General features: G+C 71.3%; 107 protein-coding genes and 3 pseudogenes (2 of these 110 only partly in view). 56 read left to right on the top strand and 54 right to left on the bottom strand.

Features of this window, described 5'->3' with window-relative positions; translation table 11 throughout:
• A protein-coding gene (locus tag PQI07_RS12370) for a hypothetical protein (protein ID WP_274926716.1) crosses the window boundary here: on the top strand, positions 1 to 203 show its final stretch. Its footprint begins 208 nt before the window's first position; the window shows 203 of its 411 coding nt (coding positions 209-411); its start codon lies beyond the left edge, outside the window; its stop codon occupies positions 201 to 203.
• 114 nt (positions 204 to 317) lie between these two features.
• Here PQI07_RS12370 and PQI07_RS12375 read toward each other — a convergent pair whose 3' ends face one another.
• The 5 genes from PQI07_RS12375 to PQI07_RS12395 form a co-directional block, all read right to left on the bottom strand.
• Positions 318 to 635: a cupin domain-containing protein gene (locus PQI07_RS12375; RefSeq protein WP_274926717.1), complete on the bottom strand. Its 318-nt coding sequence runs from the start codon at positions 633 to 635 to the stop codon at positions 318 to 320.
• Positions 636 to 708: 73 nt separating this feature from the next.
• Positions 709 to 1,482, bottom strand: a complete 774-nt coding sequence (locus tag PQI07_RS12380; protein WP_274926718.1) for a DUF937 domain-containing protein — start codon at positions 1,480 to 1,482, stop codon at positions 709 to 711.
• A gap of 108 nt (positions 1,483 to 1,590) precedes the next feature.
• A complete protein-coding gene (locus PQI07_RS12385) occupies positions 1,591 to 3,027 on the bottom strand; it encodes an MATE family efflux transporter (protein WP_274926719.1) in 1,437 nt (478 codons plus the stop codon).
• Between the two features lie 17 nt (positions 3,028 to 3,044).
• The gene (locus PQI07_RS12390; RefSeq protein WP_274926720.1) at positions 3,045 to 5,021 is read right to left on the bottom strand and encodes a monovalent cation:proton antiporter-2 (CPA2) family protein; all 1,977 of its coding nucleotides are present in this window, start codon (positions 5,019 to 5,021) and stop codon (positions 3,045 to 3,047) included.
• A 136-nt stretch (positions 5,022 to 5,157) separates the two neighbouring features.
• Complete coding sequence (locus tag PQI07_RS12395; protein WP_274926721.1) at positions 5,158 to 6,777, bottom strand: glucosamine inositolphosphorylceramide transferase family protein; 1,620 nt, start codon at positions 6,775 to 6,777, stop codon at positions 5,158 to 5,160.
• Between the two features lie 359 nt (positions 6,778 to 7,136).
• On the opposite strand from PQI07_RS12395, the gene PQI07_RS12400 reads away from it, so the two are divergent.
• Positions 7,137 to 7,439 (top strand): hypothetical protein, encoded by a 303-nt coding sequence (locus PQI07_RS12400; protein WP_053609111.1) that lies wholly within the window; start codon positions 7,137 to 7,139, stop codon positions 7,437 to 7,439.
• 54 nt (positions 7,440 to 7,493) lie between these two features.
• On the opposite strand, the gene PQI07_RS12405 is transcribed toward PQI07_RS12400, so the two are convergent.
• Positions 7,494 to 7,931, bottom strand: a complete 438-nt coding sequence (locus PQI07_RS12405) for an RT0821/Lpp0805 family surface protein (protein ID WP_374701347.1) — start codon at positions 7,929 to 7,931, stop codon at positions 7,494 to 7,496.
• Between the two features lie 146 nt (positions 7,932 to 8,077).
• On the opposite strand from PQI07_RS12405, the gene pdxH reads away from it, so the two are divergent.
• Positions 8,078 to 8,701, top strand: a complete 624-nt coding sequence (gene pdxH, locus PQI07_RS12410) for a pyridoxamine 5'-phosphate oxidase (protein ID WP_078947071.1) — start codon at positions 8,078 to 8,080, stop codon at positions 8,699 to 8,701.
• Between the two features lie 70 nt (positions 8,702 to 8,771).
• Here the strand turns inward: pdxH and PQI07_RS12415 are convergent, their stop codons facing one another.
• From PQI07_RS12415 to PQI07_RS12455, 9 genes and pseudogenes are all read right to left on the bottom strand, one after another.
• Entirely contained in the window at positions 8,772 to 9,464 is a 693-nt protein-coding gene (locus PQI07_RS12415; protein WP_043386413.1) for a 50S ribosomal protein L25/general stress protein Ctc, read from the bottom strand.
• A 159-nt stretch (positions 9,465 to 9,623) separates the two neighbouring features.
• Entirely contained in the window at positions 9,624 to 10,040 is a 417-nt protein-coding gene (locus PQI07_RS12420; RefSeq protein ID WP_187294380.1) for a hypothetical protein, read from the bottom strand.
• A 293-nt stretch (positions 10,041 to 10,333) separates the two neighbouring features.
• A pseudogene (locus tag PQI07_RS12425) lies at positions 10,334 to 11,224 on the bottom strand (ABC transporter permease).
• 2 nt (positions 11,225 to 11,226) lie between these two features.
• On the bottom strand, positions 11,227 to 12,162 hold the full coding sequence (locus PQI07_RS12430) for an ABC transporter permease (RefSeq protein WP_043759208.1): 936 nt from the start codon (positions 12,160 to 12,162) through the stop codon (positions 11,227 to 11,229).
• Positions 12,163 to 12,367: 205 nt separating this feature from the next.
• Positions 12,368 to 13,630 (bottom strand): ABC transporter substrate-binding protein, encoded by a 1,263-nt coding sequence (locus PQI07_RS12435; protein ID WP_043386400.1) that lies wholly within the window; start codon positions 13,628 to 13,630, stop codon positions 12,368 to 12,370.
• Between the two features lie 17 nt (positions 13,631 to 13,647).
• Positions 13,648 to 14,643, bottom strand: a complete 996-nt coding sequence (locus tag PQI07_RS12440) for an ABC transporter ATP-binding protein (RefSeq protein WP_075380878.1) — start codon at positions 14,641 to 14,643, stop codon at positions 13,648 to 13,650.
• Positions 14,644 to 14,941: 298 nt separating this feature from the next.
• Positions 14,942 to 16,369 carry a dihydropyrimidinase gene (gene hydA / locus PQI07_RS12445; RefSeq protein ID WP_043759206.1) on the bottom strand — a complete coding sequence of 476 codons (1,428 nt, stop codon included), beginning with the start codon at positions 16,367 to 16,369 and terminating at the stop codon, positions 14,942 to 14,944.
• Between the two features lie 204 nt (positions 16,370 to 16,573).
• Entirely contained in the window at positions 16,574 to 17,578 is a 1,005-nt protein-coding gene (locus PQI07_RS12450) for a GlxA family transcriptional regulator (RefSeq protein ID WP_053609114.1), read from the bottom strand.
• The gene (locus tag PQI07_RS12455) at positions 17,575 to 18,135 is read right to left on the bottom strand and encodes an isochorismatase family protein (RefSeq protein WP_053609115.1); all 561 of its coding nucleotides are present in this window, start codon (positions 18,133 to 18,135) and stop codon (positions 17,575 to 17,577) included. Before PQI07_RS12455 ends, PQI07_RS12450 begins: the two co-directional genes overlap by 4 nt.
• A gap of 120 nt (positions 18,136 to 18,255) precedes the next feature.
• Here PQI07_RS12455 and PQI07_RS12460 point away from each other — a divergent pair, with 120 nt between their 5' ends.
• The 3 genes from PQI07_RS12460 (at position 18,256) to PQI07_RS12470 (ending at position 20,602) form a co-directional block, all read left to right on the top strand.
• The gene (locus PQI07_RS12460; protein WP_053609116.1) at positions 18,256 to 18,969 is read left to right on the top strand and encodes an SIR2 family NAD-dependent protein deacylase; all 714 of its coding nucleotides are present in this window, start codon (positions 18,256 to 18,258) and stop codon (positions 18,967 to 18,969) included.
• 314 nt (positions 18,970 to 19,283) lie between these two features.
• Positions 19,284 to 19,511, top strand: a complete 228-nt coding sequence (locus PQI07_RS12465; RefSeq protein ID WP_043352204.1) for a hypothetical protein — start codon at positions 19,284 to 19,286, stop codon at positions 19,509 to 19,511.
• A gap of 311 nt (positions 19,512 to 19,822) precedes the next feature.
• Complete coding sequence (locus PQI07_RS12470; RefSeq protein WP_043385316.1) at positions 19,823 to 20,602, top strand: DUF1194 domain-containing protein; 780 nt, start codon at positions 19,823 to 19,825, stop codon at positions 20,600 to 20,602.
• Between the two features lie 151 nt (positions 20,603 to 20,753).
• On the opposite strand, the gene PQI07_RS12475 is transcribed toward PQI07_RS12470, so the two are convergent.
• From PQI07_RS12475 to ispG, 6 genes are all read right to left on the bottom strand, one after another.
• Positions 20,754 to 21,137 carry a hypothetical protein gene (locus PQI07_RS12475; RefSeq protein ID WP_274926722.1) on the bottom strand — a complete coding sequence of 128 codons (384 nt, stop codon included), beginning with the start codon at positions 21,135 to 21,137 and terminating at the stop codon, positions 20,754 to 20,756.
• A gap of 74 nt (positions 21,138 to 21,211) precedes the next feature.
• Entirely contained in the window at positions 21,212 to 23,542 is a 2,331-nt protein-coding gene (locus tag PQI07_RS12480) for a xanthine dehydrogenase family protein molybdopterin-binding subunit (RefSeq protein WP_274926723.1), read from the bottom strand.
• Positions 23,539 to 24,018, bottom strand: a complete 480-nt coding sequence (locus PQI07_RS12485) for a (2Fe-2S)-binding protein (RefSeq protein ID WP_043385201.1) — start codon at positions 24,016 to 24,018, stop codon at positions 23,539 to 23,541. Before PQI07_RS12485 ends, PQI07_RS12480 begins: the two co-directional genes overlap by 4 nt.
• 251 nt (positions 24,019 to 24,269) lie before the next feature.
• On the bottom strand, positions 24,270 to 24,713 hold the full coding sequence (locus PQI07_RS37865) for a DUF6968 family protein (protein WP_446720950.1): 444 nt from the start codon (positions 24,711 to 24,713) through the stop codon (positions 24,270 to 24,272).
• A 13-nt stretch (positions 24,714 to 24,726) separates the two neighbouring features.
• Positions 24,727 to 26,745, bottom strand: a complete 2,019-nt coding sequence (locus tag PQI07_RS12490) for a potassium transporter Kup (protein WP_274926724.1) — start codon at positions 26,743 to 26,745, stop codon at positions 24,727 to 24,729.
• A 429-nt stretch (positions 26,746 to 27,174) separates the two neighbouring features.
• On the bottom strand, positions 27,175 to 28,506 hold the full coding sequence (ispG, locus tag PQI07_RS12495) for a flavodoxin-dependent (E)-4-hydroxy-3-methylbut-2-enyl-diphosphate synthase (protein ID WP_043356351.1): 1,332 nt from the start codon (positions 28,504 to 28,506) through the stop codon (positions 27,175 to 27,177).
• Between the two features lie 373 nt (positions 28,507 to 28,879).
• On the opposite strand from ispG, the gene PQI07_RS12500 reads away from it, so the two are divergent.
• The 8 genes from PQI07_RS12500 (at position 28,880) to deoA (ending at position 35,547) form a co-directional block, all read left to right on the top strand.
• The gene (locus PQI07_RS12500; protein ID WP_179697213.1) at positions 28,880 to 30,004 is read left to right on the top strand and encodes a patatin-like phospholipase family protein; all 1,125 of its coding nucleotides are present in this window, start codon (positions 28,880 to 28,882) and stop codon (positions 30,002 to 30,004) included.
• Positions 30,005 to 30,065: 61 nt separating this feature from the next.
• The gene (locus PQI07_RS12505; protein WP_274926725.1) at positions 30,066 to 30,620 is read left to right on the top strand and encodes a glutathione peroxidase; all 555 of its coding nucleotides are present in this window, start codon (positions 30,066 to 30,068) and stop codon (positions 30,618 to 30,620) included.
• A 58-nt stretch (positions 30,621 to 30,678) separates the two neighbouring features.
• Complete coding sequence (locus PQI07_RS12510; RefSeq protein ID WP_075380871.1) at positions 30,679 to 31,314, top strand: sigma-70 family RNA polymerase sigma factor; 636 nt, start codon at positions 30,679 to 30,681, stop codon at positions 31,312 to 31,314.
• A gap of 103 nt (positions 31,315 to 31,417) precedes the next feature.
• Positions 31,418 to 32,176, top strand: coding sequence for an anti-sigma factor (locus tag PQI07_RS12515; RefSeq protein WP_043385215.1), 759 nt, complete (start codon positions 31,418 to 31,420; stop codon positions 32,174 to 32,176).
• A 100-nt stretch (positions 32,177 to 32,276) separates the two neighbouring features.
• Positions 32,277 to 32,705, top strand: coding sequence for a cytidine deaminase (locus PQI07_RS12520; protein WP_051976160.1), 429 nt, complete (start codon positions 32,277 to 32,279; stop codon positions 32,703 to 32,705).
• Positions 32,698 to 33,522, top strand: a complete 825-nt coding sequence (locus tag PQI07_RS12525) for a purine-nucleoside phosphorylase (protein WP_274926726.1) — start codon at positions 32,698 to 32,700, stop codon at positions 33,520 to 33,522. Before PQI07_RS12520 ends, PQI07_RS12525 begins: the two co-directional genes overlap by 8 nt.
• Positions 33,515 to 34,246, top strand: coding sequence for a deoxyribose-phosphate aldolase (gene deoC / locus PQI07_RS12530; RefSeq protein WP_182593196.1), 732 nt, complete (start codon positions 33,515 to 33,517; stop codon positions 34,244 to 34,246). Before PQI07_RS12525 ends, deoC begins: the two co-directional genes overlap by 8 nt.
• Before the next feature lie 2 nt (positions 34,247 to 34,248).
• Positions 34,249 to 35,547, top strand: coding sequence for a thymidine phosphorylase (gene deoA, locus PQI07_RS12535; RefSeq protein WP_075381997.1), 1,299 nt, complete (start codon positions 34,249 to 34,251; stop codon positions 35,545 to 35,547).
• 57 nt (positions 35,548 to 35,604) lie between these two features.
• On the opposite strand, the gene PQI07_RS12540 is transcribed toward deoA, so the two are convergent.
• The 4 genes from PQI07_RS12540 to dnaK form a co-directional block, all read right to left on the bottom strand.
• Entirely contained in the window at positions 35,605 to 35,925 is a 321-nt protein-coding gene (locus PQI07_RS12540; protein ID WP_043357856.1) for a hypothetical protein, read from the bottom strand.
• Positions 35,926 to 36,034: 109 nt separating this feature from the next.
• Positions 36,035 to 36,673 carry a class I SAM-dependent methyltransferase gene (locus PQI07_RS12545; protein WP_043357854.1) on the bottom strand — a complete coding sequence of 213 codons (639 nt, stop codon included), beginning with the start codon at positions 36,671 to 36,673 and terminating at the stop codon, positions 36,035 to 36,037.
• A gap of 139 nt (positions 36,674 to 36,812) precedes the next feature.
• Positions 36,813 to 37,958 (bottom strand): molecular chaperone DnaJ, encoded by a 1,146-nt coding sequence (dnaJ, locus tag PQI07_RS12550; protein ID WP_053609119.1) that lies wholly within the window; start codon positions 37,956 to 37,958, stop codon positions 36,813 to 36,815.
• Between the two features lie 317 nt (positions 37,959 to 38,275).
• On the bottom strand, positions 38,276 to 40,189 hold the full coding sequence (gene dnaK / locus PQI07_RS12555; protein ID WP_043357850.1) for a molecular chaperone DnaK: 1,914 nt from the start codon (positions 40,187 to 40,189) through the stop codon (positions 38,276 to 38,278).
• Between the two features lie 393 nt (positions 40,190 to 40,582).
• On the opposite strand from dnaK, the gene PQI07_RS12560 reads away from it, so the two are divergent.
• Positions 40,583 to 41,566 carry a hypothetical protein gene (locus PQI07_RS12560; protein ID WP_182593194.1) on the top strand — a complete coding sequence of 328 codons (984 nt, stop codon included), beginning with the start codon at positions 40,583 to 40,585 and terminating at the stop codon, positions 41,564 to 41,566.
• A gap of 180 nt (positions 41,567 to 41,746) precedes the next feature.
• On the opposite strand, the gene PQI07_RS12565 is transcribed toward PQI07_RS12560, so the two are convergent.
• Positions 41,747 to 42,421, bottom strand: coding sequence for a YqgE/AlgH family protein (locus PQI07_RS12565; RefSeq protein ID WP_274926727.1), 675 nt, complete (start codon positions 42,419 to 42,421; stop codon positions 41,747 to 41,749).
• Between the two features lie 372 nt (positions 42,422 to 42,793).
• Here PQI07_RS12565 and PQI07_RS12570 point away from each other — a divergent pair, with 372 nt between their 5' ends.
• Positions 42,794 to 43,273, top strand: a complete 480-nt coding sequence (locus PQI07_RS12570) for a peroxiredoxin (protein WP_043357846.1) — start codon at positions 42,794 to 42,796, stop codon at positions 43,271 to 43,273.
• 92 nt (positions 43,274 to 43,365) lie between these two features.
• A complete protein-coding gene (locus PQI07_RS12575; RefSeq protein WP_043385228.1) occupies positions 43,366 to 44,007 on the top strand; it encodes a DedA family protein in 642 nt (213 codons plus the stop codon).
• 6 nt (positions 44,008 to 44,013) lie between these two features.
• Here PQI07_RS12575 and PQI07_RS12580 read toward each other — a convergent pair whose 3' ends face one another.
• Positions 44,014 to 44,772 (bottom strand): restriction endonuclease, encoded by a 759-nt coding sequence (locus PQI07_RS12580; protein WP_274926728.1) that lies wholly within the window; start codon positions 44,770 to 44,772, stop codon positions 44,014 to 44,016.
• A gap of 98 nt (positions 44,773 to 44,870) precedes the next feature.
• Positions 44,871 to 45,284, bottom strand: coding sequence for a Ros/MucR family transcriptional regulator (locus PQI07_RS12585; RefSeq protein WP_043357841.1), 414 nt, complete (start codon positions 45,282 to 45,284; stop codon positions 44,871 to 44,873).
• A gap of 405 nt (positions 45,285 to 45,689) precedes the next feature.
• Between PQI07_RS12585 and PQI07_RS12590 the strand changes: the two genes are divergently transcribed.
• Positions 45,690 to 48,365, top strand: coding sequence for a bifunctional acetate--CoA ligase family protein/GNAT family N-acetyltransferase (locus PQI07_RS12590; protein ID WP_043385234.1), 2,676 nt, complete (start codon positions 45,690 to 45,692; stop codon positions 48,363 to 48,365).
• Positions 48,366 to 48,422: 57 nt separating this feature from the next.
• Here the strand turns inward: PQI07_RS12590 and PQI07_RS12595 are convergent, their stop codons facing one another.
• The gene (locus tag PQI07_RS12595; protein ID WP_043385237.1) at positions 48,423 to 48,956 is read right to left on the bottom strand and encodes a Dps family protein; all 534 of its coding nucleotides are present in this window, start codon (positions 48,954 to 48,956) and stop codon (positions 48,423 to 48,425) included.
• Between the two features lie 136 nt (positions 48,957 to 49,092).
• Positions 49,093 to 50,918 (bottom strand): annotated as a pseudogene (locus PQI07_RS12600) (L,D-transpeptidase family protein).
• A 213-nt stretch (positions 50,919 to 51,131) separates the two neighbouring features.
• On the opposite strand from PQI07_RS12600, the gene PQI07_RS12610 reads away from it, so the two are divergent.
• Positions 51,132 to 52,250 (top strand): acyltransferase family protein, encoded by a 1,119-nt coding sequence (locus PQI07_RS12610; RefSeq protein WP_075380864.1) that lies wholly within the window; start codon positions 51,132 to 51,134, stop codon positions 52,248 to 52,250.
• On the opposite strand, the gene PQI07_RS12615 is transcribed toward PQI07_RS12610, so the two are convergent.
• Entirely contained in the window at positions 52,237 to 53,415 is a 1,179-nt protein-coding gene (locus tag PQI07_RS12615) for an endo-1,4-beta-xylanase (RefSeq protein ID WP_075380863.1), read from the bottom strand. The genes PQI07_RS12610 and PQI07_RS12615 overlap by 14 nt on opposite strands.
• Before the next feature lie 153 nt (positions 53,416 to 53,568).
• Between PQI07_RS12615 and PQI07_RS12620 the strand changes: the two genes are divergently transcribed.
• Positions 53,569 to 54,411, top strand: a complete 843-nt coding sequence (locus PQI07_RS12620) for an SDR family NAD(P)-dependent oxidoreductase (RefSeq protein WP_274926729.1) — start codon at positions 53,569 to 53,571, stop codon at positions 54,409 to 54,411.
• A gap of 150 nt (positions 54,412 to 54,561) precedes the next feature.
• On the opposite strand, the pseudogene PQI07_RS12625 reads toward PQI07_RS12620, so the two are convergent.
• Positions 54,562 to 54,850, bottom strand: a pseudogene (locus tag PQI07_RS12625) (GIY-YIG nuclease family protein).
• A gap of 219 nt (positions 54,851 to 55,069) precedes the next feature.
• Here PQI07_RS12625 and zwf point away from each other — a divergent pair.
• Positions 55,070 to 56,542, top strand: coding sequence for a glucose-6-phosphate dehydrogenase (gene zwf, locus PQI07_RS12630; protein ID WP_043357817.1), 1,473 nt, complete (start codon positions 55,070 to 55,072; stop codon positions 56,540 to 56,542).
• A 121-nt stretch (positions 56,543 to 56,663) separates the two neighbouring features.
• Positions 56,664 to 56,864 carry a hypothetical protein gene (locus PQI07_RS12635; RefSeq protein ID WP_043357814.1) on the top strand — a complete coding sequence of 67 codons (201 nt, stop codon included), beginning with the start codon at positions 56,664 to 56,666 and terminating at the stop codon, positions 56,862 to 56,864.
• 99 nt (positions 56,865 to 56,963) lie between these two features.
• On the opposite strand, the gene PQI07_RS12640 is transcribed toward PQI07_RS12635, so the two are convergent.
• The gene (locus PQI07_RS12640) at positions 56,964 to 58,478 is read right to left on the bottom strand and encodes an OpgD/OpgG family glucan biosynthesis protein (RefSeq protein ID WP_043759168.1); all 1,515 of its coding nucleotides are present in this window, start codon (positions 58,476 to 58,478) and stop codon (positions 56,964 to 56,966) included.
• A 271-nt stretch (positions 58,479 to 58,749) separates the two neighbouring features.
• Here PQI07_RS12640 and mdoH point away from each other — a divergent pair, with 271 nt between their 5' ends.
• Both mdoH and PQI07_RS12650 read left to right on the top strand, forming a co-directional pair.
• Positions 58,750 to 60,678, top strand: a complete 1,929-nt coding sequence (gene mdoH / locus PQI07_RS12645) for a glucans biosynthesis glucosyltransferase MdoH (protein WP_274926730.1) — start codon at positions 58,750 to 58,752, stop codon at positions 60,676 to 60,678.
• Between the two features lie 411 nt (positions 60,679 to 61,089).
• The gene (locus tag PQI07_RS12650) at positions 61,090 to 61,755 is read left to right on the top strand and encodes a L,D-transpeptidase (protein ID WP_043385259.1); all 666 of its coding nucleotides are present in this window, start codon (positions 61,090 to 61,092) and stop codon (positions 61,753 to 61,755) included.
• A gap of 52 nt (positions 61,756 to 61,807) precedes the next feature.
• Here the strand turns inward: PQI07_RS12650 and PQI07_RS12655 are convergent, their stop codons facing one another.
• Positions 61,808 to 62,134: a cupin domain-containing protein gene (locus tag PQI07_RS12655; RefSeq protein WP_274926731.1), complete on the bottom strand. Its 327-nt coding sequence runs from the start codon at positions 62,132 to 62,134 to the stop codon at positions 61,808 to 61,810.
• Between the two features lie 177 nt (positions 62,135 to 62,311).
• Complete coding sequence (locus tag PQI07_RS12660) at positions 62,312 to 62,734, bottom strand: gamma-butyrobetaine hydroxylase family protein (protein ID WP_043357798.1); 423 nt, start codon at positions 62,732 to 62,734, stop codon at positions 62,312 to 62,314.
• Positions 62,735 to 62,815: 81 nt separating this feature from the next.
• On the opposite strand from PQI07_RS12660, the gene moaA reads away from it, so the two are divergent.
• On the top strand, positions 62,816 to 63,868 hold the full coding sequence (gene moaA / locus PQI07_RS12665) for a GTP 3',8-cyclase MoaA (RefSeq protein ID WP_043357795.1): 1,053 nt from the start codon (positions 62,816 to 62,818) through the stop codon (positions 63,866 to 63,868).
• A 108-nt stretch (positions 63,869 to 63,976) separates the two neighbouring features.
• Here the strand turns inward: moaA and radA are convergent, their stop codons facing one another.
• Together radA and alr are read right to left on the bottom strand one after the other, a co-directional pair.
• Positions 63,977 to 65,413 carry a DNA repair protein RadA gene (radA, locus tag PQI07_RS12670; protein ID WP_043385270.1) on the bottom strand — a complete coding sequence of 479 codons (1,437 nt, stop codon included), beginning with the start codon at positions 65,411 to 65,413 and terminating at the stop codon, positions 63,977 to 63,979.
• Between the two features lie 46 nt (positions 65,414 to 65,459).
• Complete coding sequence (gene alr / locus PQI07_RS12675; protein ID WP_274926732.1) at positions 65,460 to 66,569, bottom strand: alanine racemase; 1,110 nt, start codon at positions 66,567 to 66,569, stop codon at positions 65,460 to 65,462.
• A gap of 263 nt (positions 66,570 to 66,832) precedes the next feature.
• Between alr and PQI07_RS12680 the strand changes: the two genes are divergently transcribed.
• The 5 genes from PQI07_RS12680 (at position 66,833) to PQI07_RS12700 (ending at position 71,649) form a co-directional block, all read left to right on the top strand.
• Positions 66,833 to 67,441 carry a CvpA family protein gene (locus PQI07_RS12680; RefSeq protein WP_043357783.1) on the top strand — a complete coding sequence of 203 codons (609 nt, stop codon included), beginning with the start codon at positions 66,833 to 66,835 and terminating at the stop codon, positions 67,439 to 67,441.
• 131 nt (positions 67,442 to 67,572) lie between these two features.
• The gene (gene purF, locus PQI07_RS12685) at positions 67,573 to 69,048 is read left to right on the top strand and encodes an amidophosphoribosyltransferase (RefSeq protein ID WP_043357788.1); all 1,476 of its coding nucleotides are present in this window, start codon (positions 67,573 to 67,575) and stop codon (positions 69,046 to 69,048) included.
• A gap of 65 nt (positions 69,049 to 69,113) precedes the next feature.
• On the top strand, positions 69,114 to 69,863 hold the full coding sequence (locus PQI07_RS12690; RefSeq protein ID WP_043385275.1) for an SDR family NAD(P)-dependent oxidoreductase: 750 nt from the start codon (positions 69,114 to 69,116) through the stop codon (positions 69,861 to 69,863).
• 195 nt (positions 69,864 to 70,058) lie between these two features.
• Positions 70,059 to 70,469 carry a dihydrofolate reductase gene (locus PQI07_RS12695; RefSeq protein WP_043385327.1) on the top strand — a complete coding sequence of 137 codons (411 nt, stop codon included), beginning with the start codon at positions 70,059 to 70,061 and terminating at the stop codon, positions 70,467 to 70,469.
• 61 nt (positions 70,470 to 70,530) lie between these two features.
• Positions 70,531 to 71,649 (top strand): carboxylate-amine ligase, encoded by a 1,119-nt coding sequence (locus PQI07_RS12700; protein ID WP_043759155.1) that lies wholly within the window; start codon positions 70,531 to 70,533, stop codon positions 71,647 to 71,649.
• 85 nt (positions 71,650 to 71,734) lie between these two features.
• Here the strand turns inward: PQI07_RS12700 and der are convergent, their stop codons facing one another.
• The 3 genes from der to PQI07_RS12715 form a co-directional block, all read right to left on the bottom strand.
• Positions 71,735 to 73,090: a ribosome biogenesis GTPase Der gene (gene der, locus PQI07_RS12705; protein ID WP_043357773.1), complete on the bottom strand. Its 1,356-nt coding sequence runs from the start codon at positions 73,088 to 73,090 to the stop codon at positions 71,735 to 71,737.
• A gap of 29 nt (positions 73,091 to 73,119) precedes the next feature.
• A complete protein-coding gene (locus PQI07_RS12710) occupies positions 73,120 to 73,830 on the bottom strand; it encodes a tetratricopeptide repeat protein (protein ID WP_043357771.1) in 711 nt (236 codons plus the stop codon).
• A gap of 93 nt (positions 73,831 to 73,923) precedes the next feature.
• Complete coding sequence (locus tag PQI07_RS12715; protein ID WP_043357769.1) at positions 73,924 to 74,532, bottom strand: NnrU family protein; 609 nt, start codon at positions 74,530 to 74,532, stop codon at positions 73,924 to 73,926.
• 369 nt (positions 74,533 to 74,901) lie between these two features.
• Between PQI07_RS12715 and PQI07_RS12720 the strand changes: the two genes are divergently transcribed.
• The gene (locus PQI07_RS12720) at positions 74,902 to 76,068 is read left to right on the top strand and encodes a hypothetical protein (protein WP_274926733.1); all 1,167 of its coding nucleotides are present in this window, start codon (positions 74,902 to 74,904) and stop codon (positions 76,066 to 76,068) included.
• Between the two features lie 53 nt (positions 76,069 to 76,121).
• The gene (locus tag PQI07_RS12725; protein WP_043357765.1) at positions 76,122 to 76,748 is read left to right on the top strand and encodes an MSMEG_1061 family FMN-dependent PPOX-type flavoprotein; all 627 of its coding nucleotides are present in this window, start codon (positions 76,122 to 76,124) and stop codon (positions 76,746 to 76,748) included.
• Here PQI07_RS12725 and PQI07_RS12730 read toward each other — a convergent pair.
• Positions 76,742 to 76,954, bottom strand: coding sequence for a hypothetical protein (locus PQI07_RS12730; RefSeq protein WP_274926734.1), 213 nt, complete (start codon positions 76,952 to 76,954; stop codon positions 76,742 to 76,744). The genes PQI07_RS12725 and PQI07_RS12730 overlap by 7 nt on opposite strands.
• A 136-nt stretch (positions 76,955 to 77,090) precedes the next feature.
• Here PQI07_RS12730 and PQI07_RS12735 point away from each other — a divergent pair, with 136 nt between their 5' ends.
• The 3 genes from PQI07_RS12735 (at position 77,091) to PQI07_RS12745 (ending at position 78,552) form a co-directional block, all read left to right on the top strand.
• Positions 77,091 to 77,387, top strand: a complete 297-nt coding sequence (locus PQI07_RS12735; protein ID WP_051045121.1) for a hypothetical protein — start codon at positions 77,091 to 77,093, stop codon at positions 77,385 to 77,387.
• A 60-nt stretch (positions 77,388 to 77,447) separates the two neighbouring features.
• The gene (locus tag PQI07_RS12740) at positions 77,448 to 77,708 is read left to right on the top strand and encodes a hypothetical protein (RefSeq protein WP_043357761.1); all 261 of its coding nucleotides are present in this window, start codon (positions 77,448 to 77,450) and stop codon (positions 77,706 to 77,708) included.
• Between the two features lie 82 nt (positions 77,709 to 77,790).
• Positions 77,791 to 78,552 carry a lytic transglycosylase domain-containing protein gene (locus PQI07_RS12745; protein ID WP_274926735.1) on the top strand — a complete coding sequence of 254 codons (762 nt, stop codon included), beginning with the start codon at positions 77,791 to 77,793 and terminating at the stop codon, positions 78,550 to 78,552.
• Positions 78,553 to 78,558: 6 nt separating this feature from the next.
• Here the strand turns inward: PQI07_RS12745 and PQI07_RS12750 are convergent, their stop codons facing one another.
• The 9 genes from PQI07_RS12750 to PQI07_RS12790 form a co-directional block, all read right to left on the bottom strand.
• Positions 78,559 to 79,215 carry an SOS response-associated peptidase gene (locus tag PQI07_RS12750; protein ID WP_043357758.1) on the bottom strand — a complete coding sequence of 219 codons (657 nt, stop codon included), beginning with the start codon at positions 79,213 to 79,215 and terminating at the stop codon, positions 78,559 to 78,561.
• 115 nt (positions 79,216 to 79,330) lie between these two features.
• Positions 79,331 to 80,506, bottom strand: coding sequence for a zinc-dependent alcohol dehydrogenase (locus tag PQI07_RS12755; protein WP_274926736.1), 1,176 nt, complete (start codon positions 80,504 to 80,506; stop codon positions 79,331 to 79,333).
• A gap of 293 nt (positions 80,507 to 80,799) precedes the next feature.
• Positions 80,800 to 82,041 (bottom strand): cytochrome P450, encoded by a 1,242-nt coding sequence (locus PQI07_RS12760; protein ID WP_043385295.1) that lies wholly within the window; start codon positions 82,039 to 82,041, stop codon positions 80,800 to 80,802.
• The gene (locus PQI07_RS12765; protein WP_274926737.1) at positions 82,034 to 83,359 is read right to left on the bottom strand and encodes an NAD(P)/FAD-dependent oxidoreductase; all 1,326 of its coding nucleotides are present in this window, start codon (positions 83,357 to 83,359) and stop codon (positions 82,034 to 82,036) included. The genes PQI07_RS12760 and PQI07_RS12765 overlap by 8 nt, the downstream gene beginning before the upstream one ends.
• A complete protein-coding gene (locus PQI07_RS12770; RefSeq protein ID WP_043385300.1) occupies positions 83,356 to 83,595 on the bottom strand; it encodes a ferredoxin in 240 nt (79 codons plus the stop codon). Before PQI07_RS12770 ends, PQI07_RS12765 begins: the two co-directional genes overlap by 4 nt.
• Positions 83,592 to 84,902: a glycosyltransferase gene (locus PQI07_RS12775; RefSeq protein WP_274926738.1), complete on the bottom strand. Its 1,311-nt coding sequence runs from the start codon at positions 84,900 to 84,902 to the stop codon at positions 83,592 to 83,594. The genes PQI07_RS12770 and PQI07_RS12775 overlap by 4 nt, the downstream gene beginning before the upstream one ends.
• Before the next feature lie 292 nt (positions 84,903 to 85,194).
• A complete protein-coding gene (locus PQI07_RS12780) occupies positions 85,195 to 85,827 on the bottom strand; it encodes a TPM domain-containing protein (protein WP_043352558.1) in 633 nt (210 codons plus the stop codon).
• Complete coding sequence (locus PQI07_RS12785) at positions 85,817 to 86,611, bottom strand: TPM domain-containing protein (protein ID WP_446720951.1); 795 nt, start codon at positions 86,609 to 86,611, stop codon at positions 85,817 to 85,819. The genes PQI07_RS12780 and PQI07_RS12785 overlap by 11 nt, the downstream gene beginning before the upstream one ends.
• 22 nt (positions 86,612 to 86,633) lie before the next feature.
• The gene (locus tag PQI07_RS12790) at positions 86,634 to 87,269 is read right to left on the bottom strand and encodes a LemA family protein (RefSeq protein WP_043352562.1); all 636 of its coding nucleotides are present in this window, start codon (positions 87,267 to 87,269) and stop codon (positions 86,634 to 86,636) included.
• A 227-nt stretch (positions 87,270 to 87,496) separates the two neighbouring features.
• Between PQI07_RS12790 and PQI07_RS12795 the strand changes: the two genes are divergently transcribed.
• From PQI07_RS12795 to PQI07_RS12815, 5 genes are all read left to right on the top strand, one after another.
• Positions 87,497 to 87,871, top strand: a complete 375-nt coding sequence (locus PQI07_RS12795) for a hypothetical protein (protein WP_274926739.1) — start codon at positions 87,497 to 87,499, stop codon at positions 87,869 to 87,871.
• Positions 87,872 to 87,898: 27 nt separating this feature from the next.
• The gene (locus PQI07_RS12800; protein ID WP_043352554.1) at positions 87,899 to 88,819 is read left to right on the top strand and encodes a LysR substrate-binding domain-containing protein; all 921 of its coding nucleotides are present in this window, start codon (positions 87,899 to 87,901) and stop codon (positions 88,817 to 88,819) included.
• Positions 88,820 to 88,919: 100 nt separating this feature from the next.
• The gene (locus PQI07_RS12805) at positions 88,920 to 90,113 is read left to right on the top strand and encodes a CaiB/BaiF CoA transferase family protein (RefSeq protein WP_274926740.1); all 1,194 of its coding nucleotides are present in this window, start codon (positions 88,920 to 88,922) and stop codon (positions 90,111 to 90,113) included.
• Positions 90,110 to 91,036 carry a hydroxymethylglutaryl-CoA lyase gene (locus PQI07_RS12810; RefSeq protein WP_043352552.1) on the top strand — a complete coding sequence of 309 codons (927 nt, stop codon included), beginning with the start codon at positions 90,110 to 90,112 and terminating at the stop codon, positions 91,034 to 91,036. Before PQI07_RS12805 ends, PQI07_RS12810 begins: the two co-directional genes overlap by 4 nt.
• A gap of 282 nt (positions 91,037 to 91,318) precedes the next feature.
• Positions 91,319 to 92,647, top strand: a complete 1,329-nt coding sequence (locus tag PQI07_RS12815; RefSeq protein WP_043352551.1) for an MFS transporter — start codon at positions 91,319 to 91,321, stop codon at positions 92,645 to 92,647.
• Positions 92,648 to 92,679: 32 nt separating this feature from the next.
• On the opposite strand, the gene PQI07_RS12820 is transcribed toward PQI07_RS12815, so the two are convergent.
• Both PQI07_RS12820 and PQI07_RS12825 read right to left on the bottom strand, forming a co-directional pair.
• Positions 92,680 to 93,027 (bottom strand): helix-turn-helix domain-containing protein, encoded by a 348-nt coding sequence (locus tag PQI07_RS12820; RefSeq protein ID WP_274926741.1) that lies wholly within the window; start codon positions 93,025 to 93,027, stop codon positions 92,680 to 92,682.
• A gap of 35 nt (positions 93,028 to 93,062) precedes the next feature.
• Entirely contained in the window at positions 93,063 to 93,338 is a 276-nt protein-coding gene (locus PQI07_RS12825; protein ID WP_274926742.1) for a hypothetical protein, read from the bottom strand.
• Positions 93,339 to 93,821: 483 nt separating this feature from the next.
• Between PQI07_RS12825 and PQI07_RS12830 the strand changes: the two genes are divergently transcribed.
• A complete protein-coding gene (locus PQI07_RS12830) occupies positions 93,822 to 94,196 on the top strand; it encodes a Ros/MucR family transcriptional regulator (protein WP_269466598.1) in 375 nt (124 codons plus the stop codon).
• A gap of 3 nt (positions 94,197 to 94,199) precedes the next feature.
• Positions 94,200 to 94,448, top strand: a complete 249-nt coding sequence (locus tag PQI07_RS12835) for a hypothetical protein (RefSeq protein ID WP_274927712.1) — start codon at positions 94,200 to 94,202, stop codon at positions 94,446 to 94,448.
• Between the two features lie 79 nt (positions 94,449 to 94,527).
• Here the strand turns inward: PQI07_RS12835 and PQI07_RS12840 are convergent, their stop codons facing one another.
• Entirely contained in the window at positions 94,528 to 96,156 is a 1,629-nt protein-coding gene (locus PQI07_RS12840) for an inorganic phosphate transporter (RefSeq protein ID WP_075380853.1), read from the bottom strand.
• A gap of 431 nt (positions 96,157 to 96,587) precedes the next feature.
• On the opposite strand from PQI07_RS12840, the gene PQI07_RS12845 reads away from it, so the two are divergent.
• From PQI07_RS12845 to phnE (PQI07_RS12880), 8 genes are all read left to right on the top strand, one after another.
• Positions 96,588 to 99,785 (top strand): autotransporter family protein, encoded by a 3,198-nt coding sequence (locus tag PQI07_RS12845; RefSeq protein WP_274926743.1) that lies wholly within the window; start codon positions 96,588 to 96,590, stop codon positions 99,783 to 99,785.
• Positions 99,786 to 99,876: 91 nt separating this feature from the next.
• Positions 99,877 to 101,025, top strand: a complete 1,149-nt coding sequence (locus PQI07_RS12850; RefSeq protein WP_053611241.1) for a glycosyltransferase — start codon at positions 99,877 to 99,879, stop codon at positions 101,023 to 101,025.
• Between the two features lie 27 nt (positions 101,026 to 101,052).
• The gene (locus PQI07_RS12855) at positions 101,053 to 101,739 is read left to right on the top strand and encodes a DUF1045 domain-containing protein (protein ID WP_274926744.1); all 687 of its coding nucleotides are present in this window, start codon (positions 101,053 to 101,055) and stop codon (positions 101,737 to 101,739) included.
• On the top strand, positions 101,732 to 102,352 hold the full coding sequence (locus PQI07_RS12860; protein WP_043355958.1) for an LbetaH domain-containing protein: 621 nt from the start codon (positions 101,732 to 101,734) through the stop codon (positions 102,350 to 102,352). Before PQI07_RS12855 ends, PQI07_RS12860 begins: the two co-directional genes overlap by 8 nt.
• A gap of 112 nt (positions 102,353 to 102,464) precedes the next feature.
• Positions 102,465 to 103,313, top strand: coding sequence for a phosphonate ABC transporter ATP-binding protein (gene phnC, locus PQI07_RS12865; RefSeq protein WP_043387936.1), 849 nt, complete (start codon positions 102,465 to 102,467; stop codon positions 103,311 to 103,313).
• Positions 103,314 to 103,410: 97 nt separating this feature from the next.
• Entirely contained in the window at positions 103,411 to 104,340 is a 930-nt protein-coding gene (phnD, locus tag PQI07_RS12870) for a phosphonate ABC transporter substrate-binding protein (protein ID WP_274926745.1), read from the top strand.
• Positions 104,341 to 104,356: 16 nt separating this feature from the next.
• The gene (phnE, locus tag PQI07_RS12875) at positions 104,357 to 105,238 is read left to right on the top strand and encodes a phosphonate ABC transporter, permease protein PhnE (protein WP_043355022.1); all 882 of its coding nucleotides are present in this window, start codon (positions 104,357 to 104,359) and stop codon (positions 105,236 to 105,238) included.
• The gene (phnE, locus tag PQI07_RS12880) at positions 105,235 to 106,101 is read left to right on the top strand and encodes a phosphonate ABC transporter, permease protein PhnE (protein WP_075380846.1); all 867 of its coding nucleotides are present in this window, start codon (positions 105,235 to 105,237) and stop codon (positions 106,099 to 106,101) included. The genes phnE (PQI07_RS12875) and phnE (PQI07_RS12880) overlap by 4 nt, the downstream gene beginning before the upstream one ends.
• A gap of 24 nt (positions 106,102 to 106,125) precedes the next feature.
• On the opposite strand, the gene phnF is transcribed toward phnE (PQI07_RS12880), so the two are convergent.
• The gene (gene phnF / locus PQI07_RS12885) at positions 106,126 to 106,869 is read right to left on the bottom strand and encodes a phosphonate metabolism transcriptional regulator PhnF (protein WP_043387929.1); all 744 of its coding nucleotides are present in this window, start codon (positions 106,867 to 106,869) and stop codon (positions 106,126 to 106,128) included.
• Between the two features lie 79 nt (positions 106,870 to 106,948).
• On the opposite strand from phnF, the gene phnG reads away from it, so the two are divergent.
• The 6 genes in view from phnG to phnL are tightly spaced (at most 11 nt apart) and all read left to right on the top strand, a layout consistent with a single transcriptional unit that may run on beyond the window.
• Positions 106,949 to 107,419 carry a phosphonate C-P lyase system protein PhnG gene (gene phnG / locus PQI07_RS12890; protein ID WP_170861899.1) on the top strand — a complete coding sequence of 157 codons (471 nt, stop codon included), beginning with the start codon at positions 106,949 to 106,951 and terminating at the stop codon, positions 107,417 to 107,419.
• Positions 107,420 to 107,421: 2 nt separating this feature from the next.
• Positions 107,422 to 108,009, top strand: coding sequence for a phosphonate C-P lyase system protein PhnH (gene phnH, locus PQI07_RS12895; protein ID WP_274926746.1), 588 nt, complete (start codon positions 107,422 to 107,424; stop codon positions 108,007 to 108,009).
• 3 nt (positions 108,010 to 108,012) lie between these two features.
• On the top strand, positions 108,013 to 109,119 hold the full coding sequence (locus tag PQI07_RS12900) for a carbon-phosphorus lyase complex subunit (protein ID WP_043387925.1): 1,107 nt from the start codon (positions 108,013 to 108,015) through the stop codon (positions 109,117 to 109,119).
• An 11-nt stretch (positions 109,120 to 109,130) separates the two neighbouring features.
• Positions 109,131 to 110,099, top strand: coding sequence for an alpha-D-ribose 1-methylphosphonate 5-phosphate C-P-lyase PhnJ (locus PQI07_RS12905; RefSeq protein WP_274926747.1), 969 nt, complete (start codon positions 109,131 to 109,133; stop codon positions 110,097 to 110,099).
• A complete protein-coding gene (gene phnK / locus PQI07_RS12910) occupies positions 110,096 to 110,869 on the top strand; it encodes a phosphonate C-P lyase system protein PhnK (protein WP_075380844.1) in 774 nt (257 codons plus the stop codon). The genes PQI07_RS12905 and phnK overlap by 4 nt, the downstream gene beginning before the upstream one ends.
• Positions 110,866 to 110,941, top strand: the beginning of a protein-coding gene (gene phnL, locus PQI07_RS12915; protein ID WP_043351240.1) for a phosphonate C-P lyase system protein PhnL. 632 nt of this gene lie beyond the right edge of the window; only the first 76 of its 708 coding nucleotides appear in the window; its start codon is at positions 110,866 to 110,868; its stop codon lies beyond the right edge, outside the window. The genes phnK and phnL overlap by 4 nt, the downstream gene beginning before the upstream one ends.

Here is a 110,941-nt window from a genome sequence, read left to right on the forward strand (position 1 = left end):
ATCCGGAGACCGACTTCGCCGGCTCCTGGCCATGCGTGTACGCGTTCTGGTTCGGCACCATCGCGGAATCCATCGGCGCCCTGATGGCGATCACGGCCTGCGTGACATCCGTCGGGGGGGCTCGCCTTCTTTCCCGAGGACGGTCGCTTGCTGACCGCCGATCAGGCCGTCCGGTACGCGCGCGAGACGGTGCCCGCGGCTGAGGAACTGGAACGGCAACTCGGCCCCGGACCGGAATGATCCGTCCTCCTCCTCAGCGCCGAGCCTCAGCCGGCCGAGGAGTCCCGGCCGAACCAGCCACGCCCGCCGGACCTATGTCAGACCTGCACCGCGAGGTTCGTCTCGATCAAGACCGTCTCGGTCTCGAATTCGGCCGCGTGCCACGCCCCGGCCGGGAAGTGGAACACGCTGCCGGCCGAGAACGGCTTGCGACCCTGCTCGGTCTCCAGGACCCCGGAGCCCGCGAGCACCTGCACGAACTGCTCGTGGTCGTGGCTGTGGGCCGGCGCCGAGATGCCCGCCGGCACCACCACGCGCACGAGGCTGGCACCCGCACCCGGGATCGCGCGCTTGGCGACGCCGTTACCGGCGACGCTCTCCGTGCGATCGTCCCAGGCGGTCAAATGGTCGCTCATCGGCGGATCTCCTCGGCGAAAGGTTGCCGCTTCGATCCGCGGGGTCAACGTCCGCCCGGGCCCTGTCCCTGCGTCAACCGGTCCCGCCGGACGGGCGACCGCGCCGGCCCTTGCCCGCCGCCGGATCGGCGGGCGCCGGATCGGGACGTGCCGGGGTGCCGTCCGGGGACTGGGGCGTCGCGCCCCCGGAGGCAGGCCAGAAGGTCTCGAACAGCTCCTGCATCGCCCGGATGTTGTTGCCCTGAACCTCGGCCCCGGTGCGCATCATCTGCTGGAACACATCCGAGCCGGCTTCGCCTGTAGTTCCCTGCGACGGCTTCGCGGTCGGCTTGGCGGCCGGCTTCGGCGGCGGCGCCGGCGGCTGGACCGCGGGCATCATCGCCTTGGCCATCTCGGCCCAGGCCGGCCCGAACGGGAACGGAACGGGCGGCGGCGGGCTCGACCGCGCCTGCGCGGGCTCGGCCTGCGGCTGGTTCAGCATGACATGGACGATGCTCGCCACCACGGCCCCCGCCATCATCGGCAGCATCTGGCGCAGCACCTGCGCGCCGACGCCGCTCGTGGCCGAGGCCTGCCGCAGCACGGCCTGCATCAGCTGGGCCGAGCCGAACATCTGGCTGAGGGCCTCGAAGCCCTGCGGCGGCGCAGGCTTGGCGGCTTCCAGCCCGAACATCCGGGCGAAGCCGGTCGGGTCCACGCCGACGCTGCGCTGGAGCCCCAGGGTCAGGGCCGGCATCAGCGCCTCGAAGGCGCGGGCCGTCTGCTCAGTCGTCAGGCCGAATTGCTGGGCCATGGCCTGAAGGCCGGCCTCGCCCTGGGCCTGGAACATCTCGAGCGGGTTGAACATGACGCCTCGATCCTGCCCCGGCCGGGACAGGCCGAGACAGGGTATGGTGACCCGTCACGCGGGGAAATACCAGTTCTTCCCCGCGGAACTTGCGCCTTCTCTGCCGTCTCAGTGCAACGGCTCGGGATGGGCATGGCCCGGCGGCAGCGGCGCCGGCCTCTCCAGTACCGCCGCCGCAGCCTCGGGCTCACGCCCGCGCCGGCCGCTCCCTTCCAGGCGGTCCACCGTGCGGCGGGCCAGCAGGATGCCGAGGGCGCCGAAGACCAGGGATCCCACGCCCATCCCGGCGACCACGCCGCGGGGGCCGTAGAGCGCCGCCCCGAGCATCGCCGGGGGGACAGTGCCGAGGGTCGCGCGCCCCCAGTTCAGCAGCGTCGAGCGCAGGGGGAAGCCGAGATTGTTGAAGGCGGCGTTGCCGAGGAACAGCAGCCCGTTGAAGAACCAGATCGCGCCGCCGACGAGGCAGAAGAAGCCGAAGAGCTCGGCCGCGACCCCGTGCAGGCCGAACAGGCTGGCGAGCCATCCCCGGGTCAGCGCCAGGACGAGCCAGACCACGGCGACATAGGCCAGCGTCACCCGGACCGCCGCGCGCAGCACGCCGCGCATCCGGTCGAAAAGGCCCGCGCCCCAATTCTGCGCCAGGATCGGGCCGATCGCCCCCGACAGGGCGAACAGGCCGCCGAAGGCCACCGGCGTCAGGCGGTCGATCACCGACGCGGCGGCGACCGCATCGGCCCCGTAGCCGGCGAACAGCCGTGCCAGGAACGCGCTCGCCACCGAGGGGGCGAGATTCGTGAGCACGGCCGGTCCCGCGACGCCGGCCAGGGCGGCGGCGTCGGCCGGCAGGTCGGACAGGTGCGGCCGGCGGAGGAGGCCGTGCCGGGCGACGCCGCGGACGCCCACCGCCACGAAGGTCGCGCGCGCGACGCAGACGGTGATCGCCGCGCCCGTGACGCCGAGGCCGGCCCCGAAGATCAGCAGCGGATCGAGCAGTGCGGTGACCACCGCTCCGGCCAGGGTGACCGACATCGCCTGCCTGGCTTCGCCCACCGCGCGCAGCAGGCCGGTGAACAGCATGCCGGCGGCGAGCAGCAGGTTCGAGGGAAGGGTGATGTGGAGGAACAGGATCGCCACCCGCAGCGCCTCGCCCTTCGCGCCGATCAGGGCCAGGAGCGGGTCGGCGAGCAGCGCGATCAGCACCGCGATGAGGGCGGCCACGAGGCTGCCGAGGACCAGCGCGGAGGTCGCGAGGCGCCGCGCCGCCGCGCGGTCGCGCGCGCCGATGGCCTTCCCGACCAGGGCCCCGGCGGCGATCATCAGGCCGATATTCACCGCCGTGGCGAAGAACTGCACGATGCCGGCGAAGCCGACCGCCGCGGTGAGGTTCGGGTCGCCGAGCGTCGACACGTAGAGCAGCGACAAGAGGTCGACGACGAAGATCGCCATCAGCCCCACCGATCCGGTGGCGGCCATCACCACCACGTGCCGGAGGATCGAGCCGGTGACGAAGCGGCCCGCCTCCGCCGGGGGCGGCCCGTCGGACATGTCAGACATCCGGCCGGTCACGCATCCCGGGCGCTGCCTTCCGCTTCCAGCTCCGCCTCCGAATCGGCCTCCCCCTCGGCGGCGTCCGTCTCCTGCGGCGCCAGTGCGGGCTTCTCCAGCAGCCGCTCGGCCGCCTCGCGCCGGTCGCTGCCCACGAGGTCGCGGGTCTCGGTGCTGAGCGCCCGCGCCGGCCGGACCGGAATGGTCAGCGGCTCGGGCTTCAGACCCGCCGCGGCGCCGCGCATCCAGCCGGCGCCGTCCGGCAGGGCCCCGGCCTGCTGCAGGACGAGGCGGGCGATGTCGCGCTTGCGCACGTCGTCGGCCCGGGCCGAGGCGGCCTCCGGCGACAGGCCGAGCCCCTCCAGCGCCGACCGTCCGAAGGCGAGGGCGGATTCGGCGGTCTCGCGGATCTGGTAGTCGACGTCCCGGTTCATCAGCTCCACCGCGTGCAGGCGGTCGTAGGCGCGCACGAAGGTGCGCACGCTGGAGAACTCCTCGTGGACGATGTCGACGATCTTGAGGGCGCCCTCCCGGTCGTCGACGCAGATGCAGACCAGCTCAACCCGGCCGATCCCGGCGGCGCGGAGCACGTCGAGCCGGGTGCCGTCGCCGTAATAGATGCGGAAGCCGAAGCGCGAGGCCGCGCGGAGCTGCTCCACGTCCTTGTCGATCACCGTGACGGGGATGCCCTCGGCCATCAGCACCTGCGTCAGCACCTGCCCGAAGCGGCCGAAGCCGATCACCAGCACCCTGGCGTCGCCGCTCTCGGTCAGCTCGGTGGAGGGCGCCTCCAGCGCGCGGGTGCTGCGCGCGGTGCGCCGCTCGATCAGCTTGTCGAGCCCCTTGGCGGCAATCGGCCCGATCAGCATGGTCAGCGCGGCGAGCGCCACCGCGAAGCGCGTCGCCGTGACGCCGGTGAGGCCGAGATCCTGGGCCTGGGGCAGCAGCACGAAGGCGAACTCGCCCGCGGGCGCCAGCACCGCCGCCCCCCGCAGGGCCCCCAGCGTGTCCGAGCCGAACAGCCGGAACAGGCCGGCCACGATGGCGACCTTGACCAGGATCGCCGCCAGGGTGGCGCCGAACAGGGCGGGCCAGACCTCCCGCACGAGGTTGCCGTCGATCGACATGCCGACGCTCATAAAGAACAGGCCGAGCAGCATGCCGCGGAACGGCTCGATATCGGCCTCCAGCTGGTGGCGGAAGTTCGACTCGGCCAGCAGGATGCCGGCGAGGAACGCGCCCATCGCCATCGACAGGCCGACCTGCTCCATGAGGAGCGCGGTGCCGAGCACCACCAGGAGCGCGGCGGCGGTCATCACCTCGCGGGCGCCGCTCGCGGCGAGCAGCCGGAAGAAGGGGTTCAGGCCGTAGCGGCCGACCAGCACCACCGCCAGGATCGCCGCGAGCGCCTTGCCGGTGGAGAGGGCCGCTTCCCCGAGCCAGGAGACGTCGGTCGCCTCCCCCGCCGAGGCCAGCAGGGGCATCAGCGCCAGGATGCCGACCACCGAGAGGTCCTGGAACAGCAGGACCGCGAAGGCGCGGCCGCCATAGGCGCTGGAGAGATCGCCCCGCTCCTCCAGGAGCTGCAGGGCCACCGCGGTGGCCGAGAGCGCCAGCGCGAGGCCGATCACCGCGGCGGCGCCCAAGCTGAGGCCCGCCACGATTCCGGCGCCGCCGAGCACCAGCGCGCAGAGGACGAGCTGCGCGGTCCCGAGGCCGAAGATGTCGCGCCGCATCGAGACGAGCTGCGACAGGTGCAGTTCCAGGCCGACGATGAAGAGCAGCAGCACCACGCCGATCTCGGCGACGCTCGCCGCCGTCTCGGGCTCGGCGATCAGCGACAGGCCCGAGGGCCCGATCAGCACCCCGGCCACGAGGTAGCCCAGCACGGCGCTCTGGCCGATCAGCCGGAAGATCGGCACGCCGATCACCGCCGCCGTGAGGAAGGTCAGGACCGGCGGCAGGAAGCTCGCATGTTCGACGGGGCTCGCCATGGTGATCGTCCCGGCGGTTCTGCTTGATCGGCGCGGGTGGAGCCCCCCGCTTAGCGTGCGCGGGGCCGGGATGCGAGCCGTCCGCGGGTGCCGTTCGGCACCGACGGGTCCGCGCCGGGCGCGGCGCGGGCCGGGATCAGCCCAGGAGTCGCGTGCGGGCCCGGTGCGAGCCGTCGATGAACTCGAAGCCGCCGGCGGCGCTCAGCATGTGCAGGCGCGTGCCCGGCCAGGCCGCCCCGGGCCGCAGGCGCGTCTCGACCCGCTGCGCGTAGGCCTCCTCGTCGAGGCGCAGGATCCGGGCGAGGCCGAGCGCCGCGCCGTAGCCTTCGCGGCAATCCTGGACGGGCCGGATCAGGCCGCCGTCGCGCGCCACGATCGGGCCCGCGGCCCGGGCCGAGCCGATGTCGATCAACACCGGGTTGTGCCGGTGCGGGGTCCAGGGCCCGCGGAAATGCGGCGCGTGCCAGAGATGCAGGGTGTCGGAATAGCTGCCCCCGCCGGCCCGGACCGTGGCGAACATCCACCAGCGGCCGTTCTGCTGCAGCAGGGTCGCATCCCCGGCCACGACCCCGTCGAGGAGCACCGCCTCGTGGACCCATCCGCGCGGGAAGTCGGTGGCCCGGTAGAGGTCGATCGTGCCGGAGGCGTGGGATTCCGGGATCATCCAGACCTGTCCGTCCGCCTCGAACACGAACGGGTAGGAGAGATGGGTCTCGAGTTCGAGCACCGGCTCCGGACGGCCGCGGGGTCCGGTCTCCCCGAAGCCCACCGCGGCGATCACGCCCTTGCCGCGGCGATAGTCGAACTCCTCCACGAACAGGGTTACGGCGCCGTCCCGGGCGATCGCGAAGGGGTCGGCGTAGAAGCGCCGGCCGTCGTCGGGAAGGACCTGCCAGCCGCCCTCGGGATGCCGGCGCAGATCGATCAGGTCGGGGCCGACGATCCGGCGCCAGCCCACCCGCCAGTGCGGGCCGTGGAAGCAGAGGGCGTAGAGCCTGCGGGCGATCTGCCGGGCGAGCCCCCCGGCGGCCCGCCGCCGGGCGCCCAGGCCGCCGAGGTCGTAGGCGGTCGCGGGCTGCAGGGGCGCCCCGGCGCCGTCGGGAAGCTCCGTCGAGGCGGCGCCGTCGAGGGCGGCGAGGATCAGCGTGATGGTCCGCGCGAGGTAGCCCTCGAAGGCCGCGAGCATCACCGTATGCGATTCCGCGCCCAGGCGCCCCAAGGCCACCGGCTTGCCGTCCGCTCCACGCAGGGCCGCCACCGGGGCACCATGGGCGAACAGGGCCGCGAGCAGGCCGGCTTCGCCCGGCATCCCGTCATAGTCGAGCCGCCACGCCGGTGCCGATCCCGGTTCCGCAGGCGCGCTCGAGAGATCGAGGACGAGATCCTGGGCGCCGCTGCTGCGGAGCTCCTCGCCCGCGGGGCTCGCCTCGTAGGACGCGAGCGCCACCGGCTCGGCCGCCGTGGCCAGGCCCGGCCGGGGCAGGCCGTGGATGGTGGCCTCCAGCCGGAACAGGAGTTCAGCGTTCGGCGGCAGCCCCCCCGCGTGGTCGACCCATGCGACGCGGATCCGGTGGTCGGGCCGCTGCCCGAGCTGGTCGAGAAGGCGGATATGCCAGCCGCGCAGCGCCCGGCGGTCCAGTCGAACGGTGACGGTCCGGCAGCGGGGGAGCGTCCGCGAGGGCGAAGGCTCGGCCCGGGCGGGAGCCCGGCCGCCGGCCGCCGATGGCCGGTCCATGCCTCCGGTCGCCCGCTCCATCAGCCGGTCGGCCTCATGCCCCGCGTGTCGGCTTTCGTATCGACGTTCACGGCAGCCAGACCCGGTATGCGCCCGGCGGTGACCGCCGATACGGTCGTCGCGCAGGCTCGAATTCTGTTACGCCGCGCCACGATCAAGCACGGCCGGATCGATGTCTACCGGTTCAATCTTAACAGCGGAGACGATTTCTGGGCGGTGAACCGAAAAAATCGAAATTCAGGGCGTCGAATAGGCGGGTGTTGGCAGACGGTGATACAATGCCGTGAAGCCGCGGCGGTTCGCGCCAGAGTCCGCCTTTGAGGGAACCGCGCTTTCAGCTGGACCGTTCGCTTGGCAATGACATGGTGCGGAGACAGGACATGACGCGCAAGACGCTGACGGTGCCCCTCGCGGCGATGCTCCTCGCCGCCACTCCGGGGATGGCCTTTGCCTGGGGCGGCGGCGGCGGCGGTGGTGGCGGCGACAGCGGCAGCGGCCTCTCGCCCTACGCGGCGCTGAGCGGCAACGATCGTTCGGCCGGGGTCAACAACGGCAATTACCGCGACCCAGCCCTCGACCCCTACATCCGGACCTACGATCCGGAGGCCGCGGCCCGCTACGCCGCCCCGCCGGCGGCGCAGCCGCGGTTGCGCGTGCGGCCGTATTACGGCCACCCCTACTGAGAAACCTCGCCCGCTGAAAGACTTGGCTGAGGCCGCCGGGCGCGGCGGCCTCGTTCAGGAGCGGCCGGCGCCGCTCGCGCTCCGGACGCGCTTCAGCGTCCATGGGCCGCCCGAGAGCTTGCAGCCGGTGCCGCGGACGAAGCGGCTGCGGGCCGGTCCGATCACCGAGGCCAGGAAGTTGCGGCAGATCAGGTCGTCCGAGACATAGGGCAGGCCGGTCGGGTTGACCGACCCGTGAAGCCCGGTCTCCGGATTGTCCCATTTCACGGGCCGCCCGTTGCCCTGCGGATCCAGGGCGACGCCCAGGGCGGCACGCGCTCGGCGCCAATCCTCCTCGGCGAGGTCGTCCCCGAAGCTCACAGGCCGCTTCTCGATGCTGCCGGTGACGGTGGGCTCCTCGACCACGCGCGGCGCCGCCGGGGGATCGCCCCGGAAGATCAGCAGAGGCTGGCTGCAGCCGCACAGGGCCATCGCCACCGACACGACCGACACGGACGCGCAGATGCGCGCCCGCCGGCTTGGCCCTTTACACGCGCATCGCCGCATTACACCTGACTCACGACGGGCTTTCCGCTCGACCGAACATGCCGATGTCGGTGCCCCCTCAGGCCCTTGACGCGGCAGGCAGGAGTCTTGGCGTGGATCAGTTAAGGACCGATGACCCGAAGAGCGCGGACTTCACACTGAGCGACGACCCCTTCGGGCTGTTCGCTTCCTGGATGAAGGACGCGGAGGCGGCCGAACCCGAGGACCCGAACGCGATGGCGCTCGCCACCGCCGGGTCGGACGGGCTGCCGGACGTGCGGATGGTGCTGCTGAAGGGCTTCGACGCCCGCGGCTTCGTCTTCTACACCAACACGCAATCCACCAAGGGGGAGGAGCTGGCCCAGAACCCGCAAGCCGCCCTGGTGCTGCACTGGAAGAGCCTGCGTCGGCAGGTGCGGGCCCGGGGCCCGATCACGCCGGTGACGGCCGAGGAGGCGGATGCCTATTTCCAGAGCCGCCGCCGCGAGAGCCGGCTCGGCGCCATCGCCAGCCAGCAATCACGCCCGCTCGCCGATCGCGCCACGCTGATGAGCGCCGTGGCGGACCTCTCCGAGCGCTACGGCGAAGGGCCGATCCCCCGGCCGGAGCACTGGACCGGCTTCCGCATTGCGCCGGTCACCCTCGAATTCTGGCAGAACGGCGATTTCCGCCTGCACGACCGGGTCCGCTTCACCCGGGCCGGCGATGGCTGGAGCCGCGCGCGGCTCTATCCCTGACCGCCCGCCCGAACGAAGAGAGCCCCGGCAGGGCCGGGGCTCTCGAGAGTGCGGAGCAGTGCGACGAGGCTCAGGCCTCCTCGCCGTCCTTCTTCTCGTCCTCGGAGGTCTCGGCCTCGGCTTCGGCCTTCTCCTCGGCGGCCTCGGCCGACTGCGCCTCGGCGATGGCGGCCTCCTCGGCCTCCACCTCGGCGCCCAGCACGGTCGGCGGCACGATGTTGGCCACCGGATCGGTCGCCTCACCGGTGTAGGTGCCGGCCGGGATCTTGATGTCGGAGACGTGGATCACGTCGCCGATCGCGCGGCCGGTCAGGTCGACCTCGATCGCGTCCGGGATCTGATCCGGGGCGACGTCGAGGGCGAGCGTGTGGGCCACGATGTTGAGGGTGCCGCCGAGCTTCTTGATGCCGGGGGCCGCGTCCTCGTTGACGAAGTGCACCGGCACCTCGACGGTGACGGTCTGGCCCGAGACGACGCGCAGGAAGTCGACGTGCAGCGGCACGCCGGAGACCGGGTCGAGCTGGAAGTCGCGCGGGATCGCGCGGATCTTCTTGCCGCCAGCGTTGATCTCGAACAGCGTCGTCTTGAAGCCGCCCGCGTAGATCAGGGTGCGGGTGCGGATGAGATCGACCGCGATGGATTGCGGCGGCTGGCCACCGCCGTAGATGACGGCGGGAATCTGGCCCTGGCGACGAACGGCCCGGGCGGCCCCCTTGCCGACCCGGTCGCGTGCCACGGCCTCAAGCGTCTTGACTGCGCTCATGGCGTGATCCTTACGAATTGCTGGAGCCGGAACGCGAAAAGGCCGCCCTGTGCGGACGGCCAAGCCCTTCCCGACGCGCCCCTGCCTCCAAGGGTGTCTCGGGGGCGCGGGCTGCGCATACACGGATGGGGGTGGGTTGGCAACGTTGCGGTGGAGCCCCTACGCGGCCGCGAGGCCGCGGCGGAGGATGATGCCGATCGCCTCATCCCGGGTGGGACGCTCCGGCTCGGACAGGCGCCACGCATCGATCGCGTTCAGCACATCCACAGGGATGGAAGCCGCGTCGACCGGCTGGGGGGCGCCAACCCTCACACCGAAGCGGCTCAATGCGAAAGGCGATTCACCCTCGGCGGTCAGGTATAGGGTGGTCGCGACCTTTTCTCCGCTCGCCAAGCGATCGACGATGTCGTGCGCCTCGTGCAAGTCCAGGCCGAATGCCATCAGGGCCTTCACGAGGTCGACGGGCTGATCGTTCGAGGCCGAAATCTGAAGCACGAGTTCAACGGGGATACCGGAAGGGTGGTGGCCGGCGCCCCCGTTTCGGTCCCGCTCCTGTCGTTCGAGCGCCTCCTTCAATGACGACCGCATCGACTTCAGCCTCTCTCAGGATCTCCGCGCCGATCGCGTTCAGCCCCGCTCGCCCAAGGGCACCCTTGTGCAGCCCCTGGATGTGGGCGCGACGAAAATACAAGGTTCGGCCGATCTGCTCCAGTTCGCCGACAGCCTCCAGCCGTCCGGCAGGCGTCTCGATTTCGATCAGAACCGTATTGCCGCGGCCGTAAGCGAGGATCGCGATCGCAACGGAACCAGCTGGCCACACCCGCGAACCTCGTCGACTCGACGGCCTCCAGGGTGAGCGGGTAAGCGCCCTACCGCAACCCCGCCATGGCCCGCCGCGCCCGGCGCTTCTGCAGCCACAGGGTCAGGCCGAGCGCCGTCCCGATCACCAGGGCCGAGACGGCGGTGGTCATCGTGCCCAGCGCATAGATCTCCGGCGTCGTCACCGTGGTGGTCAGGCCCTGCAATTCCAGCGGCAGGGTGTTGCGGCCGCCGATCGCCTAGCTGGTGCGGGCGAGTTCGTCGAACGACAGGGTGAAGCCGAACAGCGCGACGCCGACGAGCGCGGGCGCAAGGATCGGCACCACTACGTGGCGCAGCGTCTGCGGACCGCTGGCGCCGAGGTCGCGGGCGGCCTCCTCGTAGGCCGGGTCGAACCGGTTGAAGACCGCGAACATGATCAGCAGGCCGAAGGGCAGCGTCCAGGTCAGGTGCGCCCCCAGCGCCGAGGTGTAGAGGCCCATCAGCGTGCCGTGATCCTCCAGGAACCCCCAGCCGGTGGCGGCGGCGAGCGCCTTGATCGCATCGTCGAGGAGCCGGAACTCGAGGCCGATGCCCAGCGAGACCACGATCGAGGGCACGATCAGGCTCGACACCGCCAGGGCGAAGACGAGGCCGGCCCCCCGAAACCCCTTCCGGAAGGCGAGGCCGGCATAGAAGGCGATCGTCACGGTGAGTGCCATCACCACGAGGCCGAGCGCCAGGGAGCGCCGCAGAGCCGCCCAGATGTCGACCACGCCGACGCCCTCCCACAGCTTGGCGAACCAATGGGTCGACACGCCGTTCATCGGGAAGGTCAGGCCGCCGGAGGGCCCCTGGAAGCTCAGGGCCAGGATGGTCAGCGTCGGCCCGTAGAGGAACAGGACGTAGAGGGCGAAGACGCCGGCCAGGAGATAGAAGGCGAGGCCGCGGGGCCGGTCCATCGCTACAGCTCCCGCCGGAGGTCGATCATCCGGGTGAGTCCCAGGATCATCAGCAGCACGGCAGCCAAGAGCACCATGGCGTTGGCCGCGGCCGCCGGGAATTGCAGGTAGGCCATCTGCACCTGGATCACCTTGCCGACGCTGGCGATCTGCTGGCCGCCCATGACGCCGACGGTGACGAAGTCGCCCATCACCAGGGTCGTCACGAAGATCGTCCCGATGGCGATGCCGGGCTTGGCCAGCGGCAGGATCACGGTCCAGAGGATCTGTGCGCCGGACGCGCCGCAATCCCGCGCCGCCTCAATCAGGCGCCGGTCGATCCGCGCGAGACTGTTGAAGATCGGCACGATCATGAACACCGTGTCGAGGTGCACGAAGGCCAGGACAACCGCGAAGTCGGAGTAGAGCAGGCCCTCGATCGGCGCGCGGATCAGCCCGAGGGCACGGAGCGTGTCGTTGACGAGGCCGTTGCGGCCGAGCAGCGGGATCCACGAGATCATGCGGATCACGTTCGAGGTCCAGAACGGGATCGTGCAGAGCAGGAACAGCCCCATCCGCACCGTGCCGGAGCGGATATAGAAGGCCAGGAAGTAGGCGATGGCGAAGCCCAGCGGCAGGGTGATCGCCAGCGTCAGCGCGACGAACTTCACCGTCGAGAGATAGGTGCGCAGCGTGGTGCAGAGGTCGGCGGACAGGCAGCCGTCGAAGACGTCGGCGTAGTTCTGCAGGGTCAGCGCCGGGATGATCTCGTACTCGTTGTACTCCCACAGCGAGACGATCCCGGTGAGCACCAGCGGCACCACCAGGAAGGCGAGGAAGACGAGGGCCAGCGGCGCGGCCTGGAGATAGGCGAGGGTGCGCCGGCGCGGGCGGCCCGCAACGGTGGGGGCTGCGGTCCGCGCGGCGGTCTCGGCGGCGGGCAGGGCGAGATCGGTCATCGGATTCGCCCCACGCGCGCCGCCGCTTCCCTCCCCCTCTGCGGGCTCCGATGTTCACACATCGGCTTCCGCGAGGCGCACCGCGCCCCCTCTCCCGCACGGGAGAGGGGGCCCGCCTTCCATCCGGCAGCCGCGTGGCCGCGCAGGACGGGCGTCTCCGAGGGCCCGCGGAGGGAGAAGGACGGGGAGGGGGCGCCCACCGCCCTCACGCCGCGATGAACTCGTTCCACTTGCGCACCATGTAGGTGTTCTCGTCCATCACGGCGTTCCAGCAGGCGACCGCGCCCATCCGCGCGTCGAAGGAGCCGCCGTCGCGGGTGGCGCCGGCCTTCTCGATCAGGGTGCCGTCGGGACCGAGGATGTCCTTCTCGGCGGGCTTGCCCTCCATCCAGAAGGCCCATTCGTAGGGCTGCATGTTCGCCTGTGCGGTCTCCAGCACCGCCGAGTAGTAGCCCTGCCGGTTCAGGTAGGCCCCGGCCCAGCCGGACAGGAACCAGTTGATGAAATCGTAGGCGGCATCGAGCTTCTTGCCGCTCAGGGTCTTGGGGATGCCGAAGCCCGAGGCCCAGGCCCGGTAGCCTTCCTTCAACGGCTGATAGGTGCAGGGCACCCCCTGCGCGCGCACCTTCGTGACGGCGGGCGACCACATCGACTGGATCACCGTCTCGCCCGAGGCCATCAGGTTCACGGATTCGTTGAAATCCTGCCAGAAGGCGCGGAACTGGCCGGCGCGCTTGGCCTCGATCAGCACCTTGATGGTGCGGTCGATCTCAGGGCGCGTCATGTTGCCCTTGTCGCCGTAGGTGTAGTCGCCGGTCGCCTCCACCACCATCGCGGCGTCCATGATGCCGATGGACGGGATGTTGAGGATCGAGGCCTTGCCCTTGAAGGCCGGGTTCAGGAGCTCCTTCCAGCTCGTCACCGGGATCTTGATCAGGTCCGGCCGGATGCCCAGCGTGTCGGCGTTGTAGACGGTGGGGATCAGCGAGATCCACTCGGTCTGTTCGCCGGCAAATTTTTTCGAATCCTGGCCCTCCAGATAGAAGACCTTCCGGGGGGCCGTGCCCTGGTCGCCGATCTTCCGGCCCCCCACCTCGCCCTTGGTGAAGATCGACGAGATCTTGTCGGCCAGTTTGATCCGTTTGGCGTCCATGCCCTGGAGGTTGCCGGAGGGCAGGATCTTCTTGAGGCTGAAATACTCGGTGTCGACCAGGTCGAAGGAATTCGGCTGGGTGACGACGCGCTTGGTCACCTCGTCGGTCACCACCGGTATGTACTCGATGGTGAGGCCCAGATCCTCCTTCACCTTCCTGGCGATGTCGGCGGACTGGTTCACCGCGGTGCCGAGGTAGCGCAGGGTCACCGGCTCGGCGGCGTGCACCGCCGGGAAGCCGGTGACAGGCGTCGCGGCCAGCGCGGCGGCCCCCTTCAGGAGCGTGCGCCGGCTCGGCTTCGAGAAAGCATCCATCGTCGTCTCCGTACCGGTTACGCGTCGAGGCGGTGGGCGGCGGCCGCGTCCCAGCCGACCGGAATCGTGTCGCCCGGGCGCAGCGGGCGGGCCGCGAAATCCGCGTCGCTGAGGATCGCCGTGAGGGCGGCGGGGCTCTCAGGCGCGCGCTCCAGCCCCTCTGCGTCGAGGCCGACATGGACGCTGGTGCCCTGGTACTCGACAGCCACCACCCGGGCCGGCCGCGCGGCGGGGCCGGCCTCGGCGCCGAGGCGCATCCGGTCCGCCCGCACGGCGATGAGCCCGTCGGGCAGGCGGATCACGTTGTGGCCGCCGATGAACCGGGCCACGAAGGCGGTGGCCGGCCGCTCGAACACGGTGCGCGGGTCGGCGGCCTGCTCGATCCGCCCGGCATTCATCACCACCACGAGGTCGGAGAGCGCCATCGCCTCCTCCTGGCTGTGGGTGACGTGGATGAAGGTGAGGCCCAGCTCGGTCTGGATCCGCTTCAGCTCGACCCGCATCCGGACCCGCAGGAACGGGTCGAGCGCCGAGAGCGGCTCGTCGAGCAGCAGCACCTTCGGGCCGGTGACGAGGGCGCGGGCGAGCGCGACGCGCTGCTGCTGGCCGCCGGAGAGCTGGGCCGGCAGGCGCCCGGCGAGGTGGCCCATCTGCACGAGGTCGAGCATCGCCATGGCCTTGGCCCGGCGCTCCGCCTTGCCGATTCCGCGCATCCGCAGGCTGAAGGCGACGTTGTCCCGCGCATCGAGATGCGGGAACAGGGCGTAGCTCTGGAACATCATGGCGGTGCCGCGCTCGGACGGCGCCGCGTCGCCCACCGCCTTCGGGCCGATCACCACGTCGCCCGCGCTGGCGCGCTCGTGGCCGCCGATCATCCGGAGCGTCGTGGTCTTGCCGCAGCCGGAGGGGCCGAGCAGGCAGCAATAGGCCCCGGACGGCACCTTCAGGTCGATGGCATCGACCGCGGTCGCCGCGCCGTAGCGCTTGGTCAGGCCGATCAGCTCGACATTCATGTGAGGCTCGCCTGCTTCCGGCGATGTGCAAGATACAAGAGTGGCACGATCACTCTTGAAGGCCGCGACACGCCCCCTCTCCCGTGCGGGAGAGGGTAGGGGTGAGGGACGAGAACGTTCAGGACGGGGCACACCCTTGCCGTGCGCGCCCTATCCGGACGCCGCACGCCTCTCACCCTGTCCCTCTCCCGCACGGGAGAGGGGACCCGCGCTCGATCCGGTCGACGCCGCGTCCGCAACATCGATTCCCCCTGTGTCGCCCGCCATCCGACACCGGAGAGCAAGCGGCGGGCCAAGGCTACGCCTCCCGCCGCTCGGCCGGATCGACCGCCCGGTCCAGCACCCGCCCGCGGCCCGGCTCGGACAGGACCCGGCCGTCCTCGGCGATGACCTGCCCGCCCGCGATGGTCATCACCGGCCAGCCGGTGACCTCGAACCCCTCCCAGGGCGTGTAGTCGGAGCCGTGGTGCAGATTCGCCTGGCGGATGGTCTCGCGCCGGTTCGGGTCCCAGAGGGTCAGGTCGGCGTCGAAGCCCGGGGCGATCGAGCCCTTGCGCGGGTAGAGTCCGTAGAGCTTCGCGTGGTTCGTGGCGGTGAGCGCGGCGAACTGGTTGAGGCTGATGCGCCCCTTCGAGACGCCCTCGGAGAAGAACACCGGCAGCCGCGTCTCGATGCCGGGGATGCCGTTCGGGATCCAGCGGAAGGAGGTCTTACCCCGCGGATTCAGCTTGCCCTGCGGGTCGTCGTAGCGGAACGGGCAATGGTCGGACGAGACCACGTCGAAGATCCCGCGCCGGATCCCCGACCACACCGCCTCCTGGCTCTCGACGTCCCGCGTCGGCGGCGAGCAGACGTATTTCGACCCCGCCATGGGATCGTCCTGGCCGAGCCCCTTCATGTCTTCGGCCGTCAGGGTCAGGTATTGCGGGCAGGTCTCGGCCCGGATCTTCAGGCCCCGTCCCTGAGCCCAGGCGATCTGCTCGGTGGCCTCGCGGCCCGAGACGTGGACGATCACGATGGGCAGGTCGATCAGCTCGGCGTGGCTGATGGCCCGGTGGGCCGCCTCCCGCTCGACGATCTCGGGGCGCGACAGGGCGTGGCCATAGGGCCTGGTCTCGCCCGCCCGCTCCAGACGCTCGCTGAGGTAGCGGATCGCGTCGTAGCCCTCCGCGTGGACCATGACCCGGGCGCCCTGCCGCCGCGCGACGTGGAACACGTCGAGGAGCTGGCGGTCGTTCAGCACGAGGTCGTCGTAGGTCATGAAGACCTTGAACGAGGTGTAGCCGTCGGCGACCAAGGCCGGCAGCTCCTGGCCGAGCACCGCCTCGGTCGGGTCCGAGATGATCATGTGGATCGCCACGTCGACGTGGCACTGGCCCTCGGCCCTGGCCCGGTAGGCGTCGACCGCCCCGCGCAGGGAGGCGCCCCGGGGCTGGAGCGCGAAGGGCATCACGCAGGTGTTGCCGCCGGCCGCCGCCGCCCGGGTGGCGCTGGCGAAGTCGTCGGCCATGACGATGCCGGGGCCCGAATCCTGGGCGATGTGGACATGACTGTCGATGCCGCCGGGCAGGACCAGCAGGCCGGAGGCGTCGATCACCCGGGCGGCGTCGGCGATGCCCTCGGCCACAGCCACGATCCGGCCGCCGCGCACGCCGACATCCGCCCGCACCGTGTCGCTCGCCGTGACCACGGTCCCTCCGCGGATCGCCAGGTCGAATTCGGGCATGATGCGCTCTCCTCCGCGCCCGCGGGCGCCTGTCGGGACGGGCGGATGCATCGTCCGCGCCGATTCGGACGATGCGAGGAGGGCACAGCCGTCCGGCGGGGTCCAGAGCGTGGTCAGGGGGATCCCAAAGGGCTCACCCCTTTGGCAGGGGTTCGGGGGCGGTGCCTCTGAGGCCCCAGGGCTCCGCCCTGGACCCGCAAAAGGTCACGGACCTTTCGAAACCAAGATTTGGGTTCGGAGATTCGAGGGCGCGGCGTCGTGGAACTGACGCCAGACCCGCCGCATGTGGCGGGCCGAGCCGAAGCCCGCGCGGTCGGCGACCTGCTCCAGGGCAAGGTCGGTCTGGGCGATCAGGTCCCGGGCCAGCGCGATCCGGGCGCGGTTGACCGCATCGGTCACCGTCATCCCGGCATGGACCCGGAACAGCCGGGCGAGGTTGCGCGGGCTCGCCCCGGCGAGGCGGCCGAGGATCTCGGGGGACCAGGCGCGGGCGGGTTCGGCGGTGATCGCGTCCTGGGCGCGGTGCACCACCGGGTGCAGGTGGCTGCGGCCTTCGAGCCAGGGTGAGAGCTGCGGGTCGTCGGGGCCGCGCCGCATGTAGACCACCAGGGTCCGGGCCGCCGCCAGCGCCGCGGCCGGGCCGGCCCATTCGGCGACGAGATGGAGCATCAGGTCCACGCCCGCGGTCACGCCGGCGCTGCTGAACCGGTCCCGGTCCTGCACGAACAGCCTGTTCTCCAGCACCCGCGCCTGCGGCGCCAGGGCGGCGAGCCGGGCGCAGCTCGCGTGATGGGTGGTGCAGGCATAGCCGTCGAACAGGCCGGCCCGAGCCGCCAGCAGCGTACCGTCGCAGACCGTCACCAGGGTGTGGCCCGGCCGGACCGCGCCGCGCAGCCAGTCGACGATCCGCGCTTCGGCGGCGCCCTCGTCCGGATCGGCCTCGCCGCCGAGCACCCGGGCCGACGCGCCCGGCACGAGCACCACGGTGCCCGGCGCGATCGCCTCCGGCAGCGGCTCGGTGCCGCCGAGATCCAGACCGATCGAGCAGCGGGTGCGCGCCTGCGGCGCCACGTAGCGCACCGAGAACGCGACCCGCTCCTGAGCCGCCCCGGCGATGCGCAGGACCTCGACCGGTCCCGCGAGGTCGAGCAGCAGGGTGCGCGGCGGCAAGACCACGAGGACCGGGATGCGCCGCGCCGTCCCGCTCATGCCGCGACCGGCAAGTCCCGACCGGCGAGCGCCTGCTCCACCGTGGCGATGCGGGCGAAGCGGTCCATCAGCACCAGCTCGGTGCGGGCCTTGATGTCGTCCGCCGTGAACCGGCGTCCGGACGGATGGGTCATCGCGAAGGTCAGCGTCGCCTCGGTGACGTAATTCACCTGCCAGCCGCTGTCGGAGGCGTGGCGGGTGGTGGTCTCGCAGCATTGCTCGGTGCGGATGCCGGACACGATCAGGCGCCGTATGCCCTGCTGCGTCAGCCAGCCGGGCAGGCCGCTATCGACCAGGGCACTGTGCCGACGCTTGTGGAAGATCGCCGTCGGCGCGATCACGATCGGCTCCAGGGTGCGGACATGGCCGGAGGCGGCGGCGAAGGGACCGCTCTCGGCGAGGTGGAAGATCTGCAGGATCGGAATCCGGCGCGCCGCGGCACCGTCGATGAGCGTCTGCAGGCGCTCGGTGAAGGGCGCGACATCGGCGTCGTTCCAGAAGGGCCTGTGCCGGAAGGATTCCTGGACATCGATGACCAGCAGCGCAACATCGGACATTTCGTGTCTCCCGCTCGGTGAAGCGAGCCGCAGGATTCCTCGGCTTGACCCTGGGCGAAAGAAACCGCGCTGCCAGCCAGCGGACATATCCGGCCAATCTCCGGCGAGCAGGAGCACCGCATGACGGACCATCCCAGGACGATCTTCGTGCTGACCGGGGCCGGCGTCTCGGCCGAGAGCGGGCTCGGCACGTTCCGGGACCGCGGCGGGATCTGGGCGCGGTTCGACCCGATGCGGCTCGCCACCCCGGAGGCCTACGCGGCCGACCCCGACACGGTGCTCGACTTTTACGACCATCGCCGCCGCGGCGCGGTCGCGGCCGAGCCGAACGCCGCGCATGTCGCTCTGGCGCAGGCCGAGGCGCGGCTCGCCGCGCGGGGCGGGCGGCTGTTCCTGTGCACGCAGAACGTCGACGACCTGCACGAGCGGGCCGGCTCGCAGGCGGTCACCCACATGCACGGCGAATTGCTCAAGGCGCGCTGCTGCGCCTGCGGTGCGGTCACGCCGTGGCGCGCCGACCTGAGCCGGGCCGATCACTGCCCCGCCTGCGGCGCGTCGGGCCGGATGCGGCCGGACGTGGTCTGGTTCGGCGAGATGCCGATGCACCTCGACGCGATCGAGGCGGCGCTGGCCGGGGCGGACCTGTTCGTGGCCGTGGGCACGTCGGGGGCGGTCTACCCGGCGGCGGGCTACGTCCGGCAGGCCCGGGCGCTCGGCATCCCGACCTGCGAGGTCAATCTGGAGCCGTCCGACAACGCCGACGCCTTCGACGAGGCCCGGTACGGGCCGGCGAGCGCCGCGCTGCCGCGCTATCTGGCCGAACTCGGCCTCTAGGCGGGCCCGGGGGCGGCGGCGCGGGTCCATGAGGGTCCATGAGGGTTCTTGCGGGGACTCGGGACGGGCGACGGCCGGGTCCGACCGCGCGGCATTCGCGAGCCGGTTTGCCAAGATGTTGTGACAACAGGATTTTTCGATCCGTGATCGCCCGGATCCGGCCAGGATCAAAATCTTAAATGACGCGAATCACATCGGCGCGAGCTGTCAAGAACTGGTCGGGCAGTTGCCCACGGGTTACAACAGTCAAGCTCGGGATCGGCGTCGCGGCCTACCCGGGCGTTCGTTGAAGCCACAAGGGGAAGCAACTACCCATGCAGCACTTCACCGTAACCGACCGCGAGCGTGACACCGTCCTGGCGGCGCTGCGCTATTACCAGTTCTACCGGATGCAGGGTCATCCGTTCGATCCCCGCCAGGATCACCTGATCGACACCATCGCCGGCCGGGCCGGCGAGGCGCTGGACCTCGCCGAGATCGACGATCTCTGCGCCGGCCTGAACGGCAACCGGCACGCCCTCGCCGCCGCGGCGGCGGCCTAAGCACCTTCCGGGGCGGCCGAGGCCGTCCTCGACGACCCCGCGGCCGGCCCAGGGATGGGGCCGGAGGACGGGCCACCTCCGAGATGAGCGGGCTACCGCCGCCGGAGCGAATCCTCCTCACCGGGGCCGGGCTTCGCGCCCGCACGACACCCTGCCGACGCGCATCCGGGCCTGCCCGCAGCGCGTCGGTCCGACGGGCGGGGCCGCGCGGCGGCCCCCCCGAAAGGCCGGTTTCGCGTCCCGTCGAAACGTGGCCTAACGGATGCGCGACGGCCGCAGGGCCGCGCCTTCCGGGAGCGCCGAGGCCGATGATGCGGACGGGTTCGGGATGGATCCGCCGCGGCGCGCTGCGGGGCGCCGGCCTCCTGCTCCTCGGGCTGGCGCCCGCCAAGGCCGCACCCGAGAGCGTCGCCACCGCGCTGGTCGTCTCGGTGGACGTGTCGCAATCCGTCGACGAATCCCGCTTCCGGCTCCAGATGGAGGGCATCGCGGAGGCCTTGGAGGATCCGTCGGTGATCGGCGCGATCACCGGCAATCCGGGCGGGATCCTGTTCGCGATGGTGACCTGGGCGGACCGGGCGAACCTCGCGGTCGGCTGGCGGCGGATCGCCAACCGCGTCGATGCTGCGGCGACCGCCGCCCTCGTCCGGGCCACGCCCCGGCAGGCCGGCGAGTTCACCTGCCTCGGCCAGATGTTCCGCACGGTGACCGACGCCGTGCTCCCGACGCTCCCGATCCCGGCCGAGCGCGTGGTGGTCGACGTCTCCGGCGACGGGATCGACAATTGCACCGACGCCGACAGCCTCGCGGAGGCGCATGCGGCGCTGCTCGCCACCGGCGCGACGGTCAACGGCCTGCCGATCCTTGTGCCGGGCGAGAACGACGTCGTCGGGGCCGGGGCCTATCGGGCGCCGGGCTACGGCCTGCTCCCGACCCCGCTGCCGCAGGAACGCACGAGCCTGGAGCAATGGTACCGCGCCCACGTCATCGGCGGCCCGGGGGCGTTCCTGCTGGCGGCCGCCGGTTACGGCGATTTCTCGCGGGCGTTGCGGCGGAAGTTCGTGATCGAGATCAGCGCGCTGGGCCGGTGAGGCGGCAAAGCCAGCCAGGGCTCACGTCGAACCCTTCCCCTCATCCTCAGGTGACCGCGCAGCGGGCCTCAGGATGAGAGAGGTGGATTGGATCGATGCGGGAGCGGCCAGCCTCGCGCATCGAACCCGTCAGCCCGTTTTATGAAGTGCCTCAGGGTGTCTTCTTCAACTGCTGCTCGACGCGGGACAGGGCCGCCTCGCAGCCCTTGGCGTCACCCTTCGAATCGGCCGTGCGCGCCTCTTCGAGGGCGACCTGCGCCTGCTGGGCGGCGTCCGCGCCCTGGCCGGCCTGGGCCGACTTCTCCGGCGGCGCCTGCGGCGACTCGTTCGCCCGCTGTCCCTCCGTCCCGGTGAGCCCCTCGCCGCCGCGCTTGGCGGCGTTGCCCTGGCCGCTGGTGTTGGCCGAGATCGACTGGCTCACCTCGGACTGGACGCGCTTCGACACGCTGTCGATCCGGTCGCCGCAGGGCGAGGCGAGGGCGGGGGCCGCCGTCAGGATCAGGGTCAGGCAGGCCGTCAAGGCGGGACGCATCATCGGGTCGGGTACTTTCCAAAAAGAAGGGGCCGCGGGTTCCCCCACGGCCCCAACGTCTCGCGACGGGTGACGGTTCAGGCGCTCAGCTGATCGCGGATCGGCAGCTGCCGGACCCGGCGGCCGGTGGCCGCGAAGATCGCGTTGGCGATCGCCGGCGCCACCGGCGGCACGCCGGGCTCGCCGACGCCGCCGAGCGGCCCGTCATAGGAACCGGTCGGCACGAGGTGCACGCGGACCACCTTCGGGGCGGCGTCGATCCGGAGGACCTCGTAACCGTCGAAGTTGTTCTGCACCGCGCGGCCCTGCTTGAAGGTGATCTCGGAGGTGAGCGCCAGCCCCATCCCCATGACCACCGCACCCTCCATCTGCGAACGGATGCGCTCCGGGTTCACCTGCGGCCCGCAATCGACCGCGATGTCGATCGCCTTCACCTTCACCTGGCCCTTGTCGTCGACCTCCACCTCGGCCGCCACCGCCGTGTAGGTGACGAAGCTGTAGTGGCCGGCGACGCCGAGGCCGCTGCCCTTGGGCATCTGCCGCCCCCAACCCGCGCCCTTGGCGGCCGCCTCGATCACGCCGCGCAGGCGGCCGGTCTCGATCGGGTAGCGCTTGGGATCCTCGCCGTAGTTCCAGACGTCGCCGATCTCGGTCGGGCTGATCTTGCGATCGGGTCCGATGAGGTCGAGCAGGTACTCCTTCGGCTCGCGGCCGGCGGCGTGCGCCAGCTCCGACACGAAGGACTGGATCGCGAAGGCGTGCGGGATGTTCGACACCGAGCGGAACCAGCCGATCCGGACATGGGCGGCGGCCTCGGGGTTCTCCAGCCGCATGTTCGGGATGTTGAGCGGCGTGTTGACCAGCCCCATCCCGAGCTCGAACGGCAGCTCGTGCTTCGGATCGGGCGCGAAGATCGAGCCGATCGTCGGTGCCACCGAGCGGTGCAGCCAGGCCACCGGCATGCCCTTCTCGTCGAGGCCGGCCTCCAGGTGCTCCACCGAGATCGTGTGATAGAAGCCGTGATGGAGGTCGTCCTCGCGGGTCCAGGCGAGCTTCACCGGCGCGCCGCCGACAGCCTGCGAGCAGAGCGCCGCCTCGACCACGTAATCGGGCTTGGACTTGCGTCCGAACCCGCCGCCGAGCAGCGTCACGTTCACCTTGACCTTGTCGTCGGGCAGCTTGAGCGCCTTCATCAGGCGGTCGTTGGCCGCCTGCGGACCCTGCACGCAGGCCCAGGCCTCGCAGAACCCGTCCTTCACGCGGGCGACCGCCGCCGGGGGCTCCATCGGGGCCTGCGCGAGGTGGGGCACGAAGTACTCGGCCTGGACGCGCGTCTTGGCCTTGGCCAGGGCGCCGTCGACGTCGCCCTGCGTGCGCACGACCTTGCCGGGCTTGCGGGCGGCGGCCTCAAGCTCCTTGCGGAACGCGTCGGTGTCGTAGCCGGCGTTCGGGCCGTCGTCCCAGGTGATCTTGAGGGCGTCCCGCGCCTTCATGGCCGACCACGTGTTCTTGGCCACCACCGCCACGCCGCCGAGCGGCATGAACTCGGACGGGATCTCGCCGCCGTCGATCTTGAAGATCTTCACGACGCCCGCGACCTTCTTGGCCTCGCTGTCGTCGACCGACTTCACCTTGCCGCCGTAGACCGGCGGGCGCGCGACGACCGCGTACAGCATCCCGTCGAGCTTGGTGTCGAGGCCGTAGATCGCCTTGCCGGTGGTGATGTCGAAGTTGTCGATCAGCCCGACCTTGCCGGTGCCGATGTAGCGGAAGTCCTTGGGGTCCTTCAGCTTGACGTCGGTCGGAACCGGAAGCTCGGCGGCGGCCTGAGCCACCGCGCCGTAGCCGAGGGTGCGGCCCGACTTGGCGTGGCTCAGCGTGTGGTTGACGGCCGTCACCTCGGAAGCCGGCACGCCCCACTGCTTGGCGGCGGCCTGGATCAGCATCAGCCGAGCGGCGGCGCCGGCGTGGCGGAAATGCTGGAAGAAGTGGCGGGTCGAGCGCGAGCCGTCCGTGTCCTGGTTTCCGAAGCGGGTCTCGTCGCCCCAGGCCTGGACCACCTTCACCTTCGACCAGTCGGCCTCCAGCTCGTCGGCGACCGTGAAGGCCACCGAGGTGCGGATGCCCTGGCCCATGTCGGAGCGATGGTTGGTCACCGTGACGGTGCCGTCCGGCGCGATCGCGACGAAGACCTTCGGATCGTCGCGCCAGCCGTGCGGCATGCCGTCGGCGCCGAATTTTTGGGCCTTCTGCTCGGCGGTCTGGGTCTCGTCGGCTCGCGCCGGACGCAGCGAGAGGGCCAGAACGAGAGCGCCGGCGCCACCGAGGATCCCGCGGCGGCTGACATTGTCGAGGGCCGGCTTGGTGCCGGCGGCGAGCTGGGCGCTCATCTTCGCGTCGTGGATCACAGGCGCTCTCCCTTGGTGGCGGGCGCCGGCTGGCCGGCAGCCTGATGGATCGCGGCGCGGATGCGCGGGTAGGTGCCGCAGCGGCAGATGTTGCCGCTCATCGTGTCGTCGATGTCCTGATCGGACGGCTTCGGCGTGTCCTTCAGGAGCGCGGCGGCCTGCATGATCTGGCCGCACTGGCAGAAGCCGCACTGGGCGACGTTCTGGTCGCGCCACGCCACCTGCACCGGGTGGTTGCCGTCCGGCGACAGCCCCTCGATGGTGACGACCTCCTGGCCGGCGGCGGCCGAGACCGGGGTGATGCAGGCACGGGTCGCCGTCCCGCCGAGATGGATGGTGCAGGCCCCGCAGAGCGAGACGCCACAGCCGAATTTCGTGCCGGTGAGCCCGAGTTCGTCCCGCAGGTACCACAGCAGCGGCATGTCGGGGTCGCCGTCGAAGCTGCGCGCAGCCCCGTTCACGGTGAGTTTGATCATCGTTGCGTCCTGTCTGGCGGCGCCGGAGCGGCGATCAGTCGGGTCTGAGCCGGGCCGGAGGCCAAGGCCGGATTTGCCAGCTAACGTTCACCGATGCGGCCGGGCCGCCGGGCTAACGCTCAAGCTCAGAATAATAAGTATTCTAAATCAGGCCTCGGGCCGGGCGCAACGCAGGGACGGGGCCGGTCATCCGCGAGTGGTTGCGCTCAGGACATGCCGCGTGCGGCGGCGCACATCGTCAGGGCATGCGATCATAGGCAGCATGCCTCACGCGGGGCACGACGTGATCCACGACCGCGCGCACCCGGTGCGCGTGGCGTGCCGGGTGGCTTCGCTCCGCTCGCACAGGGAGCGCAGGGCCCTCGCTCCTCGAGACCTTGTCCGCGCCGATCGGACGCACTTGGCCGTTCTACGGAATAGGAGGGCCGGCCCATACCCGGGCTTTTCCCCACCCGGGTGCCGGTCTCGTGGGCCGCGCTGACCTTGAGGTCGATGCCGGTCCTCTGCATCGCTAAGTGGACGGCCCGCAGCGCATCGATGCCGGCCCCGAGACTCTCGCACGGCTCTTCGGGCCGACCGATCGTGAAGCGGCAGATCCCGTGCCCGTCCGTGTCTTCCGGCGCTCGAGCCGGACCCGCGCCGGGAATGTCCGCCACCGGCCCACGGATCGTCAGGACGCGCGTGCCGATGACCATGGCGGCGTGGTCCTCACACCGTGACCTGCGTGCCGACCTCCACGACCCGCCCGGTGGGGATCTGGAAGAAGTCCGTGGCGTCGTTCGCGTTCTTGGCGAGGGTGATGAAGATCCGGTCCTGCCAGAGCGGCATGCCCGAATGCGCCGCCGGCCGGATCGAGCGGCGCGACAGGAAGAACGACGTCGCCATGATGTCGAACTTGAAGCCCTGGCGGCGCAGCAGCACCAGCGTCTTCGGGATGTTCGGCGTCTCCATGTAGCCGAACTTCATCACGACCTGGTAGAAATGCGGGCCAACCGGCTCGATCCGCACCTTGTCGGCCTCGTTGGAGCGGGGCGTGTCCACCGTCTCGACGGTGAGGATCACGTTCTTCTCGTGCAGCACCTTGTTGTGCTTGAGGTTGTGCAGGAGCGCGGCCGGGGCGATCTCGGGATCGCTCGTCAGGAACACCGCGGTGCCGCGCACGTGGTGGGGCGGGCTCTTCTCCAGCATGCCGACCAGTTCCACGAGCGGCACGTCGGTCTTGCGGGTCTTGTTGAACAGGATCGTGACGCCCCGCACCCAGGTCCACATCAGGATGATGAGGCCGCCGGCGAGCAGCAGCGGCACGTAGCCTCCTTCCACCACCTTGATCAGGTTTGACAGCAGGAACAGGAACTCCAGGACGATGAAGGGCAGCATCACGGCGGCCGCCGCCACCGGCGACCATTTCCACATGCGCCACATCACCAGGAAGGTCAGCGAGGCGGTGAGCAGCATCGTACCGGTCACCGCGATGCCGTAGGCCGAGGCCAGCGACGAGGAGGTCTTGAACAGCACCGCCAGCAGGACGACGCCCACCATCAGCAGCCCGTTGATCTGCGGCAGGTAGATCTGCCCGGCATGCGACTCGGAGGTATGGCGGATCTCCAGTCGCGGCAGCAGGCCGAGCTGGATCGCCTGCCGGGATAACGAGAAGGCGCCGGTGATCACCGCCTGGCTCGCCACCACGGTGGCGATCGTGGCGAGGATCACCATCGGCAGCAGGCCCCAGGCCGGCACCAGCTGGAAGAACGGGTCGGCGGTGTCGGGCTTCTCCAGCACCAGGGCCGCCTGCCCGAGATAGTTGAGGGCGAGCGCCGGGAAGACGAGGCCGATCCAGGCCAGCTGGATCGGCTTGCGGCCGAAATGGCCGAGATCGGCAAACAGCGCCTCGGCCCCGGTCACCGCCAGGAACACCGCGCCCAAGGCCACCAGCGCCCCGGTGCCATGGCCGAGCAGGTAGTTCACGGCGTGCCAGGGATTGACGGCGCGGAACACCTCCGGGTGCAGGCCGATATGCGGCAGTGCCGCCAGCGCCATGGCGAGGAACCACACGATGGTCACCGGCCCGAAGAAGGCCGCGACCTTGCCGGTCCCGCGGTTCTGCACGAGGAACAGCGCGACGATGATCACCACGGTGATCGGCAGCACGTAATCGTCGAGGGCGGGGGTGACGAGCTTCAGGCCCTCCACCGCCGAGAGCACCGAGATCGCCGGGGTGATCACCGCGTCGCCGTAGAACAGCGAGGCGCCCATCAATCCCAGCATGAACACGATGCGCGAGCCGCCCAGCGCCTTCCGGGCGAGCGCCATCAGCGAGAGGATGCCGCCCTCGCCGTTGTTGTCCATGCGCAGCAGGATCGCGACGTATTTCACGGTCACGATCATGAACAGCGCCCAGAGGATCAGCGAGACGGTGCCGATCACCTCCTCGGGCAGCAGGATGCCGTCGGTGCGGGCGGGGACCAGCGCCTCGCGGAAGGCGTAGAGCGGGCTGGTGCCGATATCCCCGTAGACGACGCCGACGGAGCCGACGAGGAGCGTCCAGAAGCCGGCATGGCCGTGGCGCGTCTCCGCCTTCTCGGGGGCATCGAGGGTGCCGGAGGTCGCCGGCCCGTGCATGGGCGTCTGGCCGGCCGTCTCGTCAGACGCCGCGGCGGCCTCCCGCGCGGCGTCGGGCGCTGCGGGCGCGGGCTGGGCTGCTACGCCGGGTGCGAAGTTGTGGCTCATGGGGATGTCGGAAGCTCGGGCGTGGCCGGCGCTTCGCGGTTCGGCTCAGGGGCCAGTCGGGGCCGGGCAGAACACGCGAACACTCCGCCGAACCGTGCGGGCCGGCCACCGGGCCGACCGCTCGCGGGATCGTGTGGCCTTGCTATCATGCCCTCGTGCGGCCGGAAACCGTGTGCCTCTGCGAAGATCGCGGAGCTGGGTCTCGGTGCGATTCAGGTCCGAATGCGATGCGCCGGAGGCGCGACACGCTCGCGCGCCGGCCCGATGCGCCTCCGGATCAAGCGCCTGAACCGACGCGGGTTCTTGTTTCCGGGCCCGCCCATGGAGCCCCGGAATGCCGGTGCGGCGGGAGGTGTCCTCTCGGGCGAGGACAGACTTCACCGAGCCGCGACGGGAGCGGGCCGGGGGTGTTTACCCCCGCACCGCGCCTCACTCGGCGGCGGTGCGCGTCCCGCCCTGCTGACCGAATCGGCGCTGGATGTAGTCGATCACGATCGTCTCGAAATCCTTGGCCAGCGTCGGGCCGCGCAGGGTCATGGCCTTCTTGCCGTCGATGAAGACCGGCGCGGTCGGGGTCTCGCCGGTGCCGGGCAGCGAGATGCCGATATCGGCATGCTTCGATTCGCCCGGGCCGTTCACGATGCAGCCCATCACGGCGACGTTCAGCCCCTCGACGCCCGGATAGGACTTCTTCCACTCCGGCATGGAGGTGACGATCCAGTTCTGGATGTCCCGGGCGAGTTCCTGGAAGGTGGTCGAGGTCGTGCGACCGCAGCCCGGGCAGGCCGCCACCATCGGCACGAAGGTGCGGAACCCCATCGTCTGCAGGAGTTCCTGGCTGGCCTTGACCTCGACGGTCCGGTCGCCGCCGGGCTCTGGGGTGAGCGAGTAGCGGATCGTGTCGCCGATGCCCTCCTGGAGGAGCACGCCGATGGCGGCGGAGGCGGCCACGAGACCCTTCGAGCCCATGCCGGCCTCGGTGAGGCCGAGATGGATCGCGTAATCCGAACGGCGCGCCACCTCGCGGTAGACGGCGATCAGGTCCTGCACGGCCGAGACCTTGGCCGAGAGGATGATCTTGTTCTGCGGCAGGCCGAGTTCCACGGCGCGGTCGGCTGAGCTGATCGCCGAGCGGACCATCGCCTCGCGCATCACCGCGCGGGCATCGATCGGCCGCGGCGCCTTGGCGTTCTCGTCCATCAGGTGGGTGAGCAGCTCGCCGTCGAGCGAGCCCCAGTTGGCGCCGATCCGCACGGTCTTGTTGTGCTTGATCGCCTGCTCGATGATCGCCGAGAACTGGGTGTCCTTCTTGTCCTTGAAGCCGACGTTCCCGGGATTGATCCGGTACTTGGCGAGCGCCTCGGCGCAGGCCGGGTGGTCGGCGAGCAGCTTGTGGCCGATGTAGTGGAAGTCGCCCACCAGCGGGACGTGGACGCCGATCCGGTCGAGGCGCTCGCGGATCTTCGGCACCGCCGCCGCCGCCTCGTCCCGGTCGACCGTGATGCGCACCAGCTCCGAGCCGACCCGGGCGAGCTGGGCGACCTGCGCCACCGTGGCGTCGATGTCGGCCGTGTCGGTGTTGGTCATCGACTGGACGACGATCGGCGCGCCGCCGCCGACCGTGACCGCGCCTTCGCCCTCGCCGACCGTCACGCCGACGGTGCGGTGGCGCGGCGCGGGGCCGGCGATTTCCGGGCCGCCACCGGCCAGCGGGTTGTCGGCGGCAGGGCTTTCGGAACGGGTGGCTTCCATGACTTCCATCGTGGACCTTCGCGGGCGCGCCTCACGGGACGCCGGAGCCTGAGGGCTGCCGGGTCTGTCCCGGGACACGCTTCGCCGGAACTTCGGGGCTGTCGCGGGTTAGCTGCGGACGACCCGGCGCCGCGTCAAGCCGGCGCCACGCAGGACAGCATCGCGCATGACAGCATCGCGGCTGTCATGTCGTATCCGGGCGCGGATGTCGAGTTTGCTGCACGTCCGCGCGGCGTTTGCCTTCGGCGCCATCGGGATTTCGTCCGCCTCTGTTGCCGATTCGCTCGGGTCGGCGGGGGCGCGGGCCGCGGGCCGCAGGCACGGCCGACGGTTGATGCTGCAATGCAGCATCCCATCTAAGCGGCCGGACCAGGAGGCCGACATGAGCGAGCAATCCGGCGGCGAGCCGCACAATCCGGCCACCGCCGTCCCCGAGTCACCCGTCTCGGACGTGATCGAGGCGCAGTCCGCCCAGGGGTCGGGCCACGTGCTGGCCGGGCCCAAGGCGGAGAAGCCGGTGGCCCTGGCGCTGCAGGGCGGCGGTGCGCACGGCGCCTTCACCTGGGGCGTCCTCGATGCGCTGATCGAAGATGGGCGTCTGGGCTTCGAGGCGGTCACGGGGGCGAGCGCGGGAGCGATGAATGCCGTCGTCCTCGTGGATGGCTGGCTCAAGGGCGGCCCGGACGGAGCCCGCGAGGGTCTGGAGCGGTTCTGGCGCGAGGTCAGCCTCGACGGCGACCTGGGCCCGGCCCAGCGCAACTTCGTCAGCGGCCTGTTCAGCCTGTGGAAGGGCAATCCGGTGGCCGAGTTCTGGGCCAAGATGCTGGCGCCGAGCCCCTACGTGTCGAACCCGCTCAACATCAACCCGCTGCGCAAGGCGCTGGCCGAGCAGGTCGATTTCGACCGCCTGCGCGAGGCCGACACGGCGGGCCTGTTCGTCTCGGCCACCAATGTGTGGACGGGCAAGCTCGCGGTCTTCGAGCGTGAGCGGCTGACCGTCGATCACCTGATGGCTTCGGCCTGCCTGCCCACCGTCTTCCAGGCGGTGGAGATCGATGGCGTGCCTTATTGGGACGGCGGCTATCTCGGCAATCCGCCGCTCTACCCCCTGCATCGCGGCGCCCAGACCCGCGACATCGTGCTCGTGCAGATCAACCCCGTGGAGCGGCGGGAGACCCCGCGCACGGAGGCCGAGATCCGCGACCGGCTGAACGAGATCACCTTCAACGCCAACCTGATGCGGGAATTGCGGGCGATCGACTTCCTCGACGGGCTGATCGAGGAAGGCGTTCTCGGCCAGGGCCAGTATCGCCGGGTCCTGGTGCACCGCATCGACGGGACCGACGCTTTGGAGGACTACAACGCCGCCTCCAAGCTCGACGCCCGCTGGACCGTCTTCAAGCGCCTGCGCGACAAGGGCCGCGCCGCCGCGCAAGCCTGGCTCGCGGAGAATTATGACGCAGTGGGCCGAGACTGTACGGTCGACCTGCAGCAGGCATATCAATGAGGTGATCCCCCGTCCGACCTGGCCCGTTGCGGCCGCGGGACGTCCGAGCCGGAGACCTGCCATGACGCTGCTGCGCCGCGAGGCTCTCATCCTGATCGGTGCCGGCCTTGCCGGCACCGCCCGCGCCGCCGAGGCCATGCGGGCCAAGGACTTCGCCTTCGAGACGCCCGAGGGCGCGCCGATGCCGCTCTCGGCCTATGCGGGAAAGCCGATCCTGGTGGTCAACACCGCCACGGCCTGCGGCTATGCCGGGCAACTCTCCGGGCTCCAGACGCTCTGGACGCGGTTCGGCGACCGGGGGCTCACGGTCCTGGGCGTGCCCTCGCCGGATTTCGGCAATCAGGAGCCGCTGGACGGCCCGGCCATCGCGGAGGCCGCCCGGAAGAATCACGGCGTCACCTTTCCGCTCACCGCCAAGACCCGGGTGAAGATGCCGGGCGCCCACCCGTTCTACCGCTGGGCAGCGGCCGAGCGCCCGGCCGAGACGCCGCGCTGGAATTTTCACAAGTACTTGATCGCCCGGGACGGCACCCTGGCGGCGGCCTTCGCCACGCAGGTCGAGCCGACGGATCCGCGGGTGATCTCGGGCATCGCGGCAGCCCTCGATCAGGCCTGACATCCGAGACCCGGCCGACAGGCGGGATTAAAAGGCCGCTGCCTCGCGTTCACATCCCATGGCATCGGACAAGAACACGCGCCCGGACCTCCTCGACCTGATGGTGCCCCTGCGGCGCTACGCGCGTTCGCTGACCCGCGACGCGCTGCGGGCCGACGATCTCGTGCACGATACCCTGGTGCGGGCGCTGGAAATGCAGGGCACGCTCCGGCCCAACACCAATCTGCGCACCTGGATGATGACGGTGCTGCACAACGCCTTCATCGACGAGCAGCGCCGCCGGCAGGTCGAGGCCCGTCACGCCGACACGCTGGTGCGGATGACCGAGGACATGGCCCCGCCGGCCCAGGAGGGCCAGGTGCGCCTCGCCCAGATTCGGCAGGCGTTCCTCAAGCTGCCGGAGGAGCAGCGCGCCGCGCTCCATCTCGTCACGCTGGAAGGCATGGCCTACGCCGATGCGGCCGCCGTGCTGGGCATTCCGATCGGCACATTGATGTCCCGTCTCGGCCGCGGCCGGGCGGCCCTGCGGGCCTTCGAAGAGGGGACGCGGGCCGACCGGGCCTCCGGCGAAGGGGAGCCGTCCCGGGCACCCGAGACGCGTCGCGGGCCACCCTCAACCCTCCGGCTCGTCGTGTCCGACGAGCCGAAAAGCGGGTCCCACTGGCACCTCCGACGCGCCGTCGGCGAGAGCTGAGGACCGCGCCGACACAGGTCCGGCGCCCGCGGGCGCCGGTGCCGATTGAACGATTGCGACCGGCGGATCGCCTCCGGGCACGCTGGATTCGAGGACTTTCACGATGATCGATCCGATCACAGACGACGATCTCATCGCCTTCGTCGACGGGCAGATCGACCCGATGCGCCGTCTCGACGTCGAGGCCCATCTCGCGGCCAACCCCGAGGCCGCGGCCCGGGTGATGGCCGAGATGCACGATCGCGACGCCCTGCGGGCCTGTTTCGAGCGCGTTCCCGGGCCCGGGCCGGACCGGAACGTCGTTCTGGCGCGTCGCTTCGACCGGAATTTGCGCTGGCGCCGGGTCGCCTCGCGCCTGAAGCGGGCCGCGGCCATCGCGGTGCTCGTGGGGGCGGGCTGGCTCGCCCATGACGAGATCGGCCGCTTCGGCGTTCCCGACACCCAGGCGGCGACGCCGGACCCGGCCCTGATCGCGGATGCGCGCCAGGCCCGGGTCGTTGCGCAGCTGCGCAAGAGCATGGGCGGCCAAGCCGACGATCCGGTCTACGACCGGCCGCGCCTGCGCTCGGCGACGGGTATCGATCTCCCGGCCCTGCCGGATGGCTGGCGCGTCCGCGACATCCAGGTCTTCCCCGCCCGGCACGGCACCGGGATCGAGGTCGCCCTGGAGGCCGGTCGGTTCGGCGAGGCGTCGCTGTTCGCAACCCGTGGCATCCGCGGCGGTCCGACGACACTCACCGGCTCGGATGACGGCGACGTCGTGTCGTGGAATGCCGGCGACACGGCCTACGCCCTGAGCGGCCCGCGGGACGACACGGATCTCCGGCAGGCGGCGCGCCTCCTCGGCGCGGCGATCCGCTGACGGCGTCCCGGCGGCACCCGGCCGGAGGGCGCTGACCCCGCCCCGGCCCCCTCGACAGGCCCCCTCGACAGGGCGCCCCGGCGGGTGCCAAAGATCGGCCATGCAGGCCGCGGATTCAGCACGGGACGATGACGGGCTCGCCGCCCTGTTCGAGGCCGCCCGGACGGTGCGTGACCGGGCGCATGCGCCCTATTCCCGCTTCCCGGTCGGTGCGGCGCTCCGCGACGAGCGCGGCGTCATTCATGCCGGCTGCAACGTGGAGAACGCCGCCTACCCGGTCGGGACCTGCGCGGAGGCCGGAGCGATCGCCGCCATGGTGGCGGCCGGAGGCCGGCGCATCGCGGCGATCCTGGTCTGCGGCGACGGCGTCGGCCTGGTGACGCCCTGCGGTGCCTGCCGCCAGCGGATCCGCGAGTTCGCCGGACCGGACACGCCGATTCATGCCGCCGGACCGGGCGGCGTCGCCCGCAGCTTCACCTTGGCGGAGCTGCTGCCGGAATCCTTCGGCCCGGAGACGCTGGGTGAGTGAGGCGGCTGCCTGCGACGCCCTGCGCGACGCCGGTTTCGCAGGACCCTACGCCTGCGCGGTGGTCACCGGCACCGGCCTCGGCGGCATCGCCGCCGCCCTCACGGATGCCATCGTCCTCGACTACGCGGCGATTCCCGGTTTTCCGGGGCCGGGCGTCAGCGGTCACGGCGGCCGGCTGCACCGCGGTCGCCTCGCGGGGCGGCCGGTCCTGATCTTCGAGGGGCGGGCCCACGCCTACGAGCGCGGCGATCCGGCGGTGATGCGGGTGCCCCTCGCTTGCGCCCGGCACCTCGGCGCCCGGCGTCTGCTGCTCACCAACGCCTCCGGATCGCTGCGGCCTGGGACGGGGCCGGGCAGCCTCGTGCTGCTCGCCGACCACATCAACCTGTCCGGCCTGAACCCGCTGATCGGCGAGGCCAGCGACGCCCGGTTCGTGCCGATGACCGCGGCCTACGATCCGGATCTGCGGACGCGGCTGCGCGCGGCGGCGGCGGCCTGCGGCCTGCCCCTCGGGGAGGGGATCTACGCGTGGTTCTCCGGCCCGAGCTTCGAGACGCCCGCGGAGGTCCGGATGGCCGGCATCCTGGGGGCCGACCTCGTGGGCATGTCCACGGTGCCCGAGGTGATCCTCGCCCGATTCCTCGACCTGCCGGTGGCGGCGGTCTCGGTGGTGACGAACCTCGCGGCCGGGATCGCCGGGGGCGCGCCGCACCACGCGGAGACGAAGGCGGTGGCGGCGCGGGCCGCGGAGGATCTCGGCCGCCTGATCCGGGCCTTCGTGGCCCATCTGCCCGATGGAGAGACCGCCGATGACTGAGTCCGAAGCCGGCGCGGTCGCCCGCCGGGCCCTGCCGCTCCTCGACCTCACCGATCTCGGCGAGACCTGCACCGAACCCAGGATCGACGCCCTCTGCCGGGACGCGAAGCGCGGCGGCGTCGCGGCGATCTGCGTCTGGCCGCGCTTCATCGAGCAGGGCGCGCGGGCGCTCGCGGGCACCGGCATCCGGATCGCCACGGTGATCAACTTCCCAGACGGTGGCGAGGATTGCGCCCGCGCCACCGACGACACCGCCGAGGCCCTGCGCGACGGGGCGGACGAGATCGACCTCGTCCTGCCCTACCGCGCCCTGTTGCGGGGCGAGGCGGCGATCGCCCGCGACATGGTGGAGGCGGTGCGCGACACCTGCGGATCCGCGATCCTCAAGGTGATCCTGGAGACGGGCGAGCTCGCCGATCCCGATCGGATCCGGGAGGCCAGCCGGATCGCCCTGGAGGCGGGCGCCGACTTCCTGAAGACCTCCACGGGCAAGAGCGCGGTCTCGGCGACGCCGGAGGCTGCCGAGGCGATGCTGGATGAGATCCGGGCGAGCGGCCGGCCCGCCGGCCTCAAGGTCTCCGGCGGCCTGCGCAGCATTGCCGACGCAGCCACCTACCTGGCTCTTGCCGACCGCCTCATGGGTCCCGCCTGGGTGAATCCCAAGACCTTCCGGCTCGGGGCGAGCAGCCTGTTCGCGGCCTTGATCCAGGCCCGGGAGTCGTGAACGTGCGGCTGCCTCAGGAGACGATCCGGGCCAAGCGCGACGGCCTTCCCCTCGACCCGGAGGCGATCGACGCCTTCGTCCGTGGCCTCACCGACGGCACGGTGGGGGAGGGGCAGGCGGCGGCTTTCGCCATGGCGGTGTTCTTCCGCGGGCTTTCCCTTCCGGAGCGGGTGGCCCTGACCCGCGCGATGGCCGAGTCGGGCCGCGTCCTCGCCTGGGATCTCCCGGGGCCGGTCCTCGACAAGCACTCGACCGGCGGCGTCGGCGACGCGGTGAGCCTGCCGCTGGCGCCGATGGTCGCGGCCTGCGGCGGCTACGTGCCGATGATCTCGGGGCGCGGCCTCGGCCATACAGGCGGGACGCTGGACAAGCTCGGCAGTATTCCGGGCTATGACGCGACGCCCGGATTGGACGCGTTCCGCAGGGTCGTCCGGGACGTCGGCTGCGCGATCATCGGCCAGACCGCCGACCTCGCCCCGGCCGACCGGCGCCTCTACGCGATCCGCGACGTGACCGGCACGGTCGAGTCCCTCGACCTGATCACCGCCTCGATCCTGTCGAAGAAGCTCGCCGCCGGGCTCGACGGGCTGGTGATGGACGTCAAGCAGGGGGGCGGGGCCTTCATGGCGACGCTGCCGGAGGCGCGGGCCCTGGCCGAGAGCATCGTCACGGTGGCGGAGGGCGCCGGCCTGCGCACCGCCGCGCTGATCACCGACATGGATGCGCCGCTGGCCAGTGCGGCCGGCAACGCCGTCGAGGTCGCCTACGCGATCGCGTATCTGACAGGCGACCGCCGCGAGCCGCGCTTCCACGCGGTCACGCTGGCACTGGGAGCCGAGATGCTGGTCGTCGGCGGTCTGGCGCCGGACCGCGACAGCGCCGCCGAGCGACTGGAGCAGGCGCTCGCGTCGGGCCGGGCGGCCGATTGCTTCGCCCGCATGGTCACGGCTCTCGGCGGGCCCGGTGATCTTCTGGAGAGGCCGGCAACCTATCTGCCCGCGGCGCCGGTGCGGCGGCCGGTCCACCAGGAAGGGACCGTTGCGGCGGTCGCCACACGGGCTTTGGGCCTGGCGGTGATCGGGCTCGGTGGCGGGCGGACGCAGCCGGGGGACTCCATCGATCCGCGTGTGGGCTTCACGGATCTCGCCGGCCCCGGTGCGTCCGGTAGCCTGCTGGGGGTCGTCCACGCCGCCGATGAGGCCTCGGCGGATCGCGCGGAGGCTGCCTTGCGCGCCGCCTACCGGATCGGCGACGCGCCGTCGGAGCGGCCGCCCGTCATCGAACGGGTGAGGGCGGCATGAGGGCCGGCGTGAGGGCCGGCGCGCGCCCCGCCTGAGCGAGACGCACGCCGTCAGTGCTTACCAGCGGCCGTAGCCGTGGCGATGGCCCCAGCCGCCGTGATGGTGGTGACGCGGGCCGAAGCCATGGTTGCGCCAGCCGTAATGGCGTCCCCGTCCCCAGCCGCCATGATGATGATGGCGCGGACCGAAGCCATGGTGGCCCCAGCCGCCGTGACGGGGACCGTAGCCGTAGCCATACTGGACGGTGTGGATGTCCCCGCTGTCAGCCTGAAGCCCGGCGTCGAGGCTCAGCGGAGCGGCCATGGCCGGGGCCGCAAAGGCCAGCCCGCCGAAGGCAAGGGCGGCTGCAAAGCGGGTCCGTGCAGTCTTGGTGAACATCGGCGCTTTCCTGTTCCACGCCGGCCGCGTTGGCGCGTCCGGCCGTGTCTCAGGTATGCGCCTTTCAAGTTGACGCAAACGTGACCTGTTCGCTCAGGCCGTGTTCATGTCAGGGTCGGCGATAGACCCAGACCCGGGCCGGGGGCAGGTTCAGCCACACCCGGTTGGAACGGTCGGCGGTATAGCTGCCGGCTTCGCAACGGGCCGGGATCGGCGGCACGACCGCGTAGGTGAACTGCACGAACGGAGCCCCCGGCCGCATCAGGTCGTGGGCGGTGTTGAGCAGGTCCAGCCGCTGCTCCAACGGCTTGGTGAACAGCGGCAGGCTCGAGATCGTGGCCGCCGCGGGCTGCGTCAGCACGTCCTGAAGGCTCGCCCGCATGTTGTAGGCATCGCCCTGAATGACCCGCACACCGGGGAAGCGGTGGGTCAGGAGGCGGCAGAAATCAGGATTGAATTCCACGAGGATCAGGCGCTCCGGCGCAACGCCGCGCCGGATCAGCGCTTCGGTCACGGGACCGGTGCCGGGGCCGAGTTCGACCACCGGTCCTTCCAGGCGCGGGTCGACATAGGCGGCCATGGTGCGCGCGAGCATCTTGCCCGACGGCGTCACCGCACCCGTGACGAGGGGCCGCTCGAGCCACGAACGCAGGAACCGGGCCTCGTCCTCCAGGGGGTCGCGCCGCGGCCCGAAAATCGCGCTCCTGCCGACAGGAGCCTTCGCGTTGGGACGGCGGAGCGGCGGCAAGTCCTGGATTCCTTGATGCCGAATGAGAATGAAAGGCTGAAGAACGGCGTTGTCTTACAGTCAAGGCGGCGCGTCGCCTAGGGGACCCAAGCCACGCCGGCCGCTTGCATAACGGGTCTTCCCAGGATTCGGATCCGGCTCACGGCCGGACCGCGCCCCCGAAGAAGTCCCGGACCTTCGAGAAGAAGCCGGCGGATTCGGGATGATTCTCCGGCGAGGCCGACTGATCGAACTCCTGGAGCAGCTCGCGCTGGCGCTTGGTCAGGTTCTGCGGGGTCTCGACGAAGACCTGGATGTAGAGATCGCCGACCTCCCGCGAGCGGAGCACCGGCATGCCCTTGCCCTTGATGCGGAACTGCTTGGCGGTCTGCGTGCCCGCAGGGATGCGCACCTGCGTCTGCGAGCCGTCGATCACCGGCACGGTGATCTCGCCCGAGAGGGCGGCCGTCACCATCGAGATCGGCACCCGGCAGAACAGGTCGGCCCCGTCGCGCTGGAAGAATTCGTGCTGCTTGATCGACAGGAAGACATAGAGGTCGCCGGCCGGCCCGCCGCGCAGGCCGCTCTCGCCCTCGCCGGCGAGCCGGATGCGCAGGCCGTCATCGACCCCCGCGGGCACGTTGATGGAGAGAGTGCGCTCGCGGTTGACGCGGCCCGCGCCTTGGCAGGACGTGCAGGGATCGTCGACGATCTCGCCGCGGCCGTGGCAGTTCGGACAGGTACGCTCGATGGCGAAGAAGCCCTGGGCGGCCCGGACGCGGCCGTAGCCCGCGCAGGTCGGGCAGGTCCGGGGCTTCGAGCCTGGCTTGGCGCCCGAGCCGTCACAGGCCTCACAGGTCACCGAGGTCGGGATCCGGATGGTCTCGGCCTTGCCGGTGAAGGCCTCCTCCAGGGTGATCTCGAGGTTGTAGCGCAGATCCGCCCCGCGCTCGCGGCCCGGTGTGCCGCCGCGCCCGCGCGCGCCGCCGCCGCCGCGGCCGTCACCGAAGAAATTGTCGAAGATATCCGACATGAAGTCGCCGAACTCGTTGCCGAATCCGGGACCGCCGCCCCCGCCCTGGCTGAAGGCCGCGTGGCCGAACCGGTCGTAGGCGGCACGCTTCTGGCCGTCGGAGAGGCACTGATAGGCCTCGTTGATCTCCTTGAACTTGATCTCGGCGTCCTTGTCGCCGGGATTGCGGTCGGGATGAAAGGTCATCGCGAGCTTGCGGAAGGCGACCTTCATCTCGCTTTCCGTGGCGGTCTTGGTGACCCCCAGGATCTCGTAATAGTCCCGCTTCGACATCCCAACCCGTCTCCGGACAATCCATCCGCGCCCTGTTTCGGGGCGCGGCGCGGCCGCCTCGCAGGAGGCGTCCAGACGGCGCCGTGATCCCTGGACCCCGCCGCGCCGACGCCCGCCGCGGCGGGGCTTCGGGACGCGGGTTTGCGCAGGATGTGCGGACCGATGCACGTCGCGATTCGCGCTCTAGCACGGGCCGGCAGCCCGCGGCTCCGATCCGGGCGATATCCCGCGTCCTGCGGCGCCTGCGCAACAGCGCGTGTCAAGCAAAGGCGGGGCCGGATCGCTCCGGCCCCGCACGGTCGTCTCCGACCCGCGCCTCAGGCGCGCTTCTTCTGGTCCTTCTCGTCGACCTCCTGGAAGTCGGCGTCGATGACGTCGTCCTTCTTCTCGGAGGCCGCCTCGGCACCGGCGTCGGGGCCGGCCGCCTGATTGGCGGCGTACATGGCCTCGCCGAGCTTCATCGAGGCCTGCATCAGGTCCGTGGTGCGGGCCTTGATCGCCTCGACGTCCTCACCCTCGAGGGCGGTCTTGAGCGCGGTCATCGCGGTCTCGATGGCGCCCTTGTCGGCGGCCGGGACCTTGTCGCCGTACTCGGTCACCGACTTCTCGGTGGCGTGGATCAGGCTCTCGCCCTGGTTCTTCACCTCGACCAACTCGCGGCGCTTCTTGTCGGCCTCGGCATTCGCCTCGGCGTCCTTCACCATCCGGTCGATGTCGGCGTCCGACAGGCCGCCCGAGGCCTGGATGCGGATCTGGTGCTCCTTATTGGTCGCCTTGTCCTTGGCCGTCACGTTGACGATGCCGTTGGCGTCGATGTCGAAGGTCACCTCGATCTGCGGCATGCCGCGGGGCGCCGGCGGGATGCCGACGAGGTCGAACTGGCCGAGCAGCTTGTTGTCGGCCGCCATCTCGCGCTCGCCCTGGAAGACCCGGATCGTGACGGCGTTCTGGTTGTCCTCCGCCGTCGAGAAGGTCTGGGACTTCTTGGTCGGGATCGTGGTGTTGCGGTCGATGAGCCGGGTGAACACGCCGCCCAGCGTCTCGATGCCCAGCGACAGCGGGGTCACGTCAAGGAGCAGCACGTCCTTGACGTCGCCCTGGAGAACGCCGGCCTGCACGGCGGCGCCGATGGCCACGACCTCATCCGGGTTGACGCCCTTGTGGGGCTCCTTGCCGAAGAAGGACTTCACCACCTCTTGGATCTTCGGCATGCGGATCATGCCGCCGACCAGCACCACCTCGTCGATCTCGGAGGCCGAGACGCCGGCATCCTTGAGCGCCTTGCGGCAGGGCTCGATCGTCCGCTGCACCAGATCGTCGACCAGCGACTCGAACTTCGCCCGGCTGAGCTTCAGCGCGAGGTGCTTCGGGCCGGTGTTGTCGGCGGTGATGTAGGGCAGGTTGATCTCGGTCTGGGTGGCCGAGGACAGCTCGATCTTGGCCTTCTCTGCCGCCTCCTTGAGGCGCTGGAGGGCGAGCTTGTCCTTGGTCAGGTCGATGCCCTGCTCCTTCTTGAACTCGGAGGTCAGGTATTCGACGATCCGGTTGTCGAAGTCCTCGCCGCCCAGGAAGGTGTCGCCGTTGGTGGACTTCACCTCGAACACGCCGTCGCCGATCTCGAGGATCGACACGTCGAAGGTGCCGCCGCCGAGGTCGTAGACCGCGATCGTACCGGCCTTCTTCTTGTCGAGGCCGTAGGCGAGCGCCGCCGCGGTCGGCTCGTTGATGATGCGCAGAACCTCAAGGCCCGCGATCTTGCCGGCATCCTTGGTGGCTTGGCGCTGGGCGTCGTTGAAGTAGGCGGGGACGGTGATGACCGCCTGCGTCACCGGCTGGCCGAGATGGGCCTCCGCGGTCTCCTTCATCTTCTGCAGCGTGAAGGCGGAGATCTGCGACGGCGAATACTTCTTGCCGTCCGCCTCGACCCAGGCGTCGCCGTTGTCGCCGCGGGCGATCTTGTAGGGGACGAGGCCCTTGTCCTTCTGGGTCAGCGGATCGTCGTAGGTGCGGCCGATCAGCCGCTTGATGGCGAAGAACGTGCGCTCTGGGTTCGTGACCGCCTGGCGCTTGGCCGGCTGGCCGACGAGCCGCTCGCCGTCATCCGTGAAGGCGACGATTGACGGCGTGGTGCGCGCGCCTTCCGAATTCTCGATGACCTTGGGCTGCGTGCCATCCATCACGGCCACGCAGGAATTGGTGGTGCCCAGGTCGATGCCGATAACTTTACCCATGGCGGGATCCCTCTTTTCGTCGCGTTCAAGCAGACCGCCGAGCCCCGAAGCAGCTCGGCCCATGGCGGTGTACGGAGGTGATGTGAGTATGGGACCCGGGCCGGATCAAGGGCCGTGAACGGCTGAAACCCAGCGCGCAATCCCGCGTCGAGGGCGATATAAGAACCCCGTTCCGGGCTCGCAAGGCGAAGCCTGCGCGGCGGCATTCATCCCGCACAGGCGCGCCATATCCTTGTCATTCCGGCAGGATCTCGCCGCAGGGCCGCCCTCTGCCCGGCGGCGTGACTGCATTTTGTTGCTCCGCTGCCACGTCGGCGCCATCGACGCCGTGTTAACGCTTCGACAAGGGGTTGCGCGTGGCCCCGCCACTTCGTGTCCCCGTCGTAGAGTCCGATGCGCCCGATCCGCAGTCTCCTGCTTCCGATCCTGGCGGTCGCCGTCGCGGCGCCCGGGATGCTCGCCGCCCCTCCGGCGCAGGCCCAGAATTTCTTCGAGCGCCTGTTCGGCATCAAGCCGGAGCGGCCGCCGGTGCCGCCCCGCGGCCTCCCGGAGGCGCCGCCGGCTCCGGCCGCGCCGGGCGAGCCGGGCCCGTCCGCGGCCCCTGAGGCGCCCCGGCCCGCCCCTGCGCCGGCCCGCCCGATCGTTCTGAAGACGCCCTCCGAGGACGGCGTGATCGGCCAGGATCTGCAGCTCAACGGCCTGTCCGGAACCCTGAAGCTGGAACGGTCCGGCACCGCCGTCACGGCACGGATCAAGCTGCCGGGGACCAAGATCTCGCAGCCGGCGGAATCCTGCACGGTTCCCCTCGCCGGCGGCAACCCGGTGACGCTCAGCGCCGAGGGCAAGCCCGAGGGCGTGCCGCGCTTCGAGGCGGCCGGGGCCGAGTGCCCGCTGCGCTTCGACGTGACCGAGGGCGGCGTCCTGGTCTCGAGCCTCGGTGCGGGCCCGATCTGTACCTTCTCGGCGGCGGATTGCGCCACGACGCCGGTGGGCCTCTGGGGGCCGGCCGCCGCCACCCTGATCCCGCGGGCCGGCGAGTTCGACACCGCCCGGGGCGTCGCCGACAAGGCCGTTCGGGACAATTACAAGCTGATGACCCAGCGCGCCCGGCGCGAGGACGTGCGGCCGATCGTCAGCGAGCAGGCGGCCTTCTCGTCGGACCGGGAGCAGCTCTGCCGCACCTATGCGCGGGAGGGCACGCACGGGTTCTGCCACCTGCGGGTGACGGAGAACCGCGCCCTGGCCCTGGCGACCCGGCTCGGCGCCAACACGGCGACGCCCACGGCCGCCGTCGCGCCGCGCAGGCCGCGTCCCAAGCCCGCCGTCGAAGGCATGAACCCGGACGCGGCCGGCGGCGGCGACGTGCTTCCGGAATAGGTGGAGGCTCGGCTTTCCGGGTCCGTCGGCCCGGCGCTCTGACGCCCGCGTCATCGCGAGCGCAGGGCCGCGGCCCAGGGCGGCAGGAGGCCGGACAGCCTGGGACCGGACAGCCTGGGCTGGCGGGATTGCCCCGCTCGCAAGCACCGGGGCGCCGCAAATCTCTGAGGTCGATGTCGATCAGGCCCGGCCGGCGGTCATCGACAGCATCGCCGGGTCGATGCCGTTGGCCCGCAGGGCGAGGTCGTACTTGGCGTCGAGGTCGGCGTTGAAGATCAGGGCCGGGTCGGCCGGGCAGTTGAGCCAGCCATTGGCCATGATCTCGCTCTCCAGCTGCCCCGCCTGCCAGCCGGCATAGCCCAACGCCAGCACGGCGCTCGCCGGCCCCTCGCCGCTGGCGATGGCGCGGAGTATCTCCACGGTCGCGGTCAGGCAGATTCCGTCGTCGATGATCAGCGTCGATTGCTGGATGTGGAAATCGTCGCTGTGGAGCACGAAGCCGCGCCGTCCCTCCACCGGACCGCCCATCAGGACCGGCATGTGGCCGACCCGCTCGCGCAGGCGAATCGCGTCCGCCTCGGGCGCCACGTCGAGCTGGACCAGGAGGTCCGGCATGCTGATGTCGCTCGCCGCCTTGTTGACGATGATGCCCATCGCCCCGTCGGCGGAATGGGCGCAGACATAGATCACCGAACGGGCGAAGCGCTCGTCGGCCATGCCGGGCATGGCCACGAGGAATTGCCCGTCGAGGAAGTTCGGACCCGACAGCTCCGTCTGAAGCGGCGACGCGGCCTTGCCGGCCAGCGAAGATGCTGCCGACGGGGGATCGGGCCTGCGGTGCGGAGGGTGCGCCATGCGTCCATGCTACGCCCCGTCTCCTGGTTGTCCAGCGGGCAATAGGGACGCAGCAAGCCTCCCCCAAGCTTGTGCGCGTCGCAATCCGTGTCCCGCAATGCCGAGGACGGTCCGGGTCGCGGCCGGCGCGGTTGCGGCCGCGGCCCGATGGTCACGGCGGATGTCGCCCCCTCTCCCGCTCTCGACGTTGGGGAGCAGAGGGCGCGGATCGAGCGGTCTCACAAGATCAAGCGCCTCGGCATCAAGCGCCTCGGCCCGTGCGTGTGGTTCGAGCCGGACTAGGCCGCATCCTCGACAGGCATCCCCTGCCACGCTAGGTCAGGCGCGCTGCTCACGCGTGCCATCCCAGCGCGCGACAACGAGGGACCCGCGATGATCCAGGTCGGCGACCACCTGCCCCAGGCCACCTTCCGGGTGATCGGCCCCGAGGGCCCGATCGCGCGCACCACCGACGACGTGTTCAAGGGCCGGCGCGTGGTCCTGATCGGCGTGCCGGGCGCGTTCACCCCCAGCTGCCACCGCAACCACCTGCCGGGCTTCGTCACCCACAAGGACGAGATCCTCGGACGCGGCGTCGATGCCATTGCGGTGACGAGCGTCAACGACGTGTTCGTGCTCGACGCGTGGTCGAAGGCGAGCGGCGCGGAAGGGCTGGAATTCCTGGCCGACGGCAACGCCGATTTCGCCAAGGCCATCGGCCTCGAGATGGACGGCACGGGTTTCGGCCTCGGGATGCGCTCGAAGCGCTACTCGATGCTGGTCGAGGACGGCGTCGTCCGGATCCTCAACGTCGAGGAGACGCCCTCGAAGGCGGAGGCCTCGGGCGCCGAGGCCCTGCTGAAGGTCCTCTGACCGCGCCGCGCTCCGCGGATCGGCCCTTTTAAGGCCACGATCCATCCGCTTGTGTCGCCGGGCTTTGCCCGGAGACCGGCCCCGAGGACCGCATGGCCTTCCTGAACGATCTGCCCATCGCCGAGCTGATCGCGAATTACGGTTACATCGCGATCTTCGTGATCATCACCCTCGAGAGCGCCGGCGTGCCATGCCCCGGCGAGACGGTGCTGATCTCGGCCGCCGTCTATGCGGGCAGCACCGGCAATTTGAATATCGGCCTGGTCATCGCCGCGGCCGCGGCGGCGGCGATCCTGGGCGACAATGTCGGCTATTGGGCGGGGCGGCGCTGGGGCATGCCGCTGCTCCTGCGCTACGGTCACCTCATCGCCCTCGATCACGGGCGGCTCAAGCTCGGCCAGTATCTGTTCCGCCGGCACGGCGGCAAGATCGTGTTCTTCGGCCGCTTCACCGCGATGCTGCGCGCCTACGCGGCCGTGCTCGCCGGGGTCAACCGTCTGGATGCCCGGCGCTTCTTCGCCTTCAACGCCCTCGGCGGCGTCGTCTGGGCCGGCAGCATGGGGATCGGCTCCTACTATTGCGGGCGCCAGATCGAGCACATCGTCGGCCCGGTCGGCCTGACCCTGCTGGCGCTCGTGGTGTTCGGAGGCCTGGCCCTCTGGCTGTTCGTGCGTCGGCACGAGGCGCGGCTGCTCAGCGAGGCGGAGACCGCCATCCCCGGGCCGCTTGCCTGACGACCGTCACGCCTCCGCGAGGTCGTGCGCGTCGAGGGTGTCCAGCGCCTCGTGATGCATCAGGAGCACGCCGGTCGCCGTGGCGAGCCGGCGCGCGGCCGGGGTGAAGCCGGCATTGGAGACCACGGCGGCCCGGTCCCCGTCCCAGTAGCGCAGCGCCGCAGCCGCTTCCTGCACGGCGGCGTTGCCGACGGGCTTGCTCAGCCGCTTGCATTGCACCACGAGGCGCAGGCCGTCCTGCACCGCGACGATGTCGGCGCCCTGGTCGCCGCTCGCCGGCGTCCGGTGCGTCCGCCAGCCCGCCCGGGTCAGGCGCTCGGCGCAGTAGCGCTCGTAGTCCAGCCCGTCCCCCGGCGCCTCGTCCTCCTCCGGGAGGGCGACGGCCGCCGCCTCGGCCTCGATGATCGCCAGCATCCGCGCGTGCTCCACCTCGGCGAGGTCGGCGAAGCGGGGGCCGAGCTGCGGCAGGACGGTCCGCTCGAGAAAGTAGTCCCGCTCGCGCAGCCAGCCGTCCTCGATCCAGTTGCCGTAAGGATCGCAGTAGCTCTCCTGACGCCGCCGCAGCGCCAGCGTGTCGGCATGCGCCCGGGCGATCCGCCGCACCCGGGCACGGAAGCGGCGCTTGCGCCCGAGATGCCGGATCAGGACCAGGACGAGGGCCAGGCCCGTCGCGGCCAGGGCCGGCCGGCCGTACCAGAGCCCGAACGGAAGGCCGATCACGGCCGTCCAGAACAGGCGGGCAACGGGATTGGGCTTGCCGGGCATCGGGTCTCTGAGGCGCTGACGGGCCCCTGACCCTCGCAAGCTTGGCTTGCCCGATGCCTAACCCGGATCCGAAAGCTGTGGACGCGCTCGGCGCGCCCTCAGCCCTTCCGCCGCTGGTGGCCGAGGCCCATGCTCTTGGCGAGACTGGAGCGCGCCGCGGCGTAGTTCGGCGCCACCATCGGATAATCGGGCGGAAGGCCCCATTTCGTCCGGTATTCCTCGGGCGTGAGGTTGTAGTGCGTGCGCAGATGGCGCTTGAGCGACTTGAACTTCTTGCCGTCCTCCAGACACACGATGAAGTCGGGCTGGACCGAGCGCCGGACCGGCACGGCCGGCCTCAACTCCTCCGTCGGCGTGATGGCCGGCTCGCCGAGACCGTGCAGCGTCGCGTGGATGGCCGCGATGAGCCCGGGCAGCTCCGGCGCAGGCACCGGATTGTTGCTCACGAAGGCCGACACGATGTCGACGGACAGCGCGAGATAGTCCGGTTGCCCTTCACCCGTGGCGTCCATCCCATAACCTCCTGTCGATCCCGGCTCGCCGCCAACCCGAGGTGCCGGCCGGAATCTGTCTCTGCTCAACCCGATACAGGGTAGTTAAGCAGCAGTTACTATGGTGGTGGGAATTTAATAGCAAGACCAATCTACACACGCCCACAACTGCCGTCTTGGAGTGGATAAAGCGCGCTGGATATTGGACAAAAGGACGTCGCCAACGATGCCGTCGGGGCGATCGTTCGGTGTCCCCATGTCGCGTGCCGCTCGGGCGTTGCAGGCGCGCCGGATCGCGCCATCTGAGGGAGCGGCGGGCGTTCCATGAGCCGTGCCCGATCGGACGAAGCGGGGGACCAGATGCGTGCCGGCACGAACGGCCTGCGGAAGCTCATCCCGTGACGGCGGCGCCGTGAGCCGCCGGTCATGAGCACATACCGGTTCGACAAACTGCTGGCGCCCCGGTCGGTCGCCCTGGTGGGTGCGGTCGCCCGCGTGGGCTCACTGGGGCGCAGCGTGTTCGACAGCCTGCGCGCCGCGGGCTTTCCCGGCGCGATCCTGCCGGTCCAGCCCGATCAGGCGACGGTCGAGGGGCTGCCCTGCGTGCCCAGGGTCGCGGATCTCCCCGTCGCCCCCGATCTCGTTCTGATCGCGGTGCCGCCGCCGCGCGTGCCCGAGGTCGTCGCGCAGGCCGCCGCGATCGGCGCCGGGGCGGCGGTGATCCTCACCGCCCGGCTCGGGTCCGAGCCGGACGATCCCGGCCCGGTCGCCCACCGGATCGCCCGCGCCCACGGCCTGCGCCTGCTCGGTCCCGACAGCGCCGGCCTCGCGGTGCCGGGTGCCAAGCTCAACGCCAGCCTGTTCGCCCATGCCCCCGCGTCCGGCGACCTCGCCCTCGTCTCGCAATCCGGCACGGTCGCGGCCGCCATCGTCGCCTGGGGTGCCCGCCACGGGACCGGCTTCTCGGCGGTTCTGTCGCTCGGCAGCGTCCTCGATATCGGCGTGGCCGATTGCCTCGACCACTTCGCTGCCGATTATCACACCCGCGCGATCCTGCTCTGCCTCGACAGGGTCGCGGATGCCCGCCGCTTCATGTCGGCCGCCCGGGCCGCCGCGCGGGCCAAGCCCGTCGTGGTGCTTCGGGCCGGCCGGCACCGCCCGGACACGCGCGCCGCCGCCACCCATACCGGCGCCCTGGCCCGTCCGGATGCGGTCTACGCGGCGGCGTTCCGGCGGGCGGGCCTGCTGGCCGTGCCGGACCTCGACGCGATGTTCTCCGCTGTGGAGACCCTGGGGCGCCAGCGGCCCTTCCCGGGCCACCGGTTGGCGATCGTGTCGAACGGCCGCGGCATCGGGCTGCTTGCCGCGGATCGGTTGATCGAGCGGGCCGGGACCCTGGCGGCGCCCGCCGAGGCGGACGGCCGCGCGCCGGGCAACCCTCTCGATCTCGGCATCGATGCCGCCGGGCCGGCCTTCTCCGCTGCGCTGGCACCCCTGCTGACCGATCGGACGAGCGACGCCGTGCTGGCGATCCATGTGCCCACGATTCGTTCGGAGGCGGGCGCGGTGGCGCGTGCCATCGCCGAGACGGTCGAGACCGCCCGGGCCGGCCAATCCCGCAAGAAGCCCGTCTTCGCGGTCTCGCTGGGCGACGCGGAGGCGGGGCGCGAGACCTTCGCGCAGGCCGGGATCCCGCACTTCACCACCGATTCCGAGGCGATCGAGGGCTTCCTGCACCTGGTGCGCTACCGCGAGGCGCAGGACGATCTGATGCGCACGCCGGACTCGCTGCCGCGGGACTTCTCCCCCGACACGGCGCGGGCCCGCTCGATCGTCGCCGGGGCGCTGCAGCAGGGGGCTGCCTGGCTCGACCCGGTGGCGGTCAACGGCCTCTTGGAGGCCTACGGGATTCCGACCGTGCCGATCACGCTGGCGCCCGACAAGGACGCGGCGGCGGCGGCCGCGTGGCCGATCATCGCGGCGGGCGGAACGGTGGCGCTGAAGGTCGTCTCGCCGGACGTGGTGCACAAATCCGACATCGGCGGCGTCCATCTCGACCTGACCAGCGAGGCCGACGTGGCGGACGCGGCCCGCAGCATCCTGGCCCGGGCGCGCCGGGAGCGGCCGGATGCCCGGGTGACCGGTTTTGCCGTGCAGCCGATGGTCCGCCGCGGCCAGCGCCGCGAGCTGATCGCCGGGCTCGCCGAGGACGCGGTGTTCGGCCCGGTCGTGGTCTTCGGCCGGGGCGGCACCGCCGTGGAGGTGATCGATGACCGCGCCCTCGGCCTGCCGCCGCTGGACCTGACCCTCGCGCGCGACCTCATCGCCCGCACCCGGGTCGCGCGGCGCCTCGAAGCCTACCGCGACGTGCCCGCCGCCGATCTCGGGGCGATCGCGCTGACGCTGGTGAAGCTGTCCCAGCTCGCCGCCGACCTGCCGCAGGTGCGCGAACTCGACATCAACCCGCTTCTGGCCGACGAGACCGGCGTGCTCGCCCTCGACGCGCGGGTCCGGATCGGGCGCGCCGAGCGCGGAGCCGACGGACGCGGCCATCCGCGATTCGCGATCCGGCCCTACCCGGCCGAATGGGTCCGGACGCTCAACCTCAAGGACCGGACGGTGCGGGTGCGGCCGGTGCGCCCGGAGGACGAGGGCCTGTTCCTGACCTTCTTCAAGGGACTCGACCCGGAGGATCTGCGGCTGCGGTTCTTCGGCCCGGTACGCGAGTTCAGCCACGCCTTCCTGGCGCGTCTGACGCAGCTCGACTACGCCCGCGCCATCGCCTTCGTGGCCACGGAGATCGAACCGGGCGGCGGCGAGCGCATGCTCGGCGCAGTCCGGCTGCATGCCGACGCCAACCATGAGAGCGGCGAGTACGCGATCGCGGTCGGCCGCGATGCCCGGGGGACCGGCCTCGCCTTCGCGTTGATGCGCCTCATGATCGATTGGGCGCAGTCCGAGGGCATCGGGCGGGTCGAGGGCACGGTGCTCGCCGAGAACCGGCCGATGCTGGCGGTGTGCCGCCGCCTCGGGTTCACGCAGGGGCGGGATCCCGACGACCCGGGACTCGTGAAGGTGCACCTTGATCTCGCCGGCAGTTAGCGGCGGCGCGACGAGGCCGGACCCGACATCGGCCGTGCCGATGCCGGGAGGCGCGGCTCAGTGGCCGCTGTCGGTGGCGTTGCGGGTGGTCTCGTAGAGGAACCACGTGCGCTCCTCGGACTGGTCGATCCATTCCTCCAGCTGCGAGGTCGTCGCCACGTCGCCTGCCTCATCGGTCACGCCGTGGAGCGTGCGCATGTTGGCGGTGAGAGCCTTGTTGTCGTCGCGCAGCTCCTTGAGCATGTCGAGGGGCGAGACATACTCGGCATCGTTGTCGGCCACGCGGGTCAGGCTCTTGGCCTGGCCGAGCGAGCGCAGCACCGTGCCGCCGATCTTGCGGGCGCGCTCATTCACGGCGTCGATGATCTCGAAGATCTGAGCGGCCTGCTCATCCAACAGGAGGTGGTAATCGCGGAAGTGGGGTCCGCTCATGTGCCAGTGAAAGTTCTTGGTCTTGATGTAGAGGGCGAACAGGTCCGAACTCAGGATCGTCAGGCCCTCGGCGATCGTCCGCACGTCGTTCGGATCAAGGTCGGTCGGGGTGTTCAGCCGCGCGCTCTCGATGCGGCTGCTCGGCTTGGCCTTGGCCATGGTGGTCTCCAGTCTGATTCCGTGGCTCGGCGCGTCGCCCCGTCTCGCTGAAAACGGGCCGATGCGCGTTCCCTGAGCCAATGACGGGCCTGCCGGGAGGTTCCGGTGGACCGAGAATCGCATGGCTGGGTTGGGCTTAGCGGATAGGTTCGACAGATTCCAAACTATGGCGCTCGGCGGCCGAGCGGCCCACCGCGGGCTTCACGGGGGTCGGTTTGACTGCGGCGGGCTTGGTCGCAGCGGCCCGCGCCGGGGCCGGCTTCGCGTCGTGGGCGGCGCCGGGCCGGGGCCGGGGCGCGGTCGGCGCGGCACCGGCGGAGGCCGGCTTCGCGGAGGCCGCGTCCGCACCCGGGGGTGCTGCGGGGATCGCGCCGGTAGCGGCCGGTTCCGGAGCCGGCGTGTCGAGGGCGTAGATGTCGTCGCGGAAATGCGCCTTCCCGTCCGGCGTGGCGAAGCCGGTGAGATACACGAAGACGACCGGGACCGGCTTGGCGAGCTTGATGTCGCGGCGCTCGCCATCGGCGATCCCGGTTTCGATCTCGATCGGGCCCCAGTTGGTGCCCGGCCCGTTGGGCCCGTCCGTGCCCTGGAGCAGCCAGCCGACGAGTTCCTTCACCTGGCCCACCCGGACGCAGCCGTGGCTGTGGAACCGCACGCTGGCGGCGAAGAGCGATTTTGCCGGCGTATCGTGCATGTAGACGGCAAAGCGGTTCGGCATGTCGATCCGCACCTGACCCAGCGAATTGTCGAAGCCGGAATCCTGCCGCAACGTGTAATTGACCGCCTTCTCGCCGGCCCAGTCGATCCGGGTCGGATCGACCTCGCCCGAGGGGCCGAGGATCCGGATGTGGTTCTTGGCGAGATAGCCCGGATTCTTGCGCATCTGCGGGATGATCTCGTTCTTCACCACCGAGGCCGGGACGGTCCAGGTCGGATTGAAGTTGATGTCGGTGATCCGCGTCTCGACCGGCGGCGTGGCCTTGTCGGGGAGCCGACCACCGCGACGTAGCGGCGCGCAACGGCGCCGTTCTCCACCGCCTCCACGGCGGCAGACGGGATGTTGACCACGACGTAGCGGTCGCCGAACGGGAATTTCGAGCCCATCAGCCGGGCCGCGGAGGCGGCGAGCTGGCGCTGGCGCACCGCAGCCGGCACGTTGAGCGCATTGATGGTGAGCCGGCCAAGTATGCCGCTGTCGGGGAGGCCGTGGCGCGCCTGGAACGCCGCGATCGCCGCCACCAGGGGCGGGTCGAGGCGGTCGTTCGGCGGGGCATCCGCCGGCAGGTCGCCGGTCAGAGTCAGATGGTGGCGCAGGGCGGGGATCGCCGGATTGCGTTCGCCGGGCTTGAGGCGCGCGAGGTCCTCGGGCAGCCGCTCCCAGCCGCCGGCCTCCGCGAAGGCCGCGTAGCGCTCGGCCGCCCGGAGGGTGTCGAGGAACGTCCGGGGGTCAGCGTCGGGTTCGGGTCGGTGGAGACCTTGGCGTAGACCAGCGGGGCCGGCTCGCGGGATTTCTTGGCCGCCTCCTGAGGCTTGGCCTGCTGGGTTTTGATGTCCGACGACTTGGTGTCCTGAGCCTTGTTGTCCGGGGATTTGGCATCCTGGGCCTTGGCATCCTGCGCCTTCCCCTGCGCCGGGACAGGCTCCGGCGCGGCCTCGGCCGGCTTGGTTTCAGGGCGCTTGGCATCCGCCGCCTTGCCGGCCGTGCCCTTCGCCTCACCCTTCGCCTCACCCTTCGCCTCACCCTTCGCCTCCTGGGTCCGGGGCTCCTGGCCCTTGCGGCCTCCCTGTGGCGGCGGGCGGCACCGCGACCGGCACGGCGAGCGGCGGCACCGGGCTGCCCTGCACCGCGCCGGCGCCCTGCGCCAGGGCCACGGCTGGTGCGCCGAAGAGCGCCAGCAGCGACAGGCCCGCGCCCAGGGCGGCGTGCGGGCGGGCGTGACGGCGGGGCGGGACCGGGACCATACGCAACACTCCCGACGGCGCCCGAGACAGGGCGGTCGGGCAGGATCATGGACGGCCGTGGTTACCAATCTCCTCCGGTGTTGCCGGGGCCTTGAGTCCCGGATTCACCATCCGGACACTGGTCCAGCCGCTCAGCGTGCCGTGCGGATGTCCGTCCGCACGGAAAGGGCGCTTATGCTGGGCCCCTGACGCGACAGGAGATCGACCTCCGCCATGCCGGATTCCGGGTTTCTGGTCCCGAAGACGATGCCCTACCTGCCTCAGCTCGACGGGGTGCGGGCACTCGCCATCCTGATCGTGTTCGCGGCCCATTGCGGCTACAGCCACGTGGTGCCGGGCGGCTTCGGCGTCACCGTCTTCTTCTTCCTCAGCGGCTACCTGATCACCACGCTCCTGCGGATCGAGCGGGCGCAGACGGGCGCGGTGTCGCTCCCGGCCTTCTACCTCCGGCGCAGCCTGCGCATCCTGCCCCCGATGTACCTGACCCTGCTCGCCTCCGGCGCCCTCTACGGGGCGGGATGGCTGGACTGGATGCACGTCGAACCGGCGGCGATCCTCGGACAGGCGACGTTCCTGACCAACTATCCCGGCCTGTTCGGCACCGAAGCGGTGCTGCCGGTGCCGCTGTGGAGCCTCGCCATCGAGGAGCACTTCTACCTCGTCTTCCCGCTGGCCTTCGTGCTCTGGCTCGGGCGCCTCCGGCCGCGCCGTGCGGCTCTGGCCTGCCTGGGGCTCTGCGCGGTGGTGCTGGCGATCCGGTGCGAGAACGTCTGGCGGCTGCCGGATTACAGCCTGAACTACAGCTGGACCCACACGCGGATCGACGCGATCCTGTTCGGCTGCTGCCTCGGGTTGTGGAACAACCCGGTGGTCCCGGCCGACCGGGCGTGGCGCCCCACGGCCTGGCACGTCGCGGCCAGCCTCGCGGTGATCCTCGGAACCCTGGCGGTCCGCGAGCCCGCCTTCCGGGAGAGCCTGCGCTACACGCTCCAGAGCGCCGCCCTGTTCGTGCCCTTCGCGTACCTGCTGCACGGCGGGGGGCCTATGGTCCGGCTGCTCGCCAGCCGGCCGATGCGCCAGCTCGGGCTGTGGTCCTACAGCTTCTACCTCGCACACATGACCGTGGTGGCGCTGGTGCTGCACGTGAGGCCCGGGCTGCACGGCGTCGGGCTGATGCTGGCGGCCTTCCCGGTGACGCTGCTGTGGTGCTGGGGGATGTACGCGGTCGTCGAGCGCCCCTGCGCGCGCCTTCGTCGCCGGCTCCTCGCGGACCGGCCGCCCGAGCCGAGCCTGGCCGAGGACGGGCGCCGGGCCGGCGTCACGCCCGCCTGAGCGTCTCGCGGGCGGCTTTGTGATCCGGCGCGGCCTCGAAGGCCGCCTTCATGGCGTGCCACAGGGGCTTGCGCCGGAACTGCGCGTCGAGGGGGAGGGCCCGCTGCGGCAGGCCGTCGGGCCGCTTGCGGTAGGGATGGTCGTTCAGCCACGTGTCGGGGTCGTAGATGTCCCAGGTCAGGACGTCGAGGCAGGCGGGCTCGTCCAGCACCACGTCGAGGTAGCGCCGGGCGTAATCGGCCACCTTCCGGTCGCGGGTCGCCACGTCGGACGGGAAGGCGCGGTCGTCGATGTCGAGTTCGGTGATCGCGATGCCGAGCCCCATTTGGCCGATCTCCCGGAGGAAGCGCCGCAGCTGGCCCTGGTCGATCGGGATCGTGCTGGTGAGGTGCGACTGAAGCCCGAAGCGCCGGATCGGCACGCCGCGGGACCGCATCGCCTCCAGGCGGCGCAGGACCTTGGTGCGCTTGGCCTCCATCCAGGGCACGCCCTGCTCCACCGCGTCCTCGTTCCAGGTGCCGGCGGCCGCCGGGTCGGTCTCGTGCAGGATCCGGAACGCGAGATCGACGTAGCCGGGGCCGATCGCGGCGAGCCAGGGCGAGTCGCGCAGGCCCCCGCCGCGGTCGGGATCGGCCTCGTTGCCGAAGATCTCGTTGACCACGTCCCAGGCGACGATCTGGCCCCGGTAGTGGCCGGCCACCGTCTCGATCCAGCGCCGCATGAAATCCTCGGCCTGGACGGCGCTCGCCCGGCCGAGCAGCGGGCCGACCCAGGGCGGCAGCGCCGCATGCCAGACGAGCGTGTGGCCGCGCATGCGCTGGCCGTTTCCCCGCGCGAAGCGCAGGATTGCGTCGCCGCGGGCGAAGTCGGTCTTGCCGGGCGCGGGCAGGACCTCCTCCATCTTCATCTCGGTGCCGCAGACGAGGATGCCGCATTCCCGCGCCACCGCCTGCCGGTAGGCGGGCGTCGAATCGAAGCGGTGGAACGGGACCTCGCAGCCGTAGAGCAGGCCCTTGGCGGCCGCCGCGGCCTGGAGGCTGTCGCCCGACCAGGACGGACGGCCGAGGGGACCGAACCCCGCCGGGCCGGCCGCACGCGCCGCATGGGCGAGGCCGAGGGAGGCCGCACCGGCGAGGATCGACCGGCGGCTCGGGGGAGGGGGCATCCGGGTGCTTCGTTCCGAAGGGTGTCCGATCACCCTAGCAGAAGCCGCCGCCGCGGCGATCCGCGGGTTCTGCCGGGTCGCGGGATCCGGCTCGAACTCGCCTTCCGTCCGGCTCGCCCCATCTGAAGGGCGCCACGCCTCCGAGGATCCGTCATGAGCCAGAACCCCGCGATCAGCCCCGGCCGCAGCGCGGTCGTCACCGGCGCTGCGAGCGGCATCGGGCTCGCCGCCGCGCAGGCCTTCGCGCGGGCCGGCATGAACGTCTGGCTCGCCGACCTGCCGGGGCCGGCCCTGGACGCGGCCCGCGCCGCCGTGGCCGAACTCGCCGCCGTCGAGGTCCGGGCCATACCCACCGACGTGTCGGATCGCGGGGCGGTGGAAGCCCTGGCGGCTGCCGTCGCCAAGGCCGGGCCGCCGGCCCTGGTGATGCTGAATGCCGGCATCGAGGCCGGTGGGAAACTGTTCTCCGACCCCGACACCTGGACGCGGATCCTGGGCACCAATCTCGGCGGCGTGGTCAACGGCATCCACGCCTTCGCGCCCGGCATGATCGCGGGCGGCAAGCCTGGGGCGATCATCGTCACCGGCTCGAAGCAGGGCATCACCACGCCGCCGGGCAACGCGCCCTACAACGTCTCGAAGGCGGGGGTGAAGGCGGTCACCGAGGCGCTCGCCCACGAGCTGCGCAACCGCGAAGGATGCCGGACCACCGCCCACCTGCTGATCCCGGGCTTCGTCTATACGGGCCTCACCAAGGCCCGGGGCGTCGCCGAGAAGCCCGCGGGAGCCTGGACGCCCGACGAGACCGTGGCCTTCATGCTGGAGCGGCTCGCCGCCGGCGACTTCTACATCCTCTGCCCCGACAACGAGACCACCCGGGCGCAGGACGCGAAGCGGATCGCCTGGGCGGCGGGCGACATCATCGAGAACCGGCCCGCCCTGTCGCGCTGGCACCCGGATTTTTCCGAAGGCTTCAAGCGGTACATGGAGGGGTGACCCATACGGCCTCGCTCGGCCCTGGGTCACTTCGCTTCGCTCGCAAAGACGGGGGAGCGAGACTCGTCGCCTGGCTGCGCGCGGGTTGCCGCGTTCACCGTCCTTGCGAGCGCAGCGAAGCAATCCAGGGAGCCGCGACGCCGGACCTGTTCACGCGAGATCTGGATACAGGTCGTTCCAATCCGGATTCATCGCCTCGATCAGCGCGAGCTTTTTCTTCCGTGAGCCCGCCTTGATCTGCTTCTCGCGCGTGATGGCCTCATTCATCGTGGGATAGCGCTCATACCAGACGAGGCGCTTGCAATCGTAGCGGCTGGTGAAGCCCTGGAGCAGCGCCTCGCAATGCTCGTAGACCCCGCCGGGCGAGGTTGGATGTCACGCCGGTGTAGAGCGTCCCGTTGCGGCGGCTCGCCATGATGTAGACGGCCGGCTCACGCATCGTGCTGCCTTTCGGCGTCGGCGCGCGGCCCTGGGTTGCTTCGCCGTGCTCGCAAAGACGGAGCGTGACGTCATCGGGTTGCCCAAAGCTGTCGCGGCTGCGCCCCGGCCCGGGCAGCGCTGGTCCGCGCCCCGAGTCTGGCGAAGCCCTTGCACACGGGCTAGGTCAGTGCGACGCAGCCGCCGCACGAGACCAGCGCACGACAACCGGGAGCCGCACTTGGCCACGATCATTCCCGTCGCCTCCTTCGACTGCGTCGTGTTCGGCGCGACCGGCGATCTGACCGCGCGAAAGCTTCTGCCGGCCCTGTTCTACCGCTTCCGGGACGGGCAGATCCCGGAGACGAGCCGGATCATCGGTGCCTCGCGCTCGGAATTGTCCCTCGACGCCTTCCGCGAGCATGCCCGCGACGCCCTGAAGCGTTTCGTCCCCGCCGCCGACCTGTCGGAAGACATGCTCCATCGCTTCCTCGACCACGTCGACTACGTCGCGGTCGACGGCGCCGGCGACAGCGGCTGGACGGACCTCGTGGCCAAGCTCGACGAGCGGCCCGACCAGGTCCGGCCCTACTACCTCGCCACCTCGCCCGACCTCTACGGCTCGATCTGCCGCAACCTCGCCGCCCACGGGCTCGTCGGCGAGAAGTCCCGCGTCGTGCTAGAGAAGCCGATCGGCAAGGACCTGAAATCGGCCCGGGCGATCAACGACGCGGTCGGCGAGGTCTTCCCCGAATCGCAGATCTTCCGGATCGACCACTATCTCGGCAAGGAGACGGTCCAGAACCTGCTCTCGCTCCGCTTCGCCAACACGATCTTCGAGCGGCTTTGGACCTCGGACGTGATCGACCACGTCCAGATCACGGTCGCCGAGACGGTGGGGGTCGAGGGCCGGGCCGGCTACTACGACACGTCGGGCGCGATGCGCGACATGCTGCAGAACCACATCCTGCAGCTCCTGTGCCTCACCGCCATGGAGAGCCCGCTCAACCTCGAGGCGAACTCGGTCCGTGACGAGAAATTGAAGGTGCTCCGCGCCCTCAAGCCGATCACCACGCACGATATCCAGAGCGTGACGGTGCGCGGCCAGTACGTGGCGGGCGCCGTCGACGGCAAGCCCGTCGAGGGCTACCTCTCCGAGCTCGGCCACGAGAGCCGGACCGAGACCTTCGTCGCCATGAAGGTCGAGATCCAGTCCGGCCGCTGGGCCGGCGTGCCGTTCTACCTGCGCACCGGCAAGCGCCTGCCCCGGAAGCTCTCGGAGATCGTGGTGCAGTTCCGCGCCTCGCCGTTCTCGATCTTCCCCGAGGAGGCCTTCGGCCGCGAGCCGAACCGCCTCGTGATCCGCCTGCAGCCGCAGGAGGGCATGAAGCTCGAAGTCATGACCAAGGATCCGGGCCCCGGCGGCCTGCGCCTGCGTCCCACCGATCTCGACATCTCCTTCGAGGAGACCTTCAAGCAGCGCTATCCCGACGCCTACGAGCGCCTGCTGATGGACGTGGTCCGCGGCAACGCCACCCTGTTCATGCGCCGCGACGAGGTCGAGGCCGCCTGGGCCTGGGCGGACGGCGTGCTCAAGGCCTGGGCCGACCGGCCGGAGGCGCCGCGGCCCTACCCGGCTGGGAGCTGGGGGCCGACCGCCGCCATCGCGCTGATCGAGCGCGACGGCCGGACCTGGCACGAGGAACTGCGGTAACGACGGTCTTCGGCTTACGGCCAAGCTGCCTTGATACGGTCAAGCCAGATGTGAAATCTGTCTGCGCCGTCGGATACCGCCCCGCGAGAGGGCGGATACGGCGCGGCACGAGGGATCATCAATGCTGGACAATCATCACGACGCGGCCGCTCAGGCCGAGCGTCGCCTGGAGCGTTCGGTCGCCGCCGCCCTGCGCGTCATCGCCGCCGCCCATGTCGAGCGGCAGGCCCCGCCGGTCTCCGCCGCCCGTCGCCGCCTGAGCGAGGTCTACGGCGCCACCCGCCTGGCCCGCCGCCTGGAGCAGGAGCGCCGGACCGCCTGAGCGTTCGCCGCCCGAACCGTCGCGCCGCGCTCCGGTCGGAGCGGCGAGACCCGACGTCGCGCTGCCCCGGGTCGCTTCGCGTCGCGCGCGATCACGGGGTTACAGGGCGGCGTCCCAGGTCTCGCTGAGGGGCGTCGTCCCGCGGACCAGCCGGGCGCGCAGCACGACGTCGCCCGCCGGCATCGGTTCCGGCGGGCGCCACTCGACATAGATCCGCCAGCCGCCGGTCTGCGGCACGAAGTTGGCCACCGGCTCGTGCATCGTGCCGGCACTGGCCGAGACCTCGGCGGTGACCGCCTCGTCGGCAGATTTCGGCAGGCCCGGACCCTCGAAATCGATCACGCAGAGCCGCCGCTGCGGGCTCGGCGGGGTGATGGGGCGCAGGCGTTCCGCGGACCCGAATCGCGTCGAGGTCACCCGGGCGAGGGCGGCGTCCGGGATCGCCGGCACGGGCTCCGCCCCCACCGTGGTCAGGCCGTAGGCGAGATGCAGCGGCGCGCCGGGCTGCGCCGGCGCCGCGGGCACGAAGGCCGCCACGATGTTGTCCATGTACTCTTCGCCCGACGGGATCTCGAAGAGCTGCACGGCGCCGTTCGCGAAGGCGCCCCCGGCGGGATCCGGGGCCACCCACAGGCCCGGCCGCGCCTCGTGACGCGCCTCGACGTCGAGATAGGCCGCGAAGGTCCGCTCCCGCTGCAGCAGCCCGAAGCCGGCGAGCGGCCGGGCCGCGAAGGCGGAGATCTGTGGCTGCTTGCGCCCGTTGACCAGGGGCCGCCAGATCCGGTCGACCCGCGCCGGGTCGGCCCCGGCCGCGACGCAGAGGCCGTCGGAATCGTGGACCTGCGGCCGGAAGTCGTCGAACGGCTTGGCCCCCCGCGCCCCGGGCCCGTTCTGCCCGTACAGGAACATGCTGGTGAGGGGGGCCAGCCCGAGCTTCGCGATCGACCGGCGTGGATGGAGCGCCGCGGTGACGGCGATCCGCGCCGGGTCTCCGGGGCTGATGGCGAACCGGAAGGCGCCGGCCACGCTCGGGCTGTCGAGCAGCGAGAGCACCGTCAGGGTGCGGGCTTCCGGTTCCGGTTCGCAGATCCAGTGGGCGACGAAGTCGGGAAATTCCTCGCCCTCCGGCGCGCCCGTGCCGATGGCGAGCCCCCGGGCCGAGAGCCCGTATTCCTGATGGGCCGCGCGCAGGCGGAAATAGGAGGCCCCCAGGAAGACGAGAAACTCTTCCTGGAAGCCCTTCGGTCGCCACGCCGGCGTGTCCGGGAAGGCGTAGTGCAGGCGGAAGCCCGCGAAGCCGAGATCCGGCGCGAAGCTCTGGCCGGCGAGCCGCCGGCCAAGATCGAACAGGCGGGTCTCGTAGGGGATCGGGCGCGCCGGCCCGCGCCGCGGCTGGAGGTAGAGCGCCACGCGCTTGCGCTGCAGGAAGCCGCGGTGGAACAGCTGGGCGCTGAAATGGTCGCCGAGGTGCAGGCTCTCGGCCGGACGGAAGGTGATGGCGCGGTAGCCGTCGTAGTCGAGGGCGGCGAGCGCCGGCGGAAGATCCTCGGGCGGGGCGGCATAGGGGGCCGCGGCGAGGCGTGCCGCCTCCGCCGACAGGGTTTCGAAGGTCATTGCGCCCCCCTGCGGCGGAAGCGCCGGCCCGGCCCACGTTCTGGACCCATTCAGATCAGCCGCGCTAGGTAGAACCGTGCCGGCAGCCGCGGCCAGAGCTGTTCGAAGAACGCGGCGTCGGGAGGGGGGATTGATCCGTTCGGCTTCCGGCGGTCTGTGCTGCCGGGTCGGCTCCGTGTCCTCACCCCGCACATCGGTATCCACGGTCATCGGTTCCCGGCCTCCGACGGCCGGGCGGCCGGCAGCCTTCCACGGTCGAGTTCCTCGCGCCATGTCCTCACGCGTCACCTCCTCCGCCGAGCGGTCGCACCGGAACGCGGATCCCGCCATACCCGATCCCTCGGACGCCGCATCCTGTCGCGAGGTCTGGACCGGCGCGCGCCGCGGCACCCTGCGCGCCCGGCGCCTGGCCCTGGCCGTCCCGAGCCTCGGCACCGCCGGCGGTCTCGTGTGGCTCGCCGCGCTCGCCTATCCGGCGAGCGTCAGCCCGCTTGCCTGGGCGGTGTTGGTTCTGTTCGGCCTCGTGATGGGCTGGCAGGCCTTCGTCGCCTGCCAGTACGTCTACGGGTTCGTCGCTTCCCTCCTGGGCGACCGGGCGAAATCCGCGCTGGAGCGCCGCTCCGAAGCGGCGGGGGCCGGGCCGGCCGGGACCGGACGCACCGCCGCCGTGGTGGCGATCCACGCCGAGGACGCGGTCGCGGTGTTCGCCCGCCTGCGGGTGATGGCCCGCTCGCTGGCCCGTACCGACGCGCAGGGCATCGACATCTTCGTCCTCTCCGACACGCGGGACGGGGCGATCGCCGCCGTGGAGGAGCACGAATTCGCGCGCATCCAGGCCTGGGCGGCACAGGATCCGGCCCTGCCGCGGATCCGCTACCGGCGCCGGACGGAGAATCTCGGCCGCAAGGCCGGCAACATCGGCGAGTTCTGCCGCAGCTACGGTGGCGAATACGCCTTCATGATCGTGCTGGATGCCGACAGCCTGATGACCGGCGCGGCCATGACCCGGCTCGTCGGGCTGATGCAGGCGAGCCCCCGCACCGGCCTGATCCAGACCGTCTCCTACGCGGCCGGTCGCGACACGCTCTTCGCCCGCATCCAGCAATTCGCCGTCCGCCTCTACGCGCCGCTGGCCTTGCGCTGCCTGGAGACCTGGCAGGGGCCGGAGGGCAGCTACTGGGGCCACAACGCGATCCTGCGGATCGAGGCCTTCGCGGAGAATGCGCAGCTCCCGAAGCTCCCGGGCCGGGAGCCGCTGGGCGGCGAGATCCTGTGCCACGACATCGTCGAGGGCGCGCTGATGGTCCGCGCCGGTTGGGAGGTGCGGCTCCTGCCCGAGATGGGCGGCACCTGGGAGGAGATGCCCACCAACCTCATCGACCTGCTCGGCCGCGAGCGCCGCTGGTGCCAGGGCAATCTCCAGCACCTGCGCGTGCTGCCCTGGGCGGGCCTGCACGCGGCGAGCCGCTGGCATCTCCTGGTCGGGATCCTCTCCTACGGGATGCTGCCGCTCTGGATCGCCTTCCTCGGCCTCGCCGCGTGGCAGGCCGCCCGGACCGGCGATCTCGGCCTCCTGGCCTACGGGCTGACCGGGCAGGGCGCGGCCGCCCACGCCCTGGCCGCCCTCAGCCTCGCAATCCTGGCCCTGCCGAAGCTCCTCAGCCTCGTCCATGTTCTGGCATCGCCGGAGCGCCGGGCGGTCTTCGGCGGCACCCGGGCGCTGCTCGCGAGCGCCGCCCTGGAGCAGGCGGCGTGGGTGTTCCTGTGGCCGGTCCTGACCCTGTTCACCGCCGGGGCCGTGGTCTCGACCTTCTTCGGCCGGGTGGTGCGCTGGGAGACGCAGGATCGCGACGATCGGCAACTGTCCTGGGCGGAGGCCTTCCGGCTCCAGGCGGACGCCGTGGTGGTCGGCGGGCTGATGGTCTTCGCGCTGCTCCTCGTCGGGAACGCGTGGCTCGCCCTCTGGATGGCGCCGCTGGCCCTGGCGCTCCTCACGAGCCCGGCCCAGAGCGTCTGGACGAGCCGGGCCGATCTCGGCCGCGCCGCCCGGGCGCGCGGCCTGTTCCTGAACGCCGACGACACCGCGCAGGCGCCGGAGCTCGCCGAACTCGCCCAGCTCCGCGGCCTGCCCTCCGCACCGGCTCCGCTCCGGACGGTCCCCCGCGAGCCGGCCATCTGGCTCGCCGCCGACGAGGCCTGATCGGGGCGCCGGTCGCGGGCCGTCGGTCGAGCCGGCCCTCGCCGTCGTCGCGCGCAGCGAAGCGCCCCAGGAGCGTGGGACAGCAGGACCTGCCACGCGCACGAGATTGCTTCTCTCGGCGCGCAACGACGGTGGTGCCGGCGCCATCGACCGGAGGCGGGATGCGAGCAGGCCTTCGCCGGCGGGGCGAAGGCACCGGACGCCGGGACCGTCGGCATTCATCCCGGGACTACGGCCAAGCTGCCACAGTGTTGCCATCGAGTCACGGGCGGGCGGAACCGCCCGGGCGGGGCGGTTTCAGGCTTGGATTCGAGGCGCGAGCGTTTACCCCTTGGCGAGGATCGGCACGGCATCGTGCCCCGGTATTCGCCGCGTTCCCGCCATAGTCCGCGCCTGCCCCGAGAGGCTTTGATGCGTCGTTTTCTCCCCGCCCTGATCGGGCTTTTCGGCGTGGCCGCCTCCGCCGCGCCGGTTCTGGCCTACGAGATCGACCCGCTGACCCGCCAGCCCCTGAACGACGCGCTCACCGTGCGCGTGCGCCCGCAGGCCGTCGAGACGGTTGCGGTGCCGGTGGCGAACGCCTCGCTCAACCCCGCCGACCCGCTGAACGCCGACGCCGCGGTCCCGCAGATGTCGGCGATCCCGCGCGAGACGGTGGCCTATAACGGCCCCTACGGCGCCGGCACGATCGTCGTCTCCACCGCCGAGCGGCGGCTCTACTACGTGCTGGGCGGCGGTCAGGCCCTGCGCTACGGCGTCGGCGTCGGCCGGCCGGGCTTCACCTGGGGTGGCGTGCAGACCATCACGATGAAGCGCGAGTGGCCGGATTGGCGCCCGCCGTCGACCATGCTGAAGCGCCGGCCCGACCTGCCGCGCTACATGAAGGGCGGCCTCGAGAACCCGCTGGGCGCCCGCGCCATGTATCTCGGCGGCTCGATCTACCGGATCCACGGCTCCAATGAGCCGGAGACCATCGGCACCGCCGTCTCGTCGGGCTGCATCCGCATGACCAACGACGACGTGACGGACCTCTACACCCGCGCCAAGGTCGGCACGAAGGTCATCGTCCAGCGCTGAGGCGTTCGGACCTTTGGGAGGGGCCGGCCGTCACAGGTCGGCCTTTTCGCGTTCAGGCGCCCGGCAGGGTCACCAGCGCGTCCGGGCGCTTCACCTCGATCTCCACGAAGGCGATCGGGTGGTTCGAGCCGTTCATCACGTCGTGCCGGATGCCGGCCGGGCGCATGTAGGATTGGCCGGCCGCGAGCGCCGTCTCGCTGACCGCCGTGCCGTCGTGGACGCGCAGGATCCCATCCATCAGCATCACCACGAAGTAGGGCCAGCCGTGCTCGTGCCAGCCGGTCACGGCGCCCGGCGGGAAGTCCCAGCGGGTGATGCGCACGGTGGCGTCGTCCTGCTGGACGGTCGGGACGGCGGGGATGGTGCAGGCGAAGGCCATGGCGGCTCCAAGGGAAGCGGTCGGTGTGCCGTCATGGCGATGCAAGGCTTCGGCCTACCGGGCGGCGCAGTGACCCACGCCGTCCTCGCGAACGCGGCGCGACGCCCCCAGGGTGGCGCGGCTTCAGCCGCCGAGCCGCGCCGGAACCGGTGCGGCGGGAAGCGTCCGCCGCGGCCCTCAATGGCACCCGCACGAACCCGAGCCGCAGCCCCCGCCGGACTTGACCGAAGCCTGCCGCGCCGTGTCGCGGTCGAGGCCGCGCTCGGCGAGTTCGCCGAGATAGGTTGTCCAGCGCGTCTCGTACTCGCGGCCGAGGGTGTGAAGGTAGCCCCAGCCGTAGATGCCGGTGTCGTGCATGTCGTCGAAGCCGAGCTTGACCGCGTAGTTGCCGATCGGCTCCACCGCCAGGATCGCCACGGACCGCTTGCCGCCGATCACCTTGCGCTCCAGCGGCGAGTGGCCCTGCACCTCGGCCGAGGGGCTCGACACGCGCAGGTACTCGGCCGGCAGGGCGAAGCGCGCCCCGTCCTCGAAGGCGACGTTGAGCACCCGCCGATCGGCCGACAGGCGGATCTCGGTCGGCCACAGATCCTCGCTCACGGGTCACACTCCTCACGCAATCTGGGGCTGCGGCGCGGGACCTGCTTGCCCGCGACCGTCCGGGACATCATATGCCGGACGATGCTCGATGACAGCTCCCTGACGCCGCAGACGTCCGCGGTCGGCGTGCCCGCCGGGCCCGCCCCGCTGATCGACCCGTTCCAGCGGGCGATCTCGTATCTGCGCATCTCGGTGACGGATCGCTGCGATCTGCGCTGCGCCTACTGCATGTCCGAGCACATGCAGTTCCTGCCCAAGCGCGATCTGCTGACCCTGGAGGAGCTGGACCGGCTCTGCGGCGTGTTCATCGCCCGGGGCGTCCGCAAGCTCCGGATCACCGGCGGCGAGCCGCTGGTGCGGCGCGACATCATGCACCTGTTCCGCCGCCTCTCGCGCCACCTCGATTCCGGCGCGCTGGAGGAGCTGACGCTGACCACCAACGGCACGCAGCTCACGCGCTACGCGGACGAGCTGGCGAGCCTCGGCGTGCGCCGGATCAACGTCTCGCTGGACACCCTCGACCCCGACAAGTTCCGGGAGATCACCCGCCGGGGCGATCTCGCGGTGGTGCTCGACGGCATCGCGGCGGCGCGGGCCGCCGGGATGAAGGTCAAGATCAACGCGGTGGCGCTGCGCGACGTCAACGCCGACGAGATCCCCGACATGATCGCCTGGGCGCACGGCCTCGGCATGGACATGACGCTGATCGAGGTCATGCCGCTCGGCGAGATCGAGGCGGACCGGACCGACCAGTTCCTCCCCCTGTCGGTGGCCCGGCAGCGCCTGGAGACCCGCTACACCCTCACGCCGCTGCCCGACCGCACCGGCGGCCCGGCGCGTTACGTGCGCGTCGAGGAGACCGGCGGGAAGCTCGGCTTCATCACGCCGCTGACCCATAATTTCTGCGAGAGCTGCAACCGGGTGCGCCTGACCTGCACCGGCCAGCTCTACATGTGCCTCGGTCAGGAGGATTCGGCCGATCTGCGGGCGGTGCTGCGCGCCTCCCAGGACGACGCGGTGCTGGCCGCGGCCGTGGTCGAGGCGATCACCCGCAAGCCCAAGGGCCACGACTTCGTCATCGAGCGCCAGCGCCCGGCCGCCGTGCCGCGGCACATGAGCGTGACGGGCGGCTGACAGACCAGCCCCGGCACCACGCGCGCCCTCTCCCGTGTGGGACAGGGAACCCGCGCTCGTCCCTCGAACGGTGTGGAGCCTGCCGGCGCAGGCCGTCGTTCGACGACCTCACATTTCCTCGTCGGCGTAGCGCGCCTGTTGCCGCCCGCGCTGCCCGGAGCCCTTCCGCGGCGCGCCCGCGCTGATCCCCGCCACCAGATCGGCGATGTGGCGCAGCGTCTCCACCGACAGCGCCTTCTCGCCCTCGCCCCGGCCCTGCGGGATCAAGGCCTTGGCGAAGCCGAGCTTCTGGGCCTCCTTGAGCCGGGATCCGGCCTGGGCCACCGGCCGGATCGCCCCCGACAGGCCGATCTCGCCGAAATACACGGTCTCCGGCGGCAGCACCGCCCCCGACAGGGAGGAGACCAGGGCGGCCGCCACCGCCAGATCCGCCGCCGGCTCGGTGATGCGCAGGCCCCCCGCCACGTTCAGGTAGACGTCGTGGCTCCCGAGCCGGATGCCGCCATGGGCCTCCAGCACTGCGAGCACCATCGACAGCCGGTTCGGATCCCAGCCGACCACGGCGCGCCGGGGCATGCCGAGTGACGATGGTGCCACCAGCGCCTGGATCTCCACCAGCAGCGGCCGGGTGCCTTCCATCCCGGCGAAGACCGCGGTGCCGGCCGCCTGATGGTCGCGGCCCGCGAGGAACAGGGCGGACGGGTTCGGCACCTCGCTGAGGCCCGCATCGGTCATCTCGAACACGCCGATCTCGTCGGTGGGCCCGAACCGGTTCTTCACGGCGCGCAGGATGCGGAAATGGTGGCCCTGGTCGCCCTCGAAGGAGGCGACTGCGTCGACCATGTGCTCCACCACCCGGGGGCCGGCGATCTGCCCGTCCTTGGTGACGTGGCCCACGAGAATCACCGCCGTGCCGGTGGTCTTGGCGAAGCGGATCAGCGCCTGGGCCGAGGAGCGCACCTGGGTCACCGTGCCGGGGGCCGATTCCACCGTCTCGGTCCACATGGTCTGGATCGAGTCGATGATCGCCAGGGCCGGCGGCCGGCCCTGGCTCAGGGTCTCGACGATGTCCTCGACATTGGTCTCGGCGGCGAGCTGCACGGGGAGCGCGCTGAGCCCCAGCCGCTCCGCCCGCAGGCGCACCTGTCCCACCGCCTCCTCGCCCGAGATGTAGGCGACCCGCTCGCCCGTCCCCGCCATGGCGGCGGAGGCCTGCATCAGCAGGGTCGACTTGCCGATGCCGGGATCGCCGCCGAGCAGGATCACCGAGCCGCGCACGAAGCCGCCACCGGTGACCCGGTCGAGCTCGCCGATCCCCGAGGGGATGCGCGGCGCCTCCTTGGCCTCGCCGGTCAGCCCCTCCAGCGGGAAGACCCGGCCGCGGTTGCGCGACGGCCTTGTCGCCGCCGGTCCGGACTGCCCGGGAGCCGAAGGCGCCTCCTCGACGATCGTGTTCCAGCCGTTGCAGGCCTCGCAGCGCCCGCGCCAGCGGTTGTAGACCGCCCCGCAGGACTGGCAGACGAAGGTCTGATGGATCTTGGCCATTCGAATCCGGGGCGCCGTCGGTCCGGCGGATCAGCGGGGAGGTGCGTCAGCCTACATAATCTCGAACATAACGAGAACCCAGCCCGGTCAGGATCTCGTAGCCGATCGTGCCGGCAGAGCGCCCGACCGCGTCGATGTCGAGGCCGTCTCCGATCAGCACCGCGGTTGCGCCGCGCGTCGCGGCGGGCGCCGCAGTGACGTCGAGGATGATGAGATCCATCGAGACGAGGCCGAGGATCGGGCAGGGCACGCCGCCGACCAGCGCCTGCCCGCGCCCGCTGATCGCCCGCGGGAACCCGTCGGCGTAGCCGAGGGAGAGCGTCGCGAGCCGGCTCGGCCGGGGCGCGGTCCAGCGGCCGTTATAGCCCGCGGTCGCTCCGACTGCGACGTCGCGTACCTGTGCGATCAGCGCCTCCAGCCGCACCACCGGGCGCATCGGGTTGGCGCCCCCCGGAATCGGGTTGCCGCCGAACAGGGCGTAGCCCGGCCGCAGGAGATCGTGCCGGGCCCCGTCGAGGAAGACGCCCGACGAGTTCGCCAGCGAGGCCCGGAGTTGCGGATACGCCGCCCGGACGCGGGCGAAATCGGCGATCTGCCGGGCGTTGACCGGATCCTCCGGCTTCTCGGCGCTGACGAAGTGGCTGAGGAGCAGGTCGATCCCGGCCGCGGTGATCCGCCCATCGCCCGCGAGATCGAGCGCCTCCGGCACGGGCAGGCCCAGACGGTTCATGCCGGTATCGACGTGGAGTGCCGCCGATAGGCGGCCGGACGAGAGCGCCGCCCAGTCCGACAACTCCGCGATGCTGCCCAGCACCGGGCGCAGCTCGTGCGCCGCGAAGGCTTCCGCGGCGCCCGGTGGCAGACCGTTCAGGATGTAGATCGCCGCCTCGGGCAGGGCGGCACGGGCCGCGACCCCTTCCGACAGATGGGCGACGAAGAAGGTCCGGCAGCCGGCGGCCCACAGGGCCGGCCCGACGCGACCGATGCCGCAGCCGTAGGCGTCGGCCTTCACCACGGCGGCGCAGTCGGCGCCCGCGCCGCGGGCCGCCAGGATCCGCCAGTTGGCCACGATCGCCCCGAGGTCGATCGTGAGCCGGGCGCCGTGGGCGCCGATCTCCGTCACAGGTCCGGCCTCGGCCACGCAGACCGCCTCCATCCATTCGCCACCGGGGCTCCGGAAGCACAGACCGGACCCCAGGCCGGACCCATAGCACCGGTACGGCGCCCGGGTGGAGCCGGGCTCTCGGCGCGGCGGCTCGCGCCCTGGTGAACGGCGCGGCTGATGCAAGGACGGCACAGCGCGCGATCAGGCGGGCTCGCGAGGGTGACGGCCGAGATCCGGCTTGGTATAAATCCACCGCGGTCCGGGGGAGCCGCAGGTCGGACACGGCATCCCCGCGGGTACCAAAAAGTTTAACGATGCCGTTTACCGTCCTGGATCTCGCCGTGCTCGGCATCGTCGCGGTTTCCGCGCTGCTCGCGGCCGTGCGCGGCGTCACCCGCGAGGTGCTGGCGATCGTCGCCTGGGTTGCCGCCGCCGCGGTCGCCTGGACGCTCCATCCGATGCTGCTGCCGACCGTGAAGCAGCACGTGAACAGCGACACCGTCGCGCTGGTCGCCTCGATCGCGGCGATCTTCCTCGGCACCCTGATCATCGTGTCGATCATCACGGTCAAGATTTCCGACGTGGTGCTCGATTCGCGGATCGGCGCCGTCGACCGTTCCCTCGGCTTCCTGTTCGGCGCGGCCCGCGGCTTCCTGATCTGCGTGATCGGCTGGGTGTTCCTGTCCTGGCTGGTCCAGGGCAAGGTGCCGGACTGGGCCGCCCAGGCCCGCACGCGCCCGATGCTGGAGAAGTCCGGCGACGCCCTCGTGGCGCAGCTGCCCGAGAATCCGGAAGGCTTCCTCAAGCAGTTCAAGAAGCCGAAGGTCGCCACGCCGCCCAATGAGGCGGCCGACGCCCCGGCCGAGACCGACGCGGCGCCCCAGCGCCGGACCGAGACCGCGCCGACCCCGACGCGACGCTGATCTGCGGTATTCGCCGTAGGACTCGTCGTGCGGAACGCCTAGATAGCGGTTCCTGTGGTGCACGGATTGCTTCCGCGACGACCGGCGCGTCGGCCCTTCGCCGCCGGGATCTGTGAGTGATCGACCGCCTCATGTCACACGCCGCCGCCTCCACCGACGCTTTCAATTTCGATCTCGATGGCGACACGCTCCGGGAGGAGTGCGGCGTCTTCGGCATCTTCGGCCATCCGGAGGCCTCGGCCATCGTCGCGCTGGGGCTGCACGCCCTTCAGCACCGCGGCCAGGAGGCGGCCGGCATCGTCTCCTTCGACGGCTCGGTGTTTCACTCCGAGCGGCGCCCCGGACTCGTGGGTGATTCCTTCTCGGACGGCGACACCATCGCCCGCCTGAAGGGCCGCGCTGCCATCGGGCACGTGCGCTACTCGACCACCGGCGGGACGATCCTGCGCAACGTCCAGCCGCTCTTCGCGGAGCTCGCCAGCGGCGGGCTGGCAGTCGCCCATAACGGCAATCTCACCAACGCCCTGTCGATCCGACGCGACCTCGTCCGCGACGGTGCGATCACCCAGTCGACCTCCGACACCGAGGTGATCCTCCACCTCGCGGCCCGCTCCCGGAAGCCGCGGATCATCGAACGCTTCATCGACGCCCTGCAGGCGATCCAGGGCGCCTACGCGATCGTGGCGCTCACCAACAAGAAGCTGATCGGTGCCCGCGACCCGCTGGGCATCCGCCCGCTGGTGCTGGGCGAGCTGGACGGCCGCTACATGCTGGCCTCCGAGACCTGCGCATTGGACATCATCGGCGCCCGGTTCGTCCGCGACATCGAGAACGGCGAGATCGTGGTCATCTCCGAGGAGGGGATCGAGTCGATCCGCTTCGCCGACGCTGTGCCGATGCGGCCCTGCATCTTCGAATACATCTACTTCGCCCGGCCGGACTCGGTGGTGAACGGCAAGAGCGTCTACGGAGTGCGCAAGGCGATCGGCCGGGAACTGGCCCGCGAAGCCGCCGTCACGGCCGACATCGTCGTGCCGGTGCCGGATTCCGGCGTCCCGGCGGCACTTGGCTTCTCGCAGGAGACCGGGATTCCCTTCGAGATGGGGATCATCCGCAACCATTATGTCGGGCGGACCTTCATCCAGCCGACCCAGTCGGTGCGCGAACTCGGCGTGCGGATGAAGCACTCGGCCAACCGCGCGGCGATCGAGGGCAAGAGCATCGTCCTCGTGGACGACAGCCTCGTGCGCGGCACGACCTCGGTGAAGATCGTCCGGATGATGCGCGAGGCCGGGGCCGCCGAGGTGCATTTCCGGATCGCCTCGCCGCCGATCACCTACCCGGATTTCTACGGGATCGACACGCCCGAGCGGGAGAAGCTGCTCGCCGCGACCCACGATCTCGAGGCGATGCGCAAGTATATCGGCGCGGATTCGCTCGCCTTCCTGTCGATCCCCGGCCTGTACCGGGCAATGGGCGAGGAGGCCCGGAACGCCGCCTGCCCGCAATACACCGACCATTGCTTCACGGGCGACTACCCGACCGGCCTCACGGACCTCTCCATCGCCGGCCCGAAGCGCTTCGCCATGCTGGCCGAGGCGGATTGACGGATCTGCGGATTCCGTGCGCGGACGGGCATCCCTCGCGGGCGGAAATGCGCTAGGTCCTCTCCATGGCTGAGTCTCAGAAACCCCTGGAAGGCCGCGTCGCGGTCGTCACCGGCGCGTCCCGCGGCATCGGGCGCGCTGCCGCCCTGGCGCTCGCCGGCGCCGGCGCCCACGTGATTGCGGTGGCGCGCACCGTCGGCGCCCTGGAAGAGCTGGACGACGCCGTGCGGGCGGCCGGCTCCAGCGCCACCCTCGTGCCGTTCGACCTCGCCGATTACGACGCGATCGACCGCCTCGGCGCGGCGATCAACGAGCGCTGGAAGCGCCTCGACATCCTGATCGCCAATGCCGGCATCCTCGGCGCGCTCATGCCGATCGGCCACATCACCCCGAAAATCTGGGGGCAGGTGATGGACGTGAACGTCACCGCCAACTGGCGCCTGATCCGCTCCCTCGACCCGCTGCTGCGCATGTCGGATGCCGGGCGGGCGATCTTCGTCTCGTCGGGGGCCGCCTCCAAGTGCCGGCCCTACTGGGGGCCTTATTCGGTCTCCAAGGCGGCCCTGGAGGCCCTGGTGCGCACCTACGCGGCCGAGAACGAGAGCACGGCCATCCGGGCCATGCTGCTCAATCCCGGACCCCTGCGGACCGGCATGCGCCGCTCGGCCATGCCCGGGGAGGACCCCGAGACCCTCAAGACGCCCGAGGACCTCGCCCCCCATTTCGTGCGGCTCGCCGCGCCGGACTGGGCCGAGACCGGCAAGCTCTACGATTTCCCCACCGACCGGGTGCTGAGTTTCCGCGCACCTGAATGAGCCGGTACCCTGTTATTCGAACACGCACCCCACCGCCTCCCTCATCCTGAGGTCCCGGAGCGCAGCGGAGGCCTCGAAGGCGGGCTCCACAGGTCGCGCGATCCCTGGACCCCGCCTTCGAGGCCCGCTCGCGCGGGCACCTCAGGATGAGGGGGGGATGGGGCAGGCCTGATCTTCCTGTCTGAGTTGCTTCCCATGATCGACGTCCGCTGCATCTGTGCGATCGGCCTGCGCGGCCAGCTCGGCCTCAACGGCCAGCTGCCCTGGGAGGGCAACACCGATCCGCTGTTCGTGGAGGACGTGACGCGTTTCTTCGCGCTGACCATGGGCCATGTCCTGATCGCCGGGCCGAAGACGGTGGCCTCGGTGCCCGAATTCGCCTTCAAGGACCGCACCATCGACGTGATCCGCAGCCACGAGGATCCGGAGGCGGTGCTCAAGCGCTATCCCGGCCGGCGGATCTTCGTCGGCGGCGGGATCGCGGTGTGGAACGTCTACGCCAAGTACATCCAGAACTGGGACATCACTCGCCTGCCCTACGACGGCGAGGCCGACCGCTGGTTCGATCCCGCCTGGCTGGTGGGCGGACCGCTGCGCGCGGCTTGAACGGCACCTTCCCGTGAGCCGGCGCGTTGGCCGCGCACGCGTCGCGTTTCCGGAGGCCACGATGAGCGCCCACAGCTACCGCTTCGGCATCGAGGAGGAATACTTCCTGGCCGATGCCGAGACCCGTGGGACACCGCGCGGCGACCTCGCCGCCTTCCACGCGCGGGTGAAGGCGGAACTCCCCGAGACGGGACGCGAATTGGTCGCCGCGCAGGTCGAGGTCTGCACCCCGCCGCTCACCGACGCCAGCGCCGCCCGGGCGAATCTCGGCGGCCAGCGGGCCCGGCTCGCCGGCATCGCCGCGGAGAATGGGCTGGCGCTCCTCGCCTGCGGCACGCATCCCCTCGCGCGCTGGTCGCGCCAGACCGCCACGGACGGCGAACGCTACAAGGGCATCCTGTCGGATGTCGGCATCGCCGCCCGGCGGGCCCTGATCTGCGGGATGCATGTCCATGTCGAGGTGCCGGACCCGGAGGCCCGCATCGATCTCATGAACCGGCTGCTGCCGTTCCAGCCGCTGCTGCTCGCCCTCTCGGCCTCCTCGCCGTTCTGGCAGGGCGAGGCGACGGGGCTCAAGGCGTACCGGCTCAGCGTCTTCGGCGAGCTGCCCCGCACCGGCCTGCCGGAGCTTTTTTCCGATGCCGCCGCCCATGCGCGGTTCGTCGCCATCATGACCCGCTCGGGCGCCATCGCCGATGCGAGCTTCCTGTGGTGGTCGCTGCGCCCCTCGATCAAGTTCCCGACGCTGGAATTGCGCATCGCCGATGCCTGCACGCGGCTCGACGATTCGCTGTGCGTCGCCGCCCTGTTCCGCTGCCTCGTGCGCCTGTGCGTGCGCCGGCCCGACCTCCATGCCGATCTCGACGGCGTCTCGCGGGCGCTGGCCTCCGAGAACCTCTGGCGCGCCCAGCACAGCGGCGTGGCCGCGGCGCTGATCGACGAGGCGCGGGGCGACGCCGTCCCGTTCCCGGAGGCGCTGGAGGCGGTGCTCGCCCTCGTGGCCGAGGATGCGGACGCCCTCGGCTGTGCAGCGGACGTGGCCCGGGCCCGGTCGATCGTGGCCGAGGGGACCAGCGCGGACGGGCAGATCGCGGCTTTCGAGGCCGCGCTGTCCGAGGGCAAGGACGAGCGCGCCGCGCTGGCGGCGGCGGTGGACTGGATCGCCGACGCGGCGCGGTAGAGCGGGCCCCGTCCGCCCGCCGCATCCTGAGGTGCGGGAATGCAACGCAGGCCTCGACGGGGACCCCCGCCCGGCCGCGGCTGGGTCAGCCCTTGTCGAACGGATTCTGCGAGGTCCGCAAGCTCAGGCGGATCGGTGTGCCCGGCAGGTCGAAGGCCTCGCGCAGGCCGTTCACGAGGTAGCGCGTGTAGGATTTCGGCAGGGCGTTGAGCTGGTTGCCGAACAGCGCGAAATGCGGCGGCCGGCTCTTCACCTGCGTGGCGTAGCGGATCTTGATCCGCCGGCCCGACACCGCCGGCGGCGGGTTGCGGGACGTCGCCTCGTTCAGCCAGTCGTTGATGCGCGAGGTCGAGATCCGCCGGTCCCAGACCTCGGAGGCCTGCACCACCGCCTGCATCAGCTTGTCGACGCCGTCGCCGGCCAGCCCCGAGAGCGGCACGACCGCGACGCCGCGCACCTGCGGCAGCAGCCGGGTGCAATCCTCGCGCAGCTGCTTCAGCAGGCCCGGCTGGTCGGCCACGAGGTCCCATTTGTTGAGGCCGATCACCAGGGCGCGGCCCTCGCTCTCGACGAGGTCGACGATGGTCAGATCCTGCTTCTCGAAGGGGATCGTGGCATCGAGGAGCACCACCACCACCTCGGCGAAGCGCACGGCGCGCAAGCCGTCCGAGACCGCGAGCTTCTCCAGCTTGTCGTCGATCCGGGCGCGGCGGCGCATCCCGGCGGTGTCGTGCAGCTTGATCCGCCGCCCGCGCCATTCCCAATCGAGGGAGATCGAGTCGCGGGTGATGCCGGCCTCGGGGCCGACGAGCAGCCGGTCCTCGCCGAGCATGCGGTTGATCAGCGTCGACTTGCCGGCATTCGGGCGACCGACAATGGCGACCTTGAGAGACCGGCCGCCAGGGGCGTCCGCGTCGTCCTCCTCGTCCTCGTCCTCGTCGCGCTGGGGCAGGGCGCCCTTGAGCGCCTCGTGCAGCTCGCCCAGTCCCTCGCCATGCTCGGCGGAGAACGGGATCGGGTCGCCGAGCCCGAGGGTGAAGGCCTCGTAGGCCCCGGCGAGGCCCGCCCCGCCCTCGGCCTTGTTGGCGATCAGGATCACCGGGCAGCCGGCCCGGCGCACCAGTTCGGCGAAGGGCTGGTCGGCCGGCAGCACGCCGGCGCGGGCGTCGATCACGAACAGCACCACGTCGGCGGCGAGGATCGCCGCCTCGGTCTGCATCCGCATCCGGCCCGTGAGGGTCGCGGCGTCGGCCTCCTCCAGTCCGGCGGTGTCGATCACCCGGAACTGGAGGCCGCCGAAGGTGACGTCGCCCTCGCGCCGGTCGCGGGTGACGCCCGGGCGGTCGTCGACCAGCGCGAGCTTCTTGCCCACGAGGCGGTTGAACAGGGTCGACTTGCCGACGTTCGGCCTCCCGACGATCGCGACGGTCGGCATATCCATGGTGGTTCTCGAAACAGTCCGAACAGAAATCAGCGCGTGATCGGCGGGGGCGGGGCAGCGGGCTCGGGCTTGGCCTCGGTCACCGTCACGGGGCCGCCCGCGACGATCGCCGCGTAGACCTCGATCCGATCCCGCAGGTTCCGCGGGGTATCAGGATCGGCCACGATCTGGTCAAACCAGCGTCCGGCCTCCTCGTAATCGCCCTTCTTCAAGGCGGCGAGGCCCAGCATCTCCCGGGCGGTGTGGCGGAACGGGGTGCCGGCGGCCAGGCCCTGGAGGTTGGCCAGCGCCGGATCCGGGTTCGGCCCGTCGAGGCGCAGCAGGGCCGCGCGCAGGCGCGCGAGGTCGCGCAGGCCGTCGCCCAGGCCGGTATCGTCGGCGAGCTTGTCGAACTCCGCGGCGCCTGCCGCGGCGTCGCGCTTGCCGGTCTCGGCCGCCGCCCGGAACCGGGCGAGCAGGCGGTAGCCCGCCGGGCCCTGCGCTTCCAGGGCGTCGAAGGCCTTGTCGGCCTCCGCGACCTTGCCGTCCTTGGCGAGGCGGTTGGCGTCGTCGAACTGCACCGAGGCCACCTCGGCCGCCGCGCGCTGCTGGGCCTGCCAGTAGCGCCAGCCCGCGACGCCCGCCACCACGAGCACGGCGAGCGCGATGATCACGCCGCTGTAGCGCTTCCAGATCTGAAGGATCCGGTCGCGGCGGTAATCCTCGTCGACCTCGCGAAGGAACTCGTTGTTCTCGGCCATTCTATCCCGGCCCGCATGATTTCAGCGGACCACCTCGTCTCGTTCGGGCCCCGCGCCTAACACACGGGCGCGGGGTTGGCGACAGGCAGTGTCTCAGGCGGTGCCCGGCCAGACCGGCACGCCGATCACCGGATAGTGCAAATAGCGGGCGAAAACGAACCACGCGGCCGTCCCGATCACCAGAGCCAGGATGTCGTTGCGCCAGCCCTGCGGGGCCACCGCCGGCCCGCCATGCTGAGCCGCGACCGCCCCCGGGGCGAGAGCCCGGCGCTTGGCGCTGATCCGCGCCGCCACCGCCCAGGCGAGGAAGCCGCCGAACAGCAGCATAGAGCCGAGATCGCCGTTGGCCAGGAGATGCGCGGTGGCCCAGATCTTCACGGCGAGCAGCATCGGGTGCTTGGCCTTGGCGCGGATATGGCCCGGCAGGTAGGCGGCGGCCAGGCACACGAAGGCGAGCCAGACCAGCGTCAGGGCGAGGTGGCGCGTCCAGACCGGCGGATCCCAGACCGGGATGTAGCCGGCGAGCCGGTAATCGTGGAAGCCGATGCCGATCAGCACCAGCCCGAGCAGCGACAGGGCGATGTAGCCGAGCTTGTAGCGGCCCTCGCCGATCCGGTCGACGATCGCGGCGCGCCGGGTGCGGGCCATCGAGAAGGCATGCGTGCCGAGAAACAGCACCAGCCCGAGGATCAGGAGAACCATAGGAGACTTTCAGTCGGGCCGCACGGCCGGCGGCAAGCACTCTGTAATGGTTCTCAAGCGAATCTCCGCCTGTTTGTCCAGGCGCGGCCGGGACGCAGCCGGATGGCGACCATGGGCTGGGCGGATCGGGTGTCCGGGATGCGACGCGGCGGTGCCACGCTGCGATCGCGCGGGTTTGAGCAGCCGGCGCCGCGCAGTCTCCCTCCCTCCTCTGCGGGGGAGGGCGGCACGGCCGTCAGCCCGGGTCGGGCGAGGGGAGCCCCGTTTCCGGAGGGACCGCCACCTGCGCTGAAGCCTGCACCGTCGCGCCGCCGCGCTCCCCGCCCGCTTCGCAGAAAACCCTCCCCCGCAGAGGGGTGTGGGAGGGCGGTGCGCCTTGGCCGCGTGGCGCTGCTGGTCCTGATCCCCTTCGCAACCCCCGCCTCCGCCGATCCCCCGCTCTCGGCCCTGACCCTGGTCGGGCCGCCGACGGAGATCTTCAAGGCCGGCCGCGATGCCTGCGACGGCGCCGACGTCCCCGACGCGCCGGCCCGCGCCTTCCGCGACGCCGCGGGCGCGGTGGCGCTCTACGGGATGCATTACCGCAACCGGGCGCTGCGCGGCCCCGACCTCGACCATCTCAAGCTCGACTGCGCGGTGGTGCTCGACTCGGGCGAGAAACCCGATCCTGCGGCCTACGACGACAGGTCCTGGATCACCGCCACCTGGACGGACGACGGCGCCCGCGTGGCCGCACTCCTCCACCACGAGTACCAAGCCAACGAGCATCCGGGCCGCTGTCCGGCGGCCACCTACATGGCCTGCTGGTACAACACGATCACGGCCGCCGCCTCGACGGATGGCGGCCGCAGCTTCAAGCGGCAGAGTCCGCCCGTGGTGGTCGCCGGAGCCCCGTTCCGGCAGGAGAGCGACCAGGGCCGCCACCGCGGCTTCTTCAATCCGTCGAACATCGTCGCGGACGGGAGATGGCGGTACTTCCTCGCCTCGACCACCGGTTGGACCCGGCCCGGCAGCGACCAGGAATCCGGGATCTGCCTGTTCCGCAGCGACGATCCGGCCGATCCGACCCGCTGGCGCGCCTGGACCGGCACCGGTTTCACCGCCGCCTTCCCGGACCCCTACCGCGCCGCCCGCCCGAACACGGCGACCTGCCGGCCGGTCGGGCCGTTCCCGGGCCCGGTCGGGGCCGTCGTCCGGCACCGCGGCTCGGGCGCCTGGATCGCCGTGTTCATGGCCAAGGCGGCCGAGGGTTACCCGCAATCCGGCTTCTACTGGACCACCTCCCGCGACCTGATCACCTGGGACAGCCCGCGCCTGCTCCTCGCGGGCGCAACCCTCTACGACGACCCGTGCGCGGCCACGGCGCCGCTCATCGCGTATCCGTCGCTGCTCGATCCGGACGCGCGGGGGCGCAATTTCGACGATGTCGGAGACCGGGCGCTGCTCACTTACGCGCGCCTGCGCACGGAGGGCTGCACGATCACCTCCGACCGGGACCTGCTGCGCCGCCCGGTGGCGATCCACGTCTGGCCCTGATCGCGCTTGACCGGGATGCGGCCGCCGCGCCACTCAGGGCCTGAGAGGTTCGCATGGACGCGCAAGCCGATACGCCGATTCGCGATGCCGCCGCGCTGCGCGGGCAGTTCGGGCCCGTCGGACCGCTCGCCGCCCGCAAGGTGCTCGACCACATCGACGATTACGGCCGCCGCTTCATCGCTCTCGCGCCGTTCCTAGTGGTGGCGAGCGCGGACAAGGCCGGCCATGTCGACGCCAGTCCCCGGGGCGATGCGCCGGGCTTCGTCGCCGTTGCGGATTCCCGGACCCTGGTGATCCCGGACCGGCGCGGCAACAACCGCATCGACACGTTCCTCAATCTGCTCGAGAGCCCGGGCGTCGGGCTGATCTTCCTCGTGCCGGGGATCGACGAGACCTTCCGGGTGAACGGCACCGCCGCGCTGACGCAGGACGCCGCGCTGCTCGAGCCCATGCGCGCCCAGGGCAAGGTGCCGGCCGCGGGGCTCGTCGTGCAGGTGCGCGAGGCGTTCTTCCATTGCGGCAAGGCGATGATCCGCTCCGGGCTCTGGGATCCGGCGCGCCATGTCGCGCGCGACACCTTCCCGAGCCTGGGACGCATCCTGTCCGATCAGACCGCGGCCGCCGACGTGGCGGAGGCCGAGGCCACCATCGCCGACGCCTACCGGACGCGGCTCTACTGACCGGATTGGCCGAGGGCTCGTGCGTCGGATGCGACGGAGCGCACCGGCTGGCCGATCCGCTGGCAGGCCATTGTGCCGAGGGTCACGCTCAGCATCAGGGCGGTGCCCGAGAGCAGCATCGTGGTTGCCCGGGCATAGGCACGGCCGACATGGATCAGCAGGCAGCCGGATGCGAAGATCGCGAAGGCCGGGAGCAGATGCTGCACGGGCGACGTCCTCTCTGGCTGCAGACGGACTGTCCGGGGTGCGGGGACCGAGGACCATCGTCAGCGCGCGGCGTGAAAACGCGGTTAATGTCGCGTATAGCTGTCGTCGGAGTGGACCGGCCGGAGAGGATCCCGCATGCCGCATTCGAGGGTTCCGGAGGCCGAGATCGGGACGGTCGGGACGGCGTCGGCCGACCCCCGCGACACGGCGCTTCTGGGCGCGGGGGCCATCGGCGCCGGGACGGTCGGGGCGTCAGCGCTGGGTGCGCTGGCCCTCGGGGCCGCGGCGCTCGGCGTCGTCGCGGTGGGCGCCTTCGTGATCGGACGCCTTTCGGTGGGGCGGGCCCGGGTCGGCTCCCTGGAGATCGGCGCGCTGGAGATCGACACGCTCACGGTGCGGTCTCTGCGGATGCCCGACCGGGATCCGGGTTGAGGCACGGTATGAGTCTCCGGGCGGCCCATCGGCGCCGCGCGGATAGCGAGGAGGGGAGCGATGACCGATCGGAAGCCGCCCTTTCGGCCCGCGGATGCGGTCGATGTCCTCGGTGAGGTCGAGGGTGATTTCGTCCTGCCGCTCTGCCTGCCGGGATCCAACCTGCTGATCGGCGAGGATCTCGCCATGCTGGTCCTCAGCACGATCCACGGGCAGCGGGTCGGCCTGCCGCTCAGCCCCCAGGGCGTGGCCGACCTTCACACGGTCCTGGGCGAGGCCCTGCGGCTGCTGCAGGCGCGCGAGCGCGGGCCGGTGCAGTAGCTTCGGCCCGTCGCCGGGGCGGCGAAAGGCTTCGTTGAGGCGGCCGGGATAGACAGGTCCCGGACCCTCTCCGTGGCGGCCGATGCGCGCTCCGTTGCTTCTCCTGCTGCTGACCTGCGCGGCCCCCGCGCAGGCCCGGCCCGCGACCTTTGTGGCGGTGCATGCGCTCGGCATGGCGTCCCTGCCGCCGGTTCCCCCGGTTGCCGCGCCGGCGCCGGCCGTCGCCGATGCGCGAGCCCGCTTCCTGCCGCTCATCGCCCGCGAGGCCGCCGGCACCGGCCTGCCGCTCGCGGTCGCCGACGCCGTCGCGCGGATCGAGAGCGGCTACGATCCCACCGTGGTCGGCAGCGTCGGCGAGGTCGGTCTGATGCAGGTCCGGCCCACCACCGCGGCGATGCTCGGCTTCCGGGGCACCGTCGCCGAGCTGGCGGCCCCGGAGATCAACGTTCGCTACGGCGTACGCTATCTCGCCGAAGCCTGGCGCCGGGCCGACGGCGACCTCTGCCGCGTCCTTATGAAGTACCGGGCGGGACACGGGTCGGAGGTGATCTCGCCCCTGTCGCAGCTCTACTGCGCCCGCGCCCAGGCGATCCTGGCCGATCCCGAAGCGCGCCTCGTCCGGGCGAGCGCCCGCCCAGCCGTCCCGTTCCGCCTCGCCGACAAGCAGACGCGACCCGTCCACCGGACACGCGTGGTCGCCGAGCCGACGCCGCCGCTCTCGTTCTGGGAGGCGCACCGCGCGCGGATCGCCCGGCTCAACGCCGCTGTGCTGGCGCGCTGGCGGGCCCGCGGCGTGACGGCCGCCCCCACAGGCCATCCCTCCGGCGAGCCGGCGGGCGGGTAGGGCGGATCAGTCCTCGGCCCCGTCCGACCGCGCCCCCCGGGCGACCTCGCGCATGGCGGCATCCGGCAACGGGCGCTGGAGCCGGAGCGCCTCCGCGGTGGGCGCCTCGAGCCAGGTCGCCCATTCCTCCGGTTGCGTGAGCAGCACCGGCATCGCCTTGGGATGGACCGGCCCGACGACGCCGTTCGCCTCCGTGGTCAGGAAGGCGAACAGCCGGTGCTCCGCGGCGACCCGGTCCGGGTTCTCGCGCTTCGTCCCCCGTACGCCCGTCCAGGGCCGCCAGATCCCCGCGAAGGCGAAGAGCGGCCGATCCTCGTCGAGGGCGAACCAGACCGGCGTCTTGCGCGGCTTGGTGTCGGCGTACTCGCTGAAGGCGGTGACCGGCACGAGGCAGCGATGGGCGACCCCGAGCCAGGGTCGCCAGTGCGGGCTCGCGACGTTGCGCACGTTGGTAATCGGATGCTCGCCGAACGCCTTCGGCCCCGGCATGCCCCAGCGCATCATCGCGAGGTCCCGTCCGGCGGTGCCGTTCAGGACCACCGGCGCCAGCTGGTCGGGAAAGATAGCCGGCAACGGCGGAAGGTTTCCGGTGCGGTCCTCCGCGATCGCGAAGGCCCGGCGCAGATCCGCGGGGCCGGTCCGCAGGCTGTAGAGGTTGCACATGGGCGTCCCGGACGGTTGGTGGGCACGGCGCCGGCTCTACACGCTTCCGGGATGCCGCGCCCAGCCGGGCCTACGGGGATACGCCCCAGCCGATCGGCGGCCGGAGCGCGCCGCCTCAGTTCAGGTGGAACACCACCTTCACGCAGCCGTCCTTCTTGTCGCGGAAGGCCCTGTAGAGGTCCGGCCCGTCCGCGAGGTCGTGCGAGCGGTGGGTGATCAGGGAGGTCATGTCGATCTTGCCCTCTTGGATCAGCTTGGTCAGCGGCTCGAGATAGCGCTTCACATGGGTCTGGCCGCTCTTGAGGGTCAGGCCCTTCTGGACGATCGAGCCCATGTTGACCGGGATCGGTCCGCCATAGACGCCGGGCACCGAGACGATCCCACAGGGCCGGACCGCCTTGATGGCTTCGGCCAGCGCGTAGGGCCGCTCGGTGGCGGTCAGCTTCTCCTGGACGGCGGAGAGCACGCCGGTGAGGCCGCCATGGCCGGCACTCGCCTCCATGCCGACGCAGTCGATCACGCCGTCGGCACCCTGGCCCTTGGTGATCTCCTTGATTCGCTCGAACACGTCCTCGTTCATGAAGTCGATGATGTCGGTGGCGCCGGCCTTCCGGGCGAGGGCGATGCGCTCGGGCACGGTCTCGATGGCGATGATCCGCTCGGCCCCCATGATCTTCGCCGACTGGATCGCGAAGATGCCGACCGGGCCGGCGCCCCAGACCGCGATCGTCTCGCCGCCCTGGATCTCGCAATGCTCCGCGCCCTGCCAGCCGGTGGGCAGGATGTCGGTGAGGAACAGGACGGATTCGTCGTCCATGCCCTCCGGCACCTTCATGGGCGCGACGTCGGCCATCGGCACACGGACATACTCGGCCTGGCCACCGGCATAGCCGCCGGTCAGGTGCGAGTATCCGAACAGGCCGGCCGTCGTGTAGCCGAACTGCGCGGCCGCCATCTCGGCGTTGCGGTTGGAGCGCTCGCAGACCGAGTAATTGCCGAGCCTGCACTGGCGGCATGCGCCGCAGTTGATGTTGAAGGGCACGACGATCCGGTCGCCCTTTTTGAACTTGGTGAAGCCGCTCCCGACCTCCACGACCTCGCCCATGAATTCGTGGCCGAGGACGTCGCCGCTCTTCATGGTCGGCATCTGGCCGTCCATCAGGTGCAGGTCCGAGCCGCAGATCGCGCAGCTCGTGACCTTGATGATCACGTCGCGGGAATCCTCGATGACCGGGTCCGGGACCGTGTCGCAGCGGATGTCGTTGCGGCCGTGCCAGCACAGTGCCTTCATCGCGAGGATCTCCGGAGACTTTCGGGAATGCGGCCGGCTCGGCCGCCTTCCGGGTAAAGCCGTCGGCGGTACGGCCAAGTTCCCCGGGATCGCGTTTGGGAATCGCCTCGCCGACAGCCGAACCTTCGGGCCGCCAGCCGCAGCGTTGTGGCCATGACAGGTTCAGGGCCGTCGATCTCAGGCTGGGCGGGGCTGCTGGACCGGCTCAGGACGAGAGGTTTACAAATGTTTCACGTGAAACAGCGGTGTTCACCGCCCTTTTACGGTCCGAGACGGGGCCAGGTCTGCCTGTCTCAGGCGATCCCGTCGATGCCGATGGGGAGCTGCTCCGGACCGCGCAGGGACGCGCCCGGGCGATAGGGGGGCGGATCCTGCGGCAGACGCGGGGCGATCAGGCGGCGGCTCAGCGCCACCAGGGCGATCTCCGCCTCGATCCGCGCCAGAGGCGCGCCGACGCAATAATGCAGGCCGCCGCCGAAGCCGAAATGCTCGATATCGGACCGGTCCGGATCGAAGCGGTCGGGGGCGTCGAACCGGGCCGGATCGCGGTTCGCGGCGGCGAAGAGCAGGATCACGGGCGCGCCCTTCGGGATCGTCTCGCCCGCCACCGTGATCGCGCCGAGGGCCTTGCGGGTCCGGAAATGCACCGGCGGTTCGTAGCGCAGAACCTCCTCGATCAGGCGGGGGGCACGTTCGGGATCGGCGCGGAGCCGCTCCAGCTGCTCGGGATGCCGGAGCAGGGTCAGCATGGCGTTGGTGATGAGGTTCACGGTGGTTTCGTGGCCTGCCACCAGCAGAAGGACCGCCGTCGACAGGAGATCGAAATCGCTCAGCTGCTTGCGGCCGTCCGGACCGGGCGCGGCCAGACCGCTCAGCATGTCGTCGGTCGGGCGCCGCCGCTTCTCGCGGATGAGGTCGCGCATATAGGCGGCGATCTCGTCGAAGGCCCCGACGATCTTGCGGCGGGTCGTGTCGTCGTGGCGCGCGTCCGGCTCCACCGCGGTGGCGAGCTGCGTCGCCCAGGCCTGGAACCGCGGCTCGTCCTCGCGCGGAACGCCGAGCAATTCGCAGATCACCGTCACCGGCAGGGGATAGGAGAGATCGCTGACGAGGCAGACCTCCCGGCGTCCCCGACATGTATCGATCAGGGCGTCCACCTCGCGGGCGATCCGTGGCCGCAGGGCCTGCACGCGCGCGATCGAGAATTCCCGCATGACGAGGCTGCGCAGCCGGTCATGGTCCGGCGGGTCGCGGAAGATGAACGGTCGGTGCGTGGCGCTGATGCGGTTCTTGATCGGATTGAGGATCAGGTCCTTGAGCGGGTTGCCGGTGCGCGGACGCCGGGGCGGCGGCAGATCCTCGGAACTGAGCCGCGGATCGAACAGCAATCCGCGGATCGCCGCGTGCGTGGAGACGACGTAGCTGCCGTCGCGTTGGCGGGAGACCGGCCGCTGCCGCAACCGGGCATAGAGCGGGTACGGATCGGCTCGGTTTGCCGGATCCATCACGGCGGCGAACAATGCGTCGTCAGACATCGACGGTCTCGGTGGATGGGCGCGCCGGGGCGGCTTGGCGCGGAGACGGGAAGCCCGGGGCGGCGGTCTGAACGCGCGGCTGGTCGGTGGCGTCGATGATCGGCGGGAAGGCGGCGCCGGCCGTGATCGTCTCCGCGTAGGCGGGCAGCCAGCGGGCCTGATCGAACGAGACGGCCGCGATGCTGCGCCCGGCCCGGCCGTACACGGCGAGAAAGCGCCGGGAGGACCTAGACCCCTGCACCACCGCGACGGAATCGGCGCCCTCGGGAAGCCCGATCACCTTGATGTTGATCCCGAACTGGCTCGACCAGAAGGCCGGCAGGTGCGCGTAGGGGCGCTGGTCGCCGGGTCCGGCCAGCATGTTGCGCGCGGCGTGGGCCGCCTGCTCGACGGCGTTGCCCCAGTGCTCCACCGCGATCAGGCGATCGCCGTAGAGCGGGATCGGCCACCGGGCGACGTCGCCGGCGGCGTAGATGTCCGGGCAGGGCGCCCCGTCGGCGTCGAGGACCCGGCAGGCCGCGTCGCAGGTCACCCCGCCGGCATCCGCCTTCAGGCCCGCGCCCCGCAGCCAGCCTGTCGCCCGGGTCGCCCCCAGGGCCGCGATGACGAGGTTGGTCTCGATCGTGCTGCCGTTGGCCAGTCGGGCCCGTGCCACATGCCCCGCCGCATCGCCCTCGAAGGCGTGCACCATCGTGTTGGGCCGGAACGCCGCGCCGGCGTCGCGCAGGCACGACGCGATCACCCCGCCGACGAAGCTTCCCAGGCCTCGAGCCAGGGGCGCCGGATTCGGATCCACGAGGGTCACGGGCAGGCCGAGATCGCGCAGGCACGACGCCGCCTCGCAGCCGATCAAGCCGCCGCCCACGATGAGCACCTGGCGCGGGCGCGAAACCAGGGCCTCCCGGAGAGCCGCGGCATCGTCGCGCCCGCGCAGGGTGAAGAGACCGGCGAGCCCGCCGCCGGTCTCGGCCGGCCAGGGCCGGGCCTGGGCGCCGGTGGCGATGAGGAGGGCCTCGTAGGCCAGGACCGACCCGTCGGCGAGCCGAAGGGTGCGGGCCGCCCGATCGAGGGAAACGGCCGGGCTTCCGAGGCGCCAGCGGGCGTGGAGGTCGGTCAGTTCCGGCAGCCGGGTGGCGTCGGCGGCGAGTTCCCCGGCGAGCACGTGCTTCGACAGGGGCGGGCGGTCGTAGGGGCGGTGCGGCTCGGCGCCGACCAGGGTGAGCGGGCCGTCATAGCCGCCCCGCCGCAGCGCCTCGGCGCCGCGCAGGCCGGCGAGGGATGCCCCGACCACGACGATGCCGGCGGGTTCGGGGGTCACGGGGCGTCTCCGTCATCCGGGCCGGCCTGGAGGCTGATGGCGCGGACCGGGCAGGCCTCGACGGCCCGCTCGACGGCGCCGCGCCGGTCGGCCGGCGGCGCAGGATCGTAGAACAGTATCTCATGGCCGCGGATGGCGAAGGCCTCCGGTGCGGCGTAGCAGCACTGGGCGTAGCCCTGGCAGCGGTTGAGGTCGACGACGACCCGGAGCGCCCCGGCGCCGGCGGCCGGCTTCATGCCGACCTCGCGAGACGGCCTGCGCCGCCGGCACCTGACCGTGCGAGGTCGTCCACCGCCGTCAGGATGGAGGCCATGGCGTCCCGGGCCGCGAAGGCGTCCCGCAGCGCCCCGGCGCGCGTCCGGAAGCCGGGCTCGTCGAGCACGCGCCCCACCGCGGCGCCGATGGCCTCCGGGCTCGGTGCGTTGGTCCCGAGGTTGATCCCGACGCCGGACCAGCCGATGCGCGCGTTCACCTCGGCCTTGTCCTCGGTCAGGCCGGCCGACACGATCGGCACGCCGGCGGCGAGGGCCTGCGAGACGCTCCCATAGCCGCCGTTGGTGACGAGCACGCTCACCCGCGGCAGCAAGTCCCGGAACGGCAGGAAGCACGACACCCGGGCATTGGCCGGGACCGGACCCGTCAGCGCGTCCACGGGACGGCCGCCGGTGGTGGCCAGGACCAGCAGATCGTCCCGGTCGGCCAGGGCCGCGAGGGTCGGCTCGACCAGCTCGCCGAAATCCGCGTTGGCCAGCGTTCCCTGGGTGACCAGCACGACGGGCCGGCCCGCCGCGTTCGCCTGTTCCAGCTCGGGCCACCAGTCCGGAAGCGGCGCGGGCGGCGTCGGCGGCTGGAGCAGGCCGATGAAGCGGAGGCCGGAGGGCAGGGTGCCGTAATCGTACTCGAAGCCCGGCACGGTCGGCTGCAGGAACAGGTCCGGCAGGATCACGATGGAATGCGGCAGCGAGGCCGGCAGCGGCGGCAGGCCGAGCCGCGCGAGCGTCGCGTCGGTATAGGCCCGCACCGGGTTGACGAAGGCCGCGTCCATGCCGGCCTTGAGGCTGGCATAGCGGACCAGGTCGTCCCGGTCGCGGGCCGGGGGCAGGCCGAGGCCCACGGGCGCGTGGTCGGGCCGGTCGAGGAACAGGAAGCTGACGTTGACGGTCACGATGGGCGGCCGCGGCGCGGTATCGAGGAGCAGCGGCAGCACCCCGAGGAACATGCTGCCGGCCAGGATCACGTCGGGGGCCTCGGCGGCGATCAGCGCCCGCAGGGCGGCGGCCTGGACCGGCATGGGATCCACGAAGCGGCGCTTGAATTCCCGGCGGTAGCGCTCCGGGCCGGCGGGCAGTTCGGTCTCGCGGTACGCGGCCGCATCATGGTCCGCGTACGGCGTGAACCGCAGACCCGCCGCCTCCACCTTCGGCCGGAAGGCCGGGTCGGTGAGAACGAGGACGTCGTCCCCCCGGGCGGCAGCCGTCCGCCCGATGGCGAGGAGCGGGTTCACGTGGCCGGTGAGCGGCGTCGCGGCGATCAGGATCTTCATCGCGGCCTCTTCGAGCGCAGCCGGTCGAGCCGGCGGCGCTTCGGATCAGGGTGCCGGCGCCTTCATGCGCAGCGGCCCCGTGGCCCCCGGCGCGCCGGACTCACAGGGGGAATCGCAGCCGGGCCTGCGCAGTTACACAACCGGAGGGTGCTTCGTGCGGCACCGCACCATCGCACCCGGCCGAACAACCGCGCAAGATCCGAATGTCGGATGCCACGAGGCGCGCGCGGCCTGTCCAAGGCAGGGGCGCACCGGCCGTGGCGGCCGTCCTCGGCAGCGGACCGGAAAGCCGTCAGTCGACCACGACCACCCGGTTCGGCAACTCGTCCGGGTCGCCGGGCTCCGCGGGGAGATGTTCCGCCAGGCAGGCGCCGACACGCTCGACCGCCGCCGTCAGACCATCCTCGACGGCGCCGCGACCGAGGGCCGGGACCAGCTCGGCGAGGATCCCGTCCCAGGCGGTGGGCGGGATCTCCCGGAGGACGCCGAGATCGGTGACGATCTCCGCGTGCCGCTCGGCGAGCGACAGGTAGAGCAGTACGCCGGTGCGGCGGCGCGTCAGGCTCAGGCCCCGGGACCAGAAGGCCCGGCGGGCGGCCTCCCGGGCGCGGGCCCGGCGCAGCTGGCGCGGCACGAGGGCCATGCGCAGCCGCTCGTTCTGGCTTGCGACGAGGATCGCGGCCACGAGGGCCGCCTGCGCCAGCAGGATCGACGCGGCGCTCCAGGCCGTCAGGGCGATCAGCGGCCAGGGCAGGAGCAGCGCCGCCGCCAGGGTCGCGAGCAGGATCACGGAGCGATAGGCGCCGGCGCGCCGGCTGACCATCACGACGATCTCGCCGGATGTCCCGGCTTCCGCCCGGGCCACCGCGCGGGCGAGTCGCGCCCGCGCCTCCGACGTCAGAACATCCGCGCGTCTACCAGTCACCGGAGGCTCCTCCGCCGCCCGACGAGCCGCCGCCGCCGGAAAAACCACCGTCGAAGCCCCCCGACGATCCGCTGTCCGAGAAGCCGCCGCCCCATCCGCCCGAGCCGGGGCCCGGCAGGATGACGAGGCCGCCGCCCCGCCCCGTCCTTCCGCCCCGGCTCATGCGCCAAGCGACGAAGAGCACGATCAGGAACAGGGCGATGAAGACCGCGACCTGGGCGGGATCGACCTCGTCGGCCCGCACCTGCGGCTTGCGTTGCCATTCCTGCGCGTCGCCCGACAGGATCGACACGATGCCGTCGACGCCGGCATTGAGGCCGCCGAAATAATCGCCGGTCTTGAAGCGCGGGGTGATCGCGCTGGCGATGATGACCTTGGACAGGGCGTCGGTCAGCGCCCCCTCCAGGCCGTAGCCGACCTCGATCCGGACCTTCCGCTCGCTCGGCGCCACGAGCAGCAGGACGCCGTTGTTGGTCTTGGCCTGCCCGAGCTTCCAGTCCCGGAACAGGCGGTTGGCGTAATCCTCGACGGTCGTGCTCTGCAGGTTCGGAACCGTTGCAACGACCACTTGGTCCGAGGTCTTGTCCTCGTGCGCCTTCAGCTTGGCGTCGAGCGTGCCGCGCTGCTCCGGGGTGAGGATGCCGGCCGCGTCGACCACGCGGCCGGTCAGCGCCGGGAAGGTCAGCTCGGCCGCCAGCGCCCCGATCGCGGAGACCGTCAGGCAGGCTGCCAGGACGGCGAGCGACAGGGCGAGGCGCGCCCGGACGGGCATGGTCCGACCCATGGTCCGCCCCCGGTGCCGCACCCTAGAACTTCACGTTCGGCGGCCGGTCGGCGTTCGGCGTCGCCGTGAACGTCTCCATCGGCTTGGCGTCGGGATACAGGATCGCCGCGATCCAGCGGCCCGGGATCGTGCGCACCTCGGTGTTGTAGGCCTGGACGGCGGTGATGTAGTCGCGCCGCGCCACCGCGATGCGGTTCTCCGTGCCCTCGAGCTGGGATTGCAGGGCGAGGAAGTTCTGGTTCGACTTAAGGTCGGGATACTTCTCCACCGTCACCAGCAGGCGGCCGAGCGCCCCAGAGAGCTGGTTCTGGGCGTCCTGATACTCCTTGAACTTCTGCGGATCGCTGACCGTGGAGGCGTCGACCTTCACGCTGGAGGCCTTGGCGCGGGCCTCGGTGACCCCGATCAGCACGTCCTTCTCCTGCTGGGCGTAGCCCTTTACGGTCTCGACGAGGTTGGGGATCAGGTCGGCCCGGCGCTGGTACTGGTTCTGCACCTCGCTCCAGGCGGATTTGGCCTGCTCCTGCAGCGTCGGCACCCGGTTGACCGCCCCGCAGCCGGAGAGGCCCGCGGCCACCAGGATCACCGAGAGCACGCCGAAAAGGCGCGCCGCAGGCGATGTCCGGCGCCCCGCACCGGCCGTCAGCGTCGTTCCCATATCGTCCCCCATCTGCCGGCCGAGATTCGGCCGCTTGATCACGAACACGAGAGATAAGCGCCGGAACCGCCAAGGTAAGGTCCCCGCGTCCTCGGCCTTGTAGGATTGTGGTGTTGCCCGGTAAGGGCGTCGGCAACGGACCGGGTCGGCGCACGTTCGGACCCTCGGGTCGATCATTGGGTCGATCATCGGGTGGACCCATCGGCGCGGCGCCGCGGAGACCGGGAATGGATGCAGCACTCGCCGATCACGTCCGGGCCGCCAGCGCCGCCGCGCGGCGCCACGCCCTGGCGTACCGGCCGCCCTCCGGCAAGGACGCGCTGCCCTGGTCGATCATCGAAGCGTTCGACGCCCGGGTCCGCGGCCACCTCGCCCGCGACCCGCGGATCGAGGACGAACGCGACCGGGTCCTGATCGCCGCGGTGAAGCTTGCCGAGACGCCGGTCGAGGAGGGCGAGGAGAGCATCGCCGAGGCGCGCGCCCATCTCGTCGATGCGATCGACTACCTGGAACAGGCGGTGCTGCGGCTCGGTCTCGTCAACCGGGAGGGGGCCAAGGCCGGTCTCGGCACCTACGGCCAGCCGGTCGGATCCCGCGACTGACGGCACGCCTGACCGAGCCGTCACCGGATGTCCGCCGACCTGCCCGCGGCCGCAACCCTCAGCCGCCTCGACCTGAAGACCCTCCGGCTGTTCGCGGCCATCTGCGCAGAGGGGACGCTGAACGGCGCGGCCCGCCGGGCGGCGATCGCGCCCTCGGCGGTGAGCAAGCGCCTCGCCGAGCTGGAGCACGCGCTGGGCTGCACCCTGCTCACCCGCGAGCCGCGCGGCATGCGGCTCACGCCGGCGGGCGAGACCCTGCTGCACCACACCCGCCGGATGCTGGCGAGCGCCGAGCAGATCGCCCTGGAACTCGCCGAGCACGCCCGGGGCGTGCGCGGCTTCGTGCGGGTGCTCGCCAACCTCTCGGCCATCGTGGAATTCCTGCCCGAGGACCTGCAGGCCTTCCTGGCGGCGCAGGCCGGGATCCGGGTCGACCTCGAGGAGCGCCCGAGCGGCGGCGTCGTGGCCGGCGTCGAGGAGGGACTCGCCGATCTCGGCCTCTGTGCCGACAACACCGACACCCGCAGCCTCACCGCCTACCCGTACCGGAGCGACCGCCTCGTCCTGGTGATGCCCGTCGGGCATCCGTTGAGCCGCCGCGGCGCCGTCGCCCTGGCCGATACCCTCGACTACGACCATGTCGGGCTGCACGCGGAGAGTTCGATCTACGCCGCCCTGCGCGACGAGGCCCGGCGCCTCGGCCGGCCCCTGCGTCTGCGCATGCACGTCCCGAGCTTCGACGCCATCTGCCGGATGGCGCAGGTCGGCCTGGGTCTCGGGACCGTCCCGGAACATGTCTACGCTCTGCTCGGACCGCCGATGCGGCTCGCCGCGGTGCCGCTCACCGATCCCTGGGCGGCGCGCACGCTGCGCCTCGTGGTCCGGCCCGGACCGGTATCCCCGGCGGCGGCGCTCCTCTTGGACCATCTCCGGGCCGCCGGGCGCTGAGTCTGCGTTCTCCGCTCGCGAACGCACGATGATGCATGGCGTTTGGACTTCGCGGCGGGAACGGCCGTATTTTCCAGGCAACCAAAGATGGAGGAAAGCCGTGTCCGGTCCGCTCAGCGGTATCCGCGTTCTCGAGCTTGGTCAGCTGATCGCCGCGCCCTTCGCCACGCGGCTGATGGCCGAATTCGGCGCGGAGGTCATCAAGGTCGAACCCCCGGGTGAGGGTGATCCCCTCCGGAAGTGGCGCAAGATGCACGAGGGCACCTCGCTCTGGTGGTACCTGCAGTCGCGCAACAAGAAGTCGATCGCGGTCAATCTGAAGTCTCCGGACGGCCTCGACATCGTCAAGCAGCTCGCCAAGAGCGCCGATGTCGTGGTCGAGAACTTTCGGCCCGGCGGTCTGGAGAAGCTCGGGCTGGGCTGGGACGTGCTCTCGGCGCTCAACCCCAACCTCGTGATGGTCCGCATCTCGGGCTACGGCCAGACCGGGCCCTACCGCGACCGGCCCGGCTTCGGCGCCATCGGCGAGTCGATGGGCGGCATCCGCTTCACCACCGGCAGCCCGGAGGCCCCGCCGGCCCGGGTCGGCGTCAGCATCGGCGACACCCTGGCCTCGCTCCACGGCGTCATCGGCGCGCTGATGGCCCTGCTGCGGGTCAAGACCGGACAGGGCGCGGGCCAGGTCATCGACGTCTCGCTCGTCGAGAGCGTGTTCAACGTGATGGAGAGCCTCGTTCCCGAATACGACCTGCTGGGCGAGGTCCGCACCCGCACCGGCGGCGCCCTGCCGGGCATCACCCCGTCGAACACCTATCCGACGCGGGACGGCGGCTACGTGGTCATCGCCGGCAACAGCGACCCGATCTTCCGCCGCCTGATGACGGCGATCGGCCGGCCCGACCTCGCCGACGACCCGGCACTGCGCAACAACGAGGGCCGCTCGCAGCAATCCGCGATGCTCGACGGCACCATCGCCGACTGGTCGAAGACCAAGACCGTCGAGGAGGCGCTCGTCGTCCTCGACGCCGCCGACGTGCCGGCCGGCCGGATCTACTCGGTGGCCGACATCGTGGCCGATCCGCACTACCAGGCGCGCGACATGATCCTGCAGGCGGAACTGCCCGGCGGGACCGCGGTGAAGATGCCCGGCATCGTGCCGAAGCTCTCCGACACGCCCGGCGAGGTCCGCTGGCAGGGGCCGGCGCTGGGCGCCCACACCGATTCCGTGCTCGCCGAGCTCGGTCTCGACTCGGCGCGCATCGCCGCGCTGCGCGAGAAGGGAGCCGTGGCATGAGCGGCGACACGCTGATCGTCCAGGAGGTCGCCACCCGCGACGGCTTCCAGATCGAGCCGGTCTTCGTGCCGACGGCGGAGAAGATCCGCCTGATCGACGCCCTGGCGGCGGCCGGCTTCAGCCGGATCGAGGTCTCCTCCTTCGTCTCGCCGAAGGCCGTGCCGGCGCTTGCCGACGCAGCCGAGGTCTTTTCCGGGATTCGGCGCCGGCCCGGGACCGTCTACGTCGCCCTGGTGCCGAACCCGAAGGGCGCCGAGCGGGCGCTCGCCGCCAAGGTCGACGAGATCAACCTCGTCGCCTCCGTGAGCGAGACCCACAACCGCGCCAACATGGGCATGAGCCCGGCCGACTCGATCGCCGGCTTCGCCCGGATCATGGATTCGGTGCGCGGCGCCCCGGTCAGCACCAACGCCACGGTGGCGACCGCCTTCGGCTGCCCGTTCGAGGGCGACCAGCCGGTCGACAAGGTCGTCGCGCAAGTGGAGCGCTACCTGTCCCTCGGCATCGACGGGGTGACGCTGGCCGACACCACCGGCATGGCCAATCCCCGGCAGGTGGGCCGCCTCGTCGCGCGGGTCCTGCCGCTGGTCGGCCCCGGGCGCCTGACGCTCCATTTCCACAACACCCGCGGCCTCGGCCTCGCCAACGTGCTGGCCGCCTACGACGCGGGCGCCCGCCGCTTCGACGCGGCGCTCGGGGGCCTCGGCGGCTGCCCGTTCGCGCCCGGCGCCACCGGCAACATCTGCACCGAGGACCTCGTCAGCATGGCCCACGAGATGGGCGTGCCGACGGGCCTCGACCTTCCGGCGCTGATCGGCCTGTCGCGGGATCTGCCCCGCCTCGTCGGCCACGACGTGCCCGGCCAGGTCGCCAAGGCCGGACGCCCCTGCGATCTCCACCCGGCGCCGGCCAAGGCCGCTTGAGAGTGCGTTGACCCTGCGGCCGCGATCCCGCGCCACGCGAGGGAGATCCTGGTCGCGCCCTCATCCTGAGGTGCCGGAGCACAGCGGAGGCCTCGAAGGAGGTCTCCAGGCATCGCGCTTCGGACTGGAGGGCTCCTTCGAGACGGCTTCGCCGCACCTCAGGATGAGGGCGCGGGTTGGAGGCGCCCAGTCGAACAGGCTCTGAGCTCACCCGGGGCAAGCCGCCCGTCCGAAGGCGGCGCCCCCCACCACGTGTCCGAAAACAACAACACGGAGGAAACCATGACCGCAGCCCTGTCGGGTTCGCCGGCCGCCGTCGAGGCCGGTGCGGTGACGGAGACGAGCGTCGTCCGCAAGGTCGCGTGGCGGCTCATGCCGCTGATCATGATCTGCTACATGTTCGCGTTCTTCGACCGCATCAACATCAGCTTCGCCAAGTTCCAGCTCCAGAGCGACCTCGGCTTCAGCAACGTCGCCTACGGGCTCGGCGCGAGCATGTTCGTCGTCGGCTACGTGATCTTCGAGGTGCCCTCGAACCTGATGCTGTACCGGGTCGGGGCGCGCCGCTGGATCGCCCGGATCATGATCTCCTGGGGCATCGCCACCGCGCTGATGATCTTTATCCGCAGCGAGTGGCACTTCTACGCCCTGCGCTTCGTGATCGGCGCCATGGAGGCGGGTTTCGCGCCGGGCATCCTCTACTACCTCACCCTGTGGTTCCCGGCCTCGCATCGCGGGCGGATCACCAGCTTCATGTTCGTGGCCTCGGCCTTCTCGGGCATCTTCGGCGCGCCGGTGGCGGGCCTCATCCTCGGTGGTCTCAACGGCGTCGGCGGCCTCGCCGGCTGGCAATGGCTGTTCTTGGCGGGCGGCCTGCCCTGCCTCGTCCTCGGCCTGCTCGTGCTGACGCGCCTCGACGACCGGATCGCCGACGCCCGCTGGCTCTCGGAGCCCGAGAAGGCGCTCCTGTCCAGCCGCATCGCCCACCACAACCGCGAGATCGGCGACCATTCGCTCCTCGGGGCGATCCGGCAGCCGGGCTTCCTGATGATCGCGCTGATCTACTTCCTGCTCCAGATCGGCTCGTATGGCCTCAACTTCTGGGGGCCGGACCTGATCAAGACCGCGAGCGGCGGCCAGGCGGCCTCGGTGGGCTTCCTCACGGCGATTCCCTACATCTGCGGCGCGATCAGCATGGTCGTGATCGGGCGTCTCTCCGACGCCTCTGGCGAGCGGCCGAAATTCGTCGCGGGCCTCGCCATCACGGCGGCGCTCGGCTTCTTCGGCGCCGGCCTGTTCGACAAGCACATCGTGCCGCTGATGTTCGCCCTGGCCCTGCTGGGCGCCGGCATCGTCGCCTCGATCCCGACCTTCTGGACGCTGCCGGCCAAGCTCGTCACCGGCGTCGGCGCGGCGGGCGGGATCGCGCTGATCAACACGCTGGGCCAGTTCGGCGGCATCGTCAGCCCGGTGATGGTCGGCTGGGTGAAGGATCTGACCGGCTCGACGACGCCGGCCCTGTACGGCATCGGGGTGCTCTGCCTCGTCGCCGCCGGGCTCGCGCTCTTCGCCATGCCGGCGAGCCTGCGCCGGAGCGACAGGGCGGCCTGATCCGGCCGCATCGGGCGTCCCGGGCCGACGGGCTACGGGACGCCCACCAGGGCCGCCTGCCGATACGCGCGGGGCGCTGCCCGTGGGCGCTCCCTGAAGCGGCGGGCGAAGTGGGCTTGGCCGGCGAAGCCGCAGCCGCAGGCGAGCAGGCCGATCGACAGGTGCGCGCAGGCCGGATCGGCCAGCCGCCGGGCGGCGGCTTCCAGATGGGCCTCGGCGCGCTGGACCACGACGCTGCCGTTGACGGGCTGGGGCACCTCCCGGGCCAGCCGCTCCGAGAGACCGGCGATGATCAAGTCGATGCCGATCTCCGTCATGCGCGCGGCTGCGGCTGCCCCGAGCCAGTCGCGGATACGGATCAGCTCGCTGAAGACGCTCATTGCCAGGCTTTCGGATGCGCGATCGGTGCCGACGGTCAGGGCCGTGTAGAGCCGGGCCGGTCCGAGCCGCGCTCCAGACGGTCGCGCGGCACATCCAGGATCCGGCGACTGTCCGTCTCCGTCATCACCACCAGCGGCTGACGGTCGACCACGACGAGGGAACCGACCTCCGCGCGTTCCCGCTTGGCCGCAAAGGGCTCTGCTCGGAGCGTCCGAAGCTCGACCGTCATGAGGGGGGCGGAGATGATCTCCCGCCACCGTCGGACGCTGTCCTGCGGTGGAAGACCGACGGTTGAGAACAGAGTCAGCACGGATCGATCCCCGCGACGCCGGGATGGGGGAAGAGAGCGGTCGGCTGCGGGACGTCGTCGGGCGGAGCAGATCCCGCACGGCCGTGCCCGGACCCGGCAGACGGCACCGGTGAACCGTCCCGGGCTGGAGCCCGACAGGCGGCCGCCGACGCCGAAAATGAGTTCGGATGCCGATCTTCGCGGCCGAAAACAGTGAATGCCGCGGTAACCAATTCGAGGATCGGTCGCCCTGCGCGACGGATCAAAAAACCTCGCGCGCACGGACAAACCCCGGCCCGCTCATATTGTATATTATCTGCAACCTCAAGAATTGGCGCGATATCAACTTGAGGTAGCGATTCTCCGGCCTTCCATCCGGCACCCTGATCAACGCCTGCGGTCCCGGTTCACCCCGACCGGCAGTCGTGGATCAGGCGCATGGTGCCGGGCCTTTCAATGGTGATGTCTCCTATGGATAACCTCAGCGCAGCCCGTTCAACGTTCATGTTGGAGAAGGTCGGCGCCATCGTCGCCGCCTACGTCTCGCGCAACGCGATCGACGTCGGGGCCCTGCCGGCTCTCATCGACCAAGTGCATTCGGCGATCGCAGTCCTCCGCCGCGACCCGTCGGGTTCGGGGGCAGGCGGCCTGAGCCAGGAGCAGGTCGACGCCTCGATCCAGGAAGCGGGCCTGATCAGCTTCATCGACGGCCGCGCCTACCAGACCCTGAAGCGCCACCTGACCGCCCACGGCCTCACGCCCGAGCGCTACAGGGCCAAGTACGGCCTGCCGGCCGATTACCCGATGGTCGCCCCGGGCTATGCGGCTCGGCGTTCCGAGATCGCCCGGGCGATCCAGCTCGGCCACAAGGCGGGGTGAGTGATGGTGCCCGCCTCGTCCCCGGGTCCCGCCCGGACCCACAAGCCTCCCCCCGGGGCGGCCTCGAAGGATGCGCTGTACCGCATCGCCGGGATTCTCGACGTGCCGGTGGCGAGCTTCTTCCCGGATGCCGACCGGCCCGATACGGCCATCGCCCAGGCGGCCGACCTCGTCTCGGCGTTCGTGGCGATCGAGAATCCGGCCGCGCGCCGGACCTGCCTGGCCTTCGTGCGGGCGATGGCGGGTTCCTGAGGGGGCCGACGGAAGCCGGAGACCGGGCTGCTCCCCATGGGATGACGCCCGGTCTCCGGCCAGCCGGCCAGACGCCGGATCAGAACATGTGGCGCAGGAGGTAGAACAGCACGGCCGCGAGGGTGATCGCCGCCGGCAGGGTCAGGATCCAGGCGAGTGCCATGTTGCGCACGGTGGCCATCTGCAGGCCCGAGCCGTTGGCCGCCATCGTCCCGGCGACACCGGATGACAGGATGTGGGTGGTCGAGACCGGCAGGCCGTAGAGTTCGGCCAGCCCGATCGTGCCGGCCGCGACGATCTCCGCCGAGGCACCCTGCGCGTAGGTCAGGTGGGTCTTGCCGATCTTCTCGCCCACCGTGACGACGATGCGTTTCCAGCCGACCATGGTGCCGAGGCCGAGGGCGAGGGCGACGCAGACCTTGACCCAGCCCGGGATGTAGCGCGTGCCGTCGTTGAGCAGGCCCGCGTAGCGCTTGAGGGTCGCCTTGTCGGCCTCCGAGAGATCGGCCCCGGAGCCCGGCAGCACGCGCACCGCGTCGGCGGCGAGGTACATGTCGCTGCGCAGGTTCTGGGTCTGGGCGGCCGGCACCGTGCGGATCGCGCCGTAATTCTTCACGCTGGCGGCAATGTCGTTCGCGAGCGCCGCCAGCGCGGCGTAGACGGGCGGCGCGTTCAGGTCCTTCGTCTTCAGCGCTTCCGTCACGGTCCGGCGCGCGGCGGCGGCGTCCGGCACCTCCGCGCCGGGCGCCCGGGCGGAGAACACCGCGCCCGCCGCCGTCGAAGCCTGCACGAAGGCGGGCGTCGTGTCGTCCGCCATGGTGCGGTTGAGCGCGTAGGCGGTGGGGGCGGCGCCGATCAGGATCAGCATGATCAGGCCCATGCCCTTCTGCCCGTCGTTGCCACCGTGGAAGAACGAGACCAGCGTGCAGGTGAGGATGAGCAGGCCGCGGATCCACAGGGGCGGCGGCGCTTCGCCCTTCGGCGCCGCGTAGAGATCCTTGCGGCGCACCGCGAATTTCAGGGCGAGCAGCAGCAGCGCCGCCAGCACGAAGCCGCAGACCGGCGAGAACAGCAGCGCCTTGAAGACGTTGAGGGCCTGGCTCCAGTCGACGCCCGCGGTGCCGTCGCCGCCGTTCATCAGCTGGTTGGCGAGGCCGACGCCGAGCACCGAGCCGATCAGCGCGTGGGACGAGGAATTGGGCAGCCCGAACGCCCAGGTTCCGAGGTTCCAGAGGATCGCCGCCAGCAGCAGCGCGAAGATCATCGCGTAGCCCGCATGCGAGCCGACATTGAGGATCAGCTCCACCGGCAGCAGCGTCACGATGGCGTAGGCCACGGCGCCCGAGGAGAGCATCACGCCGAGGAAGTTGAAGACGCCCGACCAGATCACAGCGACGAGCGGCGGCATCGAGTGGGTGTAGATCACCGTGGCGACCGCATTGGCGGTGTCGTGGAAGCCGTTCACGAACTCGAAGGCGAGGGCGATCAGCAAGGCGAGGCCGAGCAGCGCGAAGGCGCCGTAGGCGAGGGGCGCCTCGCCGACGGCGTTCATGTCCGCGATCAGGCTCACCACCGCGTAGCCGAGGCCCGCCACCAGCACGAGGAGGAAGGCGACCACCCCGCCGAGATGCAGTCCGTGGTCGAGGCGCGGGCCCCCTACCTGCCGGCCTGCGACCGCCCCCGACGGCGCCACGGCGGAATCGGACATGAACCCTCGCGCGGAATCATTCGTGATGGTGAGCCGGGATTAAAATGTGCCCGTGACGGTCGGGTGACGTCGATCCCGCGTCCAGCCTCGCGCAACGGCATCCGGCCGAAGCGATTTGCGGGATTTCGTCCCGTCCCCAGTGTCCGGGCCGTCCCAGTGTTCGGGCCGCCGAGGATGGGCGGTCTGTGCCGGGCCCGTTGCGATGACGGACGGCCATCGCCCCGATCCTCATGTCATGACGGCACGCGCTGCAAGGTTAAGACGAAGATGAGTCATGATATGATTTGCGCCGGCAAAGTTTTGATCCTGTTGCTGGCAGGATACAAATGTAAGCTTTTAGATTTGTGACTGGATTATGACGAAGGCGAGCGCGTAGAGTTCGCTAAATCTCCGGCTCGCAGGCTGAATCGCCGCGCGCTTTGGGGGTTGGCATGACATTTCGATATGGCGTCTCGATCGTGGCGTTGGCGGTCGCTGCCTTCGGACCGGGCGCGCAGGCACAGACGGCCAACACGACCGCTTCGGACGTCAATGTCCTCAATCTGCTGGCGCCGTACCTGACGCTCAACACGACGGCGACCGGTCAGCAGACGCTGCAGCTCAACCTGGCGCAGTCGATCGCGATCAACACCGCCGCGGGGCTCGCCCAGCAGCAGCTCGCGATCAGCGACAAGAACCTGCTGGGCTCGGCGCGCAACGACCTGTCCTCGGCCGGGCTCGGGACATACGGCGTGGCTGCAAATCTCGCGGGCGGCCTGCCGGCCCAGACGCCGATCAACGGCATCGTTCCGCAACAGCTCGTCGGCGGCCTGGGTGCCCAACTCGGCCCGATCTACCAGCGCGGGGTCGAGCAGGGCGCGAGCGGACCCCTGGGCAGCGTGGTCAATCTGCTGGCCGGTGCCTACGGTTTCACAGGCAACAACCTGGGCGTCGCCAAGAACTACTATGCCAACGGCGCGGCCAACAATCCGAGCGTGACCCCGGCCAACTACGTGGCGGTGCCGGCCGTGGCGCCGGCGGGCTACAGCCTGCCCACCGCCAACGGGCTGCCGAACACGACCAACAGCGTCTACGACCTCGCCTACGGCGTGACCAACACGCAAGCCGGCCAGGATGTCTACGGTTCCTCGCGGCCCGTCCAGGCGGCGCCGGCCCGGTTCAACACCTTCGACCCGACCGCGCTCAACGGCATCGCCACGAACCCGTCCTTTCCGAGCGGGCACACCACCTACGCGTTCACCGACGGCATCCTGCTCGCGATGCTGGTGCCGCAGCAATACCAGAGCATGCTAGCCCGGGCGGCCGACTACGCCAACAGCCGCATCGTCCTGGGCGTGCACTACCCCCTGGACATCATCGGCGGACGGGCGCTCGCCACCTACGACCTCGCCCAGGCCTTCACCAACCCGGCCTATATCAACAACGCCGCGGTGACTGGCACGGCGATCAACCTGCCCGCCCAGTTCGTGGCGGCCCAGAGCCAGCTGCAGGCCTACCTCGCCGCCCAGTGCGGCAACACCGTCGCCGCCTGCGCGGGCAGCGCCGCCAACGCGGCCGGGAATCCCTACGTGCCGTCGGCCGGTAACCAGGCTGCCTACCAGCAACGCCTCACCTACGGCCTGCCGACCCTCAGCTTCGCCCAGGCGCCCCGCGAGGCGGCTCCCGCCGGCGGGCCGGACGCCTCGATCCTGCTCGCGCCGCTCTACGGCGGATCGACCGCCGCCGCGCGGACCCTCGCGCCCACCGGCGGCCTCTACGGCCAGCTCGCCACCAGCACGATCAACCAGATCCTGGTCAACACCGAGACCAACGCGCTGGCCGCCTTCTACGGCAGCCCCCTCAGCTACTGGAGCCGCCTCGACCTCTATGCGGCCGCCGGGTATTTCGGGAACGTCACCGGCACCCTGCGCATGGACGCCACCGACCGCCTCGGCATCGATGTCGGCATCGGACAGGGCGGCGCGCTCTACGCCAACGGCACCATCGCGGGGACTGTCTTCGTGGGCGCCGGCGGCCTGCTCGGCGGCTCCGGCACGGTGGGCGGGATCGGCGCGCTCTCGGGGGGCACGGTGGCGCCGGGCAACTCCATCGGCACGCTCACCGTCGCCGGCAATGCCGCCTTCGCGGCCGGCTCGACCTACCGGGTCGAGGCCAACGCCGCCGGACAGGCCGACCGCATCGCCGCCACCGGCAGCGCCACCCTGTCGGGCGGCACCGTCCAGGTGCTGGCCGCCTCGGGCGCCTACAACCCGCGCACCACCTACACGATCCTCTCCGCCGCCGGCGGCGTCTCGGGCCAGTTCGCCGGCGTGACCGCGAACCTCGCCTTCCTCAGCCCGGGCCTGCGCTACCGGACCGACGCGGTCGACCTGACCCTCACCCGCAACGACGTGCCGTTCGCCGCGTCAGCCACCAGCCGCAACGGCATGGCGGCGGCCAACGCCGTCCAGGCGGCCGGCCCGGGCCGGCTCTTCGACGCGGCGGTCGCCTTCACCACCACCGAGGCCGGCAACGCCTTCCGGGCGCTGGCGGGCGACATCCATGCCGGCACCGTGTCCACCGCCTACGAGACCGCGTTCTTCGTGCGCGAGGCGGTGCTCGACCGCCTGCGCTGGGGCAGCCCCGGCACCGGCCTCGATTACGGCACCCTGCCGGCCGCCTACGCGGCCGACCTGCCGGGGCGCCAGCCGGTGGTGGCGGGCGTGCCGGTGCGGACCCTCGACCCGCAGGTGTTCGGGCTCTGGGGCCAGGGCTTCGGCGCCTTCGGCACGGCCGAGGGCGGCGGCAACGCGTTCAACCTCGACCGGCAGATCGCCGGCTTCGCGGCGGGCGCGGATGTCCGCGTGTCGAACGGGCTGCGCGTCGGCGTGGTCGGCGGCTACACGGAGGCGTATCTCGACAGCGCCGGCCGGACGGGCGGCACGAGCCGGGCGGAGAGCGCCACGCTCAAGAGCGGCTTCGGCGGCCTGTATGGCGGCTATGAGGTCGGGCCGTTGTCGGTGCGGCTGGGAGCGCTCTACGCCGGGACCGACACGCGCACCCGGCGGGCGGTGCTGTACGGGCTGTCGGACACGCTGAGCGGCCATGGCGGCGGCTATACGGTGCAGGGTTTCGGCGAGATCGGCTGGAGGATCGCGCTCGGCCAGCCGGCTCCGGCGGCTCTGGTGTCGAGGGACGGCGTCGCGGTGCCGGTGCCGCCGGCGGCCTCCTACGTCGAGCCGTTCGTCGGCGGGGCGTATGTCGGCATCCGGCGGGACGCCTTCGCGGAGACCGGGGGCGCGGCGGCGCTGGCGAGCGTCGCGCGGGACTACGATCTGGGCGCGGCGACCGTGGGGGTGCGGGCGCAGACGGGCCTGGAGCTGGGGCTGGGTCTTCCGGTGACGCTGCGGGGTCTGGTCGGCTACCGGCGGGCGTTCGGCGACGTGGTGCCGACGGCCCTGCTGCGGTTCGGCACGGGCCCGGCCTTCCTGAGCGCGGGCGTGCCGATCGACCGGGACGCGCTGGTGGCGCAGGTCGGGCTCGATCTGGCGGTGGCGCCGAACGCGAGCCTGGGCGTGGCCTACACCGGCCAGACCGGCGCCCGCGCCCAGGATCAGGCCGTGAAGGGCACCTTCACCCTCCGGTTCTGAACACGCCGGACGACGTCGCCTCTGTCACACGCCTGACGCGGTCCGGCCGCTAGCGGACCGGACCACTCGCTTCATCGATCGAGGGATCCGCATGCTTGACGCCACGGTGCCGGCCCTGTCCCTCGGCGCGCTTCTGGCCCTCGTCCAGATCGTCAGCATCGGCGTCGCGGGCCGGCGCCTCGGCCGGAGCCACGGGCCGTCGCGGTTTCCGGACGGCGCGCCCGTCTCCGTGGTCCGTCCGCTTCACGGGATCGAGGCTTACAGCGAGGAGATGCTCACCCGGAGCTTCCGCCTCGACTACCCGTCCTACGAGCTGATCTTCTGCGTGGCCGACCCCGGGGACCCGATCGTGCCGATGGTCCGGCGGCTGATCGCGGCCCATCCGCGCGTGCCCGCCCGCCTGATCCTCGGCGACGAGCGCCTCTGCGAGAACCCGAAGCTCAACAATTGCCTGCGGGGCTGGCGGGCCGCCGCTTACGACTGGGTGGTGCTCGCCGATTCCAACGTGGCCATGCCGCCGGACTACCTCCAGCGGCTCCAGGCGGCGTGGCGGGACGATACCGGCCTCGTCTGCTCGACCCCCGCCGGGGCGCGCCCGGGCAGCTTCATGGCCGAGGTGGAATGCGCCTTCCTGAACACCCTGCAGGCTCGCTGGCAATACGCCGCCGAGGCGTTCGGGCTGGGCTTCGCGCAGGGCAAGAGCATGCTGTGGCACAAGCCCTTTCTTGAGGCGCAGGGCGGCCTGCAGGCGCTCGCGGCCGAGATCGCCGAGGACGCGGCCGCCACCAAGCTCGTCCGGGCCGCCGGCAAGCGGGTCCACCTCGTGGCGAGCCCGTTCGAGCAGCCGCTCGGGCCGCGCGGCTTCCAGGAGGTCTGGGCGCGACAGCTGCGCTGGGCGCGCCTGCGCCGCGTGACCTTCCCGCTGTTCTTCGCTCCCGAGATCGGCAGCGGTGTCCTGTTGCCGGCGCTTCTCATCGCCCTCTGGGCCGGCAGCTTCACGGGCCTCGTCGGCGCTGCCGGCCTCGCCGGCCTGTGCTATGCCGCCGAGCACCGGCTCGCGATCCGCGCGGGCTGGCACCGTTCGCCCCGCCTGCTGGCGGCCTTCCTGGTGCGCGACGCCCTGATCCCGGCGATCTGGCTCGGCGCCTGGATGCAGAGCGCCATCGTGTGGCGGGGCAACGCCATGGACGTGCGCCCCCGGCGGGCCGCCGAGGCGCGTCCCTACGCGCCGACGGCCTGACGGCGGCCGACGATCGGAGGCCGAAAGGTGTCGCGCCGCTACGCTCTCTACTGCCTGCCCGCCCCGGGTTCCCGGCTGGAGGCCTTCGGCCGGTCCGTCCTCGGCACCGACCCCGTCTCGGGGGCGGCGGTCCCGCACCCGGAGGGCTTGAGCGACCTCGCCGCCGTCACGGCGGGGGCCCGGATCTACGGGTTCCACGCCACCCTCAAGGCGCCGCTGCGCCTCGCGGCGGGCACCACGGAGGCGGATCTCGTCGCCGCCACCCGTGACCTCGCGGCCGCGCACCCGCCGGTGGCGGTGGGCCCGCTCCGGGTCGCCACCCTCGGGCCGTTCCTCGCCCTCGTGCCGGAAGCTCCCCCGCCGGAGCTGGGGCTCTTCGCCGCCGAGTGCGTCGCCGCCCTCGACCCGTTCCGTGCGCCGCTCACCGAGGCCGAGCGCGCCAAGCGCCGCCCGGAGCGCCTCGACCCGCGCGGGCGGGCGCTGCTGGCGCGCTGGGGCTACCCGTACGTGTTCGAGGCCTTCCGCTTCCACATGACCCTGACCGACGCCCTGCCGGAGGCGGAGCGCGAAGCCTGGCACCGGCGCCTGTCCGAGGCCTACGCCGCCGCGGGGCCGGAGCCCCTTGTGATCGACGCCGTGTGCCTCCTGACCCAGGACGGGTCCGGCCCGTTCCGGCTCCTGGCGCGCCTGCCCTTCGGAGAGCCCCGTGGTTGACCGTCCCCTCGGACTCGAACCCGCACGCGATCCCAGCGCCCGGGTCGTGGATTGCCGCCTCGGTCACTACACGGAGGTCGGCGCGCGAACCCGCCTCACCGAGACGATCCTCGACGATTATTCCTACATCGGTCAGGATTGCGAGGTGATCTACACGACCATCGGCAAGTTCTGCTCGATCGCCGCCAGCGTGCGGATCAATCCCGGCAACCACCCGATGGAGCGCGCGTCGCAGGCGCATTTCACCTACCGGGCACGAGCCTACTGGCCGGAGGAGTCCGACGAGCCCGCCTTCTTCGACCGGCGCCGGGCGAGCCCGGTGGCGATCGGCCACGATGTCTGGATCGGCCACGGCGTCGTTGTCCTGCCCGGCCGCACCATCGGCACCGGCGCCGTGGTCGGCGCGGGCGCCATCGTCACCCGCGACGTCGAACCCTACACGATCGTTGTCGGCAATCCCGCCAAACCGGTCCGGCGCCGCTTCCCCGAGGCCGTCGCCGAACGTCTGATGCGCCTGGCATGGTGGGACTGGGATCACGAACGGCTGCGCCGGGCGCTTCCGGATTTCCGCGGCCTGCCCATCGAAGCATTCCTCGAGCGCTATGAAGTTTAAGCCGGCTATCAAAATGTAAGAATTGCGCCGGCAAACATAACCGATCTGTATTCGTCATCCAATCGTCGTGAAATCGGCGTTTACCTGCGGCCATTCCCCGGCGGATGGTGGCATGCTGGTTATCGAGGATCTCACGCGCCAGTACGGCGACCGGCGCGCCGTCGACGGCGTGTCGCTCCGGATCGAGCCCGGCAGCTTCGTCGGCGTGATCGGCCGGTCGGGCGCCGGCAAGTCGACGCTGCTGCGCCTGATCAACCGGCTGGCGGACCCGAGTTCGGGGCGCATTCTCCACGACGGCCGTGAGGTCACCACCCTGCGGGGCCGCGACCTGCGCGAATGGCGGACCCGCTGCGCCATGATCTTCCAGCAGTTCAACCTCGTCGGCCGCCTCGACGTGATGACCAACGTGCTGATGGGGCGGCTCAGCCACGTGCCGAGCTACCGTTCCCTGCTGCGGCAATGGTCCGCCGAAGACCGAGCCATGGCGCTCGCCGCCCTGGAGAGCTTCGACATGGGCGAGTTCGCCGGCCAGCGCGCCGACGGCCTGTCGGGCGGGCAGCAGCAGCGGGTCGCTATCGCCCGCGCCCTCGTGCAGGAGCCCGAGATCCTGCTCGCCGACGAGCCGGTGGCCTCCCTCGACCCGCGCAACACCCGGCTCGTGATGGACGCGCTGGCCGAGGTGAACCGGCGCTACGGCATCACGGTGCTGTGCAACCTGCATTCCCTCGACCTCGCGCGCGCCTATTGCGACCGCCTCGTGGGACTCGCGGCCGGGCGGGTCGTGTTCGAGGGCGGACCGTTCGACCTCACCGAGGACGTGGCGCGCCGGCTCTACGGCCTGGAGGCCGGCGAGGTGCTGGACGATTCCGCGCAGCGCGAGGCGGAGCAGCGGGCCGCGATGCCCGGCCGGCCCGGTCTCGTGCCGGCGCGGCCGGTCCGCGAGGCCGCCCTCGGCGCCTGATCCGGGCCCTCCAAGCCCCAACAACCATTCGGGAAACGCCCGACCGGCCTCCGGCCGGCCGAACTTCCTGCCCTACGCCGTCACGAAGGACGACACGATGATCACCCGACGCACTCTCGCCGGCGCCGCCGCGGCTCTCGCCCTCCTCGGCCTGCCGGCCGCCGCCCATGACTGGAAGGCCCAGTATCCGGAGCTGACGCTCGGCGTGATCCCGGCCGAGAACGCCTCGGGCACCGCCGACCGCTGGGCGCCGCTCACCGCCTACCTGACCAAGACGCTCGGCGTGCCGGTGAAGCTGCGGGTGGCGAGCGACTACGCCGCCGTCATCGAGGGCCAGCGGGCCGGCAACATCCAGATCGCGTGGTACGGACCGGCCTCCTTCGCGCGGGCCGTGATGACCGGCGTGAAGATCGAGCCGATCGTCAACCAAAAGCACGAGACCGGCGCCTCGGGCTACTATTCGGTGGTCTACGTTCTGGCCTCCAGCCCCTACAAGACCGTCGAGGATCTCAAGGGCAAGAACCTCGCCCTGGTCGATCCGAACTCGACCTCCGGCAACCAGGCGCCGCGCTTCTTCCTGAAGCGGGCCGGCTACGACGTGGAGAAGTTCTTCGGCAAGACCTTCTACGCGGGCAGCCACGAGAACGCCGTGCTGGCGCTCACCCAGGGCACGGCCGACGCCGCCGCCAACCTGTGGAATTCCGAGACCGACACGATGGTCACCCGCATGGCCGCCAAGGGCATGCTCAAGAAGCCCGACGGCACGCCGATGCAGCAATCGGACTTCCGGGTCGTGTTCAAGTCCGACTTCCTGCCGGAGGGGCCCTTCGCCATGCTGACGAGCCTGCCGGACGACCTGAAGGCCAGGATCCGCGACGCCTTCGTGGCCCTGCCGAAGGCCGACAAGGCCGCCTTCGACCGTCTCTCCGACGGCAAGGATCAGGATCTGACGCCGGTGACCCTCAAGGATTATCAGCCGATCATCGACATGCTGCGGTTCAACGACGAGCAGCGCCGGAAGTCCTGATCCGGGCCCGCCCGCCTTGCGCGGTCTGACACCCCTGTCGCCGGAGCGGGAAGCCGCCCTCTCCGGTCTCTACGCGGCGGCGACCGGCGCTGCGCGCCGCCGCACGCTGGCGGGCTTCGCCCTTGTGGCGGCGCTCGCCCTGGTCGCCGGCTTGGTCGCCGAGGTGCGGCCGCTGGTCTTCGCCGAGAACATCGGCAAGTTCACCGCCTACATCCAGCAGATCCTGCCGCCGATCAGCCTCGAGCATCCGCTCGAGGACGTCCGCAGCTGGTACTGGGGCCTGCCCAAATGGCTGGGCCTGCTGGGCGAGACCCTGCTCATGGCCTATCTCGGGACGCTGCTCGGGGGGCTCGCGGGCTTCGCCCTCAGCTTCGTGGCCGCCGCCAACCTCGTGCGGTCGCGCCTGCTGCGCGTCGGCGCCAAGCGCCTCCTGGAATTGTGCCGCACCGTCCCCGAGGTGGTGTTCGCCCTGATCTTCGTGATCGCCTTCGGGCTCGGCCCGATGGTGGGCGTGCTCGCCATCGCGATCCACACCACGGGGGCGCTCGGCAAGCTGTTCTCCGAGGTGGTCGAGAACATCGACATGCGGCCCGTCGAGGGCCTGTCGGCCTCGGGCGCCACCTGGGTCCAGACGGTACGCTTCGCGGTGCTGCCGCAGGTGCTGTCGAACTTCGCCTCCTACGCGCTGCTGCGCTTCGAGATCAACGTGCGCGGGGCCGGGGTGATGGGCTTCGTCGGCGCCGGCGGCATCGGCCAGGAATTCCTCGTGGCGATCCGAAATTTCTACTACGCGGACGTGAGCGCGATCCTCGTGCTGATCATCCTGACCGTGTTCTGCATCGACCTCGCCACCGAGCGGGTCCGTCACCGCCTGATCGGCGCGGAGCAGGCCCGATGAGCCCGCGTCCCGAGGCCCTGCGGGCGGCGGCCCGGGCCGACCTCGCCCGCCTGCGCGCGCGCTACCCCGCGCAGTTCCGCACCGACTGGCCGGGGCGGGCGCGGCTCGCCGCCCTGCTCGCCGTCCTGATCGGGCTCGCGGCGTTCGGCTACTGGCGCCTCGACTTCTCGATGGCGCGGATCCTCCACGGGCTCGGGCGGCTCGGTACCTTCGCGGTGCTGATGCTGCCTCCGTCCCCGGAGGGCCAGTTCTGGACCTTCCTGCACGCGCTGGGCGAGACCCTGGGCATCGCCTTCCTGGGCACGCTGACGGCGGCGGTCTTCGCCTTCCCGGTGGCGTTCCTGGCGGCCCGGAACGTCGTGCCCAACCCCTTCGCGCGGTTCGCCGTCCGCCGCGGCCTCGACGTCATGCGCTCGGTGGACGTGCTGATCTGGGCGCTGATCTGGATCAACGTCGTGGGCCTGGGCCCCTTCGCGGGGGCGCTCGCCATCGCGTGCTCGGATTTCGGGGCGCTCGGAAAGCTGTTCTCCGAAGCGATCGAGACCTGCGACAAGCGTGCCGGCGAGGGCGTCGTCGCCTCGGGCGGCTCGCGCCTGCACCGCATCCGCTTCGGGCTGATCCCCGGGGTCCTGCCGGTGCTGGCGAGCCAGGTCCTGTACTTCTTCGAGTCGAACACCCGGTCGGCGACGATCATCGGCATCGTCGGCGCCGGGGGCATCGGTCAGTACCTCACCGAGCTGATCCGCGTGCTGGAGCTGCAGCAGGTCGCCTTCCTGGTGCTGATGATCCTCGTCACCGTGGCGGCGATCGACTGGGTCTCGACCCGCCTGCGCCGGGCGATCATCGGGCCGGCGGCGCGCTGAGTCGCCGGCCCGATAAACCGCCGATCACCCGCCGATCACCAGCTCCACCCGGTCGGCGGCGAACAGGGTGCGGTTCGCCTGGATCGGAACGCCGGCGGGATCGATGTTGACGCTCGACACCACCAGAACGACCCGCCCCGGGGCGATGTCGAGGCGCTGCGCCTCCGCGGAATCGGCCGGCCGGGCGCGGATGCGCGTCGAGAGCCGGGTATAGTCGTGCAGGCCGCAGGCCGCGAAAGCCCGGGTGATCGAGCCGCGCTCGGCATAGGCCTCGGCGAAGCCCGCGAAGCGCGGCAGCGGCAGCCAGGTCAGCGCCGTCGAGAGCGGAGCGTCGTCCGCCCGGTGGACCGTCAGCAGCTCCAGGATCGGCGCGCCGGGGGCGAGGGCCAGGGCTGCCGCCTGCTCGGGCCCGGCCGGGACCGTGGTCGAGGCGACGAGGTCGCCCCAGGCCTCGCGTCCGGCCCCGGCGACGATCTCGGAGAACCGCGTGCGCGGCCCGATCGGGTAGGCGAGGGGTGCCTCCTCCACGAAGGTGCCCCGGCCCTGGCTGGCGCGCACGAGCCCGCCCTCGGCGAGCGCCGCGAGCGCACGTCGCACGGTGTGCCGGTTCACGGCGAAGCGCGCCGCCAGGGCGGCCTCGGCGGGCAGCTGCTGTCCCGGCGGATAGCGCCCCGCCGCGATCTCGGCCGTCAGCGCGTCGGCGATCTGCCGCCACGCCGTCAGACCCTCGCCCCGGACGAGGCCGGGTGCCTGCTCCTGCGCATCCATCCTGTCATCCAAACTTCATTTGTGCGGCGCACGCCAGTTGTCTATACACCTATACAACTGAGCGACGGAGGGATTCGCGATGACGACGAGCCCGAGACATCCGGCATCCGAGGGGGAGATCGGGGCGCGCCAGGCCGTGATGGCGCTCTGTGCCGAGGCGAGCCGCACGGACCTGGAGGCGGCCCTGTCGGTCCTCGACACCCCCGCCGCCGCGGATCTCCGGCCGCCGGAGACGGGGCTCGTGATGGCCTCAGGCCGGATCGGCGGCGACGGGCGCCCGTTCAACCTCGGCGAGGTCAGCGTGACCCGGGCCGCCATCCGCCTCGCGGACGGTCCGGCCGGCTTCGCCTACCATCTCGGCCGCGACCGCACGAAGGCGCGGCTCGCCGCGATCCTCGACGCCCTCTGGCAGGACCCGGACCGGCGCGCCCGGGTCGAGGCCGCCCTGGCGCCCGCCGCCCGGCGGCTCGCGGCGGACCGGCAACAGGCGGCCCGGCGCACGGCGGCCACCCGGGTCGACTTCCTGACCCTCGCCCGCGGAGACGATTGAGCATGCTCGCCCCCGGCTTCGCCGATCCGGTCCACGACGCGCAGGGCACCTTCCGCGCCGTGATGGACGCCCTCGCCCGCCCCGGGCTCGTCCGGCCGCTCGCCCCGTTCCTCGCGCCGCCCGCGCCGCTCACGCCGGAACTGGCCGCCGTCGCACTGGCGCTCACCGACGCCGACACGCCGGTCTGGCTGGATCCGGCCCTCGCCGAAGCCGCGGACGTCGCGGCTTACCTGCGCTTTCACACCGGCGCGCCGCTCACCGACGACCCGGCCCGGGCCGCCTTCGCGCTGGTCCGCGAGTCTCGACGCTGCCCGCCGCTGGGCCGGTTCGCCCTCGGCACGCCGGCCTACCCCGACACCTCCACCACCCTGGTGCTCGCCCTCGACACGATCACGGACGGGCAGGGGCTGAGCCTCTCCGGCCCGGGCGTCCGGGGCACGGTCCGGGTCGCGCCGGGACCTCTGCCGGACGGCTTCGCGGCGCAGCTCGCCGAGAACCGCGCCGACTTTCCGCTGGGCGTCGACCTGATCCTCACCGCGCCCGGCCGCGTGGCCGGTCTGCCGCGCTCCACGACGGTCACGGAGGCCTGACCCATGTACGTGGCCGTGAAGGGCGGCGAGGCCGCCATCGACAACGCCCATCGGCTCCTCGCCGAGGCCCGCCGGGGCGACCCCGCCGTTCCGGAACTCTCCGTGGCGCAGATCCGCGAGCAGATGGCGCTGCTCGTCGACCGGGTGATGACCGAGGGCTCGCTCTACGATCCGGACCTCGCGGCCCTGGCGCTCAAGCAGGCGCGCGGCGACGTGGTCGAGGCGGTGTTCCTGGTCCGCGCCTACCGGACCACGCTGCCCCGCTTCGGTGCCTCCGCGCCGGTCGACACCGGCACCATGGCGGTCGAGCGCCGGGTCTCCGCGACCTTCAAGGACCTGCCCGGCGGGCAGGTGCTCGGGCCGACCTTCGACTACACCCACCGGCTCGTCGACTTCGCGCTCGCGGCGGATACCGCCTCCGAGCCCGCCGCCGAGGCCGAGCCGCGCGCCGATGCCGGAACCTGCCCGCGGGTCACCGACCTGCTGGCCCAGGACGGGCTGATCGAGGCCTCGCCGCCGGACGACGGCGCCCCCGTGGGCGACCTCACCCGCGAGCCCGTGGATTACCCCGCCGACCGGGCTCTGCGCCTCCAGGCGCTCGCCCGGGGCGACGAGGGCTTCGTGCTCGGCCTCGCCTACTCGACGCAGCGCGGCTACGGCCGCACCCACCCGTTCGTCGGCGAGATCCGGGTCGGCGCGGTGGCGGTGGAGTTCGTGCCCGAGGAGCTGGGCTTCGCGGTCCCGCTCGGCCGGGTGCGGCTCACCGAGTGCCAGATGGTCAACCAGTTCAAGGGCTCGGGCGCGGCCGCGCCCCAGTTCACCCGCGGCTACGGGCTGAGCTTCGGGCAGAGCGAGCGCAAGGCCATGGCGATGGCCCTGGTGGACCGGGCGCTGCGCGCGGAGGAGCTCGGCGAGCCGGTGGCGAGCCCCGCCCAGGACCAGGAATTCGTGCTGGCCCATTGCGACAGCCTCCAGGCGACGGGCTTCGTCGAGCACCTGAAGCTCCCCCACTACGTCGACTTCCAGGCCGAGCTGGAGCTGGTCCGGCGCCTGCGCGCCGAGTTCGAGCGCAAGACCGAGACCGTCGAGATGCAGGAGGCCGCCGAATGAGTGCGACAGGGATGTCCCCCTTCCTTGGTGGCTCCGCTTCTCGGGAGCTTCCGGGCCGCGCGCCGGATGACGCGCAGGTTCCCTCTCCCGAACGGGAGAGTGGGCTCGTCGCGTCAGTCCTCGACGCGGCAGCAAGCACGCGCGGCTCCGGCTACAACTTCGCCTATCTCGACGAGGGCACGAAGCGGATGATCCGCCGCGCCATCCTCAAGGCCATCGCGGTGCCGGGATACCAGGTACCCTTCGCCTCCCGCGAGATGCCGATGCCCTACGGCTGGGGCACCGGCGGCGTGCAGGTCACGGCGGCGATCCTCGGGCAATCGGACGTGCTCAAGGTCATCGACCAGGGGGCCGACGACACCACCAACGCGGTCTCGATCCGCCGCTTCTTCGCCAAGACCTCCGGGGTGGCCACCACCACCCGCACGACGGAGGCGACGGTGATCCAGACCCGCCACCGCATCCCCGAGACGCCGCTCACCGAGGGGCAGATTCTGGTCTATCAGGTGCCGATCCCCGAGCCCCTGCGCTTCCTCGAACCGCGCGAGACCGAGACGCGCCAGCTCCACGCGCTGGCCGAGTACGGCGCCATGCACGTCAAGCTCTACGAGGACATCAGCCGGCACGGGCACATCGCCACCACCTACGCGTACCCGGTGGAGGTCGCCGGCCGCTACGTGATGGACCCGTCGCCGACGCCGAAATTCGACAATCCCAAGATGGACGACTGCCCCGCGCTCCAGCTCTTCGGCGCGGGCCGCGAGCGGCGGATCTACGCGGTGCCCCCCTACACGCGGGTGCGCAGCCTCGATTTCGAGGATCACCCGTTCCGCGTGCAGGAATTCACGCAGCCCTGCGCCCTGTGCGGCGCCAGCGGCCACTACCTCGACGAGGTGGTCACCGACGATTCCGGAGGCCGGATGTTCATCTGCTCCGACACCGACATCTGCGAGACCCGTGTCGCGGAGGCGGCCCGATGAGCGCGCCGCTTCTCTCCGCCCACGGCCTGACCAAGACCTACGGCAACCGGCTCGCCTGCGCGGGCATCGACCTCGACATCACGGAGGGCGAGGTGCTGGCCATCGTGGGCGAGTCCGGCTCGGGCAAGTCGACGCTCCTGTCGCTGCTCGCCGGCGAGCTGGCGCCCGATTCGGGTGAGGTCCGCTACCGGATGCGCGACGGGCAGACCCGCAGCCTCGCCGATCTCGGACCCGCCGCGCTGCGCCGGCTGATGCGCACCGACTGGGGCTTCGTCCGGCAGGACGCCCGCCAGGGCCTGCGCATGGCGGTCTCGGCCGGCGGCAATGTCGGCGAGCGGCTGATGGGCATGGGCGAGCGCCATTACGGCCGGATCCGCGGCCAGGCGCTGGACTGGCTCGGCCGGGTCGAGATCGAGGCCGGCCGGGTGGACGACCCGCCCAGCCAGTTCTCCGGCGGCATGCGCCAGCGCCTCCAGATCGCCCGCAACCTCGTCACCGGGCCGCGCCTCGTGCTGATGGATGAGCCGACCTCCGGCCTCGACGTCTCGGTCCAGGCCCGGCTCCTCGACCTGATCCGGCGGCTCTCGGCCGAGCTCGGCCTCGCGGTGATCATCGTGACCCACGACCTCGCGGTGGCGCGGCTGCTCTCGCACCGGATCGCCGTGATGCGGGCCGGCCGGGTGATCGAGACCGGCCTCACCGACCGGGTGCTCGACGATCCCGAGCACGCCTACACCCAGCTCCTCGTCGCCTCGGTGCTCGCCGCATGACTGCGCTTCTGACCTTCCAGGACGTCGCCAAGAGCTTCACCCTGCACCTGCGCGGCGGGATCGTCCTGCCGG

This window comes from Methylobacterium sp. 092160098-2 (genome assembly GCF_028920805.1).
Taxonomy (GTDB): Bacteria; Pseudomonadota; Alphaproteobacteria; order Rhizobiales; family Beijerinckiaceae; genus Methylobacterium; species Methylobacterium fujisawaense.

Excerpts from the sequence above, each read along its gene's own strand:
- PQI07_RS12655 (WP_274926731.1), bottom strand. The coding sequence starts at position 62,134 with ATGGCCTTCGCCTGCACCATCCCCGCCGTCCCGACCGTCCAGCAGGAC.
- PQI07_RS12785 (WP_446720951.1), bottom strand. The coding sequence starts at position 86,611 with ATGGGTCGGACCATGCCCGTCCGGGCGCGCCTCGCCCTGTCGCTCGCC.
- PQI07_RS12815 (WP_043352551.1), top strand. The coding sequence starts at position 91,319 with ATGACCGCAGCCCTGTCGGGTTCGCCGGCCGCCGTCGAGGCCGGTGCG.
- PQI07_RS12700 (WP_043759155.1), top strand. The coding sequence starts at position 70,531 with ATGAGCGCCCACAGCTACCGCTTCGGCATCGAGGAGGAATACTTCCTG.
- PQI07_RS12485 (WP_043385201.1), bottom strand. The coding sequence starts at position 24,018 with ATGATCAAACTCACCGTGAACGGGGCTGCGCGCAGCTTCGACGGCGAC.
- PQI07_RS12905 (WP_274926747.1), top strand. The coding sequence starts at position 109,131 with ATGTCCCCCTTCCTTGGTGGCTCCGCTTCTCGGGAGCTTCCGGGCCGC.
- PQI07_RS12635 (WP_043357814.1), top strand. The coding sequence starts at position 56,664 with ATGCTGGACAATCATCACGACGCGGCCGCTCAGGCCGAGCGTCGCCTG.
- PQI07_RS12400 (WP_053609111.1), top strand. The coding sequence starts at position 7,137 with ATGACGCGCAAGACGCTGACGGTGCCCCTCGCGGCGATGCTCCTCGCC.
- PQI07_RS12770 (WP_043385300.1), bottom strand. The coding sequence starts at position 83,595 with ATGAAGCCGGCCGCCGGCGCCGGGGCGCTCCGGGTCGTCGTCGACCTC.
- PQI07_RS12385 (WP_274926719.1), bottom strand. The coding sequence starts at position 3,027 with ATGTCCGACGGGCCGCCCCCGGCGGAGGCGGGCCGCTTCGTCACCGGC.
- ispG (WP_043356351.1), bottom strand. The coding sequence starts at position 28,506 with ATGGAAGTCATGGAAGCCACCCGTTCCGAAAGCCCTGCCGCCGACAAC.
- PQI07_RS12390 (WP_274926720.1), bottom strand. The coding sequence starts at position 5,021 with ATGGCGAGCCCCGTCGAACATGCGAGCTTCCTGCCGCCGGTCCTGACC.
- PQI07_RS12375 (WP_274926717.1), bottom strand. The coding sequence starts at position 635 with ATGAGCGACCATTTGACCGCCTGGGACGATCGCACGGAGAGCGTCGCC.
- PQI07_RS12510 (WP_075380871.1), top strand. The coding sequence starts at position 30,679 with ATGGCATCGGACAAGAACACGCGCCCGGACCTCCTCGACCTGATGGTG.
- PQI07_RS12610 (WP_075380864.1), top strand. The coding sequence starts at position 51,132 with ATGCCGGATTCCGGGTTTCTGGTCCCGAAGACGATGCCCTACCTGCCT.
- PQI07_RS12795 (WP_274926739.1), top strand. The coding sequence starts at position 87,497 with ATGGATGCAGCACTCGCCGATCACGTCCGGGCCGCCAGCGCCGCCGCG.
- PQI07_RS12845 (WP_274926743.1), top strand. The coding sequence starts at position 96,588 with ATGACATTTCGATATGGCGTCTCGATCGTGGCGTTGGCGGTCGCTGCC.
- PQI07_RS12650 (WP_043385259.1), top strand. The coding sequence starts at position 61,090 with ATGCGTCGTTTTCTCCCCGCCCTGATCGGGCTTTTCGGCGTGGCCGCC.
- PQI07_RS12735 (WP_051045121.1), top strand. The coding sequence starts at position 77,091 with ATGCCGCATTCGAGGGTTCCGGAGGCCGAGATCGGGACGGTCGGGACG.
- PQI07_RS12560 (WP_182593194.1), top strand. The coding sequence starts at position 40,583 with ATGCGCCCGATCCGCAGTCTCCTGCTTCCGATCCTGGCGGTCGCCGTC.
- phnC (WP_043387936.1), top strand. The coding sequence starts at position 102,465 with ATGCTGGTTATCGAGGATCTCACGCGCCAGTACGGCGACCGGCGCGCC.
- PQI07_RS12455 (WP_053609115.1), bottom strand. The coding sequence starts at position 18,135 with ATGTCCGATGTTGCGCTGCTGGTCATCGATGTCCAGGAATCCTTCCGG.
- PQI07_RS12520 (WP_051976160.1), top strand. The coding sequence starts at position 32,277 with ATGCAGGCCGCGGATTCAGCACGGGACGATGACGGGCTCGCCGCCCTG.
- PQI07_RS12440 (WP_075380878.1), bottom strand. The coding sequence starts at position 14,643 with ATGAATGTCGAGCTGATCGGCCTGACCAAGCGCTACGGCGCGGCGACC.
- PQI07_RS12810 (WP_043352552.1), top strand. The coding sequence starts at position 90,110 with ATGAGCGGCGACACGCTGATCGTCCAGGAGGTCGCCACCCGCGACGGC.
- PQI07_RS12715 (WP_043357769.1), bottom strand. The coding sequence starts at position 74,532 with ATGGTTCTCCTGATCCTCGGGCTGGTGCTGTTTCTCGGCACGCATGCC.
- PQI07_RS12505 (WP_274926725.1), top strand. The coding sequence starts at position 30,066 with ATGACGCTGCTGCGCCGCGAGGCTCTCATCCTGATCGGTGCCGGCCTT.
- PQI07_RS12800 (WP_043352554.1), top strand. The coding sequence starts at position 87,899 with ATGTCCGCCGACCTGCCCGCGGCCGCAACCCTCAGCCGCCTCGACCTG.
- PQI07_RS12840 (WP_075380853.1), bottom strand. The coding sequence starts at position 96,156 with ATGTCCGATTCCGCCGTGGCGCCGTCGGGGGCGGTCGCAGGCCGGCAG.
- phnK (WP_075380844.1), top strand. The coding sequence starts at position 110,096 with ATGAGCGCGCCGCTTCTCTCCGCCCACGGCCTGACCAAGACCTACGGC.
- PQI07_RS12575 (WP_043385228.1), top strand. The coding sequence starts at position 43,366 with ATGGCCTTCCTGAACGATCTGCCCATCGCCGAGCTGATCGCGAATTAC.
- PQI07_RS12775 (WP_274926738.1), bottom strand. The coding sequence starts at position 84,902 with ATGAAGATCCTGATCGCCGCGACGCCGCTCACCGGCCACGTGAACCCG.
- PQI07_RS12450 (WP_053609114.1), bottom strand. The coding sequence starts at position 17,578 with ATGAGCGGGACGGCGCGGCGCATCCCGGTCCTCGTGGTCTTGCCGCCG.
- PQI07_RS12760 (WP_043385295.1), bottom strand. The coding sequence starts at position 82,041 with ATGTCTGACGACGCATTGTTCGCCGCCGTGATGGATCCGGCAAACCGA.
- der (WP_043357773.1), bottom strand. The coding sequence starts at position 73,090 with ATGGATATGCCGACCGTCGCGATCGTCGGGAGGCCGAACGTCGGCAAG.
- PQI07_RS12395 (WP_274926721.1), bottom strand. The coding sequence starts at position 6,777 with ATGGAGCGGGCGACCGGAGGCATGGACCGGCCATCGGCGGCCGGCGGC.
- PQI07_RS12570 (WP_043357846.1), top strand. The coding sequence starts at position 42,794 with ATGATCCAGGTCGGCGACCACCTGCCCCAGGCCACCTTCCGGGTGATC.
- PQI07_RS12830 (WP_269466598.1), top strand. The coding sequence starts at position 93,822 with ATGTTGGAGAAGGTCGGCGCCATCGTCGCCGCCTACGTCTCGCGCAAC.
- mdoH (WP_274926730.1), top strand. The coding sequence starts at position 58,750 with ATGTCCTCACGCGTCACCTCCTCCGCCGAGCGGTCGCACCGGAACGCG.
- PQI07_RS12710 (WP_043357771.1), bottom strand. The coding sequence starts at position 73,830 with ATGGCCGAGAACAACGAGTTCCTTCGCGAGGTCGACGAGGATTACCGC.
- phnE (WP_075380846.1), top strand. The coding sequence starts at position 105,235 with ATGAGCCCGCGTCCCGAGGCCCTGCGGGCGGCGGCCCGGGCCGACCTC.
- PQI07_RS12745 (WP_274926735.1), top strand. The coding sequence starts at position 77,791 with ATGCGCGCTCCGTTGCTTCTCCTGCTGCTGACCTGCGCGGCCCCCGCG.
- PQI07_RS37865 (WP_446720950.1), bottom strand. The coding sequence starts at position 24,713 with ATGGTCATCGGCACGCGCGTCCTGACGATCCGTGGGCCGGTGGCGGAC.
- PQI07_RS12585 (WP_043357841.1), bottom strand. The coding sequence starts at position 45,284 with ATGGACGCCACGGGTGAAGGGCAACCGGACTATCTCGCGCTGTCCGTC.
- PQI07_RS12695 (WP_043385327.1), top strand. The coding sequence starts at position 70,059 with ATGATCGACGTCCGCTGCATCTGTGCGATCGGCCTGCGCGGCCAGCTC.
- PQI07_RS12820 (WP_274926741.1), bottom strand. The coding sequence starts at position 93,027 with ATGAGCGTCTTCAGCGAGCTGATCCGTATCCGCGACTGGCTCGGGGCA.
- PQI07_RS12580 (WP_274926728.1), bottom strand. The coding sequence starts at position 44,772 with ATGCCCGGCAAGCCCAATCCCGTTGCCCGCCTGTTCTGGACGGCCGTG.
- PQI07_RS12460 (WP_053609116.1), top strand. The coding sequence starts at position 18,256 with ATGACGGACCATCCCAGGACGATCTTCGTGCTGACCGGGGCCGGCGTC.
- dnaK (WP_043357850.1), bottom strand. The coding sequence starts at position 40,189 with ATGGGTAAAGTTATCGGCATCGACCTGGGCACCACCAATTCCTGCGTG.
- PQI07_RS12380 (WP_274926718.1), bottom strand. The coding sequence starts at position 1,482 with ATGTTCAACCCGCTCGAGATGTTCCAGGCCCAGGGCGAGGCCGGCCTT.
- PQI07_RS12835 (WP_274927712.1), top strand. The coding sequence starts at position 94,200 with ATGGTGCCCGCCTCGTCCCCGGGTCCCGCCCGGACCCACAAGCCTCCC.
- PQI07_RS12595 (WP_043385237.1), bottom strand. The coding sequence starts at position 48,956 with ATGGCCAAGGCCAAGCCGAGCAGCCGCATCGAGAGCGCGCGGCTGAAC.
- PQI07_RS12490 (WP_274926724.1), bottom strand. The coding sequence starts at position 26,745 with ATGAGCCACAACTTCGCACCCGGCGTAGCAGCCCAGCCCGCGCCCGCA.
- PQI07_RS12620 (WP_274926729.1), top strand. The coding sequence starts at position 53,569 with ATGAGCCAGAACCCCGCGATCAGCCCCGGCCGCAGCGCGGTCGTCACC.
- PQI07_RS12500 (WP_179697213.1), top strand. The coding sequence starts at position 28,880 with ATGAGCGAGCAATCCGGCGGCGAGCCGCACAATCCGGCCACCGCCGTC.
- phnF (WP_043387929.1), bottom strand. The coding sequence starts at position 106,869 with ATGGATGCGCAGGAGCAGGCACCCGGCCTCGTCCGGGGCGAGGGTCTG.
- purF (WP_043357788.1), top strand. The coding sequence starts at position 67,573 with ATGTCACACGCCGCCGCCTCCACCGACGCTTTCAATTTCGATCTCGAT.
- PQI07_RS12515 (WP_043385215.1), top strand. The coding sequence starts at position 31,418 with ATGATCGATCCGATCACAGACGACGATCTCATCGCCTTCGTCGACGGG.
- PQI07_RS12470 (WP_043385316.1), top strand. The coding sequence starts at position 19,823 with ATGCGGACGGGTTCGGGATGGATCCGCCGCGGCGCGCTGCGGGGCGCC.
- PQI07_RS12540 (WP_043357856.1), bottom strand. The coding sequence starts at position 35,925 with ATGTTCACCAAGACTGCACGGACCCGCTTTGCAGCCGCCCTTGCCTTC.
- PQI07_RS12640 (WP_043759168.1), bottom strand. The coding sequence starts at position 58,478 with ATGACCTTCGAAACCCTGTCGGCGGAGGCGGCACGCCTCGCCGCGGCC.
- PQI07_RS12680 (WP_043357783.1), top strand. The coding sequence starts at position 66,833 with ATGCCGTTTACCGTCCTGGATCTCGCCGTGCTCGGCATCGTCGCGGTT.
- PQI07_RS12755 (WP_274926736.1), bottom strand. The coding sequence starts at position 80,506 with ATGAAGGCACTGTGCTGGCACGGCCGCAACGACATCCGCTGCGACACG.
- PQI07_RS12415 (WP_043386413.1), bottom strand. The coding sequence starts at position 9,464 with ATGAGCGCAGTCAAGACGCTTGAGGCCGTGGCACGCGACCGGGTCGGC.
- hydA (WP_043759206.1), bottom strand. The coding sequence starts at position 16,369 with ATGCCCGAATTCGACCTGGCGATCCGCGGAGGGACCGTGGTCACGGCG.
- phnH (WP_274926746.1), top strand. The coding sequence starts at position 107,422 with ATGCTCGCCCCCGGCTTCGCCGATCCGGTCCACGACGCGCAGGGCACC.
- PQI07_RS12850 (WP_053611241.1), top strand. The coding sequence starts at position 99,877 with ATGCTTGACGCCACGGTGCCGGCCCTGTCCCTCGGCGCGCTTCTGGCC.
- alr (WP_274926732.1), bottom strand. The coding sequence starts at position 66,569 with ATGGAGGCGGTCTGCGTGGCCGAGGCCGGACCTGTGACGGAGATCGGC.
- PQI07_RS12790 (WP_043352562.1), bottom strand. The coding sequence starts at position 87,269 with ATGGGAACGACGCTGACGGCCGGTGCGGGGCGCCGGACATCGCCTGCG.
- PQI07_RS12615 (WP_075380863.1), bottom strand. The coding sequence starts at position 53,415 with ATGCCCCCTCCCCCGAGCCGCCGGTCGATCCTCGCCGGTGCGGCCTCC.
- phnD (WP_274926745.1), top strand. The coding sequence starts at position 103,411 with ATGATCACCCGACGCACTCTCGCCGGCGCCGCCGCGGCTCTCGCCCTC.
- radA (WP_043385270.1), bottom strand. The coding sequence starts at position 65,413 with ATGGCCAAGATCCATCAGACCTTCGTCTGCCAGTCCTGCGGGGCGGTC.
- PQI07_RS12750 (WP_043357758.1), bottom strand. The coding sequence starts at position 79,215 with ATGTGCAACCTCTACAGCCTGCGGACCGGCCCCGCGGATCTGCGCCGG.
- PQI07_RS12725 (WP_043357765.1), top strand. The coding sequence starts at position 76,122 with ATGGACGCGCAAGCCGATACGCCGATTCGCGATGCCGCCGCGCTGCGC.
- PQI07_RS12590 (WP_043385234.1), top strand. The coding sequence starts at position 45,690 with ATGAGCACATACCGGTTCGACAAACTGCTGGCGCCCCGGTCGGTCGCC.
- moaA (WP_043357795.1), top strand. The coding sequence starts at position 62,816 with ATGCTCGATGACAGCTCCCTGACGCCGCAGACGTCCGCGGTCGGCGTG.
- phnG (WP_170861899.1), top strand. The coding sequence starts at position 106,949 with ATGACGACGAGCCCGAGACATCCGGCATCCGAGGGGGAGATCGGGGCG.
- PQI07_RS12430 (WP_043759208.1), bottom strand. The coding sequence starts at position 12,162 with ATGACCGATCTCGCCCTGCCCGCCGCCGAGACCGCCGCGCGGACCGCA.
- PQI07_RS12690 (WP_043385275.1), top strand. The coding sequence starts at position 69,114 with ATGGCTGAGTCTCAGAAACCCCTGGAAGGCCGCGTCGCGGTCGTCACC.
- PQI07_RS12475 (WP_274926722.1), bottom strand. The coding sequence starts at position 21,137 with ATGATGCGTCCCGCCTTGACGGCCTGCCTGACCCTGATCCTGACGGCG.
- PQI07_RS12435 (WP_043386400.1), bottom strand. The coding sequence starts at position 13,630 with ATGGATGCTTTCTCGAAGCCGAGCCGGCGCACGCTCCTGAAGGGGGCC.
- deoC (WP_182593196.1), top strand. The coding sequence starts at position 33,515 with ATGACTGAGTCCGAAGCCGGCGCGGTCGCCCGCCGGGCCCTGCCGCTC.
- PQI07_RS12465 (WP_043352204.1), top strand. The coding sequence starts at position 19,284 with ATGCAGCACTTCACCGTAACCGACCGCGAGCGTGACACCGTCCTGGCG.
- dnaJ (WP_053609119.1), bottom strand. The coding sequence starts at position 37,958 with ATGTCGAAGCGGGACTATTACGAGATCCTGGGGGTCACCAAGACCGCC.
- PQI07_RS12900 (WP_043387925.1), top strand. The coding sequence starts at position 108,013 with ATGTACGTGGCCGTGAAGGGCGGCGAGGCCGCCATCGACAACGCCCAT.
- PQI07_RS12740 (WP_043357761.1), top strand. The coding sequence starts at position 77,448 with ATGACCGATCGGAAGCCGCCCTTTCGGCCCGCGGATGCGGTCGATGTC.
- PQI07_RS12565 (WP_274926727.1), bottom strand. The coding sequence starts at position 42,421 with ATGGCGCACCCTCCGCACCGCAGGCCCGATCCCCCGTCGGCAGCATCT.